Consider the following 115,343-nt stretch of genomic DNA (forward strand, 5'->3'; position numbering starts at 1 on the left):
TCTGACAAATTCACAAACGGAAAAGAGGTAATAAGAATTTTTATAGTAAAGATTTTTATTAAGTGTATGCATTGCACAAATCTAAAAGTCTCTACGCCGTTAGGCAATATATTCCCTGGAAGTTTCAAAAGTCATCCAAAGCAAATACCTAGCTAGTTTCTTTTCAACCAACCATTATCCCGAAGCCAGTTCTCCAACCGGTCCAGCCAATGCTCATCGGGATTGCTGGTGCTCATACCGAAGCCGTGGCCGCCGCGCTGATATACATGCAGCTCTGCGGGTACTTTGTTACGGATAAGCGCGGAGTAAAAATTAATACTGTTATCAACTACTACCGCTTTATCGTCAGAAGCATGAACGAGGAAGGTAGGCGGTGTTTCACCGGTTACCTGGAGTTCGTTGCTGAATTCCTGCACTTTTTCTGCTGAAGGATTATTACCGATCAGGTTATTGCGGGAGCCACGGTGGGTGATGCTATCCACCATGCTGATAACCGGGTAAACGAGCACGAGGAAGTCGGGCCGCAGGTTTACCTGGTCACTGTTAGGGATATACGATTTTTTAAAATGAGTACCTGCCGTAGCGGCCAGGTGGCCACCTGCGGATGAGCCCATAAGGCCAACCCTGTTGACGTCTATTTTCCATGCAGCGGCATGCTGCCTTACGAGGCGGATGGCCTGTTGGGCATCCTGCAACGGTCCGATGGAGCGGTCCCACATGGTGGTATCGTTAGGCATGCGGTATTTAAGTACGATGGCTGTTACGCCCATTTCGTTGAGGCGTTTGGCGAAGTTGATACCTTCTTTCGTATAGGCGAGGCCGGAGTAGCCGCCCCCGGGACATACCACCATGGCAGCACCGTTGGCTTTATCAGCAGGTGCTTTGAATATTTGCACGGTGGGCACTGAAACGCGGGTGTAGCCGATGCCGCCGTCGGGCCTGTCGGTTTTTACTTCTTTGTTGGGTCCTTTGCGGCTGTTGACAACACTATCCGGGTATAGCGGCATTTCCTGCTGGGCGTAGGCCGATAATGAGAAGCAGGTAGCCATAAGTGGCAAGATAATTTTTCGCGTGATCATAACGTGTAGCTTTATAGGCAAAGCTAATAATTGATTTTTGTTTTTTATAGGGAGATATAGAACGCGCTTACGGCAAAACCGGAGGCCTTGCCGTGAATTGCGCTACTGCTTACCGTAGGATTATTGGTTTGCACCCCCATTTACCAGTAGGTGCTGGCCGTTCACGAAGGAGGAAAGGTCGCTTGCAAAAAACTCTGCAATATTGGCTACATCCTCTACTTCCGCCAGTCGCCCCATAGGGCAACTGTTGAGCAGCGACTGCCGGAGTTCAGGGTAACTTCCTGGTTCAGCAAAAATCCCTGAATGATCAACGGCGAAGGGGATAATAGCGTTTACCGTTACGCCCCTGTGCCCGATTTCTTTTGACAACACATCTACCAGGTATCGTGGGGTGGTTTTGCTGCCGCCGTATATCGCCATGCCAGGTACAGGAAAGACCGTAGTACTAGAGGCAATATAGATAATACGTCCGTTGTTTTGTACCAATTTGGCTGCCTGCTGCATAGTAAAATAGGCTCCTTTGGTGTTGATGCTGAAAAGGCGGTCAAATTGCTCCTCCGTGAAGGCGGTAACCGGCGTTTCAACCATTTCGATACCCGCATTTGCCACTACGATGTCCAGTTTACCAAAGGCCTTAATGGCTTCACTAAAGAGCTGCTCTATTTCTGCCACTTTACTAACATCTGCCTGGACCGCAATGACGTTGGCTCCCATGGCCCTGATGTTGGAGACCACCTGCTCGGCGGAGGATTTATCTTTGGAATAATTGATTACAATGTTAGCGCCCAGTGCCGCATAGCGTTCTGCAATGGCTTTACCTAAGCCCCTGGCGGAGCCGGTGATTAAGGCTGTTTTGTTATATAAGGTGTTCATATGTCAGGATTTTACAGTTACTAAGCCATACCACCGTTTGCGCCGATGTTTTGAGCATTGATCCATTTGGCATCGTCGCTCACGAGGAAGAGCACGACATTGGCAATATCATCCGTTTCGGCAATGCGGTTAAATGGATTAAGTGCTGCAAGCCGTGCGATAGTTTCCTGTGATTTTCCGTCCAGGAAAAGTGCGGTGGCGGTAGGTCCGGGAGAGAGTGAATTTACATTGATTCCACGATGACCTACCTCCCTTGAAAAAATGCGGGTGAGTTGTTCTACGGCTGATTTGGAGGCAACGTAGTTTCCATAACCGGGAATCATGAGCCGGTTAACGGAGGTGGATATATTGAGAACCGTTCCGTTGTCAGCCAATTTAGTCGCAGCCTCCCGCAGGGTATTGAATACCCCTTTCACGTTTATGTCAAACGTACGGTCAAATTCGTCGTCGGTAGTTTCTGCGATGGTTTTGGTAATCATAATACCCGCATTGTTAATCAGTACATCGATACGGCCATAGTGAGCAATTGCCTGGTCGAAGAGTGCTTTCACTTCAGCAGGATTTCTGACATCGGCCTGCAGGGAGATTGCATCACCGCCATTAGCGGTAATTTCAGCTACTACGGCGTCTGCATCGGACTTGCTACCGGCATAATTAACAATTACTCTTGCGCCGGCTACTGCCAGCTTTTTTGCTACTTCTGCTCCAATTCCTTTGGACGCGCCTGTTACGAGGATTACTTTTTCTGATAAATTTTTCATGAGTCTATCTGTTTTGTTTGATGAAACAAAGATAGACCAGAGAGGTGCCTGGATTATTTCAAGAATTACAGGAAGACTTATAAATTTTACAGGTGGTGCTCTTTCCGGTACTGAACGGGTGTTGAGCCAGTGTGTTTTTTAAAGAAGGTGCTGAAATGGGCCGGTTCCATGAAGCCTAGTTTATATGCTATCTCTTTAATAGATAGATGACCATTTAACAACATTGACTTTGCTTCTGCCGTACTTTTTTCTGCTATCCAGGTGGCAATAGGCTTTCCTGTTTTTATTTTGATAACATTGCTCAGGTAATTTGGATGCAGCTGTTGGGCGCTGGCATAATCCTGTACACGGTAAACGGTTTCAACCGTACCTGCGTTGAGATCCCGGTAATGTTTTTCCAACATTTTTTTAAAGGCAATTACGATCTGGGAACTTCTGTTGCCTTCATAAATAGGGTTATAATCTTCCCAAAAATATGCCTTTATTTTGAGTAGCAATACGGCCAGAAGGTGACCTATTACTTTATATTTTACAGCGGATTCACGCCTGTAATGATCATTGATAAGCAGGTATACGGCAGCTACTTCTTCATAGAACGAGTCAGTCACCACTCTTGGACGCACTGTTTCAGTGAGCAGGAATGGGAATTCCTCGAATATCTGCGGGCTGATATACTTTTTCAGGAATGTTTCATCGAAGGTGATCAGGAAAATATCCTCTATGCGCTCCCACCCGAAAGTGCGGTAGTTACTTGGATTTGTAAAGTAGACCGAATGTGGTTGCACATCAAAGGTATGCTCATCGATTTTATATTTTCCTTGTCCATCTTTCACAAACAGAAAGGAAAAGAAGTTGGGCCTGTAGGAGGCTGATTGATAAGGCAGCTCAAAGCCGACATCCCGGAGGTTGAAAATAGAAAATCCCGTAGTAGGGTCAATGAACTGCAAGGGCAGGTTCAGGTGTTGATAAAGATCGTAAAGTGAGTTAGAAGAGAAATTCGGTTGCTCCATGTTCCGTTGCCTGAAAAACTGTAAATCTAACTGCCAACACTATATAGTGAATGGCAGTTAGATTAAATATAATACTATTTCCCGGACAGTTCAGCAGCCACCTGGACAATGAAATCCGCTACTGCCTGCGGCTGCGAGATATGCAGGGCGTGGCTGGCTTTGAGATCAATTGTTTTTGTATTGGAGCGGGCGTACATGTTTCGCTGAATTTCGGGCAGGATACTTTTATCTTCCGTGGCGATGATGCCGTACGAGGGTTTATGACGCCAGGCTGCCTCCGTTATAGGCGTTACAAAGCATTGCGCATAGAAGGCGCCCTGGGAGGCGTACATAAATGCTGCATCTTCGGCCGGAATATCTGCACAGAAGCCGGCATGGAACGTTTCTTTTGCGTAGTACACAATTCCTTTTTCATTCGGTGCCTGGATGCCGTTTTCTGGCGCCGGAGGCGCGGAACGGAACCATTGCAGGGCCGATTCCCCAGTGTCTGGCTGGAAGGCGGCGATATAAACCAGCGCTGCCACATTCGGATGATTACCAGCTTCTGTGATGACGGCGCCTCCCCAGGAATGGCCGGCCAGGATCGTAGGGCCGTCCTGGTTATCCAGCACCACGGTGGTGGCTGTAGCGTCGTCTTTGAGGGAGGTGAGCGGATTTTGGACGATCGTTACCTTAAATCCCTGTTTGGTGAGGGCGTCATACATGCCACGATATCCCGAACCATCACTAAAAGCGCCGTGTACTAAAACTATGTTTTTGATAGTGGTCATATTTTTATGAATAATGGGTTAAATAAGGATTTCAAATTAAATATAATTCTTCCGGTTAAAAAAAGTTAACTTGGTTTTACAGGGAGATAACATGGCTCCCACCCTAACAACTCAAATAACCAGAAAAATGGACCAGACGATTCAGCCCCCATTGTTGATGAACGCCATGGTATTGGAGCAGTCATGCAGCCGGCTTTTACATCAACGTATACCCGTTCCCATCCCTTCCCCGTATCAGGTACTGATTAAGGTGGCCGCCTGTGCTATTTGCAGAACGGATTTACATATCATAGATGGCGACTTAAAGCAGCCAAAGCTCCCACTGGTGCCTGGTCATCAGATTGTAGGTGAAGTGATCAGCCGGGGCACGTTGGTAACCGATATAGCGGTAGGACAGTTGGTAGGCGTATCCTGGCTGGGCTATACCTGCGGCGATTGCGGTTATTGTCGCAAGGGCCTGGAGAATTTATGCGATCATGCGCAGTTTACGGGCTATCACCTGGATGGTGGATACGCCGAGTATGCAGTAGCGGATCACCGGTATTGTTTTCCATTACCAATGGAGCACGGTGGCTCTTTTGGTGCGCCATTGCTTTGCGCCGGGCTAACTGGCTACCGGTCTTACACCATGTTGCCAACGGAAGCTAAAAACATTGGTATATATGGGTTTGGCGGAGCCGGACACATATTGATACAGGTAGCTATCAACCATGGTAAATCCGTATGTGCTTTTACGCGGCCCGGAGATCATTCGGCACAGGAGTTTGCACGCAGGTATGGGGCTGCCTGGGCAGGCGACTCTACCGCCCCGGCACCGTTTCTGCTGGATGCGGCCATCATCTTTGCACCAGTGGGCGAGTTGGTAGTAAAAGCACTACAAGACACGGTAAAAGGTGGTACTATTATTTGCGGTGGTATACACATGTCAGATATCCCATCACTGCCCTACCAGCTATTATGGGGGGAGAGAAGCATTAAATCGGTGGCAAATCTTACCCGTAAAGATGGACAGGCACTGCTGGCACTGGCCAGGGAATTGTCGTTTCAGACACAGACACACCCGTATCCGTTGCACCAGGCAAACGAAGCACTGGATCATTTACGCAACGGCGATATCAATGGGGTGGCAGTCCTAATCAATTAATCCGGAGGTATGCAGGAAGCCTTACTCGTGGTAGATATGCAGCAGGGGTTCGTAAAACCTCCCTGCGAGCGTATCATCTCCCCCATTATTTCCTTAATAAAACATTTTACTGCTGCCCACAGGCCAGTAGCGTTTACACAGTTTATCAATCCGGCATACAGCAATTTCGAGCAACTGATGCAGTGGCAGAAGCTGCGGCATAGTGCGGAAACCGATATTATTCCGGTGCTGCAGCCGCTTGCGACCAATATATTTGTGAAACACCAATACTCCGCGTTTACACCGGCGTTTGAGTACTTTCTACAGCAGCATCGTGTACAAAAGCTATACCTCTGTGGTATTGCCACGGAGAGCTGTGTGCTAAAATCTGCCATGGATGCCTTTGAACGGGGTCTGCATCCGGTGGTGGTGCAGGATGCGGTGTATAGTCATGCCAGCGATGCCCACCATGCCGCCGGACTGCTGGTGTTGGCAAGAAATATTGGAGAAACGCAGCTTGTAACAGTTTCAGACACACTTCAATCATTATTCTGATAACCACCCCAAACTCATGTTATTTTTCTAATAATGGATCTTAGCGGACCTTTGCGGAGTCGATAAGGAGAACAATCATATACTTATCGTGTTTGAGAAGCAATAAACATTCAACCGCATTCAGATGAAAAGCAATTACATCCATAAAGCACTGTTGACAGGCAGCCTACTTATGGGCCTGTCTTACGCGAACGCACAAACGCAGATCGACCCTGCGGATAACAGCTGGTATCCTTCCGCTTATGGCGCCAATGATGAAATAGGCGCTGCTAATTTATTGTCGCCCGCAGGGGTAATGAGTGCCATTAAACTGGTAAAATTTGGGAAGACATTACCGCTGGCGGTGCCAATAGACAAGTACCTGCCGGCATTCCGCCATCGCAGTTTTCACCTCTACAACATACAGCCCGGCGAACAGGCGGGGCAAACGCTGGGGCCTAATAAATTCAGCTTTAACGATGAGCTGGTGAACGGCTGGACCGGCGTAGGCACTCAACTCAACGGCATTGGGCATATCGGCATCAACAATGTGTATTATAACGGCAATAAAGCCGCTGATTTTGTAACGGTAGAGGGTGTGAAAAAACTCGGCATTGAAAAAGTCCCCCCGATCGTTACCCGTGCGGTATTACTGGATATGACTGCACATTACGGCAAACCGATTGTTCCCGGCGGCACCGAGTTTACCGTTGCTGATATACAGGCGGTGCTGAAAAAAGAAGGAATCACCATTCGTAAAGGCGATGTGGTATTGTTTAATACCGGCTGGCTGGAGCTCATTGGCAAAGACAACAAACAATTTCTGGAAGTGGAACCCGGCATAGGCATGGAAGCCGCCAAATGGCTGGCATCACAGGGAATCGTAGCCTTTGGTGGCGATACCTGGGCCTCTGAAGTATATCCTAACCCATATGGCAAAGAAGAATTCCCCATCAACCAGTTTATGCTGGCGAAACATGGAATATATAACCTGGAACTGATCGATAGCAGACCACTGGTGAAGGAAAAAGTATGGGAGTTTTTATTTGTGCTCGGACAACCGCTGTATGTAGGGTCCACACAGGTAAATGTGAATCCGGTAGCGATATATTAGTACGCATAAAACAGTGTATGACAGGTTGCGGTTGCCCGGCCGCAGCCTGTTACTGTTATCTATTTCCCTACTATCTTTTTCCTGTGCATCATCCCCCAATTCTTCAGCGCCAGCATCACCTCCTGTAACGTATCCGCATACGGCGTTATCTCGTACTCCACTGCCGGTGGAAACGTATCATACACCGTCCGTTTCACCAACAGATTCGTTTCCAGGTCTTTCAACTCCTTTGATAACATTTTATCGCTGATACCTTCTATTTCTTTCGCTATCTGCCGGAAGCGCTTAGGCCCTGCTTTCAGCGATAGTAATATCTGTAGTTTCCAGCTGCCATTCAGTGTTTCCATGGCATCGCGGATGGCGCGCAATGTGCCGGCATTGCAGGTGATAAGATCATGTTTTTTTGCCATAGTCGTTTTTTGATACTAACTATTGAGTTAGCACTAACCAGGTGGTTAGTACTAACCGTTGGTTAGTAAATATAACTAAGTTTGTGTTTAAAAAAATGAATCAGGAGAAAGTAGTATTCATCACCGGTGCAACGGGAGGGATCGGAAAGGCCGCAGCCATCGCAATGGCCCAACGGCAATACACCGTGGTGATCCATGGAAGGAATAAAGAAAGAACGGCCGCAGTAGCGGAGGAAATAAAAAAGCTGACCGGAAACAGGCAGGTGGACTATATCGTAGGCGACTTCTTTTTAATGAGGGAGGTGAAGAAAGCAGCAACGAGTTTTCTGAATAAGTACAAGCGGCTGGATATTCTCATCAACAACGCGGGAGGACTGATGAATAAAGAAAGGGCCGTAACTGCTGAAGGCATAGAAACCACGATTGCGTTAAATGTACTAGCACCGTTTTTGTTGACGAAACAACTGCTACCATTGCTCCAGCAGCGCGAGGATGCGAGAATTATTAATGTAGCCTCCAATGCTCACAAGCTGAATGCCCGGCCAGACTTTAACGACATTGAACTGCATAAACATTATAATCCGCTGAGGGCCTATGGCAATTCGAAGTTATTCCTGATTTGGAATACGCAACATCTGGCGGCGCAACTGAGCCAACAGGGATTGCACCACGTAAGGGTTAACAGTGTACATCCGGGGGCGATAGCCACTAACTTTGGCGTGACCAGCAACCTGGGGGGCCTGATGAATGTAGTGGCCAAATTGCTAAGGCCATTTTTCAAAACGCCGGAACAGGGAGCCGAAACGCTTACTTTTCTGGCCACTGGAGATATACATCTCACCGGAACTTATTTTGAGAAAAATAAACCGGTAGGTGCCTCACCAAAATATTACAGCAAGCGAAATGAGCAGCTGATCTGGGATTATTGTGAGCAGCAGGTGAAGCAGTGGAAGTAATAAAAAGAAGCGGTAGCACCTGCAAGTGACTACCGCTGTTGTATGAACCTACTTTACAATTTTTTAGGGAGATGTAAGCCCTGCTGTTACAACGCTTTTACCGGCGGAGGACTAAAGAAATCCTTTACGTCGCCGATGGCTGTGCGGGTACATCGCATGATAATATCCTGTAAGTCGGTGCCGCTGCTCTGCAAAGGATCGATCGCCTTCACCAGTTGCGTTCTCAACTCAAAGAGTTCTGCCCTGTTAAAGCGCTTTGATTCTTTTACCAGTTCCAGTTTCATGCGTTGTTCCTGCTGGTCCTGCCTGGGGTTGAAAATCCCATTGAGTTGACTACATTGGTCACAGATCCCGTTTTTGTTGACTAGTGCGCAACGGTGGTCGAAGATATTGGTCATGGTTTCCCGCGAATCATTCAGGAGATGCTTCACCACCCCTTCTGATTTATCGAGTATCTGGCAAATTTCCTTCACCGGGAAATCGTAGATATCCTTTAAAATCATGGCCACCTGGTTTTCGATAGGCAGTGTTTTGGAGATGCAGGTGAAACAGAAATCGATATGTTCCCGCATTTCATAGGCGCCTGAAGTATAGTGCTGATGTACGATACGGAATGATCCGGAAATTTCGGGATTACCGATGGCCAGTCGTGCACCCTGGTCCTGCGCATCCACGGGCCAGCGCTTCAGTTTCCGGAGGTGATCATATGCCAGGTTGGTGGCTATACGAAACACCCAGGTTTTCAGGGATGCTTCTGCGTTAAAGGTGCCGATCTTATCGAAGGCACGGATGAAGGTATCATGCGTCAGATCATCTACGTCATTGCGATCAGTCAGCAACCGGTAGAGGTATGATTTAAGTGGTTGCTGAAATGCAGCAAACAGCGATTGAAATGCGTTAATATCCCCGGCCATGGCCTGTTGCAGGATTGCTTCTCTTTCCATTGTATGAATGTTATGGCTAAACAAAAGGAGTGCGACTCCATAAACTTATTATAATATATTCAGTTTTCCGCAATCAAAATCTACGATATGACTGTTGAACACCATGCCGTTGTCGGACACCAGGAAGGCGGCCGTTTCGCCCAGCTGCTTTAACGTAGGCACTGTTTTGAGGATATCGAAGCGGGTGTAATTGGCTGCGACCTGTTCTCTTGGAAGGCCCAGTGCTGCGGAAAAATCAGTGATCATGCCCTGGATTTTGCGGGTTTCCAGCAATGCACCGGAAGCGATGCAGATTGACTTTATACCATGCTGCCCAAACTCTGCGGCCATTACGCGGGTAAGTCCTTCAATAGCTGCGCAGGCTGCCGCAAAGCCTGCCATATTGGGCGTTTTGGACCTGGCCATGGAGGCGGTAAACTGCAACAGCGTACCCTGGGAGCCGGTTTGGATCATGTACTTGGCGGCTACGCGGGAAGTAAGAAACTGCGAGCCACAAATCCTTTGCAGTGGATGCAGGAATTGTTCAAAAGTAGCCATGGTAGTGGGCGTACCGCTACCCGCGTCTTTATAGTAACTGCCGATGCCGTTAAACACCATATCCAGCCGGCCATTATCCGCTACTACCTGTTGAATGTAAGCATCGATTTCCGCTTCATTAAGCGCATCCACCTTACCTGCCTGTGCCTGGCCGCCATCGGCAATGATCTCCGCTGCGAGGGCTTCTACAGCTGCCAGGTTCAATGCCGTTACATACACTTTGGCGCCATGTGCTGCAAATCCCCGTGCTATTGCGCCACCCACCTGGCCGGATGCCGCAAAAACTACGGCTACTTTGTCTTTTAAGTTTTCCATTTTGCTTGCTTTCAGTTTTTGACGAATGAGCGTTGCAAAACGGTCGGGAATTTGGAAGTTTTTTTAAAAAAAATATAAGTAGTTGGTTTATAGAGAGATAAATTGCCAGGAATAAAAATTTTTAGTCCGGTTTGGAGATGTTTCAGTGGAGAACCGGCGGCGTAACGCCGAAGCATAAACGCTCCGGTTACCCTGAAAACGCTATGGCTGAGGCGCTGGTTGAGGGATGTTGTATCCGCAATCACAGGGAATACTGGTAGGCCTGATTGCCTTTATTTTTTGGATTTCTTCTTCCACCCCACGCAGACTATCAGCATGTTTACTTTCCGACACATCGATTTGAATCCCTTTAAAGTTCAGCGTATTGAGAAAGTCGTTCATGGCCTGTGGTCCGGCAGGTGCAGGCGTTAGCACCACGTTATTATCCTGCTTAGTAACGAGGATAGATTTTGCGAAGCGTATTTGTCCTTTTTCCTCCCCTGTACCTATGATCCAGGCCTTTTTGTCCGGCAACACTGGCAGCTTGCCATCGGTGCCATAGAAACCCATTACATCGCTTTCTCCACGAAGCCAACCTCCCTCCGCAAAAATCCTGAGATCAGGAATGATCAGAAAAACATGAGTATTGTTCTTGTAGGTACCGGTAAGGGTTACACGTAAACTTCCCTGCACCACTCCTTTCACGTCTTTCAACAGTATATCTATATTATACCAATCGAAGGTTTTGATCTCAAAAGAATAGTATTGACCGGTGAAGCTTGGGGGGATCACCTTAGAAAGCGTATCCGTTATAATCCCTACCGAAGCTGGGATTTGTGGAGCAGCTGTATGAGTGATTACCATGCCGGCATTGTTGGTTTCAACCAGTTGCCGTTGTTGTATTTCCAGCCGCTGCAGCCTGGCGAGCGCCTTAGTATAAGCATTACAACTATCCTTTGCCAGCAACTGCTGGTTAAAGGTGGTTAAATCAGCCTGTTTACTGTAATTGTCTATATAATCATATATGTCTGTAACTTCAGCTTCAGTAAATCCTGCAAAAGCGGGCATAGCTTGCCTGCCATATGCGTTGAAGATACAGATTGCTTCCGGATCCTCCTTCGCAAGCAAAGCTGCGGAGTTATAGGTAAAGGCAGCAAGCCACTCTCTGGTTCTGCAAGCCGTTACATGCCTTAATGAAGGACCGGTAATATTCCTGTCAAGTGAATGACAGGAACTGCAATTGTCTTCCAGCATTTTTTCTGCCGCTACCCATCGGGCAAAAGTTTTTTCCTGCTGCGGAATACTTACCGGTTCTACCCAGTTCATGTTGCCATTTTTATCCACCTCCCCTCTGTACAATTGCATTCCTTCTCTCACAAAGTCGGTGGGGATTTCAATCCTGATGGGCTTTACAATTCGGGCGTCATCAGGGGTTACCGGCAGTATATTTATCATACCACCGCTACTAAGTATTTCGCCATTGGCCCGCGTCAATAATCCCGCTTTAATAATATCGCCGATCGTATACGCTTCTCTTACCTCCAGCTTAAGCGTGAGGGCTTTAGATTGAATGGCATTTGCCGGAATATGTATACGGGCGCCGTAACTCGTTGTTAGCACAGTATCAACAGTGGTATTAATGGTAAAAACATCGGGGATTAATGCATCAGTATGCAATACGGAGATGTTGTCCTGTGCGTTGTTACAGGCAAAAGCGATCACCACAATTAGCAACACGGCGGAAAGGCGTCGAAGCATAGGTATAGGTTTGAAACACAAAAATAGCACGAGCACCCTTAGGAGAAAAAGAATTTGGGAACAAGGAAACTTGCGGGCACAAAAAACAACTACCTGTTAGTACAGGTAGCTGTCAGCATCATCGTTTAGCATTGTGCTGCAATACATGATACAGTACAGAATGAACAACCGCCGGAACACTACCCCGGCGGCTGCATTCCTATCTCGCCATAAAACCTCCATCAATCGGATAATAGCCCCCAGTGGCAAATGAAGCCTTGTGGCTGCTGAGGAAAGTAACCAGGTGTGCCACTTCTTCCGGCTGGCCTATTCTGCCAATGGGTTGTGAGGAATTAAGGATATCCCACATATCCGGAAAGTTGGTGCTCACCAGCGGCGTTTCAATATAGGCCGGGCCTACTGCATTAACGCGGATATTACGTTCTGCATATTCCAGTGCAGCCGTGATCGTTAGTCCCACGTTAGCATGCTTGGTGGCAACGTACGCGGCCAATCCCGGCAAGGCAATTTTCCCCCCCACGGACGACATATTCACGATCGCTCCACCGCCGGCGGCCAGCATAGCCGGAATTTCATACTTCATGCAATAGAACATACCATTGAGGTTGATGTTAACGGTTTCCTGCCAGTCTTCAATCGAAAACAAATCCGTATCTAGTGGTTGCTTCAGGATACCGGCATTATTACAGGCAATATCCAAACGGCCATAGTGATCCAATGTGGCTTCTACCAGGTGTTTACAGTCGGCCGGCACGCTCACATCCGTTCTCACATAAATTGCGTCGCCACCAGCTGCTTTTATGAGTGCCACTACTTCCTGCAGCGGCCCTTCCTTACGGCCGGCCAGCACTACGCGGGCACCGTTAGCTGCATAGTCAATGGCTACGGCACGTCCAATACCAAGACTGGCGCCTGTTACAATAGCTACCTTGTTTTCCAGTAACATAAATAATAATTATTGGTTTGTGAAAAAACTATTTGTTGGTGGATAGGATGTCAGGGGTCTCCACGCTGGTTAACACGTTTCGGGTCAACTAATTTCACCAAAATTAGCGGGGCTAAACGGAACTATGATTACAGTCAAAAATATTTTCTTTAAAGTTAGGCATGCATATCAACACTGAAATCGCAGCACAGCATCCGCCTGTAATTTTGCCATACATCACATCCCACCATGCATTTATAAATTCTATGTTACCCAAAAATCTGTTAATCCAACATTAAGTCTATTATTATGGCCAACAAATCATCTATCCCCACCCTGTTCCAGGAGCTATCTGTATGGAGGGATAAGGACGTTTTTCATCCTGACATGGATAGCGACGCTATCATTGAGCAGCTCTTTCCTAGAGACTTTGCAGGTTTTACGCGGAGCATGTCTGATATCATCGGGTCCTTTTATGGTATTTTATTACAGGCAGCTGGTAACCTTGGCGGAGTAAATATGCCGGATGCCTTATCGGAATCATTGATGAGGGAACTGGGCCGCGCTAAGGCCAATACACTGCTGCAGCAGTTCCCGGAGCTCAACAGGGATGCGAGAGGTATCTTAAAAGCAATTATTTCTGCTATTTACGGCGCCAGCCCGGAATACAATTTTCAAATTAACCGTTATGAGCCTGACATGGTTAAGTTCACGATGACTGGCGATGACCGTTATCACCGCATCAGCAAGCGGTTAAATTTGAGTGCGCAATTGGAATGGCCGGTGGTTACGCCGTTTTTCCAGGCCGTTTGTGAGGTAATTGCACCCGGATTTACTGTTGACACTGCACTGGAGGAGCTATTCGATTCAAGCGAGTGCAGGTATAACATTAGTATATACAGAGATACCAATCCTGCGGTGCAGGAAAAGGTCCAGACAGGTATGCGGCCTCCGTTTTTCCTGCTGCCCGAAGCGCCGCTAAGCACCGCTGGAAAGTTCCTGGAAATGGAACTGGGAAATGCGGGATCATTTGAAATGGAAAACTTTGCCACGTTAGTGCAGATGGCTATTTCCGGTGAAGCCTGGAATGCGAACCGGTTGTATCCTACGGGCAACCATCAGTATATGCTTGGAGATAAATTCCGGGCTTTCAGGGTAGGTGTTTTTGAGAAGGACACCGTGTATAAGGCAGTGGTAGAAAGTATGGTGGTGCGTAAGCGCAAGCGGAAAAGTATCGCGAATATCTTTAGTGCCAAAGGCGATCTGGTGTACCAGTTGATTTTCGATTATTTCATGTGGAGCGAGGGGGAATTTACCAGGAAGTTTTCTTCGCTAAGGAAGGATGCGACTGCGTTGGTTAATATGCCGGCGGCGCTTCCTCACCTTGCCAGGATTGATTTTACCGACCCTTATCATTACTTGTCAGTGATATCTCCCTTTGAAGTGCAACATTGTCTCGGGCACTTTGAGCATTATCCCTGTGTGCCGGGTTTGTCTCTTTACCGGATATTGGCATTGGAGGCCGGGCGGTGGTTAGCAGAGATGGAGTTACTGCCATTGGTCGGGAAGCCCGTAGTGGATAGTCTCACCATTCATTCCAATATGATCATGCCAGTAGAAACGCCTTATGCAGTGCATACGCGTGTTACGCGGATGTCGGCCCAGATTATCCAATTTGAAAGTAAGGTGGTGGCGATAGATAATCCCGGTATTGTATACACGGTGATTATTTTTGATGTGCAGTTATAATAAAGGGCACAGCAAAGCTGTGCCCCATTGTATTTGAATGATCTTTACATATCAATTCTGAAACCTGTGATTGAATTTGCTGCCGCTCCTGGCGGTAGTGTAATCACCAGGGCATCTGCCTGTTGCTGCCATTTTATTTTTTGGGCGGCACCTAGCATGCGTACTGATTTCACGGGTTTTGTTGTATATGCATTTTGTTTCGCGAATGATTTGATACGGATCTCGTTTGCTGGTGTTTTCATACAGTAAGCATACACGGAATTTCCTTTCGCAGTAAACCGGATGTCTTCAGATTGGTATTGTTGCGTATCGCTGATGCCACCAAAATGGCCTTTCTGCTGGTTACCTTTGATGGTGGAGGGGCCTTCTCCGTATATCTTCCATGGCCTTGAACTGTAGATACCTTCGCTGTTGGCGTTCATCCAGGTTCCAAGGCTATCCAGGATACCTGTTACGTCGGCTTCAAGATCCCCTTCAGGCGTTTGTACCACGTTGAGCAGCAGGTTCCCATTTTTGCTGACGATATCGAGGAGGAGGCGGATAATCTCATTTGCACTTTTATAGGATTGGCCGGTACGATAGTACCAATCACCTATAGAAGTATCCGTTTGCCATGGGAAGGGGCTGATTGTGTCCAGCAAGCCGCGCTCTACATCCTGTACCCATCTGCCACCGGAAGGTTGTTTAGGGGTATACACTGCGGTCATTTTTCCGCCGTTTCTGGCGTAGTTATCATTGTAATAATGGGCTACCATTTCGAGGCCGGTATTTTCAAAAGGAACCCTGCTATCAGAATACAGCAGGTCCGGATGATAGTTGTCTATTAACTCATTTATACATTTAAGCCAGTGTTCATGCCAACGGGGGTTATTGGTAAGCCAGTTCTTCATATCAGCAGAATCGGCTTTTTCATGGTAAAGATCCTGGTATGCCGGATCTGCCCCATCATAAGGTACGCCTGCCAGCGGTCCCGTAGCATCAGCACCATGACTGGTTTGAAACCAGTTAAAGCTGGCTGCCAGATGTTCGGATACACCAAAGCGTAATCCTTCTTTTTTTGCAGCCGTTTGCCAAAGTTTCACCACATCCTTGTGTGGACCTAAGTTAACAGCGTTCCATTTATTTATGGCCGATTTCCAAAGGAAGAAGTTATCATGATGGGTTCCCATACTTACAAAGTAGCGGGCACCTGCTTTTTTATATAGTTTCATGAGGTCTTCCGGATGCCATTTTTCTGCCTTCCAGAGCGGGATGATATCTTTGTAACCAAATTTGGAAGGAGGACCATATTTTTTTACGTGCGCTACATTCTGGTGACTACCCTGGACGTACATATTTTTGGCATACCAGTCGCCTTCGCGCGGAACGGCCTGTGGGCCCCAGTGCGACCAGATACCGAACTTCGCATCCCGGAACCATTCAGGATACTGGTATTGTTGCAAAGAAGTTTCATCCGCCTTAAACGGACCTTTTGTTTGTGCTGCTGCAGAGGATAATATGCAGGCGCTGGCAAGAATAAGCAAAGGTGCTTTCATATTTATTGATTTTATCCGGCTGTATCAGAGTGAAAAAATTTTGTTCATGATTATCCATTTTTCGTCTTCGCGTGCCCATGGGAGTGCCTGCTGATAATTCCACATCAGTTGCTCCCATTCCTGTACTTTGGGGTTGGCAGCATCCTGCAGGGATTTTTTCTCAAAAGAAAATTCATCTGTTGTTTCCATGAGCATGACAAGGCGGTTACCCGTGCGGTATATTTCCATATTTAATATACCTGCATTTTTGATACTGTCGGTAATCTCCGGCCACCGACTTTCCTCCTTGTGCCAGGTTTCGTATGCAGCTATGAGTTCCGGATCATCAACCAGGTCCAGTGCAAGCGTAAATTTTTTCATGGTTTAATTTAGTGGAATGATTTAATGAGTGACATAACGTGGCTTTCAAACAAATGTAATATGGGTGATAAGCAATCAGGAATAGTGAATAAGACTTTGTTTTATATAATTCCGACCCTGCTTTTGCTGATGATGTGTCAGGCCCATTAAAAAAAATCGCTATATTTACTACTGAAAAGCCGGTTCACGGCGCCCCAAAATCGCGTATTTATAATAACTCCAAACATGACAGCCACCACATTAGAAGAGGTCATTGCTAAGCTGGAAGACATCATCAGCCAAACCCACAAAAGCGGGGATCGTAGCGGATATTTTGCCGCCCTGTATTACAAGGTAACCGTAAAAGTAAAAGAAGGTATAGCAGCCGGCCAGTTTGGGGACGGTGTAAATATTGCGCGGCTGGATGTACAGTTTGCCAATCGATATTTTCAGGCCTACGACAGCTGGCAACAGGGAAAGCCTGTCACCAAATCCTGGGAGATTGCCTTTACGGCGGCTAACAGGCGCTCCTGTATCATTTTGCAGCATTTGCTGGTAGGTATGAATGCGCATATTAACCTGGATCTCGGCATTGCTGCCTGCGAGGTATCGGATGGCGACCTGGATAAGCTGCGTGTGGATTACAACAATATTAATCTGATTCTTTCGTCCCTTACCTATGGGGTGATCAGTCAGTTGAACCTATTATCTCCCTTTATGTCCATCCTTGGTTTCAGGGGAACTAAGTCCAACTCGATGCTGGTGCAGTTTAGTTTAGGTAATGCCCGGGATGGTTCCTGGTGCTTTGCAGAAGAGCTGGCGTTACTGCAGGGTGAAAAGTATGAGGAGTTTATTGTAAGGAGAGATGAGGAGATCGCTGAGCTGGGCGGCAGCCTGGTGAAGAATAGTGGATTTCTGAAGATTGGCGTATGGCTGATACATCTTTTTGAGAATAAGAATGTGCGGTATGTGATTGAAGTGCTCAATGACGGGAAGAAGCCGTATAAGAAGGAATTGAAGGGATTTAGGTTGTGACTACGATATAAAAAAACGGCCGTATTTATCATACAGCCGTTTTTAAAGTCCCCGAAAGGGCTAATTCTTTTTAATATGCGGAGAGTTCTCTTTAATAATGTTCGGTGATGACCTGATGACTTGTGTATTATCAACTCCCGGTAATTTATCCTTCTTAAACGCTTATTTCTTCAGCGCAGTAATCAACGTACCACCCATATTTTTTCCATCTTTCATCGAAGCAGTTTTCACTGCACCAAAATCCGGCGCAAACCATTCCGTAGCGTTTATTTTCATGGGAATTCCTTTTCCCATCATTTTCATTTGAAAATTGAGGTCATAGGTGATTTTAAAGCAGTTCCAGGTACCGGCAGTTGTGGTAATACTCTCCTGCCCTACTACCTTCCGGTTACTGATCGTATAGCTAATGCCTACCTCCATGCCGCTCATATTTCCCTGGAGTTCAAAGGTACCTCCCTGTAGCTCCTGGCCTACGTGCATGCCTGCCGGATAGTCCAACAATGCTGCGTTGGAAGTGCCTTCCATCTTCATGTCTTTCATTTGTGGCATAACCGGCACACTTACTTTCATATCAATGGCAACGCCGTTGCTGCTGCATTTGAAATGTCCGGTGCTGGCGCTCATGGCTTTATTGTTTTTGTCGTAAAAGGTGTTGGTAAAGTCTGACTCAGTGGTACCACCGGTATTACGGACGGCAGTAACATGATAAACCGTTTTGCCACCGGGCTTGCCATTGGCATCGAGAATGGTCATTTCCACTTCGGCATTTTCCAACAGGTAATAATATCCTTTACAGTTTTGAGCTACGGCTGATGTAGTGCTGCATAAAGCGATTAAAAAGATGAGTACATTTTTCATGTAAACAACATTTGGGGTGAATAATCGGATTCCTGATTTTGGGGTTTGTGACTGGTAGAGACCTGCCGAATCGTAGAGGATAAATTTACGTAGATACTATGTAAAATCCTGCAATTTCATCTCTATTATTTACTTATTGCTTTCTTCTTTCATTCCCTTTAAAAGACGTAAATAGCCATCACAGGCCCATGCCCAGGTTCAAACTCATCCTTCAGCCAGTTGGTCAACAGCCAGCGTACTGTGATATGTGAGACCAATTAAACATATAAATAATTAATTTTATTTTTAAATATTTATTATTCAAAGTATTACGTTATAAATAGTCAGTGAAAATGATTTTTCTTAACATTTTTGTCTAACAAAAAAGAATTTATAGCATCTTTGTCTTTTGGCAATTAAATCGGAAAGCTTGTGGGCCTAATAATTAGATCGTTGAGTTACGTTCATCCGGATAATGAAGCGCTGTTTCAGGACCTGAATTTTATCTTAAATGAGGGTGAAAAGGCAGCCCTGGTTGGCATCAACGGGGCTGGCAAGTCCACATTACTCCGGTTACTCTCCGGGCAGCTGCAATTATCAGCCGGAGAAATCATTCATTCAGCGCAACCCTGGTATGTACCGCAGCACCTGGGCGAGTACGATACCTGGTCGGTGGCACGGGTGTTAGGTGTAGATAAAAAATTAGCGGCATTGCAGGCAATTTTAGGAGGAGATACTGACGTGCAACATTTTACGCAGCTGGACGATGATTGGGATATTGAACATAAAGTAATAATCTTGCTGGAGAAATGGGGATTGGGAGATATTCATCAAACCCGGTTGATGGGGAGCCTTAGTGGCGGACAGAAAACCAAAGCATTTCTTGCTGCCATGGACCTGAACAGTCCCAAACTCATTCTATTAGACGAACCCTCTAACCACCTGGACCTTAACACCAGAATGAAGCTTTATAGGATGATTCAGGAGAGCAAATCGACCATGCTCATCGTGAGTCACGACAGGGCATTACTCAACCTCATGAACAAAACGCTGGAGCTTAGTGAAAAAGGAATAGCAACATTTGGCGGTAATTTCGATTTCTATCAGCAGAAAAAACAGGAAAAAGTAGCAGCGCTACGGTCCCGCCTAAACGAGCAAATGAGGGCATTGAAAGAATCCGAGAAAAAAGCCGGGGATATGGCTGGTCTCCGGGCACACCAGCAAGCGAGATCGGCGGGTATGAGCGGGTCTATTCCCCGAATCATCGCAGGCGGATTAAAAAACAAAGCGGAGCGCAGTACCGCCAGAATGCTCAGTGCCCATGATGAGAAGATAGCCCTGCTGCTGCATAATATTGAAGAAACCAAAGCACAGATACAGGAGTACGAAACGCTTAAAATCGATATCAGATCTCCTGAAATACACCCTGGCGCCTTGCTGATAGACATGAAAGGTATAAACTTTAAGTACGCGGATAAATTGCTGTGGAATAAGCTTGATTTGCAAGTAAGGTCCGGTGACAGAGTGCAAATCCAGGGCGAGAATGGCAGCGGGAAAACTACCTTGCTTAAAATCATCACGGGAGCGCTGCAACCTTTTGAAGGCACCTATAATAATTCCGGTTTTTCCTACTTTCACCTGGATCAAAACTATTCCATGCTTGATCCCAGGCTGACTGTATTCGAACAAATACAAGCATTTAATAAACGCCGGCTCGACGAGGATGAATTGCATCAGGTATTAGCATATGCACAGTTCAAGCCAGCTGCCTTTGATAAAAAATGCGACAAACTCAGTGGCGGCGAGCGGATGAAACTAGCACTCAGCTGCTTGCTGGTAAGTAACCAGGTTCCCGAGGTAATGATCCTGGACGAGCCTACCAACAACCTTGATGTTCTGAGTCTGGAAGTGCTAACTTTGGCAGTAAAAAGTTACAGCGGCACCTTATTGGTCATTTCTCATGATGATTATTTCATCGACGAAATAGGAATCGATTATAAAATACAATTATGCCACTAAAAAATACAGGCACGGAGCAACATATAAAAGAAACCGCGAAACGGATGTTTTTTACGGAAGGTAAACTGCATGCCACTACTCAGGAAATAGCTGATGCGGCTGGTGTCAACCGAACGGCCTTGCATTACTACTTCCGTTCCCGGGACCTGCTGATTGCGGCCATATTCCAGGAGGCGATGCAGGACTTAAGTCAACGCCTCAACGAATGCATGACGGCGGATCAACCTTTCAGAGATAAAACTGAAAACATAATAGATGTTTTTCTCCGGCACATGATCGCATTCCCTTACCAGGAAACCTTCCTGGTTACAGAGATCAACACACTGGGTAGCAGGTTGATTAACAATATCCAATCCGATCCGGTAAAATCCTACTTACTGGAAGCTGAGACGGAAATGGGTAAAGGCAGTATTCCCCCAATGAAGCCTGTTCATTTTTTAATGAATCTGTTTTCGTTGCTATCGTATCCCTTGATTATGGCGCCTATATACAAGAAGTTGTTTAAGGTGAATGGTAAGGAGTTTAAGGAACTAATGGAGGAAAGAAAAGGTGTGATTATGGGAATGATGTTTAAGGAATAACGCACCTTTCCCTCAGCTCCACGAATGCCAGTCAACATATATACTTCCCGGAGCAATTGATATTATCACTTAGCAGCAACTTACCATCACGCACTTTAGCTGCCAACCAAGCTTGTTCCCATATCCCAACCTGAATAGTTATATAACCTTATTATTAGTAATAAAGTCGCTGCAATCCGGCGCATAAAAAGTAGCAACAAAGCCACAAAGTACTTCACGTACTTCGTGGCTTTGTTGCTCTCTTTACAGGTAAAGAAAACAGACGTTTTAAAACATCCGGCTATTAATATCTGGGTCTAAATCCGGGTCTTGGACCGGATCTGGAAAAACGATTATTTTCCGGTCTTTCGGGTTTTGGACGAGCCTCGTATACTACGATTGCCTGGCCGGCAAATTCTGAATTATTCAATTCCTTAATTGCCTGTAATGCATTGGAATCGTCTGGCATTTCAACAAATGCAAAGCCTTTAGAACGGCCACTGTACTTATCGTAAGCCACATTAATACTATATACAACTCCAAATGGGTCAAATAAAGACCAGATTTCATCTTCAGTTGTTCTTTCACCTATATTACCTACAAAAATATTCACAAATAAAACTTTAATTAAAATTACATACTACTCAAATACAAAAATTCAGTAAGAAACAAGCAGCCTAAACTACATCAGAAGAAGCCCCCTGTAACCATCCTAAAGGTAGAGTAATAAATTGGGTATTGCAGGATTAATTTATGGCAATATAACAAACACGTAAACGGATATACTCCTTTAGCCGGTCCCGTATGTATCCAGGAGGTAAATTTGTTATAATATCTGAGTAAGTTACGCTCAAAAGTGAGGGTCTTTGTGGGGTCATAAATTATTGGAAGGAAGAATGATATAACGGGAATTTGGCACTCCCCTAAAATAAAATAGGTTGTAGTCAAAAGACTTACAACCTATTTTCGTGCCCAGAACTGGATTCGAACCAGCACACCCTTGCGAGCGCTGCGACCTGAACACAGTGCGTCTACCAATTTCGCCATCTGGGCAACTCTGATATTGTGTTTCAGGGTTGCAAAGATACACATTCATTTCAAATCTCCAAATCTTTCTAAAATAAAATATCAGCCACCATGTTCATAGTGGCTGATATTGAGCAGTTAGTGATTAATGTTCCCAGAAATGAGGCGGCTCAATTCCCAGTGCACGCAGGTATACATACCCCTGGCCGCGATGATGAATCTCATTGTCTATAAAGTAAAACAGAATAGAACGAACAGGACCTTCGTAGAAACCCCAGGAATTTTCCACTTCATTGAAACGTGCTTCCGTCAATGCCGGCCATTCCTTGTTGATCTTCTCTGTTACGGAATCCCAATATGCCAGCAGCTTTTCTTTGGTATTAACATCCTTTTGCGAAGCTTCCAACTCTTCCCAGGTAGACCACCTGCCATAAGCCAGGCCATCCACACCGGTAGCAATGCCCCCTACTTCCAATGCCAACGCACTGAACGGACGCATGCCGCCAATGGAAAACTCAAATAAGTCCTTCTCAGGGAACGCTTCTATCACACGACGGGTTAATCCACGATGACCTTGCCAGTACTTTAATAGCTCTTCAGGGGTAATAATAGGACGGGTTGCGTTCATAGTTGCTGTAGACATAATCTTAAGGTTTTAATCGGTTTGTAATGATAACAATACAAAATTGCCAGCGGGGTGTGACAACAGTATGTCAGCAGCAAAAAATAAATCTTAAAAAAATTTCCGGGAATCTAATAATTCCAGATAAAGGAGAAAGCAACAATACTGAAAGAAGAGGCCCCTTTGGCCACAATAAAGAGATCATGCACACCCTCAGCGTGCTTTAAATTACCTACCAGCTTCAATGCATAAGTGGTATCACCGGTATAGGGTACCTCCAGGGTCCCTATGATTTTACCTTTGGGCTTGTCGATCCGGAACTCCAGCTTGGAGCCCTTGTCCTTCGACGTTTTATTTACCTCCACTTTAAACCCTATCTCTCCCAAACTTAAATTTACCTGGCTAAACCCTAAATAACTACCGTTCTGCATCCTGAACTCTGTTTCAAACTTTTTTGCAGATGGCGCTGCCGGGACCGCCTGGCCACAAACAGTCAACGCCTTCAAAGCAAAAATCAAAAACAGGATCAATCTCATAAAGATATAGGATAATAACCGCACCGCTTCACACCAACAGCATCCGTTAAGAGTGAAACTAATGAATAAACGTCATAAAATTAACGAATTACGGGTAAATATATCAAAATAATAACATGCAATCAAGTAAAAGGAAAAATAGTACATTTGCCCTAATCAAAATTTAGCATGACCACAAAGGAGAAAATACTGGCCGCAGCACTGAAATTATATAACGAGCAAGGCACCGATGCCATCACTATCCGCCACATCGCCAAAGAAATAAATATCAGTCACGGCAACCTCCAATACCATTACAAAAACACGGAAGAAATTATCCTGGCCCTTTTTAACCAGCTCGCCGCCGCCATGGACGACGCAATGGCCAAAGCTGAGGCAGTAACCGTTCCCAGCTTTCGGCAATTCCTGCACGACACAGAAGCATTCTTCGATATCGCCTATCATTACCGCTTTATTTTCCTCCACTTCGTTGCTATCATCCAGAAAGTACCGGAAATCAAAACCCGGTACAACAACATGGATGCTCTAAGAGAGATCCAGTTCAACCGCATATTCAAAGCCTACCGCAACCTCGGTATTTTCCGGAATGATATCCCCGAGCAGGTCTGGAAAGACCTGATCCCGCAAATCTATATTTATGCGGACTTCTGGCTGGCACACAACGAGATCAAAACAGGCCTTAAAGGCAAAAAAGCAATCAAACATTACGTTAACATCAGTACCAGCTTATTCTACCCCTACCTTACCCCAAAAGGCATTGCCAGCATGGAGTCAGAATGACATGATAATTATCAGCGTGTGTCATGATGCTGCTCATTTTTGGTGAACTTTACAGCCACTAGCTTTGTTAAACCACCAAAAGCGAAATTCTATGCAAGAACAAGATGTATTACAATTAAGTCAACTTCGCGGAGAACCAGCAGTAACAGTCCTTGTTTCTACCCACCGTACCCATCCGGACAATAAGCGCGATAGTATCAATCTCAAAAACCTGGTCAGCACGGCTGAAAAACAGCTGCTTGACCTGTATGATAAACGCACCGTGTGGCCCATCCTGGAAAAAATCAAAGAACTGGAAACAGGCATCAACCATCAGTACAATCTGGATAGCCTCGTTATCTATGCTTCCGAAAATTTTGGAAGAATCTATAACCTCCCGGTTCCTACCACCGATAGGATCATTATTGGAAAACGATTTGAAATCAGGCCACTGCTCAAAGCATTGCAGCAGGCCACCCATTATTACGCCATTACCGTAAGTCGCCATAAAATCCGACTCCTGGAAGCTGACAACGATTCACTGATCCGTGAAGTACACAACGAAGATTTTCCGTTCGAAAATACCACCTACTTCACTACCGATCCGATGAAACTGCAGCAGGACTCCGTTACCGATGACCTGATCAAGGAATTCTTTAACGTGGCCGATAAACGCTTCAAAAAATATTACAACGAAAATCCATTACCGGTCATCCTGCTGGGAGATGTAAAAATGCTCTCCTACTACCAGGACCAAATGGATATCAAAGGCATCGTAACTGGCACCATCCACGGCGGCTATGATGATACAGTGGATCATGAAATCCCCCGAATCGTAAGCCCCGTGCTCAAGGAATTACAGGCTAAAAAACAGGAAGATGCCAGGGAAGCCATTAATGTGGCTCAGTCCCAGCAACGCCTGCTCACCGACCTGTCCGATATTTATCGTGCAGCCGTTGACGGTAGCGCGGATACCTTATACGTGGAAAGCAATTTCTTCCGCCCGGGTACCATCCATGATGGCAGTATTACCCTCCACCCGGATGAAAATGATAACAAGGACCTCTCCTACGACGTACTACTCCCTATCGTAGAGACTGTACTTCAGAAAAGCGGAAAGGTTATCTTTGTAGACGAAGGCCTGCTAAATGATTATCAGGGAATAGCCCTGGTTACCAGATATTAAAACTGCAAATCGTTTCATCTGTTGTGACCCCTCAGCGCCTGCAATTCACACTGCAGGCGCTGACTATTTCTGAAATCCATGCTTATTTTATGAAAATACTCGTCCCTACAGATTTTTCCGAAACGTCTATAAATGCCGTGAAATATGCCATCCAGCTTACTTCACAGCATACTAAGGCAGAAATAATTCTATATCATTCTTACAGCATCCTGCACCTGTCGGGAGTACCCATGCCCATTCTTCCGGAAGACAGACCCGCCTTCCGTAAACGTATTTTTGAAGAGCTCTCTAAAATCAGAGACCAGTTTGCCGCACTCACTCCGGCCACCACCACCGTTAGCTGCGAGGCAGATGAACTGCCCCTCACAGAAGGCATGCAGGAGATTATCGATGTAAGGAGTATTAACCTGGTGATCATGGGCATCACGGGTAAAAGCGGCATTCAAAAAGCATTCATCGGCAGCAATACGCTTGCCGCCACAGAAAAAATTAATGTCCCCATCATCATCGTTCCGGAAACAGCAAGTTATACGCCATTGAAAAATGTAGTGTTTGCCTATAACCGCCGTCAGCCGCTGCTGAGTCGCCAAAGCAACGCTATTGAGGACTTTACCGCCAAAGTAAACGCTCATCTTGACGTGCTGTACATCGGAGAAGAACAACATCTCAACGCGGCAAAACAAGACATCCAGAAGTTATTACACATCAACGATATCTCTTACCATACCGTAAAACACAACGATACCGCCAAAGATATTCTCGCATTTGCAGACGCTAACAACGCAGACCTGTTGCTGGCATTGCCTGGCAAATATGGCTTTCTGCAGGACCTCTTCCATAAAAGTATCACCAAACAGCTGGCTTACAAAACTAAGGTCCCGCTGATGGTTATCAGCTAAGGTCGCTGTAAAGGCGGCGTTGGTGGCGGCCCCTGCGGTTGTTGCTGCGGTGCCGGCTGCGTTCCTATTGGTACCGGTGCGATGTCAGGCGCTGGCAATGCCTCCTCCGGATCCCTGGCCACTTCTGCCCCTCCGGTGGTTGAATAGTTGCAACCCGGCGTAGGCGCTCCTCCCAGCGAAACCCTGTCACACTCCGCCATCACATCGGAAGAATTACGACGTACCCGTGTAGGCGGTCCAAACAGATTTCTGCGCTCGGCCAAAGCCTGCCTCCTGTCACATTCTGAACCGGTAATGGGTACTGTTACTGCATCATGTGGTGTAGCTGGTCCTCTCGCCGGCATTGGTGGCCGTAGCTTCACTGTTGCCATGCGAAACAGCTGGAAGATGCGATCCCAGGGTCTCGTTCCCCGGCCGTTGTTGGCCACATATTGATCTACGGCAGTAATTACGCGGTTCGCCAAAGGCGACTCCTCCATTAAACCAAATAACGCCAGTCGCTGCCCACGATCAGTTATTTCCCTGAAAAGCGCCAGAAACTCCCTTGTAAGATCCGTACTCGAATACTCTGCTCCTGTAAGCTGCCGCGTTACCTGTGCGGCGGATTCAAATCCATGTGACCGGATCAGGTCCACCAGGTGGCTCCCCACCTCCGGCGGTGGCGCTGAACCAAGTAGTTCCCCTCTTCCCACGTCAATCGGTAAGCCTGTACCTGCCGGCACCTGCGCACGGATCATATTCCGCCAGGCAACCCCACGGTCCAATGCAAGCGATTGGTTCACCGATCTTTCACCACCCTCCGGTGAGGCATAACCACGTATACTGATGATCGTTGATCCTGCCCCCACCTGTCGCACCACCTCCGCCAGGTTGTCCCGGTTAGCAGACACCAGTTCCGGTTCGGTAGTTGGTTCATTGGTAGAATTGTATTCGAAATAGTGTTGTATTTCCTGGTCAGGTAAAGCCACCGGATCAGGAGCAGGGGTATCATCTTCCTGTTCCAGGTTTTCGCAGGTATAGATTCTCCTGGGAGGCGGACATATACAGGCCCTCCTTTCGCAGCGGGGCCGCTCTGGCGGTGTTTCCCTGCGGTAGCCAAAGTTGAACATGTAGGTTTGATCCTGATCACCAATACGTGTAGTGCTAAACGATAACGACCATGGGCCAATTCCCAATCCACCCCTCAATCCCCATTCATGCGGATTTGCCAACCCTGGAATATTCGGCCAGTTCATGTAATTACCTCCCAGCAACAACCGCACGTCCTGCCCGCGAATAGCTCCCAGTCCCAGATTTAATCCCAGATCCACGCCTCCTCCTCCATGACCGGAAGGAATGGAACCAGGCCCCGTACCACTTCCATCATTACCTAATATACCTGATAAGGTAATCCTTGAAACGGTATTCCCAATTCCAAAAGTAAAGTCAGTTCCAACAGTAAGTCTTCCCTCCGGCTCACCCCGGCCATTGAGCCACTCATTCGCCTCGCTCTCCAGCTGCGCATACATATCTGCACGAAAATCATTGCGGCAGTAAGAAAAGGCAATGACAAAGTTATTCAGGTCCGGGTTCATAAACCAGCCGGTTCGCTGAGAGTCACTGGTTCTGCGACATTCACACTGCGCCAGCTGTCGTGTAACCCTTGGCGTTACACTCACATTCCCCCGCCGCTCTACGGGCAAATCCACCGTGCGGGAAGTGCCGATATCCTGTGGCGTATAATACTGCGGTACACGCCGAATAACGTTATCGGATATAGGTTTTCGCTCAATGCTCTTCCCTCCGCCGCCCTGCTGTAAGGTGTGGGTCAACTCATGCGCCAGCAGATGCTTTCCCGAAGAGGTTTCCGGGCTATACTTCCCCGCGTTAAAATAAATATCATTCCCAATGGTGAATGCCTGCGCATTCAACTCATTGGATAAGTTCGCAGCATAACCACCGTCATGAATACGTACTCCGGAAAAGTCACTACCAAAGCGACTTTCCATAAAATCTCTCGTATCTGCCGACATAGCACTGCCGCCCCCTCTTGTAGCCGCAATACTATCACTTACAGATGAACTTACCTGGCTACCTCTCACTCCATCATTACTCCTGCGGATGGTACCAGCCAACGATCTGGGTTGAATTTTTTCTTCTTTATCTGCAGCATCACACGCAGCACAGCGACGTATCACCGCGCTGTTATCTGCTTTCATTTGTACTTCCCCCTCTTCCTCCTCTGCCTTACGTTGTACTTCCCCCTCTTCCTCATCCGTCTTACGCTGCACCTTCTCTTCTTTATCAGCGGCATCACAAGCTGCACAACGACGAATGACCATACCGCTATCTGCCTTTCGCTGTACCTCCGCTTCTTCCTGCTCACAGGCAGCACATTTCCGTTGTACCGATACCGGACTTGCATGAATAGCCGCAGGTGAAGCAGGCATGCGCATCACCTTATCCGCCATTTCATCTGCTTCGACCTCCTGTGGATCATCTACGGCACCCAGACTAAGCTTGAACTGCACCGGTAACCACGAGGGTTTCGGCACGTCATGATTCATTTCAGCCGTGTTGCTGAAATCGGCTGCAACAGCCTGCGCTGCAGGCACCACCTCAGTATCGGCCACAGCTGTGGTATGTTCGGCCATAAAAAGAAAATTTATATGGTTTTACCTTCTTTTCGGAATTCCTTTCGAATGCCAGCCACCAGGTCTTCCGCCGTAATTTCATTCCCATTCCGGTTAAGCGCCATCAGCGACGCGTATTGCACTACGTTGATAATTGCACCTCCGGATAACTCATATTGCTGCGCGATCTTTTCCATAGCACTGGTGGTTGGTGGTAGCGACACCTTACTGAAAGCGCCGTTCCATAACCGCAGCCTCTCCTTCGGCTGAGGTTTCGGAAAATGAATAATTGACTGTAAACGCCTTACAAAAGCCTCGTCCACATTGTTCCGCATGTTGGAAGCGAGGATCACCAGCCCGGGATATTCTTCCAGGCGCTGTAACAGGTAAGATATTTCCTGGTTTGCGTAGCGGTCATGGGAATCTGAAACGTTTGTGCGCTTGCCAAACAGCGAATCCGCTTCATCAAAAAACAAAATCCAGTTTTTGTTTTCCGCCCGTGAAAACACCTTTTCCAGGTTCTTTTCTGTTTCGCCAATATATTTAGAAACCACCATGGACAGGTCCACGCGGTATACATCGAGATCATACATTTTACCCAGCAGCGCCGCTGTCAAAGTTTTGCCTGTACCCGGAGGGCCATGAAACAACGCCTTATACCCTGGTTTGATAGTTTTACTCATACCCCAATCGCGATACAGCGTTTGGCCATGCTGCAACCATATTCTGAGTTCATCCAGTTGCCGGGCAGTATATTCGTCTACCACGAGGTCTTCCCAGTTCATATTGGTGGTAATCCTTCTAGCCGGAAACTCTGTACTGAACTGCGGTTTACGCAGGTTGCCAACTGTAAAGAAGTCCACGTATTCATTGGACAAAGTCAGCGTACTACTGTTAAACGGTTCTCCACTGCTTCCTTCAATGCTGATAATGTTGTGTGCTGAAAAGATATGTTCTGTTTCAAAGAATCCGGATAACATAAAACGCATGGCAAGGTCAGTACCTGCGATCATAAACAGTGCGGTTTCTATTGTAGGGATGAAGCCACTGTGGCGGGTTCCCTTCACACCGCCAAATTCGGTAAATCCACGTCCGAGTGTTTTATTCACGGTAAAAAAAACATCCAGCAGTTGTGGTTCCACATGCGGAATGATGGTAAGGACCAGTAGCAATCGTTCTTCGCGGGTCAACTTATAATAATTGGCGAAGGTCGCATACACAGAATGATCGTTGCTCAGGTCCGGTGGAGGGATACTGGCGGCATCCGGCAGTGGTTGCCCGTTGCTGCCTGCTCCGTCCTGCTGCCCGAAATGTTCGTTCATACGGGCATTCACTACCTGCATGAACCAGTTAATTTCCCTGGTCAGGCATGCTGCATTTTCTGTAATGCGTACTATTTCGTTTTGTTCGTTCATGATCGTTGTAAACTTTTACCATTCCACCATTATCAGGTATTTATTCCAGGGGAATGTCAGGGTATTATACCCCCATGGCACTCCATCCAGCAATACATCCAGCGTTTTACGCTCTACCTGCAACTGCCAGCCTTCCTCTTTCCAGGCCAGCAATCCTTCACGAAGCAGGTAGCTGCCACGGAGTCCTGCGATGGTTGTATTTTTTAACATGGGCCAGTGGCCGATAACTGCCTTCAGCAGTTCGTCCGCCTCCTGTTTTTCAGAATCCTCTATGGTTACATCGGTTGGAACCGGCGCTGCCAGCGGGAGTCCGCATATCACTTTTTCCAGCGACAACGCATGCTCCGGCACTGTAACCTCTTCCGTTGCCAGGTAATGCAGGATATATAAAGCCTTAAAACGGGCAGCATTGCTCACCCATTCCTTTTTTTCTGTATCCCAATAATTGAGGATTTTAAAAAGTTGAGGAATAAAGGGAGATAGTAAAACCAGCCCCGCTTTAGTCACGAGTATTTTTTCCGCTTCCGCGTCGGCCGTATCACTGGTGGGCAACTGCTCCAACAGCTCTTCATAAGGCAGGTCCTTCGCCTCATTGCCGGCAGCTGCGGTTTCATCTCCCTGAAACTGACCAGTAGACACCACAGCTGCTGCAATTTGTAATTCAGCTACAACCTGCTGCTCAATTGTTGGGGACACCCCCTCTCCTGCAGTAGCTAATAGTTGCTGAAAGATTTTTTCAACCAGCGCACTTTGTGTTTGTTTCCCTGACAAAGGAATATTTATCAATACCAGTTTGTGCAGTTGTGAATTTTGTAATTCCACCCACTCGCTGGCTTTGGTTTTTATGTTTTCCGGGAGATGTAGTACTGCGCTTTGCAATATGGCCTTCGTGGCTGCCAGCAACTCACCAGGCAGCGGGAGCAAAGCAATCAGCTCCTCCTGTAATGCCGGGGGCATTTGCCATCCCAGGCGCCACCAGACCTGCACCGGCACTGTGCCATTCGTGAGCCATTGCCGAATATCCTGTGGATAATCCCGTAGCACCTGCTGCATCAACGCAGCTGTACTACTGATTTCCCCGGCAGCAAACCATGGCAATCTGCCGTGGATAAGAAAGTACTGCAATAAAGCCAAGGGAGAAGTATCATAATAAAATCCCTGCGTCTTTTTATCACCAAAGGCAATAACTGTTGCACGTTCCCGCAGGGCCTCTTCCAGCTTATATTCCAGTACCTTTTCAAAATCTTCCCGGAAGCCGTAAGGCGTCATGCTGCCCAAATCCAGCTCCAGCTTATCAATTCGGAGATATACGCCATCGCCCGCATATTTGGAGCATACCCTATCGATTACCTCCGTCACCTGTTCCTGCAGCGTTGCTGAGAAATTATGGCGCAGGTTCAGCGCCAGCATTTCATCGTTGCAGGCTAACTCAAATTCCAGTTTATTGATCAGGTGTCGGGGCATATAAAATTAATTAATCATTACTGCAATCCTCTTCACAGGAGCCACATGGAACAATATGATTCAGGGTATCCACCAGTGGATCCATCTTTTCATAACCAGGCATTTCTGTCTGTGCTATTTCCAGCAGCCATCCCTGGTAAACCTTTTCAAATTGTTGCATCTGGCTGATGCCCACCCACTCTATCCTTGGGACTATATGCGCCGGAAACTCCGTCTGTATAGTCTTTTCCACGAAGTTGCGATAGGTTTCGCTACGGAATCGTTTAGGCCAGCACGGTAGGATCACGGTTGCCCTGAATGAATAAGGATCTTCGTTATTATCACAAGGGTTCGCCTTACAGTACCAGTCCATCAGGTAAGCAAAATAAATAATCAGGCCTTTGATTTCCTCTTCAATATCATCATCGATCCGGGTTCCCTGCTGTTCCTGCAACTGCGTTTTCTTATTATAGAGGAACGCGCTGCGTGCAAGTACTTTTTTCTTGTTATTGTAAATGGTAAAGCGGTATTTGATACCAGTAGAAGCATCCTTCCCATTGTCCTCAATAACATAGTTTATCCGCTCTGACCCAAATTCCTGCAGGTCCTGAATACGCTGCGCCATCAATGGATATGAACGGAATTTCAGCATTTTTGGAAGCTTGCCATCAGGGTAGGTATCCTGGAACAACACGGAAAGTGGCTCCATCACATTGGTTGTTTTGTTGAGCCGGTTGCGGAAGTACTCAAGAATCCATGGCATCTTGTCATAGCATTTGTCCGCGGGTATCCTGGATACTTTTTTCCAGTAGTCAGGGTCTTCGGTATTTTCTCCCAAGCCTATACCGAGGTCACAAGGGTCGAGGCAGATATCCAGCAGACTGGCATCGTCCTGGCGTGGCGGGTCGCTTTCATCCATGAGGATGTCCAGTCGCGGCCGCAGCAGAATATGTTCCACCACGTGCATGCCTTCGTTATCATTTACCTGCGCGATGAGCGTAAGAATTCGCTGAAATGCTTTTTCACGTTCTTCCTTGGTATCGAAGCGCTCACTGGTGGCAAGCAGTACCGCATTATTAAAATCGGGGCCATCATATAACTCAAACCAGAATGACCCCAGCTGCCCCGCGATCTTACGGCTACGCTGTTTCAGCTCATCATGAAACTGGTAATGCAGTCGTATATCAGCATTGGCGATGATATCTCCCAGTAATAAATCTGTACAGCAACCATCCACTACTTTCACACTGGTTAGCAATACTTTATTGTTATTTTCCTTATCAATTAGTTTAATAATATTCAGGTGCTGATTGCGTTTGTTTACTTCCCAGGTCTGCAGTTTGGTTTTTTCATCCACAATCATGGAAGCCTCTACTACCAATGACTCCGGCGTAAGCGACCGGCGGGAAATCTTATTAAATCCCAGCAGGCGACCTACCCTTCTTTCTGCACCACTCACATTACGCGTATCCCAGATTTCCTGTTTCGTGTAGTTGTACCCTTTACCCCTATTGCTGCTGATTTTGATATATTCCTTGTTTTTCAGCACACGGCTTTTATCATGCATCATTCGTTCAGCCAGGTTTTCCGGGGCGATCCATCCATTGATGGTTTCATATTCACTCATATCTTCGGCAAACCTTGCCAGCAGGTGGTTCAGGAATATATTACGGCGTTCGAGGAAAGTTTCTTTTGACTCGGTTATTTCCTGCAATACATTGGCGAAATCCGCTACAATCGCATCCGGCTGGTCTGCGGGCAGATTTTTTGGATTCATCAGGAGTTCCGACAACTTTTCCAGCTCATTCACCACGCCGGTGAAATAAGTATGCGGAATCTCATCATCAAAGGAATAGAGGTCGCGCAGGTGATTGAGTTGCACCAGGTGTTCTTTCAGCAGCTGTTCAAAAAAGAGCAGGTATCCCCGGAGTTGCAATGCCTGTACCTGTCTTTGCTGATCTGCATCTGACGGCAGTCCTGCCCGGTCACTCACACCATAATACATCGGCAGCGAATAGGTAATTGGGTAATAGTCTTCCAGGTTCATATATTCCCCTACCGGCACTTTGAAATCGACTTGCTGGCCCTGCAGCTTATATGCCCGTTCGAGTTTTTTACGATCCTCAAACAGCTTGTTCATGCGGGCCGGGTTACGATCACTTTCTTTACCGAGGTTGTAGGTAAACATTTCCCTTTGTTTGCAGCAAACGACTACTGATAATGCCGTTTTTATCCGGGCGATTTTGCGTTCCGCCCCCAGGAGGGTGACCCACTCATTGAAGTATTGACGGGCATCTCCGTTGTTGGATTCATCCGCAGGGATATGCAGATAGTTGATGGCTTTGATTCCTTTGATGTCTGCTACTTCATTCACGATATCGGATAAACGGATATCACGGTAAAGTGATGTCTTTTCCAGGTCTTTATTGTCGATAAAGCCATGCTCTAATGCAGGTCCTTCAAAGATTTCATCGATCAGGTAGCCTTTGGCCTGCATCTGTTCAATGGTATAGAAGGGCACTGAAGGCGTGAAATATTTATAGATGGTAAAAAACAGGTCAGCTACCACCTGGTCAGGGTCTGCGGCTTCCTCGAGCTCAATCGCGGCATGCACCCCTACGTCTTCGTATTCTACAGCGTCCACTGAAAGGAAGTCCTCACACAGGTTCCTGTTTTTAAGCAGGCGGTCAATAACCTGCTGCCGCACTTCTTCCCGCTGATCTTCCGCCAGCACATCTTCTTCGTAGGCAATCATCACTTTATAAAGGCCTTCCAGCTCCACAATTTTTGGTGGCACCACGGGTTTATCGACATACAGGAACTCGAGCGCTGTTTTGATCAGGCCCATCACTCCCTTGTTCTTTTCGATTTTTGTTCGTGCCTTCTCAATTTCAGCTTCCAGCGTAGCCTTAGTATAAGGATCAATATCCGGATTTTGTAACAGTGCCGTATTTTTTGTGATCAGCTCCTCCTGTGCCTGGCTATCCTTCATGATAGCTGCATTGCGCTCATTCAATGCGGCAGCGGCTTTTTTACGGTTTTCCTTAATCTGATCATTACTCTGCTGAATGGTTCCCAGCTTACCGTAACAGAGTTTTGCACCCGAACCATCTTCGCTGCAGCCACAGTCGTGATCTTCCAGTGATACGGCATTGTAATCTACCCACACCGGCACTTCATATTCTTTTGCCGGCTCGATCCATGCATTCCGTACTCCTTTTACGTCGATGATAAATTTGCGGTAATCATCGATCGTAAGTGGTGCATTGTGGAGGATTTCTCTTGCCGTATAAAAAATATTTTTCCAGGTATCATCACTCAGTTGTTCCGGCGCAAGCAGATCGGCCATATCAAAGCCATTACGATAGGCCAGGTCGGTGATGGCATAGCATACCGCTTCCAGGATAGTGATGCCGGGATCAGAGAAATTGTAATCTGTCCAGATATCACTGGACAGCTCTTCAATATGTTTAATACCCTGCCGGCGAAGGTTTACATAATCTTCAGCGGGCTGGAGCGGGTTTGCTTTTATTAATGAAACTGGAGCATCCATGGGGTCCTGATTTAAGCTTTATCGATAGTTATTGCTTTGGTTTTTTCCGGGGAGATGTAGTAGCTTTTTTCGCCTTAACTTTCGCCGCCGGCCTGGCTGCTGCAGGATCATCGGTGGCTTTGGCCGTTGCATCAGCCTTTTCCGCCGGCGCTGTTCCGGTGCTCAACGCCGCTGACTTGTCTGTCAACGACTCCCTGGAAATATTTGCAGCCACATTTGCAGCAGGCGTAGTAACATTTTCTTTCGGGATCTCTTTTGTGAGATCATTGGCCGCTTTAGGTGCAACGGTAAACGTTGCTGCAGTTGCTTTTACCGGCTCCTTCGAAACATTCGCCGTAACAGTATTTGTATCCGGAGCAGTGGCTTTGTATCTGGAAACATCTTCAGCAGCAACTACATTCAATATGGCAGCAGGTGCCGGGCGATTCCTTTGCTCGCATGGAGACAGTACAGGCGCCGCTTTATATGGAATGATGATATGTTTAGGCACCGACACCAGTATAGACCTTGGTGTTGAAGGAATAGCGACTACCACACCTGTAAAATTTGTTTGCGCAAGCATGGCTGCTTCCACATCATCACAGTTTTCTGCTTTCATCAGCTTTTCTCCCAAATCGCTGTCTTTTTCTTCTCTTTCTCCGCGAATGCGGGTATCAGCTTCGCAACAATCCTTTTTGCATACAAACATCGCAAAGTCTGCAATGAAGTCAACATAGGGTCGTTCTTCGATAAAGTTGATGATGGCAGAAGCATATATTTTCTGTCCGAATACAGGCACCGCATCTTCATCAAATGCCCATGGGGTGAGGAAGCGCACAATTTCATCGTTGAGCTTCTTCAGGAAGTACCCCTTATCGGTGCCGTCTGTAAACTGCACCCTGAAGGCCACCATTACCTGTTCATACAGTGGATTACGCGCACGCACCTTCACAAATGGAGAGGTACGCTGCTGCAGGTATTGTTCGATTTCCAGCAAAGTACGCCTGCTGGTCTTAGGTTGCAACGGATTAATCGCAGTCCGGTTTTTAAGGTTAGCCAGTGGCACCAATAACACATGGCCCGGCGCCTTCTGGGGTGGGCAGCAGAGTGGTTCCCCGTTAGGATTTGTAGCCACGGGCGAATGCCAGCAGATACAATCCGGATCTGTATGCGGAATAGTTTTCACTTTGTAAATGGAAGGATAGCGATTCAGTACGAGATGCTCATAATCCCAGCTGGTGATGGCCCTTCCTTTATGGCGCAGGCGTTCGCTGACACGGGTATAAAACTCCTTACCCACTTCCTTATGTTTACCATCGTAGGAAGCAAATGGTTGTTCCACCTTGCTTATTTCCGCCACCTTCACCGCCAGTTTGGAAATGCTGCCGGCAGGCAAAGCCGCATCAAAGTGACGCTGGTCATTATCCTGATCTTTAAACGTCACTTCTGTCGCCTGTGCTACCACATTGATCAAATGCGGGAAGCAGTTGGCATTGGAAGTTACGCTGGCGCAAAACCAGCTTAAGCCGGATGTGATTATCGTACTCGCATGGGTGATATCTTCCGGAACATCTATTTTGATAATACCGGTTGTTTGAAAACCATAAGTACCATCGCTTACGAGGCATTCGCCTGGTAACGGACGCCATTCGTTGTTGATGAGATACGACCAGTTTATCTGTGGCGGGTCTGTTTCATCATCTTCCGCGGTGCCGTCTGCAAATTCAAAGAGCAGCGACAGCGTTTGCAGCGGAGTAACGTTCTCGAGGCCGATAAAAAGCATTCCTTCCTCCTGCCAAAGTCCGGAATATTGATTCAGACGGTTGCTATTGCTCAGCCCTGTGGCATGAAGCATCAGCTCGGCCATTATCAGGTCGTTGCGTTTTGGGTTTACTGACAGGTTGCCACCTGCCAGGTATTTTGCGTTGTTTACCTTTCCCCCTTCTTCATCCAATGCCATACTGAATGGATCGGTGTAGGTAAACTGCGGCAGCAGCGTTTCATCTGCGTCAATGGGATCTTCCAGTGATTTACCACGCCGTAGTATTGCTTTGGCCAGGTAATTTCCTGAGTCGTTATAGTTGGTGGAAACACCGTTAGTATTAAACTGCTTATCCAGCAGCTCAATTTCCGCCACACCAAATGGGTAAACGTGGAAGAACTGATCAATGCCACGTTCCAGGCTCAGCTGCCGGCTGACATATGACACGGAGACCTGGTTAATTTCCAGCAGGGCTGCAATTTCCTGCGGCGGCGGTGGCGGTGGTGGAAACTCTCCTCCACCGGTAGAAGGATCATAGATATTAGTGATTTTCAGGAAGCCTTTGATGGTATTGGTATCCCAGGTAGTCACCGGTAGAATCGGGTCCCTGTAGAAGCTCAGTTGCTCCGGTGTTCCATTGTCATATTCTGTAGTATAAACCTGCAGGATATCATGACTCAGTTCTTGCTGATTAAAGCTGCCATCTGTTCTGTCTTCCTGCGTGGACAACCGCCTCCATTGCCTGTCCTGCAATATATTAACTGCCACATCTGCGTTGGTGCTCAGGCCTGCCTGGTCACCCGTGCGCTCCACATTTACACCCAGTGCATCCAGTTCCTTATTAAATACTTCTTCGCTACCGAGGTAGAATGATTTACCACGAACAGGGTAAAGTGTAAAAGGATCAAAAGGTTTGTTGCTGGCCTGAATACCGTAGTCATTCTGGATGATCAGTTTTTTCAGCCCATCGAAATAGGGGCCGCTAAACTCCTTGGGATCGTAATTTACCTGGTTTCGCAATGACCCTACCCGCACTTCTATGGAAAAGCTGTCGGCTACCATTTCACGGTAGTCAGATGCGCTGAGGTTCAGCTCCGGGTCGAGCATGATGCGCATTACAGGGAAGGTGGTGTTAAATGCGTAGTCCTTATAGACTTCTTTCTTAAACCCAACCACTCCGGGTGCCTGCAAAGGAATATTTACCAGCAGACAGTAATCTCCTGTTGCGGTTTTATAGGGACAATAAGCCGGATATTCCGGTGTAGAATCCGGAAACACACCCGTATTGATTAAGGCTTCATATACGGCCGGCAGGCCATAAGTGTCTTTGATAGCTACTTCCAGCCATTCTTTTTCCCCGCTGAAATAGAGCTTGAATGGCTGCATGGACGGCACCCTGTTTTCGGGTTCTATGAGTTTGCTGAGGCCATTAAACCGAAGTATCAGGAAACGGCGGCCACCTTCCAGCAGCAGTTGCGGTGAGGCCACGGCAAACCCGATACTGGTTTTATCATTTCTGTATTCCTCCGGAACGGGCTGGTCCAAAAGGCGACAGATGCGCTCACTGTATCGCTGCACTACGGTAGGGCCTTGACCGAAAGTAGGCCAGTGGGGATACTTATCCAGGAACTTGGCGCCTTGCCCGTCGAGCGAGTTGGCTATTGGCCGGGAATAGATGGTACGTATCGTTTTATTTCCCTCCTCTCCCTCGTCCGGATCTTTATCGATATAAATAGTTTTAAGTTCTTTTACTTTTGCCTGGTTTACGACCAACCCATCAGTGGTAAAATAGGTCTGTTCCTTACCCCCTGCATCCTTACCTGCACTGAGCGGCGTACCAGGTTCCACGGCATAGGAAACCACATCTCTGGCCAGTTCAAAAATAACGTGGGCGCGGTCTGGAACGGAAGGCTTTTCTTCCAGGTGCAGCACATCGCGATAATAGAAGTCCAGCATCCGGCCGGTGATACCATTGGCCTGCTGTTGAGCCAGGCGGAACAACTGCAGAAAAGCGATGAATAGTCCCATGTGCGGCTGATGGGAAGGAAACTCCTTCAATGCAAACTGCATATAGGCTTCACCGTTATTCACCAGTTGCAGGAGTCCACCATAAAAACTCAGGAAAATTTCATCTATATAAAGTGATGCATTCCTGATCATGTCCTCAGGGGTATCCCCGTCGTAGATAGAGTTATCCGCATCTATCGGGTCATTTACTTTCCAGAGGTCATCATTTTCGATATCAGTGAAATCGATCGTAATATTTTTCTTTACATCCACTGTGCGGTAGCCTTCCGCATAGGCAATCAGTTTTTTCACCTGTTCACTTAAGGTGGATTGGATAAGCAGGTGCAAGTCTGTCTGCAGCGGATTTCCCGGAATGGCAAGCGTATACCATTCATCCAACAGTACCATGATACTGACGATTGGTTTAAACAACGCTTCATAGTTGTTGAGGTCCGGGATTTTATCCACCGAGGCACGCAACTGATCATAGGTAGCTTTCACCGATTCCGGTTTGGAAGTGCTGACAGCGGCTGCCAGTACGGCCATATCCCGGCGGAAAAATTCCACCCAGCTGGGTTTCGCACCTGGCGAATCAATCGTATTTTCTGCTGCGGGCACATCATAGAATCGCAGCTGTTCGGCCAGTTTTTGGGCGAATAGCAGGAGGTCTTCTATGCTGCGTCCGTCGACCGCTGCGTAAGAAGGATCCAGGGCTGCCAGGAAGCGGTTCAGCTGTCCTGAGCCATCACGGGTAACTTCTGTATGACAATGACAATTACTCATCTGAAAATATTTTACTGCTGCAGTGTAATGCAGTGCGGTAAGTCATGTAAGTATGCTCAGGGTACAATATTGGTCCCTTCTTTCATATAGAATGGGAATACATAGTTGTACCTGGTGTTGGTAGTGATAATGGTATATTCCACGTTGACCATCAGGCGTCCGTCAGCCTGGAAAGGCGTGGCCACTACACTTTCCACAATGATCCGGGGCTCATGGTATACCAGCGCATCTTTCACAATTTTTTCAATCATTGCCACCGTAGGAACATTCATCTGATCAAACACATGGGCCTGGAGGTTGCAGCCATAGTTAGGCAGCATCACTCTTTCTCCCGTGATGGTGTTCAGGATGATCTGGATGCTATTAAGGACAGCATCTTCACCGGAGGCCATTTCCTCTCCGTACCACTCCCGCCGGAATGTTGGCGGGAAGTTCCAGCCGGTACCGAGGAAAGATTTATCTGTTGTTTCCATTTGAATGATTTTCTGGGTGTTAACGTTTACGGCTATCCGCCGATTATTACGGTGTTACAGCCTGCTGTGATACTACCACCATGCGCAGTAGAATCGCCCATCCTGGCAGCGGGCTTGCCTCCGATCATGACGGTGGCCGAGCCTTTAACGATACTGTCGGGCGGTCCTGCGCAAGTACACATACTCCCCACCGTTGCTGCAGGCATGCCGCCAATCAGTACGTTAGGCGTACCCGGAGGCATGATAGGTCCGCCGGTGTGCGGGGTACTTGCTGGTGGCGGATTGGTCATGGGGCAGGTATGATTATCGCCTGCTCTTGCTGCTGCGGGCATAACTGTATTTTTAATTAATTAATACCTGTAAACCTTTAATGGTCACATTGCCGGCACCTGCCGAAATAGTGATGCCACTGCTGTCCATGCTGATCTTATTCTGATTTTCGTCCTTAATTTCTAAGGCGCCAGCGTCGTTATTGAGCACCACGGATTTTTCACCAGAGGATGTTTTCACGGACATGGTGAGGCGTTTGTTGGTATCGTCAAAAATCAGTTTCACATTTTCTTTGGTAACAATACCATATTGCTCGGCACCCTGTTGTTCAGGCAGCGGCGACTTGTGACTATCCTTACTATGCAGGCATCCAAGGATTACGGCGTCGCGGGGATCATCATTCAGAAATCCGAGAATGACTTCATCCTGTGGTTGTGGACGAAAATATACGCCCCTGTCAGGCCCTGCATCAAGTGTGGCCACTCTCGCCCATATCCCTTCATTTCCGGTATTGACGAGTGGTACGTGTACTTTCACACGGTACTGGCCTCCGTCTTCCTGGTCGTCTATATCCAGGACCACGCCTATCTGTAAACCGTTTACTCCCGGCAATAATCCCGAAGCTGGTTTATCCATTACGTTTTCCTTTTTGTAGAACCAGTCTTCCTGCCAGCCAAACTGCACATCTGAATGCCAGTTGCCATCAAATTGATGCAGTACTCCTGTAACGAATACGTCACCATTGAACCGGTCGCCTACACCATCCAGTGTAATGACGGTACCAGGTTTGAGGGCGGCATTTCCTTCCAGTCGCACCCTGCCTGTGATTTTTGACAGGCGGTTGCGCATGGCATATGCATCGGACCAGTCCTGCAGCTGGTCCTGGCTAAGATGGCCGGAGTGGTTTAGCAACAGCTCTCCTTGCAATACACCGGCCAGTTCATCCGGGGAGATATTTCCGTTATCAGCAAAAGAAGAGCTGCCATTGCCGGAGGCTTCTACTTCCTGCTTGGTAAAATCCCAGGACTGGCTGGTGACCGCGGTTATTTGTCTGCGTGCATCCATTTCCGCTTCAAACTCATAAATATTATCGCCATAGGTGGCTGTGAGCACCGGGCTTGAGCTGGTAGCCGGTTTTTTGACGATGAGTTTTCCATCGTCCGTAAATACCAGCATGCCATTGGCTTCGGCGCGGGTGAGCATAAAGTCCCAGTCAGTGGCGTCAAACTGCACCAGTTGTTTATGTGCAACGGTGGTACTTTCCACATCCGGCTGCAGGGCACCGGCCAGTTCTTCGATGGCCTCCTTATCGGTTTTATTAATGAAATACCGGTTTTTTCTGGCCATGGTGAGCTTTACGGCCTTGTCCTTTGCCTCCAGCATCAGTACCGCATGTCCCTGCTGTAAAGCCTTAATACCATGCTTTACGATGATCCCTTCAAAAACAGTTTCGGTATTGCCCTGGTAGCCCAGTTCTATAGAGATTTCATTACCAGGCTTAAACAGGCTTTCTGCGCTCAGCGGAAAGTCGCGGTCGGGCAATGAACCATCCAGCAGTACGACTTTTGCGGAAGCAATCTTGTTGAAAGACTTGTTGACGATAATTTGCGTCACCAGTATCTCATTACTGATCGGACTACCGTTGACATACACCTTGAAGGATACCAGGTTTGTGTCCTGCTGTGTTCCGGGAGGAAGACTGTCTAACATGCTCAGTTCGGGTTTAAATATTTATTTTTTGCCCAGTGGCGGGAATACCAATGTAGTACCAGGCTGCAGCTTCCTGAAGTTTTTAAGCTTGTTATGCTTAGCTACCTGCAGGTAGTAATGCTGATTATTATAAATCTGATAAGTCATCAGCGGCAGGAGGTCCCCCTCCTCCACCATGCGGTGGTGCGTTAAGTCCGGTGACGACAGCATGCTGACAATACTACCCAGTGCTTCCGGCGTACGTTCTGTAAATGTGGCGTTGATCTTAGCGCGTATAGGCAGCCCTGTGAGGTCAAACATGGTGTAGGTAACGGTGCTGGAATTGAGCACACAGTTACAGATAAAGGTGCCATATTGCACCAGCAGGGATGCCGGTTTATGCAGGATACCTCTCATGGAGGTGGTGGCTGCACGAAAGAGTATGATCTGTGCCGTCACAGGAATTTTCACCCCGTTGGTATTCACGCCGGTGCCATCAATCATCAGGTCCAGCGAGAAAGTCCGGGCCTTGGTACGCTGGTATTTCTGATCTGAGGTTGACCGCCCCGGGGCGGTGGACGAAATCCACTCCACATCTTCCTTGATGGCGAGTGAATCCGGGTTAAACATCGCCAGGAAGGGAGGTCCCATGGGGATCAGCTTATCGCTGACCGGTATGATCTTCAGATTAAAAGGCAGTTTTGCCGCACTTTGTGTGTCCATTATCTTTCATTTTTTTCCCTGATGATTTCGAGCACTTTTTCTACCAAAGACGTATCGGCCGCGCTGGGTGGTGGCGTATTGGTTACCGATCCATTGCCACTACTGGCAGATGGGGTTTCGATAACGGTTCTGATCACCACTTCATTTATTTGTACAGGCATGTTGCTTACATTTTTCGTTCGAAATACTGATAGGCCATTTCCAGCGTTTCAATGACGATACTGTTTTCGGTGGCCCTGAAGTCCGATGTTTTCCAGGAAACGGGGTAAGCCTGTACAATGTTCCATACGGCTGCAGGCTCACCCGCTTCATCCATCAGGGTTACAACGATGTCCGCCGGTTTAAAGTCATATATCACTACTGTAAAGTAGGTGTTCATAGCCGACTTAAACCATTGCAGTAAGGCTGTACCTGTGAGCAACCCTCTTTTAAGAATAAGGTTGGTATACTTCGCTCTTTTAGGAAGCTTATAGACAAAGCGGTTTTCGCCACCTTCTTTCAGTTCTTCGGTTTCTATTTCGAAGTTGAGTCCACTTACTTCCTGGAAGCGTTGCTCTGTATCTGCATCAGCGCCGTCAACACCCACAAACTCCACTTTAAAATGGAAGCCTGCCGGTGGATAATAGGTAGGCATTATCAGGCAGTTTTAAGAGTGATTCCTTCGTGCGCCAGGTCAGTGGACTCGATAGCAATTTCGTTACCGGTTGCTTTGAGCCCCGGACCATCTACTTTCACCGGCCATGCTTGTGAGATAGTCCATACAAACACCGGGTTACCTTCATCATTTAGCAGGGAGATCACCAGGTCGCGGCGCTCTACGTTTGGCTGTCCGTTATTGTTAAGCCATAGATAGAGTTCATTATTAGCCGCGGTGATACCTCTTTTCAGTGTGATGTTACCGGCTTTTTTGAGGCCCGGTCTTTTCAGAGGCAAGGTGGTGCCACTCATGAGGCCATCCCTGTAATCAATAGACTGCAGCTCCTGTGAAAGTCCGCTAACTTCAGAAAATCCAATATTATCGCCGCCCCAGGAAACTGAAAAATGGAAGACCGGTAATGGATAGTTTGCCATTGTATTGTTTTTAGAAGATGATTAAAAAGTTTAGATCAGTACATCCACTCAGGAGGTCTGCAGTTTTTGTTCGAAGCGCAGGATGATAAATTCTGCCGGACGGGCTACGGCCATGCCGATTTCCACGATCAGGCGACCTTCCAGCACATCCACCGGTGTCATGGTTTTGCCAAGACCTACATTCACGAAATACGCCTGCTCAGGTTTGGCACCAGCCAATGCGCCATCTCTCCATTTCAGGAAAAGATAGTTTTCGATCATAGACTGCACTTTGATCCAGGTAGCAGCGGTATTTGGTTCGAATACCACCCAGCGGGTAGATTTCTGTACTGACTCTTCCACAACGCTGAAGAAGCGGCGTACGTTCACGTATTTCCATTCATTGCTGTTTCCATCCAGTGTACGGGCTCCCATGATAACGGTACCGGAACCGGGAATACTGAGGATGGCGTCAATGGACTTACCACTTTCTGTGTTGATATTGATGAGGTCCTGCTCAGGGCGGGAAACAGCCACCAGTGGCTTCACCACATCCATCAGGCCAACGTTGGCGGGAGCTTTCCATACACCACGGCTATTGTCCACTCTCGCATAAGCGCCAGCTACAGCAGCGGATGGTGGCAGCACCACATGGTACTTACCATATTCTGCCACGATCGCATTGTACATGGCAGAAGCGCTGCTTTTCAGCTGCAGCATGGTTTTACCGGTTTTATCTTCCCCACCGGGCGCACCACCTGCAATAGTATGCGTGGTGAGTGTTAAGGTTGGGAAGTCGAATGCGAAGTTGTAAACTGATTCCAGGAAAGGATAATAGGCAGCGCCGTAGCGAAGAATTTCATAATCCGATACGGTGTTGTCGTAAATCGTTTTTACGTCTGTATTAATAGAAGTCGTTGTTTTAGGGACGGTGCAGGTTCTGGTGTCAAGAATTGCAAACCTGTCTTTCATCGAAGAAGCCTGAGACAGCATGGCGCCTACAATCTTCTTGTAGTCTCCGTCATTGAGGCGGATAGCTTCCGGGATCACGAGCAGTGTAGGTTCATCTTCCAGGCCAATCATGTTGAGGCCATCGGTAAGATCTCCTTCCTTGATGCCATCATCATAGTAACCTACGGATACGATATAGCATCTGCCTCCACCGTTAGCGAAGTATTGCTTCACCGCATAATACAGCAGGAAAGGGCTCATGGAGTCCGTCTTTGGTGTTACGGTTACTTTGTAGCCGGTAGTCACGGTAGCCGGGCGGATTTCATCCACCGCAATGGTGATGTTTGCACCAGCTTCTTTGTCTGGACCACCATACAGCTGTACGTAATCGGCCCAGCTGTTGATGGGAGTTGCTACTTTAAGGAGGTCATCAGCTGCTAACTGTTTTGCCTGTTCGGTGTAGCCGATGAATGCCGGTATGGCACTCTGTACTTCAGCAATGGAAGGAGCGAGCAGTGATATTTCTTCTACATAAACACCTGGGGAACGATAAGTTGCCATTTTAAAAAAGTTAAAGTGTTAGAAATATGTCTGAATAAATATTTGGGGCCTGTAGGTTGTTGACACTGGTCAACGGCGGATACGGCAAGTCAGCCTTCACAGTGGCTTCTTTGGGTTTTCCGATATATTTTTTCAACTCCAGTCCCAGCCGGTCGTGCTCAATACTGGAGCCGGAGATATAGACTTCCTGTAAAGCGATGGGGTTCAGTGATACGAATTCAATTTCGGTATCACTCACATTCGCCTTTTTAAATTTGATGGCGGTGTCGTTGCTGACTACATTCAGCCGGTTGAGGAAATCAGCTTTGTCAGGTGCGCTCATGGCCGCCATTTCAAGGTAGAGTGGACTGTTTGGCGTAAGTGCCAGCGTATAGCGCCAGGTGGTTTTCCGTTTAGGAAATTCCAGGCTAAATACCGGCGCTGGTGCTGCCAGGGTAAGATCCGGTTCAACTACACGGTAGTTAGCCGGCAGTGAGGCCGACAAATCGATCTCCATCACCCCAAAAACATTGGCGGCTGGTGATTCGGCAGTGTAGTAAAATTTTTCTTTGGTGCTGCCGCTGATGATCAATTCACACCCCCCTGATTTAAACGCTGCCAGGTCAAACAATAATTTGGAGCCGGCGGGATCGTTGATAATTGTTTTAGGTTCGAGGACTGCACCGCTTAAACGATGTACCACAGTGGCATCTCCGGGGTTTACCGGTGTGGCGGAAATGTACGTATAAGCGTTTCCGTTAAACTTTGTCAGATCATTCGCGCCCTTTACGCCATCCGCTGCAATACTGATGTGCAGGTCGCTTCGGGGGGCTGCATTATCGGTAACATGGTTACTGAAATAGTAATACATACCTGAACCAGGCTGCAATGGCAGGTCGTTGAAATTGAGCAGGGCCGGATTGGCGGTCATCAGCCAGAAGGTGAGCTTACCATATTTCGCGGGCTTATAGCGCAGCGGATAAGTACCACCGCCCGTTTGTTCTCCTACCCTGGCATGCACGGAAAAGCCACCCGTTGTTGGCGAAGGCTTGAACACCATGTCGGTTTGCTGCATTAACTTCAATGTTTCAGCGGTAGGTTGTATGATAAAATCCAGCTGAGGAGCAGACCTGTAGCGGGCGCAAACTTTATTATCGTAATACAGTTGCCGCACGGTTACAGCGAACAGGGGATTGTATTTAGTCTGTATACCACTCATGGCAGATTAGTTTTCTTTGTAGTTAACTTCACCAATACCCGCACTTTTATCTTTTCCTCGTGTTTCGAATACATTGAGCAGGCTCATTTTGTATACGATATTGGGCAGGTATTTGGAGCCGAGCATGCTCCAGAGGTTATTCTGTTGCTCGAAGGTGAGACTAAGCAAACGGAAGCTGAGTCTGTCGATCAGCTGCCATGGCTTGGTATCGGGCGTTTTGGCGCCTTCATTTAAGCCAGGGTAATGCTGTTGGTCAAACACGGGGTTAGCCTGGAAAAAGGCAGCGACATCGGTCAGGTCGCGCAGCGACGTTTCATAGTGTTTATTATTTGCGACGATCAGCAAGGTCAATTCCAGTTCCAGCGGCGGCTGCAGCCGAAAGAAGTTCTTTTCATCGGCTGGTATGAAAAACGGACGTTTTCCTTCCCGGCGCATCTCTTCCACTCCTACCAGCATAACGGTGATATGCATGTTATCATCCAGGTTGATGGCGCCTCCCGGCTGTGCCAGCGGCTTCAACTCCACTACATTTCCCGGGCTATAGGCCGGGTCCTGCTCTCTTTCCACAATGTAGTTTTCCAGTTCTTTCCTGATAAACTCTAATGCAGTACGTATCATGAAATCAGAATTAAAAATGTACACACCAATCAGCAGCAATGAAAAAGTGAATAATACCCACACCACCCGGCAAAAGCGTATCCAACGAACCTTCGTTGATGCACCTTACCCACGCAACCCTGCGTTTGCAGCCTACTGTTGCCAACTATACTTCTGGCTCATATTACCGCGCATTGCGCGACAAGGCTACAACCGACTAATTCACTTTTGACATCACTCCCCGTGATAGCCAAATAATTAGAATCTACAACACTATAGAAGGAAATGAAACATTTGGGGTTGAACATTTCCATTAACAAACAAGTCCAGACGCTCAGACTTCGACACTCAGCTCCTTAGAACCAGCATAGTCATTACATTCACACAAAATAAGGCCTGTAGCCAGTTACGGCCACAAATAAATAAGCAGATACGATCAATCCAGTTTGATGTGTCAAAAAATAATCTTGAAGAAAAACCAAACTTTTGAGGTTACAATATACTTGAGGTTACAATTGAATTCAAATTTATGAAAAAAGAATTCACTTAAAAAAATAATTTTTAACCAATTCTAAATAAAAAAAATGCATCTCTTGAAACGCTTTCCCAGTAGACACTCCGGAGTACAAAAAACGTATAACCATTCCAGTTAAAATTGCAAAACTTCTACAGCCGGGAATTTGCGCCTGAGTACTTCCACCTGTTCCGGCGGCACCTGATGCGTATTTATACGCAGCAATCCTAACGATGACAAATCAAACAGCGGAGAGATATCCCTGATCTTTGTATTATACAAACCCAGTTCCTGCAATTTTACTGCAGCAGCAATACCTGATAGGTCCGTAATGGCAGTGCCACTCAAATCCAGATCGGTGAGCGCTTTAAAAAATGCCATTCTACTAATCGTTTCTAATGAGTCAATATCGGTATCGTAAAATGTCAATAATTTCAAAGCTTTAAGGGGTATTAGCGGAGTAATATCGTGTACCCTGCAACCGGCGATATTTAATATCTCCAGTGACAACAAGCCTTTTAAAGGCGTAAGATCTGTAACGGCGGTATGTGATATATCCAGTTCTTCCAATGCTATTAAGGGCAGCAAAGGCTTTAAATTACCTACCGGGGTACTTCTCAGGATCAGCTTTCGTAAATGTACTAATCCGGCTACCGCCGATAAGTCGTTTACCTTGGAATCCCCCAGGTCCAGCACCTGTAATTGCTGCAATCCGGCAATAGCGCTGATATCTTTAACCGGCAGGTATCCCAGTGAAATTTTTTCCAGCGCCACCAATGACTCGAGCCCATTGAGGGAGATCTCCCCTGCCGTTAGCGGCGCCCTGTGCGGATTCGATTGGATAATCGTCAGTTCCTTCAGCTGCTTCAATTTTGCCAGCGGAGTAAAATCAACCGGTTGTACATTGGCTGCGCGGATCTCCGTAGTGTCCACCGGATATGCATGTCCGGCGAATGTTATCATATCGGGCATGTCGGTATATTTATACAGATGGTAAACTACGATAATGCGCCACCATCCAGTCAGTTAATTTTTTATCTCTGGCAGGGTCTTTCAACAGGTTATTTTCTTTCTTAATGGCTTCCGCTACCAGGTGGTCCTTCAACTGATCGTTCGTTAGTGCGCCGGGAGCAGGAAAAGAAATGCCTTTCACCGTTCTTCTTAACGCCTGGTAGCTGTGGGCAATGCTTTCTGCAATTACCATATCCAGGTCAGTTACTGTCCGTCCTTTCTTCGCCTGTTCATGAATAGACAGGTCCTCCAGTTTCGAAATCTCTTCCAGCAAGGCCTGATTATCCTTAAAAGGCTTGTCATTACCTGCCATTGCTTCTTTCCTTACCCCTCGCACCAGTGTAAAGGTATCGACTGCGGCATCCCAGGCCTTCCGCAAATGCTTTCCTGTGAGCGTTCTTACAATATCCTCACGGGTAGCAGCGGCACCACCTTTCATCACCCCGGGTTTCAGAGGCCCCGGAAAATTGCTGACTTTCAGCTCTCTCCTGGGCAACTCTTCAAAGTGAGCGGCATTGGCAATCTTTTCACTTTCCGGCACGGCTTCAAAACCACTATCGGTATAATACACCTGGTCATCTATAGAAGAATCGGCCAGATGTGCTGCTTCATGAATGACGGTAATTTTCGTTTTTACAGGATCAGTCACCTGGGCCACTTTCGTAAGCAGGTGGATCTCCTGCGTTGCAAACAATGCGTATCCCCCCAGGCCAACTTCGCTGTCGTCCAGGTTATAATCGGTGGTCAGAAACTTATCCATATCCTTTCTTACATCCGAGAGCTTTTTTTCGATTTTCCCGTAGTGGCCAGCCGCCACTTTGTCCTGCGCACCGAATACCTCTGTAAGTCCGGCTGCATTTTTAGCGGCATTATTACAAAGCTTTTCAGCTTCCGACATGGCTTTGTCCAGCTTCGGCTTATCCACTTTAGGTTCTACCGTAGTATGGGAATCAGCGATGGATTTATAAATCACGGATCTTTGGCTAATATCCAGTGCAGCATTGAATTCCGCCTCATCCAACTTACCGGGTGACGGAAAAATTTTCTTGATAATCACCGGCACCGGATCACTGCTTTTCAAGCGTTTTTCAGCGGCCATTCGTTCTAACAGCCGGGTAACATGGGCCTGAAAGCTTGCTTCGGGAATCTTTAACTTCTTATCTGTATACGTTGATTTCACACTGGAAAACTCCGGTAGCCGGAACTTGGGATTGCTGGCCGTCATTACTGCCGGCAGATGCGCATTCATGGCAGATGGCAGTGCTGTCTTCCTGTTATTATCAGGCAGATGTGAACTTTTTACATGGGCAGCTGCGCTCGTAGTGCCAGCACCGGCAGCGCGTTGCTTACTATGATAGGTAGTCATGTAATTCGTTTTGGGGTATTGGGGTATTTAACAATACACCTAAGTTACGAAACTTATCTTGTAACGCGGCAGCTGGTTTTATGCCGAAGGAAGTTTCCGGTAATGCGCTACCATCCAGTTAGTCAGCTTCATATCCCGGTCCGGGTCCTTAAGCAGGTTATTTTCCTGGCTAATGGCTGCCGCAACCATTTCCAGCTTCAGACTGCGTTTGGTGCGCCACTTGTTTACCGCCGGATATGGGATATTGTCTATGGTGTTAGTCAGCACGGAAAAACTATGTGCAATACTTTCTGCAATGGTCACATCCAGGTCAGTGACGGTTCTGGCTTTTTTGGCCTGCTCGTGGATCGTGAGGTCTTCCAGCCGGGAAATTTTAACGAGCAGTCTTTCATTATCCTTGAACGGCTTTTCTGTACCCGCCATACTTTGCCTGCGCACGCCCCTGAGAAGCGTAAAAGTATCCACGGCGGCGTCCCAGGCCATGCGCAAATGATCCGCGGCGGCTTCTTTCACCTTATCTTCCTTCGTAGCTTTACCACCAGGCAGCATCCCCGGCACCATCGGCTTGGGGTAAATACTGGTGCCCAGCTCGCGTCGGGGTAGCTCTTCAAAGTGCGCTGCATTGGTAATTTTCTGACGTTCAGTCATCCCCTGGAATCCGTGCGTACCGTAGTAAAGGCGATCGTCTATGGATTTATCGGCCATATGTGCCGCTTCGTGAATCAGGGTTACCTTTGTTTCTTTGGGATCGGTAACTTTGGCTACGCTGCTGAGTAGGTGCATTTCCTGCTCATCATATAGAGCATATCCGCCCAGGCCTACTTCATCATCATCCAGGTTGTAGTCGGTTGAAATATGCTTATCCATATTCTTGCGCACTTTTTCCAGCACTTGCGCAATCTTTTCGTAGTGCGACTTAGCAGTTTTAGCCTTCTTTCCAAAGATATCCGCAAGTCCTGCAGCATTTCCGGCTGCATTGGTGCACAGTGTAGCCGCTGCGGTAAGCGCCTTATCCAGCTTGGGTTTGTCGGTCGTACTTTCAACTTTGGTATGGGAATCGGCGATGGACTGATACACCACCGTCCTGGCGGTTACATCCACTGCGGCATTAAAAGCAGCTTCATCCATCACGCCGGGAGCCGGAAAAATCTGTTTCATAATCACCGGAACCGGATCAGGACTCAGGAGCTTGCCTTCGGCCTCCATTCGCTCTAATAACCGCATTACGCGTGTCTGTACCACTGACTCCGACAGTTTTAGTTTTTTATCCATATAAGTGGATTTAATACTACCAAACTGTGGCAGCCTGAATTTTGGGTTACCGGCCTTCATTACAGCAGGCAGATAGGGCTGCATGGCGTGCGGCAGGGTTATTTTCCTGTTGCTTTCAGGGAGATGGTTATTTTGCACATGGGCAGCGGCACTCGTAAAGGTAGTAGCACCTGTGCTGCGCTGCTTACTTTGAATATTCTTCATGTAATGACAGTTTGGAGTCCTTCTAACAATCACACTAAGTTACAAAACTTACAAAGCAATCATTTAACAATGCGGATGGGTATGTTATAAATATTATCATACAACCACCGGAATACCTTCCTGTTTTTTTCACCATCTGCGAAAAGAAGTTGTTGATGGTTTAGTTGCTGCACAATTGCTTTTTCCACCATTTCAATTTCTGAATAGCCTGCATCTTTGTCAAATTCCATATTGTACACCCTTGTTTTCACCAGATGGAATGCATGTGCAATTCCTTCCATCAGCGTGAGGTCCAGGTTTGTAATGGCCATCTGGTCGGGTTGCTGTTCGTGCATGGTAAGATTCAACTCTATGGAATAGCTTCGTAAATTCCCTTTGTTCCTTTCGAATGGCGCGTTGTTTTTTTCCAGTTGCTGCCGTTTAATATAGCGCATCACGGCAAATACATTTAGCGCAGTAGTCCAGCATCGCTTAATCGCTACAGTGGCAGCTGTCCTTAAGTCATCATTAACATCCGGTACTTTCACTGGTGCTGGTGCCGGCTCTGTTTCGGGAGCAACTGTCTTGCGGTCGCCAGGCTTTGGAGGTCCATTCTTTTTGCCACCCTGTGCTTTTTTATCACGTTCGGCTTTGTCCTTTTCTTCCTTTTTTTTGCGGGGTATTTCCTCGAAATGGGCAGCATTACGAATCCTCATTTCTCCGGGCAGAGATTTATAACCAGCAGTGTTATAATAAAAAATATCATCTATATTGTTGGCCACCAGGTGGGCAGCCTCGTGTATCAGTGTAAACCGTGTTTCAGCGGCATTTCCCTGGCTGGCTACTGCTCCCATGAGATGAATGGTCTGGCGTGCAAACAATGCCGATCCGGCCTCGCCGATTTCAACGCCGTCACGGTTATAATCTACGGTTATTTTACCCGCAATATCACTACTTAATTCCATTAGCTTTTGAGTGATTCCCTGATATATCTCCGCTGCTCTTAAATGGTGCTCTCCAAATACGGCTTTCAGCGCTTGCTCATCCGTTGCGGCAGCTGCACTCATCACTGCCGCCTCATCCAGTGCCTGTTTGATACCCGGCATATCCCCGCGCTTTACCTGCGTTTGTGCATCCAGCACTGATTCATAAATAATACTGCGATTACGCGTATCTAAAATTTCATTGAATGCAATTTCGTCCATCCCTCCTTTGGCAGGAAAAATTCGGGCGATCAGTTTGGGTATAGCCGCATTTGATTTCAACTTTCTTTCGACGGCCATTCGCTGCAGCAACACCGCTACCCTGTCCTTAATCACGTCAATGGGAATGCTTTTACCGGCTGTGATGTCCTGCAAACTACTAAACGAAGGAACCCTGAATTTAGCACCACGCGGATCAAGGTCTGGCCGGTGTTTGCTGACGATATCGGCATTCAGCTGAATATTACTGCTATTGGATTTGGGAGCATGCCATACATTGGCACCATTAACAGCGCTGCTGTCATTTCTATAAATTTTCATTTAACATGGGGTTATGGGGTATAAAACAATAGCACCAAGATACAAAGAAATTCAGTTCGGTGATTACCTTAAAAAATAGTATTATAGTGCTAGATAAGCAATTACCTCAAAAAACACCAACGTTATGAGCAACGAAGCAGGCAAACGAGCGGAAATGCCCAGCGGCACTGCCGCATTACTGGATGAAAGGAGCGTGGAGAAATCCAATGCCAATCTCCTGAAAGTACTGCAGCCCGGCCAGCGTGTCCTGGATGTAGGATGCGGGTCCGGTGCCATTACCCAGGGCATCTGTAAATACGTAGGTGCTTCCGGTCACGTAACCGGTTTGGATTCCAGTAAGGAACTCATCTCTCTGGCAAAAGAAAAATACAGCAATATTCCTAACCTCAGCTTTATAGAAGGCAACCTGTATTCGTTTGAACCGGCCGAATTGTTTGATGTAGTAACAATGGCGCGCACGCTGCAATGGCTTGCAGCGCCGGCAGCGGTGATCAGCCGGCTCGCCGGCTTCCTGCGCCCCGGCGGCACATTGTGCATCCTGGATTACAACCACACCAAAATAGAGTTCACCCCCGCGGCACCGGCAAGCATGCAGCATTTCTATGACCAGTTCCTGCGCTGGCGCGCAGATGCGGGCATGGACAATGAAATTGCAGATAACGCGGACTTCCTCCTTTCACAAGCGGGTTTCGAAAACGTAAGCTCCTTTGATCATTCGATATTATCCACTGCCAATCAACTCCATTTCCCTACGGTGGCTGGCACGTGGACTGTTGTAGCGCAGCTCCGGGGCCCGCAGCTGGTAGCAGATCAGTACGTAACAGAAGAAGAACGCCTGCAGGCAATTGAAGATTACCAGCGATGGATAGGGTTTATAGGCCGCAAAATCCTGATATACGAAAGGGCCATCCACGGCGTAAAACCGCAATAAAAAAAGTGGATGGCGATTACCCGCCATCCACTCCAAAAAAACGCTTAACGTGCTTCATCCGGCATAGATACCGGCTTGCCGGTAGCGGTGATCACCGGCATGGGCGACTTCCACTGACGCAGCTGGCTGGAGAGCAGCTGCGACAACTCCTTCACTTTTTCCGGCTGCTTTTGCGCCAGGTTGTTGACTTCCCCGATGTCCGTTGCCAGGTCATAGAGTTCTTTTTCACCGGTGCGCATGTTATAAATCATCTTCCAGTTACCCCGGCGGATAGCACTCCGATAGTTAATACCCGGACCATCCTTTGCAATCCATTTATCCGGATAATGCCATACCAGCGTGCGCTCTGACTGCACCTGTGACGGGTTACGCAGCATGGGTACAAATGACTTCCCGTCTACCTGCTGCGCGGTGGTATACTTTTTCACACCGGCCATTTCCAGGATGGAAGGAAAAAAATCTTCGATGATCAGCGGCTGGTTACATACTGCACCAGGCCTGGCTACGGATGGCCACTTTACCAGCATTGGCTCACGAATACCACCTTCGTGTACCGAACCTTTGCCGGCTTTGAGCGGCAGGTTCTGGGAATGCGCGGCGCCGCCGCGTGGCGGATTCAAACTAAGGCCACCGTTATCGCTCATGAAAATGATAATCGTATTATTGGCTACGTGTTGCCGTTCCAGGTAGTCCATAATATCTCCCAGACTTTTATCCATCCCTTCAATCAGGGAAGCATATTTAGCTTCCGCAGCATTGAGTCCGGCATCTCTGTATTGCTGATAATACCGCGGATCCGCCGTTATAGGCGTATGCACGGCATAATGCGCCATATTCAGGTAAAACGGCTGTTTGCGGGCAATGGGGTTAGCCATCGCCTTAATAGCTTCTTTGGTAAGCGCTTCCGTGAGGAAGTCGCCCGAATCATAGTACTCCTCCAGATCCGGAACCGATTGTGCACTGTTTTTTCCCGGCAGGTTACCATAATGTTCTTCACTCAGGTAACTCTGCGGGTGACCGGCGGCATGGCCGGCAATATTTACCTGAAAGCCCAGGTTGAGCGGGTTGGCACCAGGCATACCCATCGGGCCCCAATGGGCCTTTCCCACATGAATGGTGTAATAGCCTGCATCTTTCAGCAGCTGCGGATACGGTGTGGCATATACGGTGGCGGAATCGCCCTGGCGAGGACTGAGGCCATTGATATTCCACGGGGCAGGACTGAAAGTACTATCCGCCGCATCCGTACTATTGTTTTTTGACGGAGAGGTCCAGTTAGTAACGCCGTGATGGGCCGCATTCATACCCGTGATCAGGCTGATCCTGCTGGGGGTACAAACCGGCGTGGCATAAGCGTTGGAAAACAGTACGCCCTGGGCCGCCAGCCTTTCCATGTTGGGGGTATGATAGCGCTGGTTGAGCGTAAGTTTGGCGCCACTGAAAGGAACGGAATTGTCCATCCATCCCATATCATCCACGAGAAAGAGGATGATATTCGGTGCCTGTTTTTGCTGGGCCTGTGTACTGCCGGTGAGGAGCAGGAGTCCCAGTATGGTTGCAGAGATGTGATTTTTCATTGTTCAGTGTTGTTGCTATTTTTTACCAAATGCGATCTGCAGCGCCTCCTGGTCGTCATATTTAATGATCTGTTGTTTCAGCAAGGCTTTCAGGTCAGCGATTTGTTTCGTATAGTGGTGATCGTTATACAGGTTATGTAGTTCGTGGGGGTCAGTTTGCAGGTCAAACAGTTCCCAGCCGTCTACACGTTCGTAGTAGCGAATGAGCTTATAGCGGGGCGTTTTGATACCGAAATGTGGGGACACTGCGTGCACTGTATTTTCATAGTAGTGGTAGTATAACACATCTCTTCCTGTTGATTTCGGTGCTTTCAGCAGTGGCAGCATTGACTGGCCCTGCATATCAGCCGGTACTTTCACGCGGGCGGCTTCCAGCATGGTTGGTGCAATGTCCATATTCAGCACCATCTGGTTGGCGACGGTTCCTGGCTTTACCACGCCCGGGTAGCGCATCACCATTGGTGTCCGGAAAGATTCTTCATACATCCAGCGTTTGTCGAACCAGCCATGCTCTCCCATGTAAAAACCCTGATCGGACATATAGATCACGATCGTATTTTTAGAGAGATGATGTGCATCCAGGTAGTTGAGCGTACGGTTAATATTGCGGTCCAGCGCCTGGGCAGTGGCCAGGTAGTCACGCATATAACGCTGGTACTTCCATTCCGCCAACGCTTTGCCGCTGAGTTTTTTGGCTTTCAGGTCCGCTTCTATCGGCTGGTATACGGCATCAAATTTCGCGCGCTGGGCAGCGTTCATCCGCTTGATGGTACCATCAATATTTTTATCGTAGGAAAGCATTTTAAGGTCATAGGCCATGGTCATATCCTTGATCACGCTCATTTCCTGCTGCTTTGCGGCGTCGCGGGAGTTGTAATCATCGAAGTAGGTGGATGGTACCGGGTAGGTACGGTTTTCCAGTGTACCCATGTCCGTTGTATCCGGGATCCAGTTACGGTGGGTGGCTTTGTGGCCGATCACGAGGCAGAAAGGCTGCGTGGTATCGCGGCTGCTGAGCCATTTTTCCGCCTCATCTTCGATTATATTAGTCACATATCCTTCTGTCCGGGTAGTTTTACCATTCATCTCCAGGAAGTCAGGATTGTAGTACTGGCCTTGTCCAGGAAGGATTTTATAGAAGGTAAAGCCTTCCGGTTTGCTTTCCAGGTGCCACTTTCCGATCCACGCGGTTTGGTATCCTGCGCGATTAAGCTCTTTCACAAAAGTATTTTGTGAGCCGTCGAACACGGAGTGGTCATTGTCCTTAAACCCGTTTTTGTGGCTGTACTTACCGGTGATGATGGTAGCACGGCTGGGCCCGCAAATGGAGTTGGTGACATAGGCTTTATCGAAGCGCACGCCCTCTTTGGCGATGCGATCGATTCCCGGTGTGGACGCCAGTTTGCTGCCGTAGGCACTGATGGTCTGAAAGGCATGATCGTCGGACAGGATGATAACGATGTTTGGTCGTTGCTGCGCCTGCAGCTTACTAACGGTGCAGGTGCTACCGAGTAAGGCAAGCGACATGAACAGGTGTCTCCGCATGTATTTACGATTAGGTTTCCGATAAAAATAATGGATGAGCGGCATTTATGGTAACCATTCACATAATAACAGCAGGAGATGTTCAGAAACTATAACTCCCTGTGTGTCATATTCAATTCCGCTGGGCTGTTTCCGACAGCATTAACATCTCCCTAAAAATACCTGCAGCCAACGGTACAGAACAAAAAAGCCTTCCGGGAAGTTTCCCGGAAGGCCTGTAAGCTGTATTTACATATTAGCGGAAGAGGTCTAACGCCAATGCTATTTCATAGCCACCATCAGTAAGCGTGCGGTAGCCGCTGGTTTGTTTGGTATACATGCCCAGTACCCGTACGGTATTGGCCACTCTAACGCCGGCGCCTACACTGTAACTGCCGGAGGTATGATAGAATGCTGTTACATTCGCCACGTTCTCCAGGATGCCTACATTCAGGCCGATGTCCGCGATACCTTCATAGCCTTTTACCGCGCGGTAGGCCAATTTTGGCTCGATGGAGCTGACGGCATTTTCCAGGAGGAAGCGGTAGCTGAGGGCAGTAAAAAGGATAGTACCACCATTAACGGTAGCATCAGTTTTATTGGAGAAGGTAGACCGGATGTTGGGCAGTGCGGCCTGTATATTCCAGTGCTGGTTTGTATAGGCCATCCCGAAATCGGCCTCGAAATAGTCATCGCGGCGGTTAAACGCGCCGATTGCCGGATCGCTGTTGTCACCGTCAATTTTATCATAGTCCAGGCGCTGGAAGTTCAGGCCCAGGGAGATGCCGAAGTGGAGCCGGGAACCATTTTCGTTCAGTGGCAGGTGGTAGGCATAGGTGGCAGCTACACGGGTGCGGGATAGCAGTCCTGCCTTATCATTCATCACATTTAAACCGGCTCCTACCCTGTTGCCGATATAGCCGTCGGCGGTAAAGAATTTTGTTTCAGGGGCGCCTTCCACAGCGTTCATTTGTGCGCGGTAGGCTGCGTTGACGTGCAGGCCGCTGTCGGCTCCTGCCATGGCAGGATTAGCCAGGTACTGGTTCATGTAATACTGTGTGGACGATGGTTCCAGCAGTGCAGGGGTTTTACTGAGCGATTGGGCGCTGGCTGATAAGGACAAAGTTAGCGCCGCGGCGCTGAGTATAAGGATGCGGAACTTCATGTAAGTTAATTTAGATCGATGCTTTTGGCACAGGGATTATATATGTCACAAAAATACTATGTATAATTGAAAAAGAAAAGTAAGTTTTTCAGGGCCGGCATTACCTATCTCTCTGGAATTGTAATAACTTAGGACGCATGAACATGAAAAAAATCCGCAATCTCACCCTGGCGGCAGGACTTTGTTATCTGGCAGGCCTCGCCCCCGCTGTACACGCACAGCAAAAACCAAACATCATCTTTATTTACGCAGATGATCTGGGCTATGGCGACATCAGTTGCTACGGTATGAAAAAAATTCATACCCCTAACATCGACAAGCTGGCCAAACAAGGCGTGCGCTTTACCAACGGCTATGCCACCAGTGCTACGTGTACACCTTCCCGTTACGGTATCCTCACCGGGCGCTATCCGTGGCGGCAGCAAAATACCGGCATTGCCCCCGGAGATGCTTCCCTGATTATACCTACCGATCATAAAACTTTGCCTGGCATGTTGCAGGACGCGGGTTACCACACCGCTGTAATAGGAAAATGGCACCTGGGGATAGGTGCACCCGGCACTACGATCGACTGGAATGCAGATCTGAAGCCAGGTCCGCTGGAAGTAGGGTTTAACTATGCCTACATCATGCCGGCCACGCTGGACAGAGTGCCCTGCGTATTTGTGGAAAATCACCGCGTGGTAAACCTGGACCAGAACGATCCTATTACCGTTAGCTATAAACATAAAGTAGGTACTGACCCTACCGGTAAAGAAAACCCGGAAAAACTGCGCATGCGTACTGATCCCAACCAGGGTCACAATCAAACCATCGTGGACAGTATCAGTCGCATCGGCTGGATGAGCGGCGGCAACAGCGCGAGATGGAAAGATGAGAATATTGCCGGCATTATCACCCAGAAAGCAATCGACTTCATCGGGCAAAATAAAACGACTCCGTTCTTTATTTACTTTGCGAGCGGCGATATGCATGTGCCCCGCTACCCTAATAGTCAATTCAGAGGTAAGAGTGGCATGGGGCTCCGTGGCGACGCTATCCTACAGCTCGACTGGACCGTGGGCCAGATCACGCATGCGCTGGATTCACTGGGCTTAACCAAAAATACCATGATCGTTTTCAGTAGTGATAACGGTCCGGTGTTAAACGATGGTTACCTGGATCAGGCCGTGGAGCTGGTGGGCAGCCACAAACCGGCAGGACCACTGAGAGGCGGTAAATACAGCAGCTTTGAAGCGGGAGCACGCGTGCCACTGATTGTAAAATGGCCGGCTGGTATTCCTAAAGCTGCCGTATCCAATACGTTGATCGGACAGATAGATTTTTATGCCTCACTGGCAAAGCTCACTGGTCAACCCATTGCAGACGGTGATGCTCCGGATAGTTACGATATGCTGCAACAGCTGCTGGGCAAATCAAAAGTGGACCGCCCTTACCTGATTACACAAGGCGGGCCGCTGTCCATCATTGAAGGAGATTACAAATACATCACCCCTTCTAAAGGTCCGAAAGTGGCGACAGATGTAAATATAGAGTTGGGTAACCATCCGTCGGCACAGCTGTATAACATTAAGAAAGATGTATTCGAAAAAGAGAATCTTGCAGAGAAGGAGCCGGCCAGAGTGAAGGCGATGGCGGAGAAGTTGAGTGCCGTGAAGGCGGCTGCAGGAAGCAGATAACAGCACTTATAAATACGGGACTGCCTTCGGCAGTCCCGTATTCGTTAAAGGTCGGCGCCACCGGCGCTGACCTTTAATAAACCAAAAATCACTATCGCCTAAACCTGCCACCCCCCCGCTGAAATCCGCCACCACCACGATTAAACCCGCCACCACTGCGTTGCCAGTTTTGAAAACGCTGCGTTTGCATATTTCCCCGCTGCCGGTTAAAATGTGATTGATCCAGGCCGTGCATTGTTTCGCCGGATATATTGCGGGTTGCACCTGAAATATTGTTATTACGGGTAGCTCCACTTATATTTTTATCGGGCGTATTCACGTGTTGCCAGGAGCCATTATTAAACTGTGTCCAGTTGCCGTTGGCGTTTTTCCGATACACATTTCCATCGTGCCCCGCATATACGTTCCCGTTATTGCCACGAATCACTGTACCGTTATTGCCATGCACCACCGTACCACTCTGCCCGCTGCGGGTGCGATACCCGGCGATAGTTCCATTTGCAGTGGTTACATGCCCGGTTTGAATGGCATGCCCATTTTTGGCTGCTACGGATGTACCCCACTGGCTATAAGCATTGTGGCCTTGTGCGGTGGCACCATAGGCACCCGTCCAGGGGTTGTAGCTATGCGCCACGGTACGACCACCATACCAGCCCTGTACGCTGGCCGCGCGGCCATACCTGCCGGTAGCAGGATTGTACCAGGCTGCGGAGCCCGCGGCAGCATATGGTCCGTATACACTGCGACCTACGGCGAAACCACCCGTCCAGGGGTTGTAAATAGCGCCGGCGCCATAGGTCATTGGCCACGGATGATACCACGGGTACATCATGCCCGGGCCCCAGTAAAAGTAAGGCGGATACCACCAGCCCGTGCCATAGGCGATAGTAGCGCCCAGCGCTGCTCCGAAGATGAACATACCCAGGTAACCTGCGGTATAACTGCTCTCTACAGTAGTAGAGGAAGTTTCCACCTGTGTCACATAAGTCACATTATAAACCGGAGAGCTGGGAGGTATGCTGTAAATCTCCTGTGGAACGGAGTTGGCAGTTTCCCAGGGGCCGGTAGGCCTGGTGGACATAAACCAGATTCCCTGAAAGCAGAGATAGTATAGGTCGCCGTCTTTAATCACTTTCTCCTGTGTATTTACGGCGTATTCCAGCTTGGTAGTTTCGATTGGTTTAAACTGTGGCGTACCATCATAGTGAACACTCACTTTGGCAGCAGCTTCCTGTTTGTTTACACTCACAGTGGTGGGTATCTGCGCGAGCATTACAGCATCAGACGCCTCGATGGTTCCAGGTACAGAGGCCAGTACACGGGATTTAGGACTGTTGGATGGAATTTTCTTAAAATCTTCCGGGAGCTTGTCGCCTGCATATTCCCATGGCCCTGAAGTGTTTGCTGCACTGAACCAGCGGCCGGACAGGAGAACATAATACTGTTTTGTACTATTATCTACAAAAAAATCATTATCAGTATTAGCCCCATACAGCAGCTCCGTACCTGGAATGCGGGTGTATACCGGGGTGCCATTAAACAGGATCATTTCCGCAGGGCCGTCACTGAAAAATACTTGTTCCGGCTGCGTGGTGGCTGGTGGTGGCACCATCTTTTTTACCTCGTCAAAATTTTCACCGGTGGGCAGCTTGCTCATATCTTTCGGCAGGATGCGGGTAAGGGTGTAAGGTCCTTTTATGTCTTTAGAGAGATACCAGCCCTTATCTGCCATGAGGTAGTATTCTTTTTTCGATTTCTCATAGAACAAGTCCCAGTTAGTATTTACCACGAATTGCAGGCCTGTTTTTGCAATCGGGCTCAGCACGGGTTCCCCTTGCATCAGGAGCAGGATGGCGGGCCTGGTGCTATAAAAAATCTGAGGCGGATCATTTTTAACTGCGGCGGCCTTCACATCGGTATTTTTCCCGTTGAGGTCCGCCAGCAATCGATCTACCGCGATGGGCTGGGGATTGGTAGGCATCAGCTCTTTAAAGAGGGTGGTCATGGCAGGCACCTCCTTTTCGTCCAGCGACGGAAATCGTATATCCGTCAGGTTAAGGGCATTAAAATAAGCAGTGCGGGTATCCTTGTTCACTTCAGTACCGGCGGTAAAGGAAGCAATACCAGCCTGTTGCCTGCCGTTGGAAGGCGTCAGTGAAAATGCCATGCGGCCTTTGAGGGTACGATAGTTATCCCAGGAGTCGATCTGCGGCTGGTAATATACCAGGGTAGCCCCATCTTTTGTGACCTGGCGCGGCCAGCCGAAATCCTGCGCCACTGCACTAAAGGTGACTGTAAAAACGAAAACAGCAATTAAGCACAATAGCTTATTCATATTCTGATTTTTGCGTGTGGAATAAGTGAATGATGAATGATGGATTGCTGAATTTGGATAGGCCAGGTGGATTGATAGTAATAACAACATGGAAGCCTGCAATGTTGCCTTACCGGTATCAGAAATCGTCAAACGCTGAATCCGCTTATATTTCAGCGTATAAACCGGCATGTATTTTTCAGTATTTTCTGGAAATTTTAACCGCATAAAATATCCAGACATGAAAGTTCCCAAGTTTTTATTATTGGCTGCCGTAGCAGCGCTGGGTTTTACCGCTTGTGGTAATAACAACCGTTCCGGCAACCAGGAAACCAATGACACCACCTCCACGATGATAGACAGTGGAGGACTTACCCCTGATACGGCACCTGCGGCGCAGCTGCCTCCGGGGGCACCTAATCCGGGTGAAGATAGCGCGCGGTATGGCACCGGCACCGGAGATACTTCAAAAAACAACCGATAACAACAGGTTATCTTCCTGATTTTCACCCTGCCACAGGCAGGGCGAAAATCAGGGTATAAGAATATGTCAACTTAATTACCCCATTTGTAGCAACCACTCCTCATATTCCTCTGGAATTTTCCGATTTTTTCTTACCTTGATCGGTGACAATTTCTAAACTATTTATGAAGCGGATATTAACGATTGCCCTTTCGCTGGGTATTGCCGCTGGTGCGAGTGCACAGCAAACACAGAAGCCACCGTTGCATGGTAAAAATTGGATGGCTGTTACCGGCAAACCGCTCGCAGCTACCGCGGGCGCTATGATATTTCAGCAAAACGGGAATGCGGTGGATGCTGCCTGCGCTATGCTGGCGGCCACCTGCACGATGTGGGACGTATTGAGTTGGGGAGGAGAAACGCAGGCCCTCATCTATAATCCAAAAACCGGTAAGGTTATCGCCATCAACGCCCTGGGCGTGGCTCCTACCGGCGCTACACCGGAATTTTACAAAGGCAAAGACTACGATTTTCCACCGGAATACGGACCACTGGCAGCAGTGACGCCAGGCACCGTTGGCGGACTTTGCTATATGCTCGCCAACTACGGTACCATGAGCCTGAAGGAAGTGCTGGCACCCGCTATGGATATGGCCGCCGGCTATCCCATAGATGCCCAAACCGCCAACCAGATGGAACGCGGCAAGAAATACATCAACCAGTGGCCCTACAGCAAAGCTGTTTTCCTTACCCACCCCGGCGCTACACGTGAAGCACCGGAAGCAGGGGAAATATTTGTGCAGAAAGACCTGTTGACTACCTTGCAGAAACTGGTAGCCGCGGAGCAGGATGCGCTGGCTAAAAAGAAGAGTCGCAAAGAGGCGATCATGGCGGCTTACGACCGCTTTTATAAAGGCGACATAGCCAAAGAATTTGTGCGTGGCTGCCAGGAACAGGGCGGGCTCATCACCCTGCAGGACCTCGCCAACTGGAAGCCGGTGGAAGAAGAGCCTCTCCACGTAAATTATAAAGGCATCGAAGTGTATAAGCTCAAAGAATGGACGCAAGGCCCCATGCTCCTGCAAAGCCTGAACATCCTGGAGAATTTTGACCTGAAAGCGATGGGCTACAACTCCCCTTCGTATATCCATACGATTTACCAAACTATGAACCTCACTTTTGCTGACCGTGATTTTTATTACGGCGATCCTGCCTTCAATAAAAACCCGGCCATCGCGGGTTTGCTGAATAAGGACTATGCAAAAGCAAGGGCAAAGCAGATCAATCCTTCGCAGAACGACGCGGCAGCAGGCCCCGGCGATCCGTATCCATATATCGGTAAAACCAATCCCTACCTCCATTTCCTGGAAGAGAGGTCAGCCTTTATGGATACTACCAATGGCCGCAAGCCAGGTGGTTTTGTTCCCAAGCATGACGCAACGTTCCTGCCAACAGCTTCACCAGAACAGTTGTATGCCGCCAACGATATCGACAGCACCTATATGGACCGCCTCTGGCGCGGCACTACCAGCGTGGAAGCTGCCGATAAAGATGGTTGGGTAGTGAGCATCACACCCAGTGGTGGCTGGCTGCCTGCCTGCATTGCAGGAAAAACAGGTGTGGGTATGAGTCAGCGCGCACAAAGCTTTGTACTCGACTCCGCCATCTGTCCGTTTAACGTAATTGCGCCCGGCAAACGCCCGCGTGTAACACTCACACCCAGCATGGCCCTGAAAGACGGAAAACCTTTCCTCTGCTTCGGGGTACAGGGCGGTGATACGCAGGATCAGAACCTGTTACAGTTTTTCCTGAACGTAGTGGAATTTGGTATGACGGTGCAACAGGCCACAGAAGCGGCTAACATCAATACCAACCAATTGTGGTTGTCGCTCGGTGGTACCACTGTAAAAGACAGACAGCCACGTCCCGGAAGTATATTACTCAACAGCAACACCCCGGAAAAAACCAGGCAGCAGCTGCAGCAGATGGGCTACCACCTGAGCTTTGGAGACCGCACCAGCGGACCTATAAATGCGATTTTCCTGGATCGGGCACATAATAGTTTATGGGGAGGCAGCAGCAACCATGGGGAAGACTATGGTATAGGCTGGTAGCAGATCATCTTTGTGAGGATGTCATAAGGGCATCCTCACAAAGAGATGACCCACCTGCGCTTCTTCAAACATTTTCAGCCCCCTCGCTGTTAATAGAAAAAATCCTTTTCCCGGGCAAAACAAAAGCAATTTTCATAGCAGTTCATTCACTAAAAACTACTGTATGAAAAAATTGCTATTCCTGTTACTGATAGGAGTTTCCACACAAGTAGCTGCCCAGCAGCAGCTCAGCGAAGAAGAAATGCAAAAGGCCAATAACCCGCTGGCCAATGCCAAAGCCCTGAACTTCCAGAACTATTACGTTCCTAATATTTACGAAAGCTCGGACCTGAGAGCCAACACCTTTCTCGTGCGTTTTGCCGTACCACTCGCCAATGGTAAAATCCTCACACGCTTTACCATGCCGGTAAATACCGTGCCTACCGGTGCAGATGCATCCGGTGTAAAATACGCTTCAGGCCTGGGAGATCTGAACTTTTTTGCAACGTATACCTTTTCCAAGCCCACCTCCAAACTGTTGATTGGTGCGGGCCCACAGGTTAGTATTCCTACGGCAAATAATTATTACACCGGTAGCGGCAAATGGCAGTTAGGCGGTGCCATCATTATATTCAGTACAGCCTCACCTACCCTGCAACTAGGCTCACTCATTACCTATCAGGCCTCCATTGCCGGGCAGGAAGACCGATCTGAAGTTTCCAGCCTGCAAATGCAACCCTTTGTGCTCCTGCAATTAGGTAAAGGAACCTACTTACGCTCCACTGCATTGTGGAACTTTAACCTTGAAACAGATGTCTATAATATTCCTTTAGGTGTAGGTATTGGACAAGTAGTGAAAGCTGGTAAAACAGTTTTTAATTTATTTCTCGAACCTCAGTTTACCGTGGCGCATTATGGTACAGGACAACCTTCGATCCAGTTGTTTTCAGGGATCAACCTGCAGTTTTAACGGCTGGGCATTGCAAGGCATAACTTACATCTCCCGAAAAAAAATTACCAGGTAGCCTCATTACGTTTCATTTTTGCCAATACGGCTTCATAATTTTTCCGGTCCGCTTCGGGCGCCAGTGTGAGCGCCCGTTCCTGTATGGTGATTGCTTCCTGCTTTCTGCCGGCTTTGTACAGCAGGTTAGCGCGGGTAAATAACAATGACGAGCGCTCTCCCTGCTTGAGCGACAGCTGCGACCATCCGGAAGCCGTCATCAGCAGCGAGGTATCGGTATACCGGTAAAATACGGTGATAGCGTACCGGTTCAATTCCTCGGGCGACAATGAAGCCGCATATTTGCCGATATATTGCGTTACGCAGGGGGCAAATTTATCCCACTCTTTGTTGTTATAGTGGTATAATGTTTTTGCCCGCATATAAATCTCTTCTCCCGCAGGCCCGTACTGCTTGGTACGGGTAAACATATTGTTCCAGTCGGGGTAAAGCTTAGTGCTGCTGATTTCCGGGCTGATTTCATCATTGTAAATAATCGTCATCAGCTTCTGATCTGCCTGGCGGGTGCCCATGTTTTTATTGGCAGCGTCCTTGTATTTCCGGATGAACTCAAAGCCTTTATCCTTCACACTATTAGTCATGTTGAAAATAAAAATCCATTCCGACCTCGTGAAAGGCGGCTTCATGTATTTATAATAATCTGTCGCAATCAATTGCGCATTGGTAAGGTCGTTGAGTCGCACCGCCATCAGGGCCAGATCTTTCAGGAAGAGTGAATCTTTTTTCCCTTTACGATAGGTTTCCAGCAGGCCGGCGTAGCGGTTATCCGGATTAGTGGTATCCATATCACGAATTTTGAAATCCGCTGCCAGTGCGGAGGTAGCCGGAATAATCCGACTATGGATCGCGCGGATTTTTTCCACCGGAATTTTAATTATTTCTCTGTCATAGGTCATCAGTCCGTTCTCTTCTATTTCCACATCAAAAGGTTCCGTATAGATGGAGCCACTGAGGCCTTCTTCTTCATAAATTTTGAGGTGCTTCATCATGAATTCATACTTTTCAGCGAATTGTGCCGGCGGTACAGAAACATACCCCCATCCTTCTGATCCATTCCACTGGTGATTTAGGACGCGCACCTGTACCCCACCCCATTCGCCCAGTACGCGGGCTTTTCCAGGCATGGCCGGCGCAATACCCGGCCCCGGATAATCGTGGATATCAGTGAGGTCGCTGGATTTCCAGCGATCATTGGGATTGGTGACTGCGCGGCGATCGTAGTTTTCGCCGGAGTGACCGTTGATAATGCGACTCGGGTCCGTTGTTTTCATCCATTCTGTAAGTCGCTCCTGATCGAACTTTGCCCAGCCTTCATTAAACAGCACCCAGCACACTATGCTGGGATAATTATGCAGGAGGGCCAGGTTTTCCTTGTTTTCTTTTTCGAAGATGAGTCGCGCCGCGGGCGATTCATTAGCGCAGGTAACCATATCCTGCCATACGAGCATACCGAGTTTATCGCAGTGGTAGTACCAGCGTGCGGGTTCAATTTTAATATGTTTGCGGATGGTGTTAAATCCCATGGACTTGATGGCCAGGATATCGAAGCGCAGGGCTTCATCGGTGGGTGCGGTATAGAGTCCGTCCGGCCAGAATCCCTGGTCCAGCACGCCGAGGTTATAGGTATATATTCCGTTCAGGAAAATTCGTTCCTGTCCTTTTTCATCTTTTTGTATGGAGATGGTACGGATGCCGGTGTAGGAGGTAACGGAATCGAGCAGTTGCCCGTCCTGGTAGAGTTTGATGGAGAGGTCGTACAGGAAGGGATCGTCGGGGCTCCACTGATGTGCGTTGGGGATGCTGAGCAGCAGGGGTTCTCCTGCTTTACCTTTGGCGGAGGCTACGGGTGTGCCGCCGGTAAGGGCTACTACTTCTGTTGTCAGATGTTCATTATTATTTGTGCTAACGGCAACGGTTACACTATTTTGTGCCGGTGTGATTTTGAGGTCATCAATATATTTTTCCGGCACGGCTTCGAGCCACACGGTTTGCCAGATGCCGCTGGTGGAGGTATACATGATGCCGCGTGGCTGCAGCACTTGTTTACCGCGGGGGTTGTTGCCCTGGTCGGACGGGTCCCACACGCCTACCACGAGGTGGTTATCACCCGGTTTAAAATGGGCGGTGATATCGATGGTAAAGGCCTGGTATCCGCCTTCATGGTCGCCTATTTTTTTTCCGTTGAGATATACGGTTGCCTGCCAGTCCACGGCTCCGAAATGCAGGAGGTAGCGGGTGGCCGTTTCTGTTGCCGGTTTTTTGATAGTGCGGCTATACCATAGTTTCTGCTCTGGTGTCAGCGATTTCTTCACCCCTGAGAGGGCGGATTCCAGTGGGTAGGGCACTAATATTTTCCCTTTATAGGTGGTGGGTGCGGCGGCATCTTTGGCGGTGATGGCGTAATCCCAGAGGCCATTGAGGTTTTGCCATTGTGGGCGTACCATTTGTGGCCTGGGATATTCCGGCAATGCATTTTGCGGGGATACGGCGGCTGTCCATCGGGTGGTAACGGGGATGGACTGTGCTTTCCAGGCTGACTGTGCACAGGCCGTGTTGGCCAGGCTACAGGAGGATACGACAATAGAGAGGATCAATAATTTCATCTGCATAGTTAAATGGCTTTTGAGTAGTAAGGGAATCGAAAGCACGAGGGTCGGGACAGCGCCGGGGATGGGGTTGCCGGGGATGAATAAAAAAAGAGGTTGTATCAAAAGTAACGATCTGATGTACTCCCCCTTTTCTATCCATTGGCCGTGCGATCAGCTCAGCTTATGAAATGATGCACAGGCATCATCCGGATAGGTGCCGCGTGGTTACGCGGGGGTGTGTACTGCCAGATAAATTACTTTTGATACAACCTCACTCGTTGAAGGAGATATGTAGATTGTAGTTGCTCTCTAGTGACCACAGGTCACAAGACTCTTTAGTAATATCAGCTATAGTGGTGTTTTAGCTTCTTACGCATGATACGCATACAGGTATGCATATGATTTTTGATGGTTTGTGCGGACAGGTGGTTGTTAGCCATGATTTCCCTGCTGGAAAGATCGTGCAGGTAACGTTGCTCAAACACTTTACGTTGTTTGGGCGGGATGCACTTCATTGCTTTGAGGATGCCGGAATATATTTCCTTGTCCTCTATTCCACGTTGCCGCATACCAGCCATTCTTTCATCTTCATAGTCCGGAATGGGTTGTTCCATTCTTTTCTTTTCTTTCTTGATGGCGTCATATGCTTTACGCTTCACGCAAACTACGAGGTAGCCTTTGAGGTTAATGGGTACGGGCAGATTGGCTCTTTTATTCCAGATGGTGATAAAAGTATTCTGCACCACATCTTCTGCCAGACATCTGTCGTGCAGAATCCCATTCGCGAGCGTAATTAATTGTTTGTAATGTGCGTTGTACAGTTCTTTGATGGCAGCTTCCCGGTTACATTGAAAAAAATCTGCCAGGTGGTCATTCGATGCTTGGTTGAATAATTTGTACTGGTTTGCCATTGCGGAGGTTTTGGATAAGGTTACCCCTAACTCTTACCTTCCTGGAAAACCTGTTTAAAAACCGGTCATGTATCACCAACGCAGTAACATTCTTTCGAATGGTCCCCAACTGCGTTGGTAATACAAGTATCGAATTATTTTTCCGAACTGCGAAGCAAAAAATTGTTAATCAATTGTGAATCCGGAATCGTAAAGTAATGATTAACAATTTCCCATTTGTTAATTTTCGGCAGCCACTTCCCTGAGCTTTTTCGTTTCGGTAACACCGTTGAACGCCTGTTTGAGCACATGATGGCGGTTGTACACAGCAATAAACGGCACTCCATGAATACCAAAGTATTTCAATATCGCATACCCCGTATCGATACCATAGGAGAAGTTTTGCTGGTATTTGTCCAGCTCAAAGTCTTTCGAGTACTGCTTTATCTCCTCAAAATTCGCATTCGTCACCACATACACATGCGTTTTGCCGAGGCTGTCTGACTTTTTCAGCAGCGCTTCCAGCTCTGCCTTACAGTAGGGGCAGGTGTAAGTGGTATAGAACACGATGGCAGGGTTACCGGAGGCGGTATCAATGGTACCGTAGGTACTGTCCGTTTTAAGGAACGACCAGGGCTGCAGCTTCTCCCCTTCTTTGCCGGAAATAAACGGCGGCGGCGGTGGCGCATCGAAGCAACCGGTAAGGAATGCTATCAATGCAACCAGGGTGATTAATTTCTTCATATATCCTGTTTAAATGGCTACCTTATTGGTGGCTTGTTTTTCCCACACCAGGGCCAATCCGGCAGCAGCTGTTACAACAATATTAAACACGAGGTGCTGCGGCCATGTCATCTGCTGCAATACCCCCCCGCAGTTGCAGGGCAGCTTGGAGGCAAATATCAGGTTAGCCGCGATGTAAACGGTGAATGCGATCATTAACCCAAAGGCCGCATACAATCCTTTGCGACGCAATGCCGGCACCAGCAACAGCACCGCTATCACCAGCTCCAGCGCAGGAAGGCCCCAGGCCAGTACGGACGATATCGGTTTCAATACCGGCGTATTCCCGATCGCAAAACGGAATACGTCATGTTCTCTGAATTTCATGATGCCGGTGTAAATAAACAAGGCGGCAATCAGGAAGGCAACGATTTCTACAAACCAGTTTTTTTTCATGTAGTTTCTTTTTGTTTATTGTCAAAAGCAGCTTCGGCGATAAAGCCAATCACCAGGATGGTAAAGGCCGCCGAAACAAGAATCGGAAACAGTTGGAATCGCAGGGCAATCGGTGAGGCAAACACGCTGAATCCCATATTTACCAGCCACAGGGCAAACGCCAGCAGCATAGCTTTCAGCATAATAGGTTTCTTATGCGCTCCCAGCACTACTAATGAAATACAACCAAACAAAAACAGCACACTGAATACTCCTACCATGATGGGATAATAATCCAGAATAGGCACCTTAAAAGATTTTAAGCGGGTGGTTACCTTCCTGCTCTTGTAATTAAACCAGACCTTTGCTACTTCGGTCACACTATCCACTCCCATGTTATACTTCTCCAAAAATTCCACAGGCGGCGTATAATATTTCAGGAAATTGGGCCACAGATAGTATTCTGTAAACTCCATCGGATACATTTTGATGATCTCCCTTCCATACTCATTATACAACGGGCCCATACTGGCCCACATTTTATGCTGGTTGGCACTGTCTTTCGTATTTTTAAACTGTGCCCGCATAAACGTTTGCAATGGTGCGGTGCGGGTCCACATATACACGGTGCTGGCCTTTATCATTTCCGCCGGAAACCTGCGTGTATCACGGGTACTGTCGTAAAACTCCCTTACCCGCTGATCCAATGGCTGTAACTTTTTAGGCACCGGTTTACGATGCGCACTATCTACATACCGGTAAGCGTACATCGCATTATTGGCCATCTGCCAGCCGGTAAACGGACTAAACTGACTTACACCTGTCAGCTCCTTGTATTTTGTTCTGTTAAACTGAACAAACAATCCGATCAGCAGCAGCGCAAATGCCAGTCCCACCATCTTCAGCCAGATGCGCCTGCGCGCCAGCATAAATCCAAAGAAGGCTATCATTGGATAAAACAGGGCGTTGTAGCGCATGGTGAAAGCCACAAACAATACAACCGCATGCCAGAAAATCAGTTTAGGCGTAGGCCGGTACATGATCCAGAACAACAGTGTAAACCAGGTAAGACTTAAAGCGAGGAACATGGTATCACTGGATACATAGTTACTCAGGTACAGCAGTACAGGATTGACCAGCACAAACAGAAACAGCACAATTTTCGTTGCCTTCGCTGGTTTCAGGAAATAAAACAGCGTGAACGTTAGCGCCAGCAGGCTTGCCTCCAGGCAGCAATACTGGAATGTTACCAGCAGGGTATCCGACTTGGAGAATATGCTGAACAAACGCAAAAACTTCGGATAGCCAATCGGGTAAGTGGATGTATCCAGGTTCCTGTAGGCAGAATCCAGGTAAGCATACGAATCCCCGTTGATAAACTGTGCAAAGGGATATAGGTACTTAAACACGGTAAACTGTACCGCCATCAGCAGGATAGCTGCAATAACAAACCACCTGTTGGCAGGATTTTTAAATACATAGGTTGCCAGGGAGGCCGTATCATAATTTTTATCTTTCAGCTGCTCCAGCGTAAAGTTGAAATGATCCGCCACAATAATTTCCTGTCGCTCCACCATTACATCCAGCACATTGGCTACTGCCGCAATCCCGATTTTTTCCAGCTCCTGTACGGCCTGTTGCTGAAAGTCCTCATCGGGGCGCTGCCAGCCATTTTCCGGTGGATTGGAATAGTAGTGCAGCGACACCCATACATTTCCCGTAATGGTATCATTGCGTATTTCCAGGTCGGCTGCGGCCACCGTAGGATCTGTAACGGCGATGTTACAGTCCTTCAGGAACAGTGGCTTCCACTCTCCTGTTTTTTTATGGAGAAGGGAGAGCTTCTTCAACAGCACACTTACCGTAATCAACTGCCGGTTTTCCGGTAATCGCTCCAGCAGCACTGCTTTGGCCTCCCGGCCATTTATTTTTTTTGAATAAGCTTTGTAGAACTCCTGGTAGCCATATTTACCTACACTGTAACGAAGCGCTCTTTCCAGGTTTACAGGCTTACGATGCGGCAGGATAGCCACTTTCAGCCAGGAGAACAGCCACAGGATTGCTCTCCACAGCCCTACCTGTTGTAAATTGAGGGCAGTTAACTGTAACGGATATTTGAAAAATCGCTGCCTGTGAAACAGGTAATCCGGTGTGAGCCCGGAGCTCTCTGCTGCTGCGCCATCCGTAGGGTGATCCGGAACTAATGTGTTTGGGTCCATAACAGGGCCGGTGTCGGACATGAATGCTTTTTTACTCATGGGGATAAAGATGGTAAGGCTTATGACGAATAATGATTACACGCTTTATTTATTGGCATATGCTGCTGTTCTTAAGGGCCATCCATACACGCCGGCAGCAGTTAAATCCCCTTTCAGGATGTTCGGTGTATTTTGAGGCCCAACAGGGTTATGCAATATAAAATCATGGTCTGCAACGGGAACGCAGCCGCCAAATCCCCGGATTATTGCATAATTTTAACATTATCGGATGCAGCATACCCTGCTTACACATACAAAAATTTTATATTTTTACCGCCGGATGTAAGGCCATATCATGAAAAAAGGCAAGAAAATTTTAAGAATAGCGGGAATCACTTTAGGGGCATTTTTACTGATCATTGTTATCGCAGCAGGAATACTCTATAGCCAACAACAGCGGCTGACCCAACTGGCTGTTAAAGAACTGAACAAACAGTTTACCGGTGAACTGGTACTGGGCAACAGTAGTATCAATCCCTTTGCACATTTTCCATATATCTCCATCGTATTACACGATGTGAAGTTTTATGCCAGCAAGAAAATGGACAAAGCACCTATGTATGAAGTAGAGAAATTGTTTGTGGGCTTTAGTTTACCCGACATTTTAAAGCAACAATATAAAGTGCGTATCCTGGTGGTAAACACCGCTAAAGTGCACGTCCGGAGGGCTGCCAACGGTACCTTTGATATCGTGGAAGCACACACGCTGCCAAAGGCAACACCCTCCCCGGCCGATACGACTGCCGAAGAGGACTTAACCCTCGACCTGAAAAAAATTATCCTGAAAAATATTCATGTAACCTACCATGATGATGCCAGCGGCATGAACGTGGCCACCCGGCTGGATAAGATCACCACCGGATTCAGTATGCAAAAAAACCATATGGCACTCAGGCTGGATGGTAAGCTGCTGCTGGATATTACCGGAAAAACGGATACAACACTCTTCAGAAACAAGCATGTGGCCCTCTCCCTTGCAGGCGATTATGATATGAACAAGGCTTTCCTGCAACTGGAAAAGGCCAATATAAAACTGGAAAATGCCAGCCTGGATATAAAAGGGAACGCTAACCTGAAAAGCACACCGGTAGTAGATCTCCAGGTAAAAGGTGACCGCCCCGACCTGAACCTGCTCTTTGCGCTTGTACCGGCAGATGTAGCAGATAAGATGACGCATTACCGCCGCGATGGCAGAATATTTTTTGATGGCGTCATCAAAGGTCCGGTCAGCGAACACCAAATGCCTGCCATCACCGTCAACTTCGGTTGCGAAAATGTGTGGTTCGAAAATACCAGCGCCAATAAAAAGCTGGACTCCCTCGGCTTCCGCGGGTACTACACTAACGGTACCGGACACTCAATGAAAACTTCTGAACTGCACCTGCTCGACATGGTAGCCAAACCGGGTAAAGGCGTGTTTAAAGGTAACTTCATGGTCAAGGACTTTACTGATCCCCATATCATCATGCAGGTATATTCAGAATTGAATATCCGCTTTGTTGGGGAATTCCTTGGCATCAAGGACCTGGAACAGATTGAAGGAGACATCCGCCTGAACATGAACTTCCGGGAGCTGGCCGATATGCAGATACCGGAACAGAGCCTGGCCAAACTCAAAGAAGGCGTACAGAGTGAGTTGACAGTTACCAACCTCGCCTTCCGTATCCCAAATTATCCGCTGCCGGTACGCAACGTCAATATTCATGCACAGGTAGCCCAGGGCAGATTAACGCTCGACACCCTCAATTTTCGCATCGGTGAGAGTGACCTGGCAGCCAGCGGTTCCCTCAGCGATTTACCCGCCATCTTCCATAAACAAAGTAAACCTGTGAAAGTAACCTTCCAGGTGAACTCCAACAAAATTTTACCTGCGGAACTGCTGCTGGCAGATTCCACTCATAAAAAATTAAGGGAAGAAATGATCACGGGCTTCCGGCTGGCAGTAGCCCTGGAAACCAGCGTACAGGAGCTCCTCCACCCTAACCCATTGCCCAAAGGCAGCTTCAGGATCGAGGAATTCAAATCCAGCTTCAAACGCTACCCGCACAGCTTCCATCACTTTGCCGCCGATGTAACCATTGCTGATACCATGCTGCTGGTGAAAAACTTTTCCGGCAATATCGACAGCAGCAATATTGCTTTCAAAGGCCGCCTTACCAACTATAACCTCTGGTTCGATAAAATCAAGAAAGGGCATACGGAACTGGCGTTTGACCTGAAGTCGGACCGGCTGGCAGTAAATGACCTGATCAGCACCCGCGGCCGCCAGTTTGTACCCAAAGGCTACTGGTATGAACAGGCCAATAACCTGTGGCTGCGGGCACGCCTGAAAATGCGTTACGACACTACCTTCAAACGCGTAGATGCACATATCGCCAATATTTCCGGCTCATTGAAAGAGCACCCGATTAAGATTGAAAATATCAAAGGCCGCGTGCGATATGGTACTAACAAATACCTGGTAGTAGACACCCTCACAGGAAAAGTGGGCAGCAGTGATTTTGACATCAACCTGCACCTCTACGCAGGGCCCGACCGTAAAGGCAATAAACGCAACAACCTCTTCGCCATAAAATCCAACTATCTCAACATTGATGAGATGATGAACTACGATTTCAGCGAACATCCGGAGGAAGATGTGAATGCCCCTCTAAAAACCACCACCAGGCGGGAAAACGACAGTATTCACAACTCCGGCTTTAACATCTTCAAAATCAAATTCAGCAACTTTGATGTAACCGCTGATGTAGGCAAGATCCGTTATCACAAGCTCTGGCTGCGCAACCTGAAAGCCGGTATCCATATGCAGGAGGACCAGAAAGTAAAGATAGATACCATCGACGTACTGATGGCCAAAGGGCATATAGGTATGCGGGGTGTGCTGAATGTGGCTGATCCCAAGCGGCTCTTCTTTGCCAGCAGCATTACGCTGGATACAGTGGACCTCAGCAAAATGCTGCTGAAGTTCGACAACTTCGGACAGGATATGATCCTGAATAAAAACCTGAATGGCCGGCTCACCGGACGTATCCGCAGTTTTATTAAGCTGCATCCGGACATGACCCCGATGCTGGACTCCACCCGCGCATCGATGGACATAGAAATTCACAACGGGGCGTTGATCGACTTTGCGCCGATGCAGGCCATGGCGACCTACTTCAAAGATAAGAACCTGCGCATGATCCGCTTCGACACCCTGCGGAATAAGCTGAGCTTTGCAGCCGCCACACTTGATATACCAAATATGAGTATCAATACGTCCATCGGTTATATTGAAATGAGCGGCAAGCAATCACTGGACACGAGGATGAATTACCAGATCCGCGTACCGATGAAGATGGTTACACAGGTAGGCTGGCAGGCATTATTTGGCCGCAAGCAGGAAGAAGTGGAGGCCGACCAGGTAGATGCCATCGAAAGCGCTGATAAGAGCAAAAAAGGCCGGTTCATGAACCTGAGCATTTCAGGCACGCCGGAGAAATATAATATCTCATTGGGTAAAAAGAAGAAATAACGCCACTAGATAAGCATCCGTAAAAAATGCCGCATTTCCGCAGCAGGTATAGGTAGATTAGTATATCTTACTATCTGCCTATACTTCGATACTATGAAAATAATATGCTTATCAGTCCTCCTATTTTGCTGTACGTTGATTGCCAGTGCTCAACTCCGGTGGGGCTTCCGGCTGGCAGATGGCTTTTCCTATCTTAGCAAACCCAGTGTGAGCAAGGGAACCATCAACAGCAGCAACCAGTTATTTTATACGTTACAGGCTGGCCTTACAGCCGACTGGCAACTTAGTAAACATCTTCATTTACAGCCTTCGCTGGTGTTCAGTTCCAAGGGTGGAAAAAATTCGACGCATTACAATGTGACCAACAACGGTACTTTTTATGTGATTGAAACCAAAGGCAGCATACGTCACAACTACATTGAGCTGCCGCTTAACCTGCTATATAAGTTCCATGCCGGCAGCGGCAAGCTGTTTGCAGGTATTGGGGGTTATGCAGCCGAATACCTGGGTGGGAAAATGGATGGCGCTGTGTTTCCACAGGCAGAAGACGGCGGTATCACCATTACTCCGATTGAAGTAATTCCGGGCGGCGTGCCACCACCGACAGATCCGGCAGACAGAAAACTCAAAGTTGAACAACTGGATGCAGGGGCTAACATTACCGCCGGATATGAATTCAGGTTTGGTTTACAACTGGGGCTGAACTACAGCTACGGACTTACCCAAACGAACTACGGCAAAAACCGCGTGGCTACTATCAGTGTGGCTTATCTCTTTAAATAATCAGCTTACCAGGATACATAACAGGCTACACAGGCTATCAAACTGGCAAAGGTTAACCCGTGCAGGATCAGGTGTTCCAGGTTCGGCGCGGGGTTACCTTTTCTGTTAGGCAGCACGAAAATTGTTTTACTGAATAAACGGCGGTGCAGCTCTGTCCAGTTTTTCTGCATGGCAAAGCGCGGACCAAAGAAGTAAGGTGTCCACCACGTATAAATCTCTCCTATTAAGATGATGGCCAGTTCGAGGCAGGCAATTAATACCAGCATCTGGTAGCCGGATAATAATGCCATTACCGGAAATCCCATTGAAAGGAAGTTCATGGCCGCTTCACCAAGGTTTTCCGGCGTCGTATAGGCGCGGATGTTATTGAGCGGGAACAGGTCCAGCTTGGAGGTTGCCTGATGGTAGATCAGGTGCAGGTTAGTCATCAGTATAGCAAAGAGATAGAGCATGTCCGTAGCGATTATGCTTCAAAAATGCATCAAAACCTTAGTTGGGAAAACAGCGAATCGGTTATAGTCGGCACTTTTACCGGTGAAACCCCTTAAAATATCGGTTAAAAAACCGGGTCATGAAACCCACTTTCTGATACCCTGGCTTTTTTCCGGCCACAGCATTAACATCTCCCTAAAAAATGATTGGTAAAAATATTCCGTAATTTGGCGGCTTAACCCAAAAGGAAATCATGAATACTGTATTGGAAGCCATTAGCAAGGATATTACCATTGCCATTACCACAATGATCGATCTGCTGGAAAAGAAGCGGCCTGCTGCGGAAATTATTAAGCGATCACCGCTACAGAAGGGCGTATTTGATACAGCCAGGTTCATATATAAAAACGGAGATATCAAACTCTTCTCTTCCGACCTCGACTATGGCGGGCCTGACCTGGAGTATGAAGGCACCCAATTCCCCGGCGCCCTTGCGGATGCGACGGCGGTGGATGACTTGTACCCGATACTGCATCAGGCATTGGAAGCTGCTATTGCTGCATATGATAACCATCCTATTCTCCAATATTTCTTTTCCGTAACCGGTACTTTTTATACCCCTGCCGGCAAAACAGACATGCCGCCATTTTTGCATATCAGTGAAACAAAACGGCAACAGGTGGTAGCCGCGGTGGATGCTTATGTGGAACAAAAGATTTATAACGGGCAATACCCTACGGAGGAGCTGGATACCTTTATGCTGGCTAATCACCTCGTAAATCCATTGTTTAAGGGAGATATAAATGCTCCGCTGGTAATGGAAATCTTTGATAAAATTGTCGCGCTGAACCGGCATCACCCCGAAACGCAAAAAAAACATCGGTACAATATCACCCATGCATTGAAGTCGTGGGCAGAAGAAATATTTATACCGGTTTACTATTCGGTTGATAAAAACGAATTTCGTTTGCCGGAGTATACCATCAGGCCTGACCATCCCGCAGCCTCCGCTCCCCTGCTCGATTTGCTGCTGTATACCGCCGCGTTGATCATCCGCTACGAACCAAATTACAGCAGGGCTACCGGTATCCGTTTTGCAGAAATTGCGAAGGAGTTGGGTAGCGATAAAGCAGTTACCATGCTGGCTTCCGGCAGTGGGAAATTTGCCCCGCTCACCGATGCGGCGGTTGCAATCAAAGTAAACGACACCTTTGGAACGGTGGACATACATGTGAAACAGGAATCCGAAGCAGCGTATGCGCAGGCGCTCACCTACCTGACCAGCATCCTGGAACAGGGCTTCCCCCGTAGCTACGCCATACAGTTAAAATCAAAAGCAAAAGAATTACTGCCGGTTAAAAAACTTGGCAAAACAGCCACACAGCGCTTTTTCGCCAATGCCTTACAATATCCGGCCCTGTATCCCTTATTGGAAAAATATGCCCGCGTAGCGATGGCGGAACAATATGAATGGTACCAGGATGCAGAAGGAGAAACCTGTTGCCTGCCGGGGACTTATGCCGTGTTTGGCCTCGGACTTGCCGGCGAGCAATGGTTTCCGCTGGTAAGGGATTACATGAAACAGGTAGATGATGAACACCAATCCGTACAATATTATTTTACACTGGCCCTGGCAGAAAAATACGGAGTTACGGCTGCCACCATACCTACGCTGATAGCTTGCCTGGTAGCTTCTCCGGATCAAAAACCTGCTAAACAACTGGTAGATTTACAGCTTCCGCAAAACCAGGAAGCGTTAGTTGCTGCATTGAAGGACCTCCCTGATTACGAGGTAGCGCATGTGATTGGGCATATCTGGGGAGGGGCTGATAAATTAAAAGCGCAGGCTAAAAAGCAGGAGGCACTGCTGGCAGTGGCCGGTTTGCTGAACTAATTACAGGCAGATCACTGGCTAGCAGCCAGGGGGCTGCCGCTTATGGCTGCTGCGTAATTTTATCTACGTATATAACGAAAGAGGCGGCCACCTTCACTTCTTTAGCACCGCACAAATTGGCATTATAGCCAGGCTGCCGGCCCGCATTGGCGATAGCATCCATGATACATGGATCGCTCAGCTGATTTGGTGCGGCACCACCGTTGTAATGATATTTTCCCTTCATACGGATAAATTGACCCACGTCCGTAATGCTTTCCAGATTCATATATACTTTACTGTTAGCCATGTTTTCGTCCGTATCGAAAAACAGGTAGTAGGTACCACCGTTGTAGTCGTCCGTATTGGCGTCCGTAATTATACGTGCGGAGCCGCCCACGGCCAATGCGCCGTCGTACACCACTTCCCCCGTGGTTAATTTTAGAGGCAGGGAGCCACTGCTGATATCATAACTGACACCGTTAGCCTCATTGATTGCCGTAAGTGCAAAATTTTCAAAACCTGTTTTGGTAAACTTTGTGTAGCCAATACCCACCTGGTCTTCTCCGATGGCGGTAAAATTGCTGTTAACACTGCCTGTAATCTGCACTGATACAGTATCTGCGGGTTTTTCAGTAATATTCGTATCACTGTTTTTGTTGTCTTTACTACAGGCAATAGCAATGCAGGCCAACAAAGCAACGGGTACAACTTTTCGTAGCATGGTTAATTTTTTCTCCGGCCCACAAAATAGTAATTTTTATTTTTTTAAGCGCCCGCTAGTTCAAATTCAAATGCAAGGTGTTTGAATGCGCATAATCAACTATTTCATGAGCATAGTATTAACACACCGTAAAGGGGCACTGCTGGGACTCCTGGCACATTTATTCATTTTATTGACCGGACAATTAATTTTTATCCTGATTTTATTTCCGCATGATTTCGGCATAGGGGTCGACATGCTGGTAGCCTTGCAGGGTAACGTATACGCCCTAACGTTTTATGCATTATTACTGATTGGCGGCTGGATCCTTGGTGGCAAAGTAGGCGCCAGGCTGGCTATGGGTGGAAGTGTAGTTCGTACAGGGCTGAGGAGCGGACTATTGGTGGCACTACTCTCGGTCCTTTTCTGGATGCCGGTTACCATTTCCCAATCAGGCTTGGGTACAGGGCTACAGGTGATGCGTGATCCGGCGATACTCGCGCTGGTGGTATTTTGCATTAATTGGCTAATAGTAGCGGTACTTTCAAGAACAAAAGCTATATAATAAATCCCCCGGCAAAAACCGGGGGATTTTTTTAGTTTATTGTACTACTATTTTTTTCGTGAATTTTTCCTTCGAGGAGGTGACGGCAGTAATAAAATACACCCCTTTCTCCAGCTGATATTCCTTCCTGGTAGCGCCTTGCGGCACTGTTCTTCTTTCGGCGTGCACCACCTTCCCATTTACATCGGCAATCAGAATTTCCAGCTGCTGTGGCTTATCATTGCGGATTTCCACCTGGATGCGGCCGTTGGTGGAAGGATTCGGGAACACATCCAGATCAAATGGCAGCACAGTAGTTTGTGGCTTGCCAAGGGTTGCCACCAGCGCAGGGGCAGCTACTACCGTAAACGTATCCTTCACACACTGGCTGGCGGCTACGCTGTTATCAGCCACCGTATATACCGTGGTACCAACAGCGGGTGTGATGGTTACGGAAGATGTTGAAGCCCCGGTGCTCCATGCGTAAGTGCCGGGCCAGTACGCGCTCAGCACCAGTGGCTGGGCAGCGGTGGCGTTTATCACCCTGTTTTTATTTACATCTTTGAGAATGGTAAACTTGTCCTTAATAGTGTTATCCGCGGCCACCCATTTGGCATCCAGCCGGTTACCTTCTACTTCTACTACAAGCGAGCCGCCGTTGGTAGCATTCGCATAATAGGAAGAAGCATGCGGAAAGGAGGACTGGGTACCGCCTACCTGACCGGCAGAACCAGCCACTACATACACAGTTCCATGATTGCCCTTTGTGGCCGTAGAAAAATACGGACAGGAGTTGCTGGTACCATCATATTTAGCGCTGCTGGAGGATACGGCATGGGTAGTCATGCTGAAGGTATTTTCCAGGCCGTAGTGTCCTTTCATCAGGTAGGAGCGCTCATAGTCGTGGCTATGACCGTTCAGGATCAGGTCTACCCCGTAACGTTCAAGGATGCGGATCAGGTTTTGCCTGATGTTGGTAAGATCACTGTTGGTATCGGAGTTATGACTACCCATGGTATAAGGCGGATGGTGCCAGTAGGCAATTACCCATTTGCGGGTGTTGGCGGCCAGGTCGTTTTTGAGCCATTGCACCTGTGTGCTGGTGGTATCAAAAAAGCGCTTACCACTTTCGAGGCCATATGAATCCAGGCACACGAAGTGGACATCGCCGTAGTCGAACGAATAATATTCCTCTTTACCCGAAGCCAGGCCACCACATTCCCCGGCAGACGGCAGTGTGAAATTGGAGAGGTAAGGAATGTTATGCGACGTTTGCAGGGTGCTGCTGTTATCGTAATCATGGTTACCTAATGTAGGAAACAGCAGTACATTTTTCAGCAGGTCGTTTTTATACATCTCAAAGAAATTGGACTGATACTCGGTATCATATCCGCCGTTGTAGGCATTATCGCCCAGCAGCAGCCATACATCGGTATGATTGGTACCCATGTAGCTGAGGTAGGCATTGCGTACATTGGTTTGCACGCTTGAGGCGGTGCCACAATCGCCATACGCTGCAATGCGTATTTTACGTGTAGTCGTGGCCGGTGGCGCTGTTACAAAGTAGTTATCCGCACCTGCCTGCAACACATTGGTGCTGTTGCCGATGCTGTAATAATATTTCGTATCCGGTTGCAGCCCGCTCACCCGCAGCTCATGTTCGGTGAGTGAGGTCGTGTGCACAACGCTGTCGTTCAGTGCGGTGGCCGACAGGCCATACTTCACCTTGCCGGTGGTGGCAATGTCGGTGCGCCAGCGCAGCGTTACGGCCGACTGATTCCCCATTTGCAGGTAGGGCCCCCGGATCACCTGCGGTATGGTGCTGGCGGTGTTGCCTTTGAACTGCAGATCGAAGGAGAGGTCGCTGCTGGTGGCGCTGGTTTGGTGTACTTCTACGGCAATCGTGTTATTACCTTCGGTGATCAGGCCTGCTGCCACACTGGCGGTAAACACGGTAGCGCCGCCGTCGCTGGCATTGGAGGCCAGTGTGGTGTAGCTGATGGTGCCGGTGGGGAGGTTATTACGGACTACTTCCGTGCCGTTAATGTAGATCACCAGGCCGTCATCTCTCTTATACTCCAGCGTGAACCCGGTATAGGCTGCGGCGCCGGTCACGTTGAAGGTTTTACGGAAATAGGTGGTGATGTACTTGGCGGAGGAACTGCTGCCATAGCTTACCACGGTGGCCTCGTCGCCATCGCCGTAGCCCAGCTGCGCCGGACCGCTGGCCCAGGCAGCATCGCTGAAAGCAGGGGCTCTCCAGGCGGTGCCCTGGTTGGTACCATTGTCCAGGTATTTCCAGGTTGATCCGAATGGTAATAGGTTGGTTTGGGCGTGTGTGGTTGGTGATAGCATGCCAGTACATAGGCATAACGATAGCAATGCCTTGCATACAGATGATAGGGAAGATTTCATTGTGCTCTTTTTGGGTTTATACTTAAAAATATGATGAAAAATCAATATTTTTAACACACTCAATTGCCCCTATACCCAAGCACATGAAAACCAATCAAATATTTTTTATACTTTTTTTTGCCACTGGTCTGCTTTTCTCATTTATTACGCCAACGCCTGTACGAAGTACCACTGACAAAGTGGAAAGTTACTACCGCGAGGGGCTCGACAGCACCTATATGGCATTGCAGGCATTCAGCAATACCCTTGGTGCACTCGCTACCCCAAAGGAGCGGCTGGCCGCCTTTTATGAAGCGCGGCAACAGTACAAGCAGATTGAACTGCTGCTGGAATACTATCAGCCACATCTGGCCCGCAGCATTAACGGACCGGCACTGCCTTATGCCGACGGGGAATCGTCCAAAGACATCATTCCCCCTGCTGGATTCCAGGTGATAGAAGAAATGCTGCAGGCCCCTAACGTAACCGTATATACGCTGATAGCATACAATGATCAACTGATCAGCATTTTCCGCCAGCTGATCCAAAATGAGGACCCAGTAGGATTTCAGGATAAATGGGTGTTTGATGCGATGCGACTGGAAGTATACCGCATTATTGCGCTGGGCATCAGCGGCTACGACTCCCCCGTGCTGCTGCATTCGATGCCTGAAGCCGCAGCGGCGCTCACCAGTATCAGGCAGGTGTTGGCGATGTATGACCCTGTTATCGCTTCCGACGAAATGGTTACTGCCAGGGATACGTTGTTCAATAAGGCGGTGCAATACCTGCACACGCACTCCAATTTCAACCGGTTCGACCGCCTGCATTTCATTACCAACTTTGCCAACCCTATCAGCAGGATGCTATTAACCTGGCAAAACAAGCTGGGAATAGTCATTGAGCCGGAACGGCGCATCCTGCTGCCTACAGCGCCGCATTTGTTTGCCACCAGCTACTATCAACCCAATGGATACACGCCCAGCGCAGCGTCTGACCCTACCCCTGAAAAAGTAGCGTTGGGAAAATTATTATTCGCAGACGCACGGCTCTCCGGCGATGGCAGCCGCTCCTGTGCTTCCTGCCATAAACCGGAGCTGGCATTTACAGATGGATTGACTAAAAGTCCGGCCCTGGATGGGATACATACCGTGACACGCAACACACCCACCTTGCTGAACGTTGGTTTCCAATCCAAACTATTTTACGACTCCCGGGCAAATTTTATAGAAGACCAGGTGTTTGCCGTGGTACATAATACCGCAGAAATGAATGGTTCCCTTCAACAGGCCGCTGCCATTTTTCAAAAGGATACCGTTTATCGGCAATTATTCCAATCTGCCTTTCCGGCGGATAAGGGTCCCCTTTCCACCGAACAGATCACCAATGCCCTGGCTTCCTATTTACGGTCACTTACGAGCTTAAACTCCCGCTTTGATCAGTATATGAACGGGGACAGTACTGCACTTACCCCCCGGGAACAAAAAGGTTTTAACCTGTTTATGGGCAAAGCAAAATGCGGCACTTGTCATTTTGCGCCACTGTTCAATGGCGTAGCGCCCCCCTATTTCGCCGAGCCTGAATCGGAAGTACTGGGCGTACCTGCTACGCGTGCCAGGCACGCCGCGCTGGACACCGACGCCGGCAAATACCATCTCTACCCCATCTCCATTTTCAAATATGCGTTTAAGACACCCTCTGTAAGAAACAGTATGCTCACTGCGCCGTATATGCATAACGGTGTGTTTACCTCCATGAAGCAGGTCATTAATTTTTATAATAAAGGAGGTGGTGCAGGGTTACATACGGCGCCTGAAAACCAGACCTTGCCGGAAGATAAACTACGGCTGAGCGGAAGGGAAAAGCGTGCGCTGATAGCGTTTCTTGGAGCACTGAATGATACAGCGCAGGCGGGTACTTTATCCGCACCTGCGCCATAGCCAGCTGCTAACTCAATTTCTCTTTAAAAAATTCAATCGTGCGTTTCCATGCCAGATCAGCCGCCTCTTTATCATAACGCGGCGTTGTATCATTATTGAAACCATGATTTACGTTCGGGTAAATATAGGCGGTATAATCTTTATGATTGACTTTAAGCGCTGCCTCATAAGCAGGCCACCCTTCATTTACACGGGTATCGAGGCCGGCATAGTGAATCAGCAGCGGTGCCTGAATTTGCGGCACCTGGTCCACCGGTGGCTGGCCACCATAAAAAGGCACCGCAGCCGACAAGGTAGGCACCCGTACTGCCATGAGGTTGGCTATTCCACCACCAAAGCAGAATCCTACTACGCCTACTTTACCGTTACAGTCAGGATGTTGACGCAGGTATTCATACGCTGCAATAAAGTCTTCCAACATTTCATTTTTATCGCGCTTGCTCTGCAACTCCCTCCCCTGGTCATCATTACCGGGATAGCCGCCTAAAGGCGTGAGTGCATCCGGCGCAAGAGTAACGAAGCCTGCCAATGCGGCTCTGCGTGCTACGTCGGCAATATGCGGGTTTAAACCACGATTTTCATGCACTACGATAATGCCTCCCAGCTTGCCTTTGGCATCTGCGGGTTTGGAGAGCAGGCCTTTCATTTTACCGCCTCCCTTAGGGGAATCGTAAGTAATGGTTTCAGACTTTAAGCGGGGATCGTCTTCCTTAACGCGAATACTGTCTTTATAGTCCGGCATCAGAAAGCTCATCAGCGAGCCAACGGTGAGGCCACCCACGGCATAGAGCGACAACTTTTCCATGAATAAGCGCCTGGGCAGGCGGTTGTGGGCGTAATCGTCGTACAGGTCAAAAACCTCCTGACTGATATCTTCCTTCTGAATATTTTTCTGGTCCATAATTTTCCGGTGTTTGTTTTTAAAGATAAAAATTACCCACCGGAAAGTCAACCCTGCACCGGGCTGATGCAGGGCTAACGCTGGAAACTATTTAATACTCAGCCTTTCTATCTTTCTAAAGGCCCTTTCGTATCGTAATCTTTTATCGGAATTTTGCCCGATATCGGGTTTATCCACTGGTTTATTTACCGTATCACAAACAAAGGAGCAGTCGGCTCCCAGTCGGAACTGCGCCACGCCGTGGCAGCCCTGGCAGCCACCCATTGAGAATTGCTTACCGTTATAGATGATGTTGACGCCACTATCGATCGGCGTATTGATGCTGGATCCACGGAAGATCTGCAGCGTGGTATCCGATTCGATCACGTAGTTTGCCAGGAAGAAATTGTTGCTGTTGGAGTTGTTGGTAGTTTGCGCCTGTACACCTATGAGGTTGTAATGCTGCCACACGGAATTGGTGCTCACGCTGCGCAGCAGGCGGTGGGCTTCATAATTAGCCTGGTTAGTGGCCTGGATGGGGTCATGTACGCGAGGATAGCCCACGATTAAGCCGCCGTATTCCCTGCCGCTGTCGTCCAGCTTTACATAGCCGATGCTTTGCTGGGGCTTGGTTACATCTTCATGCTCCCAGGTGGCGAAAATGAAGTTGGGATAGTTACGGGTTTTGTGAATGATATGGATACCGATGAGCAGGTAAGTATCATTGATCAGCGCGGTAGTTCCGTCCGGGTTTTGCCGATAGGTGATCACTTTACGTTTGAAGTAAGTATCGGCAGCACCATCTTCCGGCAACAGTTTACGCCAGGCCGTTTTCACTTCTATGGCCCCTTCTTCATCCTTACTGCCGCTGGCATTGGAGCCGGTGCCGCAAGGCAGGCATACTACCTTTTCACTTTCAGGGCAGTCGCAGGAGCTGGTACCGCCTTTAAAATATTGGTTATAGGCCTGGATATTCCTGTAAGTGTTGATATTGGCCGCCTTTAACTTCGCTGCAGTATTGTAATATTTTCGGATGTACTCATACTCTGAGCGGTTTACTTTCGCCTGAAAGAGGATCTGTTGTTTTTGGCCATACAGGTTCGTATGTGCGTACATGTTACAGGAGCCTATTTCATTGTTTTCATCGAGGTTATGAAACAAATGAGCATCCGTATATATGTCCGGGGTAAAGCTGGCTTTTGTATATGAGTAGTTGGGTATTTTATCAAACGGCAGCATGTTGTCATTTCCAGGCCGCAGCTCTACCCGATGATTGTAGGTTTCCCAAACTGCCAGATCAGGATAACCATTTCTTTCACTGCTGTAGCTCCACCCATAATCAGGTTCTCCGCGTTGATAGGTTCTGCCTGAGTTAAAGTAACTGGAGCGCCAGTTGAGTGCCAGAAACTCATTCCATGCAAACTGGGCGAGGGTAAGGTCATCTGCACCCAGTGCAACATCATGTGGGGGCTTTGCCATAAATGCGATGGCATACGCTTTAGGTGATTCACTGCCTTTGGCAAACAGTGATGCCGGTGTTTTAGTCATCACCATCGCCCCGACGGTGACAGCAAACAGGAACAACACGATAATTATAGTCCTTTTCATTTGGTTGATAATTTTAGGATGATAAAAAGCATGCCGCCCTTGCGGACGGCACTTCAGTTGATGGTTACAGGATTTCTAAGTTGATGGTATTTTCTGCTACGGCGGCGGTCAGCAGTGGTTGCGCCTCTTCTCTACCGGTGATCTCTATACGAAAATTGGAAAGGTCACCATTTTTCTGCGCGAGGTTATCTACGTTGAAGAAGGCCTCGGCCTGCAGGTGTGCGCGACAATTCTCACAGCCCAACACATTCCAGCGGCTCAGCACAGAATGGTGCCCGATGTAGTAATCCTTACCACCAACATTGGCGTAGGCGGTGATTACAAAAGATCCGTAAATATTGCCACGGTTAATATTGCTCACGCGTAGCTTGTTGGTAGGTGGCGCTTCTGCCAGCTCTTCCCCATGCATAAACGAAATCTGGTCCAGTGAGCCCACGCTGTACGTATAACCGCATTGGTTTTCTATGTCCACTACATCGTTGCTGGTGTAGTAAATATCGGAATCACGTTTTTTGAAAGGTTTCAGCGGGGAGTCCAGCGTGAGTGGTTCATTAGGACCGTAACCCGCGCTGGGTCCGCCATCGCTGCTATTGGTGCCGGGGTAACCCGGGATGATGGTCAGGTTTTTTTGATAACCTTTCTTCTTTTGCCACACCCAAAATACGCGGTCGATATTACAGTGGTGAAAATAAAAGATGGGATCAAAACCAGCGGTATCATTTTCTCCCATATCTCCGTTGGCGCCCGGTATAGGTGAAAAATCGTGATCCTGCCCCGGTACGTTGAACCCGCCTACCGCCAGGTGGATATCATTATGCGGTGTTTCCAGCGCCACCACCACTGGTGCATTGGGAAAATCCTTGTTCCACTGGGCGGAGGAGCTGATGTTGGAAAACACGGTGTAGTTAGGCGCATCCAGGCATTTGTGAAAGAGGATGGTAACACCGCCCAGCTTTAGGCGGTCGGCGATATCCGGCAGGGTGATCGTTTTGTTGAGCCAGCCTGTTACGTTATAGTTGAGCAGGTCCGTTGCCTCTTTATAGTTCCATTGTGCATTATGCTGGTCGGATTTTTCCTTGTCGGCCGGCGTACCTACTAATCCGGAGTAAGGATAACGCACGGTGTCTGTACCGGCAGGTTTGGAATAGATCGATTTATCGCCCGACACGTCATCATTGATCGCCTTTTGGAATTTATAGGATTTCAGCGGATTATCGATGATGTTGCCACGGACATTCACCTTGTCGAGGATCAGCGACCACGGTATGCCGCTAACAGTGGATTCGTGCTCCGTTTCATCCCAGTAAGGTAAGGTTACATCTTCGCAGCCTGGAATACTGCGCAGGGCATTTTCCAGGTTGAGCAGGTATACCCGGTGCCAGGTAGGAAACAGGATGTTGTTATGGTTGCACCAGCCGCCCCAGTAGTCTCCATCCGTGGCGCCTTTATCACGGAAAGGTTCGCCATGGAGGCCTCCTATATTAAAAAATGAATTGGGGTGATCGGGAGGTAGTTCTTTAATGCCCTTCCAGGCTAACATTAGGTTTTCCAGCGGTTGCCTGTCACCTTTCAGATAGAATGTTTCCAGTTCGCGAAGGGAGCGGCGAACCCGGGGTGTAGCAGCATTTGCCATACTTATAGTTTTGGTTTTTTGAGAATTTGGTTAATTCGTTTGCTGTAATTTCCGTGGGGCATAAACGCTGCCAGCAGTGAGCCAATGATAATGGCTGCCATACCACCGATCATCATTACTTTGGTACCACCAGGTACAAACCGGGATAGTAGCAGGCAGGATGCACCTGCCAGGCTAAAGATGAAGGGTAATGGGCCTTTCAGGGGAATAGCCCGGAACTGCCCCCCTACATGAAACAGCAGGAATACAGCCAATATCGGCAGCAGCCAGGGCATATACGGTAATTTAGCCAGGCCTATGCTGCCAAACATACTCATATACACTGCCCAGCACACGGGGCATTTGGGAAAAAATGCGATGAGGATACTCAGGAGTATGGAGGGTACTGAGCGGGCGGATTTCTTTGAAACCCGCTTCCACGAAAGCTGCTCCTGGTACTTTGCCATCTGGCAATTACAGGTTACTTTGGTTTCCATAGTAAGGAGGGTTATTGAGGGAGATACGATTACGCCGATTTGGTAACAGCTACTGCATAGCAGGTAGCTACCTCTCCTGCCTTGTGAATAGTACCGTCACTACCGGGATGATCCTTCAGGCGTACTACAGAGCCGGCGAGTACATTGGCCTGGGCTTTACCACCTTCTATTTTAGGCAGGCAGTACACTTCGTAGCCATACTCCCACAGCGACTGATTAGCGCCTTGCCCGTTGATACCGGTGCCGATCAAATAAAGTCCTTGTGGATTTGTGTCCAGCACTTTGCCTTTCAGTTCCAGGTTCCATTCACCCGGAATACCGATGTTGCCGGATATTTCACCGTCGTCGCTGATTTTAAGATGAATAGTACCATCGCCAAGCTCCAGGTCATTAGGAGCGATGTTAAGGTCTGTTTTGTTTAAAAAGCTGCGGTACGACCAGGTAGTGTCGCCGGGATAGTTGATCTTCATAAATGATGATTTATAGTGAGCAATACGATAACAGTCGCTCGTGCAAGCGATATTATCCAAAGTAAAAACTGCAAAATCAACACCTATGTCACATGGCGGGCATGACAATTTCAGGAGTAGTGGATAAAAAAAATTACTGGTAAACCATTATACGCACCGGTAAGTTTGTGCGGAAAAACAGGATAGCATTCATTTTGAGGTAGTAATTAAGGTTACTTCAAGGATATATTGTTAGTATAACTAACGTTTAAATAATCTTGTCAAATATAGAATTAAAATTAAAACAAACAAGCCCCGGGATAAAATTTTATCCCGGGGCTTGTTTGTTCGTGCCATATCGCTAATAAAGTTTTGTTTATTCCTGGATAACCGACAAAATATTTCCTGCTGGGTCCTTAAACCAGGCGATAACGGGGCCGTTGCCGCGCATGATTCCTTTGGCATCTGTCTGAATTTCCCCGGTATAATGTTCAAATACGACTCCTTTAGCAGCCAGTGCATCCACGGTGGCTTCCACATCCTTTACCTTAAAATTCAGTACCGTGAAAGTAGCAGGCACATGATTTTTTTTAGGGTAGATGATGATATTATGCCCTCCGGTGAGTTGCAGCTGTAATACACCCATGGGTTCAGGAGATTCCGTTACTGACAGGCCCAGTACCTGCTGGTAAAATGTTTTTGCTTCGTTGAGGCTATTCACTGAATAGCTGCTGAATACGGGTGCGGATGAAAGCATGGTTAAATTTTTTGGTGTACTGTAATTTACTCATAATTACTGTGCCGGGAAAAGACTATTTTCGGCACGGCTGAACAAATGCTTATGTACGATACATTCAGAGCGCACGTATTAAAGTACGTAAGGGCAGACGAGGAGACACTTACATCTGCCTATAAATATTTCCAGGTAAAAAAATTCCGAAAAAAGGAAAACCTGCTCACAGAAGGCCAGATTTGCCGTTATAATTATTTTATAGTCAGTGGATGCGTCCGGAAATATTTCATTAACCAGAAAGGGCTGGAGCAAACGACAGACTTCGCCATTGAACGATGGTGGATGACGGATATAGGCGCATTTATAAGCCAGGGCACAACGGATATTAACATTCAGGCCGTAGAACCTACTACCGTGCTACAGATTGATCGCCATAACCAGCAACAGCTTTTCCGGGAATATCCGGTGATGGAAAGCTATTTCAGACAGATTTATCAAAAGGCCTATGCTGCAGCAGAAAACAGGATCCGGTACCTGTATGAGTTTTCAAGGGAAGAATTATATCTCCACTTTTACAGGCATTTTCCTGATTTCACCAAAAGAGTACCGCAATACCTGCTGGCCTCCTTCCTTGGTTTTACACCTGAATATCTCAGCGAAATCAAAAGAAAACTTGAATCTTAAACCAGTTTAAGATAATACGTGCCGGCATCAGGTAGCTTTGTTCCATCAATAAAAACAAGCACTATGGAACAACGCATGAATATTGCCCAGGTAGAACCTGGCGCCTACAAAGGACTGATAGCCACACAACAGTACCTGCACACCACGGGACTTTCCAAAATTGAACTCGGCCTCATCTACATCCGTGCCTCACAAATCAATGGCTGTGCTTATTGCCTGGACATGCACACCAAAGACGCACTGAAAGACGGAGAAACGATGCAGCGCATCTTCGTGCTCGACGGCTGGCGCGAGACTACGCTCTTTTCCAAAGAAGAAGCGGTGATCTTAAAAATGACAGAAGAAATTACGCATATCACCCGCAAAGGGTTGTCGGAAGCAACCTACGAGGAAGCCAGGAGCTACTTTGACGAACATAAGATCGCGCAGATCATCATGGCCGCCGTTACCATCAACGCCTGGAACAGAATTGCCATCAGCACTCATTTGCAGATCGGTGCATAATATGACCGCTTCAGCGTGTCCGGAAAACGGACACGCTGATTCAAAACCGGACACTCCCCTATTACACTAAGGTTTACAATAGACTAACAGTCAATATTTTATAAAACCGGCACAATTATCTTACTGCATGTGGCACAAACAAACCACATGAAAAATATTATCCTTACTATTGTCAGCCTTCTTATTTTAACCTTCAGCACAGCTGCACAGCAGATCAAACGCATAGATAACAGCAGCATTGCGGCGGCTGCGCTCACCAGCACCATACAGCAACTGGTGGACACCGCGCAGGTGACCGGCCTCGTCATTTCCATCCTAAATAATAACCAACCCGTATATACGAAAGCCTTTGGTTATGCTGATAAACCTAAGGAGCTGAAAATGGATACCAGCACTATATTCTGGAGCTGCTCCTTCAGCAAAGCCGTGTTCGGCTATTGCGTAATGCGCCTGGTGGAAAAAAATGTGCTCGATCTCGATACACCGCTGGTTAAATATCTGTCCAAACCATTGCCGGATTACGTGTTCACCAAAAAAACACGTGGCTACCAGGATATCCGCAACGATCTGCGGTATGAAAAAATCACCGCCCGGATATGCCTGAACCATACCAGTGGACTCCCTAACTATCGTGGCTTTGAAGTGGATGGCAAGCTCAAAATCAGGTTTGCCCCCGGCACACGCTACAGTTACTCTGGCGAAGGTATTTACCTGCTGCAGTTTGTGATTGAACAATTATACGGAAAGGATTATGAAACCATCGCCCGGGAAGAAGTGTTCCAGCCGCTGGGCATGACGCACAGCAGCTACGTGTGGCAGGCTGATTTTAACAACAATCACGCCGTGGGGCACGACAGCCTTCAGCAAGCCTATGAATTTGATGAACGTACTACCGCGCATGCAGCAGGATCTATGTATACTAACATCACCGATTATGCGAAATTTATGGGTGCACTGCTGCAACAAAAAGGTTTAACAAAGCAGGGATTCAACGCCTTATTCCATTCAGATGTGGCAATACTTTCCAGGCAACAGTTTGGCCCCAACGCCCTGCTGGACGATAAAACGCCTGCCACTACCCCATTGTGGTACGGCCTTGGTTCTGGCATACTCAAAACGCCATATGGCAACGCATTTTTTAAAGAAGGCCACAGTGAAGGCTGGCAGCACCATTCCATCGGGTTTCCTGATAAAGGGATTGCAGTAGTAATTATGACAAACAGTGATCAGGGGGATCATATTTTCAAGGCGTTGCTGGAAACAACTATCGGCGACACCTATACGCCGTGGTACTGGGAGAATTATATACCGTTTGATTATGTAAGTAAATAAGTCGTAAGACTCCCCTGGAATGATGATTCCCGGGGAGTCTTATATTTACTGTATTAATTGGATCATCGTATTCAGTTCACGGACCAGTGCTTCCTCATTACCATCAAAGCCATTGGTACGGAAGCGCACTTTACCGGTTTTATCCAGGATCACTTTATAGGGCACGCTGGCCACTTTATATTGGTTAAAGGCCTTGTAACCCGGGCCATTACTCAGTTTTTCATCCATCAGGTACCGGAATGGAAATTTCTTTTCGGCTGCAAATTGCTTCACCTTACCCAATGCTTCACCGGTTTCAAAAGTGGCAATGAACAAAAACACCACTTCAGGATGTTGCTGCATCACCTCCTGCATAGCCGGGAACGATTGTATACAAGGCTTACACCAGGTGGCCCAGAAATCCAGCACCACTATCTTACCTTTTAGGGCGGCTATGTCCACCTCCTTTCCACTGATATCCTTTAACCGGATACCTGCAATGGTTTCCGTTATCATGCCAGCCCTGATATCACCAGAATGATCTGCTGTGGCGGGTTGCAGGGCGTTCCACCAGGCTGTAAAATCCTTACCCGGGTATTGCCGCTCATAAAGGGCTTGCAGCATTTTTTTTATCTGGGGAGATGAATGCCCTGCCTTTACCGTAGTTTCCAGTACCCGGAGCGCAGTCGCATCCTGGCCGCTGGCACTGCTGGTTTGCGCCAGGAGCAGTGCCGCCTCCCTGCTGCCGGCATGGCGGTAAAGGGTGCCTGCCAGTGCATGCGCTGTTGTTACATCCTGCCTGGAGAGATAGAGTGGAATGGCATTCATATAGGCGTTCCAGTTAGTATGCACCCGGGTGGTATCTGTAACGGCAATGCCCTGCGACAACCAGGAGAGCGACTGCTCCGGCTGTTGCTGTGCTAACTGCACGTAGGTAGCTACCTGGTCTTCCTGCCGGTGCAACAAACTGATATAATACCCTGCTGCCTGGTTGTTACCCGCGGCTACGGCCGACTGTGCCATGGCTTTGTACAAACCGGTATACTCATAGTCCCCGCCGGCAGGTTCCGGAAAGCGCTGTATAAACGCTTTGAACAACTGTTGCTGTGCGGCAAAATCAGGGGCCTGCGTCACAGCTGCCATTTGTTTACGCTGCACGTATTTCCCTTCAGGGAATTGTTTTTCCAACAGGTGTGCCACAGAATCCGCAGCCTGTTGCTGCCCCAGAAACGCTAAATACTGCTGGTGCAGTGTTAGCTCCATTTCATTAGTGGTATGATATGTCAGCAGTTTTTGAATCAGCAGCGCCTTATCCGCCGGCTCCGGAGAATTGATCAGCATATTGTAATACTGCTGCCTGAACTCCGCTTCAGCAGCGGGATATATTGCTATTTCCGTTTTCAGGTACGCCAGGGCCAGTTGCTGGTCTTTCTTCCAGCCACCCATGCCCTGCGCAAGCTGCGACATACGGTACCACGCGTAGGGCAGCACTTTCTTCTCTCTGTAAACAGGAAAAATATATGCTTTACCGTTGTTATCATCCGTAATGTGGCCATCGTACAATCGCCCGGTAAGCACCACTGCATCGGCAGGCACTGTATACTTCGCCTGTCCTGTGGCAGACAACAGGAGTGTATCGGCAGCCAGTTGTTTCGACTTCCCTTCTGCGTCTATAATCACATACAGTGGTGTACTTCCTGCGAGCGCAGTACCACGGGGATCAGCCGTAATGGTGATCCCGTGGCCCGCTGCAGGTGTGTCAGATATGCTTAGTGTATGATTGGACTGTGCGTAGGCATACTGCATACAGGCAAGGTATGCAGCTGTGATAGCAATTATTTTCATTTTAAGGGAATAATGATTTTATTTTTTCTTCCAGGTCTTTACCGGTAAGGTTGCTCGCTACAATTTTCCCCTGCTGGTCAATGATTACATTGGCCGGGATGCCGTTTACCGGATATCCTTTCACCACAGGGCTTTTATCTGCCAACAAGTCCGATACATTGGGCCAGCTGAGCTGCTCCTTTTCGGAAGCCTTCTGCCAGGCCACGCGGTTATTATCCATGGAGAAAGAAACTATTTCCAGGCCTTTGCTATGGAAGCTGCCGTAGAGCGATTTCAACTCAGGAATTTCCGCACGGCAGGGCACACACCAGGATGCCCAGAACTGCAATAGCGTATACTTGTTGTTAGTAACAGCATCGCCTAAACGAATATATTTACCATTCACATCCGGGAGGTTAAAGTCAATATAGTTTTCGCCGATCATTTTGCCCTGGCGGAGCGCAATCCGCTCTGCCTGGGACTTATCCAGCCGGCGCGCCTGTCGCACTACATAGCTGTTTTCCCCCAGCCTGACCGCTGCCTTATTCACCACTTCCATGGCCGCGTTGCGATCCGGCTCTAATTCCAGCATCACCGCCGCAATTGCCGCGGCGGATGGGTCCTTTTTATTATTCAGTACCCCCTGCAGGTAAACGCTGCGGATGTCAAACCGTTTCATGAACAGCTGAATCCCCTCCCACTCTGCCTCAGCGCCGGTAGCAGCACCAGGCTGGCGCATGCGGAACACTTCCCTGTCTACCTGCACATAAGCACTATCCCGCTGGTAGCCTAATATCCAGTTGTTATATTTTGCGCCGCTCACCTGCGACAAGCCAGTAGCGGTAAGTGTAAAGGTTGCCTTTCCAGGTTCCAGTATCACGGGGTAGCTGTACATGGACTTCCCTTTGCGATAGGTAAGTGACACATTCATCACTTCTTTCACCGGGCAGCGCAGGGTAAATTCGCCATGGCGGATGGTGTCCGTCACCAGCGTTTCCGCGGTGCCGTATACGTCATATACCAGCGATACCGGTATGTTATCCGCATCCGGGATATGCCCGCTGAGGCGGAACTCCGCCAGCTGACTACTGTTTTTAAAGGCAAACAGCCCTCCGGCCAGGGCTGCCATCAGGAGTGCAGCCCGGCTATTTTTCACTAATCTTATAAGCATGTTATCTTGGGTTTTGAGTAATTTCCGGGTTCATGATGATGTACTTCCGGCCGATTGGCAGCACGGCCCTGTTGCTGTTTGGAGCCAGGCTAAAACTACCATCCGGCAGTGTATGCGTCACCGTTATATTGTCGTTATCCATTGCGTTATACCTGCGGATATCAAACCAGCGGCTGCCGCGGAAAGCCATTTCCCTTCTGCGCTCCGCCTTCACTAATGTTAATGCCTCCGCAGCCGTGGCTGCAGTGAGCATGTAGTCGGTTCCCTTTTTATACCTGGCAGCACGCAGGGTATTCAGGTCCTGCAAGGCTGCAGCAATGTTACCTAACCGCGCATTAGCCTCCGCACGAATCAGGTAGGTTTCCGGTACGGAAGGGCCTTTGGCAGCCGACCTGCCGGACCACTCATTGCTGAAATAACCGAATCCTAATCCAAACGCTTTATCATTAAAAAAGTAGGCGCTGAAGCGTAAGTCGGCAGTGGTGTTATACATGCCCAGCAAAGCCTTACTGGCGTAAGCAATCGGACTAATCATAGGGCCCGACTTCTCCAGCAGCATTTCAGGATTGCGAAAATTCTGCGGATAATTCAGCACCTCCGGAAAAGATGGATTTGGTGGCAGGGTGTTGTAATCTACCAGCGTGTTATACGCACTCAGGCTGGAATCTGCATAATGTACCGCATTAGCAGCATCGTTCTGGTACAGGAATACCTTCGCTAACAGGCTGTAGGCGCTGGCCTTTACAGGTCTGTTGGTAAGACCAGCGGCCGGGGCCACTGGCAGGTCCGGCAAGGCTGCCACCAGGTCTTCCCGGATATAATCATACACTTCCTGTACGGTAGCGCGAGGTAGCTTTTCTTCAAAATCAAGTCCTTTACGGATAGGCACACCCGCATCTGTAGTGGCGGTAGCGCTGTATTGCTTTCCATACAGGTTTACCAGTATGAAATAAGCATAGGCCCGGTGTACCCTGGCTTCCGCCATTAATTGCCGCTTATCTGCAGCGGTGCCACCTGAAGCTGTCATCACCTGCAAGGTCACCAGGTTAGTGGTATAGATCTGGTTATACATTCCTTCCCAGTCCCTGTCCGATTCATTTTCCAGGTATATATTTTCCGCAAAGCGGTAAGCGTTCAGCGCATTGGTGTTGTAATAGGTCTGTGAAAACGGGAAGATGGCCATATCATCGTCCAGCATGATGTCCATGCCATAGGTGCTGAAAAAGCCATTGGACTTCTCCTTTGCCGTAGTTTCATCCAGCAGCAGCCGGTAGTCGCTGGTTTTTTCAGGAATAAAGGCACCTTTAGGCTTTATGTCGAGATACTTGCTACAGGCGCCCAGCCCCGTTACCAGCATAGCTCCCATTGTATATATCAGCAGTTTTTTCATGTGTGTCCGTTTAGAAGTTAGCTTTAATACTGAAGGTGAATTCCGCCGGAGGCGTCAGCAACAGTGTATAAGTGCTTAAATCGCTCGCATACTCCGGGTCCACCTTTTCCCTGTTGAACAGGAATACACCCAGGTTGCGGGCCTGTGCCGTAAGGGTGATCTGCTGGGCATGCAACTTAGCCGTCAGTGTTTTGGGAACAGTATAGTTCAGCAGCAGTTCGTTAAAGCGTATGTTCGAGGCCGTAGCCACGTGGATATCCGCATAGCGGATGTAATTGTCGTACACCGTTAACCCGGTTTGACTCGCGGGCATCGCTGCCACATCGGTGGTTAGCTCGTCCCCTGGCTGCTGCCAGCGTTTACTCCAATCCTTATGTACTTCGTTTACTGATTCAAACAAGCGGGTATACTGCAACTGCGGCACGCGGAAGTGATGTCCGAACTTATAGGTAAAGCCGGCGGTTAAAGCAAATGCCTTATATCCCACATTAAAGAACAGGCCACCGTAATGTGGGGGAACGGTAGTACCCTGGTAAACCAATGCGGCGGTGCTGGTCATTTCCTTCGTATAGTCTACCGCGTTACCCTTTTCATCAAACACCCGTGGTGCACCGGTGGCACTTAGTCCTGCCCAGCGATAACTATACAGGTAGTTCAAGGGTTTGCCAGCTTGTGCTATACCGGCCGTATAGGCCCCCACGGTAGGATTAGGGAAATCTACACTGATCACCTTATTGCTGTTATAACTGTAGTTGAGCGTAGTACTCACGTTCACGGCACGCTTCACTATCACACCGGTAAGTGCTACATCTACCCCACTATTACGCATGCTGGCATAGTTGATATAAGCACTGTTGAAACCATAGGTGCCGTTTACCGTGGCATTGCCCAGCAAGTCAGTGCTCAGGCGATTGTAGTAATCTATACTACCTCTAAGGCGACTTCCGATCAGTACATAGTCCAGTCCTAAATTCCTGACCGTTGTTTTTTCCCAGCGCAGCAATGGGTTTGCCGGATTGGAGATGTAACCGTAGTTGAGGTTCGTTTGTGCGTCCCTGTCTACTTTGGCAATCAGGAAGGGACTGGTACTTTTATCGACGTTACCGTTGATACCGTAGGTGGCACGTACTATCAGCACTGCAAAAGGGCTGTTTGCCAGAAAGGCTTCCTTATGGGCCTGCCAGCTGATTCCGGAGGACCATAACCACACGTTTCTATATTTGTCGCTGCTGCCAAACAGGTTGGTTTTATCCAGTCTGGCGCTGGCATTTAAGGAGTATTTATCCAGGTAGGTGTACCCTGCGTTGGAAAAGATGGATACAAAGCGATTTTTCGTATCGGTAAACAGGGTGGCATCGCGGATATAAGAGGTAGTACCCAGGATATTCGTATAGCCATTTAAATAATCGAGGTTGGCGTACTGTAAGGTAGCAGGGTCGTATCCATACTTCACCATGCTGGACGATTTACCGCTCACCTCCCGGATTTCCAGGCCGGCTATGGCCGTCAGGCTATGGTCCTCGCTGCCGATGTTATTGTCAAACTTCAGCTGGTTGCGGAGGGTATGGGTTTGCAAATGTGTTTCTGCCAGACTGTAAATACTTCCTTTTGGTAAGCCACTAACGAGCTTTCCGTTTTTAACAACCGTGGAAAAATTGACCTGGTTACGGACATTGTAGCTTTCCTCATTTTCCAGCACTGTATTGGTGCTGCTGTAGTTTTCATATTGGTAGGAGCTGTTGAACGAGAACCCTTTTGGCAGTTCGTAGGTTAGCCCTGCTACCGCCGTCAGGTTCCTGTTTTGCGTGGTATTGTTGTTATTACGGAACTCCCGCAGCAGGTTAAAATCCCAATCGTACGGGTAGCCGGATTTAAGGAGCGCATCTTTATCTGCCTGATAAAAAGTTTGTGGTTGAGGGACATACCGGCCGTTTGCATCCTGCAGCTGCTGATACGGCAAAAGCTTGTTCAGGTCATTCAATTGCAGCCCGTTGTTGGTGGTATTGATCAGGACGAAGTTCAGCCCCATATCCAGGTGTAGCTTTTTGGTGAGGGCGGTGGTCTGGAACAGGTCCGCTGAAAATCTTTCCGTGCCTGTCTGTTTCATATAGGTGGGCACGTTATCGTAGCTAAAAGATCCGCGGGTACTGCTTTTTTCGCCTTTGGCGCCAATGGACAGACTATATTGCTGCCGCAGTGTATTACGCATAAACAGATCGCTAAAGGAATTAATTGCATCATACTGGCGCAGTGAGTCCACTATGGCCGGGGCCTTGGCGGGATTGTTGAGCCAGGCATCTGCAACGGGGCTAATGGCATTCCTTGGTTTCCCATATAGCGTAGTGAGTTTTTTATCTACCTTATATTTTTCAAAATCCATGAAGGTGGCGGAGGAGGCAAATGGGATATCATCCAGGTCAGGCTTTTTGGTAAAAGCGAGGGAGGAGCTGAAGCTCACATCCAGTGATTTCCTGGATGCGGCGCCCCTTTTGGTTTGGATAACGATCACGCCGTTGGCGGCACGTACGCCCCAGATGGAGGCCGCGGAGGCATCGCGAAGCACGGTAATGCTTTCCACATCATTGGGGTTGATGGTATTGATATCTCTTTCTACGGGGAAGCCATCGACTACCAGCAGCGGGCTGGAATTAGCCAGGAAAGTGCTTTTACCGCGAATGGTCATGGTGCCGTCGGTGTTGACGAGCAGGCCTGGTACCTGGCCTTGCAGGTAACTGGTAAGACTATAATTATTTCTTTTTTCCAGTGTTGCATTATTGACCACCCCGAAGGAGCCGGCAGCACGTTCGCTGGAAAGTCGCTGGTATCCGGTGTTTACCACCGCAATTTCTTTGAGTCGCGATACCCCGGGCTGCAATTGTATGCGGCCAAGGGCAACCGGCTGCCCTTTTACATCCACAGGCACCGCCAGTTTCTCGAAGCCTACGCATGAGGCCTCCAGCGTATATTTGCCCGGCCCTACCCCGCTGATAGTAAAAAAGCCCTGCTCATCGCTTACGGCGCCTTTGGCTGCCGGCGATAGTTGCACGGTTACGAATGGCAGTGGTGCTCCCTGCTGGTCGGTGATCTGACCCGTAACCGTGATAGTGGCCTGCTCCTGCAACTGATTATCTGTGGCAGGTTTCAGGCGCAGAAAAATATTCTTCCCGGAAATTTTCCACTCCACAGGTTGGTTCTTAAAGCAAGCTGCCAGTGCATTTTCCAGTGAAACAGCGTGCAGGTTGAGTGTTACCTTCCCTATCTGCCGGATGATATGTTCATCATAAAAAAACACATAGCCGGTTTGCTTTTTCACTTCTTTAAAAAACTGTTCCACTGGTACATTATTCAGTGTCACATTTACCTGCTGGGAATAGGCGGCAGTGCTCAGCTGTATAAACAGCAGCAGCAGGACGCTGAAAATTTTAATCCGCCGTGGTGGCAAGCTCGCAGGGACCTTTGGTTGATGATTCATGATAGTTGGTTTTTGGTTGCCCTCTTAAGGGATAATAATTACTTTATTGCCGGTGACTTTCGTATGTATACCGCTCATGGAGAGGCCTGTCAACACTTCGGACAATTTGGATGTCCTGGAAATTTCTCCACTGAACTTTTGTGCAGGTGGCAGGCCTTCGTAGCTCACTTCGATATCGTACCAGCGGGCTATCTGCTGCATTACTTCCTGTACAGATGCTTGTTTGAACCGGAAGTAACCATTCATCCAGGCGGTGGCCAGTTCGGTATCTGCCTGATCCACGATGCGGATCATTTGTTTGCCGGAGCTGGCATTAACTGATTGCTGGCCTGGTTCGAGGATAACAGTGTTGGCACTGCTAACCTTTACCTTGCCCTGCAGGAGTGTAGTCGTTAACGTTTGTTGCTCCGTATATGCGTTGACGTTAAACTTTGTACCGAGTACTTCTATGGCGGTATTTGCGGCCATTACAATAAATGGCTGCTGTGTGTTTGTGGCAATATCAAAGTAGGCTTCCCCCTGTACTTCCACGCGGCGTTCCTTGCCGGGAAAACTTGCCGGGAAGCGCAGGCTGGACATGGCGTTGAGCCATACCTTTGAGCCGTCGGGAAGGGTAAGCCGGTACTGTCCGCCTTTAGGGGTGGTAAGTGTGTTAAATTCCGGTTGCCCCTCGCTTTGGCGGCCGCCAGTATATACCAGCATCCCTCCTTTTTGCTGGCTCACCTGTGTACTTCCCTGGGTGGCGAGGTGCCTATTGGAAGCTGAATCGAGGGTGAGCGTGGTGCCGTTGCCCAGGGTGAGCGTAGCTTTATTGCTGCCAGGCAGCAAGTCTGCCACTGTTGTGATGGCAGGTGCAGGCGTATGTTTGGGCAGGAGCATCCAGGTGGCCACAGCGGCGAGGAGCAGGATGGCGGCGGCGTATCGTAGCCATGGGCGGCGATATAATGGCACTACCTGTGGTAGTATACCAATAGCACGATCGATTTTTTGTTTGAGATCCGCCTGAGTTTCCAGGCGGCGCGCTCCTTCCAGTGTCCATTGGTAGTCATCCTGGAGGGCATGGTACCATTGCTCCACTGCAGCCTTCTCTTCCGGTGTGCAGCGGTTGTCCAGGTATTTACCCAATAATGACTTTGCCTCATGTTTGTCCATACAATACTGTTTCCTATAGCATTAGTGACATGAAGGAAGTAGTAGTGGTAGAGAAAAAGAAAATATTTTTTTTAGTGGACCGGCGGAATGAGGGATAGCAAGGCAATAATGGCCACGGGCGCGTATCCTACCTGGTTGCGCAGTCGCGCTAGTGCGTTGCTGATTTGCTTGCGTACCGTTTCTTCGCTGATGCCCAGCAGGGTCGCAATTTCCCGGTACGACAGCTGCTCTTTGCGACTCAGATTAAATATTTCCCTCATTTTGTCCGGGAGGTCATGGATAGCCTGTTCTATTTTCTCTTCCAGATTGCGCATATGGAGCAGGGTTTCAGGGGATGGTACCCCACCGTTGTCCAGCTGATCAGACAAGCGTTGCAGGTAATTGGAACGGGTGATATTCCTTTCTATATTCCTGATGGCCATATAGCGGGCACTGTTGTAGAGGTAGGTGGATAGTGCATATTGGATCTCCAGTTTACTTTTGTTTTTCCAGAGAGATACAAATAACTCCTGCACAATATCTTCTGCTTCCGAGTAAACCCTTACTGCCTTCATTACGTGCTGCATCAGCGGGTACCAGTATTTGTTATATATGGCGGTAAATGCATCATGGTCCCCGGCTTTCATCAGATCCAGCAGCGTAGCATCATCGGTGGCAGCATAGTTAATCATTCACAAGTGCTTATGGCGGTAAAAATAGAAAAAAAGCATTAATTCCTATCTTTGACCTCCATGCTTTAAAAATTAACCGCATATGAATTGGAAAAATGCCCTTACTTTTTTCTGTACCCTGTTTGCAGCTACTGCCACTTTTGCGCAATCGGCGCCGGGAAAAACCCTGACACCAGGTAAGCACAACTTCACCCTGCAATGGATTAGCTGGGACGTACCTGGCAAAATCAACATCACAAAAAATGCCGATGGCACCTTTGCTGCAAAAGGTGATCAGTACAGTGATGATAAAAAAGATTTCGTGACCATTGATGGCACCATTACCCAAACGTCGCCGGCGGAACTGGTGTTTACAGGAACCATCCGCACCAGGTACAGCAATGTAAATAATGGAGCTGTGTGTGAAAAAACAGGCACCTATCATTTCCTGTCAAAAGGTGCGCGCAAGTACTGGCGGTTGCAGGAAATGGATAACTGCGAAGGGAATAACGTGGTGGATTACGTAGATATCTTCTTTTAAATTTCAAGCTACCGCTCAGGGCCGGTGGCCATGAGCGGTGGTAACATTACCCTTTGGATTCCTTACTGACGTCATCATTGTTAACCTTCAGTTGTTTCCCCTTCTTCTGCTCAAACACAGACCCAAACTCCCAGTTCAGCGTAATCTTCAGCGCCTGGTTATAGTAGCCGTTAATTTGCCTTGACAGGAAGGAGGCGGCCTTCAGTACTTCCGCCTGGGCAATGGTTTGATTAAACGGATTGATTGCCGCAACGGTAATGGTCATCCTGCTTTCCTTTAATTCTTTTTTTGCGGAGAAACTATAGTAGTAACGACTGGTTTTATAGCCCTGGAGTGTTACTATCCTGGTATTATATTCCCCGAAAGCCTGCAGGGCAAAGTTTCCCGGCAGTTTGTAGCTGGTATTGATATTAATATCGGCAGCCCAGCCGGTGTTAACGATCATCAGTGCGGAACTGTTGAAGTCGAGGTGATTGATGTTCAGGTTCGTATTTACATTCCAGTTTTTAGCCAGGCTGAAAGCGCTGCTCAGGTTGAGTCCATATTGCTGGTTGCCTGCCAGGTTTTCTTTGCGGGTGGTGGCGATACCAGCTGCATCCACGGTGGTGAGTTCGATAATCGAATTGTCTGTTCTTTTGATAAACGCTGCTGCATTAAGGAAAAAACCGGAGTTGGCGGTCCAGCTATAGGTCAGCTCCCCCTGGTGCATATTTTCAGGCAGCAGGGCCGGATTACCCGTGCTGACATTGCGAGGGTCGCTGGCGTCGGCATTAGGATTCAGGTCCCAGATGTAAGGCCTGGTGAGTCGTTTGGTATAACTACCCGTTAGTGTATGCTGCTCCGTAAGTTTTTTTGTGAGAGATGCCGTAGGTATCAGGTTCAGGAAGTCATTCTTAAAGGTGGTACCGGCGCGGTGGAAGGTACCATGGATATCCGTGTGCTCGAGTCGGCCACCGGCTTCGGTGTACCAGTTACGGGGCAGTTTCATTTTAATCAGCAGGTAACCTGCTACTACCTGTTGCGCATATACGAAGTTATCAGAGCGGGCCGCTATCAACGCCGGCGTTGCGGGAGCTGCGGCCGCCCAGACATTGTATTTATTGTCCGCATTACGGAAAATGGATTTCAGTCCGCCTTCCAGCAGGTATTTATCATTGCGGGTGAGTGGCTGGGTATAATCTGCCTGGAAAGTCCATTCGTGGTTATAGGTGATGCCTTCGTTGATTTCTGTATAGCGCAGCTCATGGTCGGCGGACTGCTGGTTGGTATAGCCGGTGGTTTCTTTGCCCGGGCTGTATTGGGCCAGCAGCGTGATTTCCTGGCCGGGATGCCGCAGCCGGCGATTATAGCCCAGGGCGATGTCGGTGCCGATGAAGCGTTCCTTGTTTTTTACCTGCTGGGCGTACTCGTCTGTGAGTATACCAGTGGCATTGTAGATCCGACTGGTTTGATGATAGCTACCCGGCCAGTTTTCGATCCAGGTGTTTACGTTCAGACTGAATTCGCTGAGTGAGTCGGGAGTAAAGCCCAGGGTAAATTCACCGGAGCCGTGCGGCATGATGTTGTCTTTTGCATTATCCTGGTGAGTGGTAGATTCCGGCGTCCCGTCTGCTGCAAAGGCCGTTCTTTCCATACTGGTAACGGACTTGGAGCGGAGTCGGTGGATATGTGCATAGGCGCTCATATTCCATTTATCGTTGGAGAATGAAATGCGTGGGTTCACCGCCTGTTCCCAGTTGCTGGCAGTGGCTTCCAGCGCACCACTGAAGCTGTCCTGCCCTTTTTTGGTGATGATATTGATTACGCCGGCAGCGCCTTCCGCATCATATTTTGCGGAGGGAGAAGTAATGATCTCTACGGATTTAATGATGCTGGCGGGGATCATATTCAGTGCATCGGCGGGACTGCGGGCAATTTGCCCGGAGAACTTACCATTGATGAGGATTTTGAGGGTACTGCTTCCCCTCATGGAGACGTTGCCTTGCGGATCTACGTTGAGGGCGGGTGCTTTGCGCAGTACATCGGCGGCGGTGCCGCCTTTGAGGCTGATGTCATTTTCTGCGTTAAATACCAGCATACCCGGTTTCTGCTCTACGAGCTGTTTGCGGGCAATAATCTCTACCTCTCCCAGGTCCTGCGCGGAGGATTGCAGGAAGAGAGTATCCAGCGTGTAAACCTCCTTTCCATTATCGGCTTGCAGGGAGGTGGTCAGCTTCTGATAGCCTACAGAGGTAACAATTACGTGTAGGGCTGTCCGTTGGTGCAGCTGCAGCCGGAAGGAACCGTTTTCGCCGGAATAGGCGGCTGTAAGCGGTGTTTGCTGCCCGTTAGTAATACCGATGGTGGCATAGGGTACCGGCTGGCGGGTGGTGGCATCTGCCACTACTCCTCTGATCGTATAGCCGGCCGGGTTAGTTTGTGCAAAGCTGGCGATAGGTATACAACTAAATAAATACAGGGTTATTAATTTTCCGTTCAACATGCTACAGGTTATAAGTAAACTGTAAAAATCGCCTATGGGGGATGTATGTGTTTATGGAAACGGGAGAAAGATTTATGGAATGCGGAAAAATTTTGAGAAGGGAACCCAAAGGGGTACACGAAGAAAGATGCCAATAGCTGCACAGAGGCCAGCCTCCCATGTATTGCCATGACAGTTCCTTGTCTCTTTTATGGATATCTTAATTTCTCGCTTAAAAAATTGAAGAAAGGGACCGTTCAAATTCCGAAGCTAACTATTTTTCGGATTTTTCGGATGACACGGTGTCAATCTTTCTAAAAGCAGCCGTCGAAATCTGTTTGTATTCAAGCTGCCCGGGATATTTCAATGCCAGTTCTATTCGCGCCTCTTCCGCCCTGTTTTTTTCTTTAGTCATTTCCAGTTCATGGTCCATAATTTTGGCCTTATGAGTAACCCATGCTTCGATAATAGCCTGAATCGTTTGCAAGGCCCGTTTACCACCTAAGGCTGTCACGATAGCAATGATGATAGGTTCTTTATGAGTTCCTGGCTGCTGTTCATATACTTCATTAAACAGCAATGAATCATCGATTGAATAGGCATATTTCAAAAATGCAGTATATTCATGACTGTCATTTAATTTAATACGAAGTTTAGGTTCCATGTATTAAGTGATCTTTAAGGTAATTCTCAATTGTAGTAATTTTTGCAGAGCAATCCTCCTTTTGCATCGCAGCAAATTTAATCATCTCATCAACCGCTACTTTCAACTGTTCAATAAAACCCTTCAGGTTTATCTGTCCTTGTCCGCCCTGCACATTGGTTGTATCCGTCAAGATCATAAAAATATCGAAAAATACCCTAAGTCCTTCAGGAGTACTCATATTTAAATAATATAAAAAATGAGGTATATCCTTTTGAAGATTTTTTACAAATGTTATAACTTCAGGAATATTGCAGAGGTATTCTTCCATATCGAGATCAAAATCCAGCACGATTTTGCTTTGAATTGTATCTGGGTGCAGCTCCTGATCTATAAATGAGATTGACTCAGCAAAATAGTTAGAACGACAAATAGTATCATTGTCTACTGATACTATTAAAATATCCTGATCATGATGATGGCTTGAAATACGTAGATTCCGATAAATATCCACTGCCTTTCGGTGCATCTTGAGATAAGCAACCATACTAGCGTCCACCTCTGCTTTTGTACTACAAACAAGCAGTTTTTTCTGAGGATCATAACGCTTTTCATAAGTACTTTCAAAAAATGCAGGAAAACGGCAATCTTCATAACCGGTAACCGGTATATGTTTCCATTTCCAGCAAAGGCCGGCAGGAAAATACGGGCAATCTGTGAAGTGACAGGACCTGGGAACAAAAGTCTTATAGTCAGAAAAAGTTTCTGATAAAAGACTCATAGTGGTATCTTTTCTTTTAATATTTTCGATAATATACTGAGGCAGTTTAAGATCCTTTATTCCCTTAAAAGGCAAAACATTCACGAGGCGGCGTGCAAACAGTGTAGCGTTATTTGTTCTTTTAAGCTGTAAAAAGTTTAAATCCACAGCCATTATTTCCATATTTTCATTCAGAAACTTCCATAAGTCAACGTTAAAATCTGTTGCAAAATCCACGCGGATATCTGGCTTATCCTTCAGGATAGCATGGAAGTCTTTTCCGGAATGATATATTATATGTTTATCGTTTTGCTCTACGATTTGCTCATATAAGTCAGTTGGTATAAAGCCGACTTCGAGTTCCTTTATTAAACGTTCCTGCAGAAACTTTTCTCTGTTTTGTACTGGTTGAAAACCATAATGCAATAAAACCTCCAGCACTTTATAAATATTTCTGTTATTTTTCCCTGGAACAGCTTTTCCCTCCTCAACCAGGAGTTGTAATGTATTAACACAATGTATGAAACCCGTTATAGGCTCAGAAGTATGAAAGGCCAACTGAACGCACATACAGAGGTAGTTGAAGGCAAACTCTCCCCCAAACGAATGATAGATAAAATAGTATAGGTTTTTATAACATTTATTTTCTGGATCCTTGATCCACTTCAGAAAATGCGAAGGAGTTCTTGGCTCCTCCTCCATCGATCGAAAAAGGCTGAACTGCATAATAGTAGTTGCGTTTTCTATCAGATCGATCAGAGAGAAGCAATCTTCCGCATCCGTAATAGCCGCTGGCTGACATTGCAGCATGCCATCCACCATACTAAAACCAAATTTTATGGATTGATACTCAAGGTTCAGAGCAGCGTTTTCATTAATACAATATGTAGGAGGGGCAAGCTCACTGGGGGAAGCACGAATCTCACCTGTAATCTGGCGTATGGTATTAAATTCCAAACACGAAATATAATACAGGTAAGGATAAAAGAAGGTTTGCCAGAAATGTAATGCTTCATGCTGATATACCCGTAAAAATTCGTGATCGGTCATATAATGCAGGAATAATTCATGGATAGCTCCTGACTTGGCTTTATGGTTATAATTAAATCGCTCAAAAAATGAGTTGATAGCAGCAGCATCTGCTCCTTGTTTCAAATCTGTATTAATATGCACTATGCGCAGTGCTGTATCTACATAGGAAAAATACTTCTTCATAAAATGGGACAAACCTCAAATTAGTAAATTCCTATTAATCTGCCGAACTCCCGCCTTTTTCAGGCCTGCCGGAACCTGTAACAATGAGGGCAGTCACAGCATTACTGATAATCCTACTTCCACTGACGAAAAATTAATCCAAATATTACTAGCAATTGCGCCTCGTACGCTATAACTTTAAGATAAATCCACCAAAATATGAAGACACTATTTAACTTATGTCTGACTGCATGCATAACGGTAGCGGGTATATTTACCGCAAAGGCACAATCACCTGTAATAGGCGCCTGGAGTGCCACTAACGGCGGCGAAACCAGCGTATTGCTGGTTACACCCACCTATTTTTCCATTACTAATTACAACGCGCAGGGGTTCAAAAACACCATGGGCGGCACCTGGCAGGGCACCGGCGATGAGGCGGGGGAATTGTCGATTGAGTTTAATACGGCCGACAGCACCCAGGTAGGGAAAAAGATCGAGGCAGGTGTTACTTTCGATGGGGACCAGTTTGTGACCACTATTGGCGACACCAAAACCAGCTGGACCCGCGTGGACCATGGCAATGGCGAGCTGGCGGGCCTGTGGCAGATTACCGCCCGTGAGGCGAATGGTACCATGAATGCGATGAAGCCAGGCGACAGGAAAACCATTAAGATACTGACAGGCAGCAAATTTCAATGGGTGGCCATCAACACGGCCACCGGGCAGTTTTTTGGCACCGGTGGTGGCAGCTATACCTTTGAAAACGGCGTATATACGGAGAAGTTAGAATACTTTTCTCGGGATAACAGTCGCGTAGGTGCGAGCTTACAGTTCAAGGGCAGTGTGAATGGCAACAAGTGGGATCACAGTGGTAAGAGCTCCCAGGGTGCGCCTATTCATGAAGAATGGACGAAGCAATAGGTACTTCAGGTATAACAACAAAGGGTTACAGGGCATACCTGTAACCCTTTGTTGTTAGCGGTGTGCGCTGGTAATATGCATACTCCACTGAAAATATATTCTGCCGTTGAGGTTGTGGTGGTCTATTTTACGCATCACTGCGGTACGTATTTCATTCCTGATCAGTTCGGGTACTTCCCGCAGTGCGTTAACCACATCCGCGCTTACGGTGGTCACGTAGTACCAGTAGTCGTCCATGGAGGTAAATTCCACAACGCCGGTCATTTCTTCTTCTGTGATATCTGAAAAATTCGCGGTTTCGAACCAGTCCGTCATGGTGCCGGGCTGCATACAATAAAACATACCGGGCCGGTGGCGGTTGTATGATTTATGATGTGTAACTTCGGTGATGGTATCCAACACTACGTTGATCCAAAGATTTTTGTCGAGCACTCCCCAGGTAGACACGGCGATATTACCGCCTGGTTTAAGAACCCGGTAAATTTCGTTCAATGCGGCGGATACGTTGGAAAAAAACATCACGCCGTTTCTGCAGATGGCCGCATCAAAGGACTGGTCGGCAAAGGGCATGCTGGCGGCTTCGCAGCAGTGAGTGCGGTAATTATTCAGTTGCTGGGAGCCGGCTTTATCAGCTGCTATTTGCAGCATGTTTGCGGCGATGTCTGTCCCGGTAACACTTACCTGCGGATGGAGGGAGGCAATGGTTAAGCCGGGCTCACCGGTACCGGTGGCTACATCCAATACCGCATGACCAGGCTGCAATGCCAGGCGATGAATCAGGCGGCTACTGACAGGGTTAAGAAACTGGCTGATGACAGGGTCCCATTGTTTACGGTTCATGGAAGTACAGTTCCACTAATCGGAAGAGGATAATCTTTCGTGCATGGTGGATGCTTTTGGGTTCATAAAATACAGGCTGGCGTATGCTACAATACCGCCATTTACTGGTTATTTTGAGCAGGCAGCCACTTCACTTTTGAGGGCAGTGAAGGCTGCAGAAATTACAGGAATACAGCAGTCTGGTAAGGACTCCTTTGTATTATTTACATTATGAAGATATTAAAAAAGCGATAAAAAAGCATGTCTAAAAGAATCATTGCAATTGGAGATATTCACGGGGGTTTAAAGGCCCTGGTACAGCTATTGGAAAAAATCCAGCCAACCCCTGATGATCAGTTGATATTCCTGGGCGATTATGTAGATGGCTGGTCGGAGTCCGCGCAGGTAATTGATTTATTGTTGGTGCTTCGGGAAAAATTGCCGTGCATATTTATCAAAGGCAATCATGATGCCCATTGTGAATCCTGGCTGATGGGGCAGCCGTTAAATCCACGGTGGTTAACTGGTCATGGTTATTCCACCATCCGGAGTTACGATAGCTATTCTGCGGCGCAGAAGCTGGCGCACCTGGAATTTTTCCGCAACATGCAATATTTTCACATTGATGAGGCTAACCGGCTGTATGTGCATGGTGGTTTTACTGCTGCTAACGGGCCTGTGTATGAAGAAGACAATGCTGTGCTGACAAAGGACCGCACTTTATGGGAACTGGCGCGGCTCACCGCTAACCGTGCAGCAGGGCACCCTATGGCGTATCCTAAAAAACTGCAGTTATTCCATGAAATATATGTAGGTCATACCCCAACCCTCAATTATAATTGCTTTGAACCCATGAACGCCTGTAATATGTGGAATATAGATACTGGTGCAGGCTTTTATGGCAGGCTGAGTGCGATTGATGTAACAACAAAAGAGGTAGTGCAAACAGATGTTGTCATGACACTATATCCCGGAGAAAGGGGAAGAAATTAAAGGCTTGCAGACGTTTGCCCGTAAGGTATTTAAATAAGCTGACCGTTCCCCCCTCCTTCCCCCATCCCTGATCGAACATTTTCACAAACAAGCCTGTATCCCTTTATAAACGGGCGAGCAAGTCCGGCGCAAAAACTATCAATTATGAAACACAAGTCGAATCAACTCCACTACGGTGGCCGCACTGGTATGGCCCGATGGAAACAATCTTTAACCGCCTTCGCTATGGGAATTATGAGTATCTCCACTCCTTTTGGGGCGGCTGCACAGTCGGCCGATACGTTTGGCCCTGTAAAACAAATTAACGCTGGCGTATTAAACGTAGGCTACATTGACCAGGGGCCGGCAAACGGGCCGGTGGTGATCCTGTTGCATGGCTGGCCTTATGACATTCACACCTATGAGCAGGTGACACCCTTGCTGGTAGCCAAAGGTTATCGTGTGTTGGTTCCGTATCTGCGGGGTTATGGCAGCACGCGGTTTTTGTCGGACAAAACCATGCGCAACGGACAACAGTCCGTTGTAGCGGAAGACATCATCGCTTTTATGGATGCCCTGCATGTAAAGAAAGCTATTTTAGGAGGCTGCGACTGGGGTGCAAGAACCGCTGATATTATTGCCGCACTGTGGCCGGAACGTACTAAAGCGCTGGTATCCGTGAGTGGTTACCTTATCGGCAATCAGCAATCGGGTGCAGCCCCGCTCCCACCGGCGGCGGAACTACAATGGTGGTATCAGTTTTACTTTGCTACCGACCGTGGTAAGGCTGGCTATACGAAAAATACTGACGAATTTGCGAAGCTGATCTGGAAGCTGGCATCACCGAAATGGCAGTTTGAGGAGGCTACGTTTAGTCGTAGCAGTGCGGCCTTTCACAACCCCGACCATGTAGCAATTGTAATCCATAACTACCGTTGGAGACTGGGGTTGGCCACCGGCGAAGCGAAATATGACGCACTGGAAGCCAGGCTGGCAAAGGCACCTAACATTACCGTGCCTACGATTACTCTGGAGGGAGATGCTAACGGCGCACCTCATCCGCCTGCCAGTGCATATGCGAATAAATTTACCGGCAAGTATCTGCATAAGGAACTGACCGGAGGAATTGGGCATAATTTGCCACAGGAGGCACCGCAGGAATTTGCGGATGCGATTGTGGAGGCGGATAAGATGGGAGAATAATGGTTGCAAATGGACATGGCCTGGCTTGTTCATTTCGCCTTCATTATTCCTTTTCATTTGCAGCGAAATGTTTGCATATTTGCAGGATGTTAAAAACCAAACTATTACTAATCCTGTTTTTATTCGTTACAGATATGACATTCGCACAGCAACATAAAAAGCCACTGGAAGCACTGCTCAACAAAGAAGAACCGGGATGGCCGCTAGTGCTGGAGTGGATAAGCAGCGCTACAAACCCGGTGGAAATACTACCTGCGGATACAGCCAGGGCTGGTGCTACCTTATACGAGTTGCAAGTAACTACCAGGTCGCCTATGGGTGCAATCGTCTACAGCAGTGGTGGTATCCTCATTGACCACGGCTGGATCCGGATACTCGGTTCCGGGCATGACCGGTTAAACCGCACTTTACACAGCTGGAACCAGGGAAAGAATCCTGCAGAGTTTCTGCTGGTAGCGGATGATGCAGTGGGTGGTTTCTTTGCTATAAACAGCGGCGCCCTGGGCGAAGACATGGGCAAAATATATTATTTCGATCCGGCTACACTCAATTGGGAAGGGCTGGACATATCCTACAGTCAGTTTCTGAACTTCTGCTTTGAAGGGGATTTGAAGGATTTTTATAAGGATTTGCGCTGGAGCAATTGGCAACAGGAAGTGGCAACATTGGATGGCAATGAGGTATTCAATTTTTTCCCGATGTTGTGGACGAAGGAAGGCAAGGATATAAATGGTGTTTCGAGAAAGAAGGTACCGGTGGAGGAGCAGTATGGGATCAATATGGAGTTGAGGAAGCAGTTGGGGAGGTAAAAGCTGGACATTAAATTCAACATATAAAAGGTTGCAGGTACTCCCCGCAACCTTATTTATTTTATCCTAGTGATGCAAATAATGCCCATTACCATTTGCCCATTCAATAGATTCTGGCTGGATATTATAGTCCTTTTTCACATTAGCCGTAGCTAGCCGCTGCCCCGATTTCACATCAAATACCGCTATGGTACCGGCATTTATATCGGGGAGATTCAACATATTGTTTTGAACAGCCACTACATCTTTCCCGGATTTAGTTTTGAAAAATGCCATGTGATGTGCGCCGGGATCTGACTGCAACGTACGGACTACTTTGGCCGCCGGCAGGGCATTAAGATCAAAAACCTTTACTATACCGGGATTAGCGAAGCTGACATACAATAATTTCTCGGGGCTGATATAAAATTCCAGGGCCCATCCCAGGCCATTGTCGCTCCCATCATAGAACTTCCTGAACTCGCCATAGTTCTTGGTTTTGGCATCCTGGTCTGCGATCCATACATCGCCGCCCAGCATGGTTGTAACAAGGGCATAAGGTTTAAATTCGTTCCGGAGTAGTAATACCTCCACAGGACTGGATGCCGGCGTTTGTTCATCGGCTACCTTGTAAGTTTTAATGAGAGAATAATCTTCGGAGTTGATCAGGGTAACGGTACTGCCTATACCGGAAGTCAACCCTGGGTGGATGGTAGAAGTCACCATTAATCGTTTGGTGGATTCGTTCATGGAAATCCCATGAGGATGCATGATAAATTTCGAGGTGTCGTGGTGCATATCCGCTTCAATGGTGCGGATTAACTTGTTATTGGCAGCGTTATAAACACCGATGGAACCACCATGTTCATTCCCCTTTCCGCCCATGAAGGTTACAAAGAAGCGACCATCGCCGGTAAAGAAAATATCCTCCCCTACCAGGTTACCATCCGTATCAACAGGCTCAGCCTTTTCTATAACGGGTCGGCCGTCTGGCCCGTGTTTCAATTTTAATTCATAGAGATATGGGAATCCCAGGGCAGTATTGTACACTCGCTTTTGCTGTTTATCGAAATAAATATGGTGGGGCAATACGCCTTTACCTAGTTCGATACGACTCGTAATTTTTCCAAACTGCGGTGATTCCGGATCCAGTTCCATGATGGCAATCCCATCCGACTTTTCTGACAGGTCGCGATAATCAATGATAAAGCTTGTTTTGGACACGTGTGGGTTTTCCGGGTGATGCTTACAGGCGGTTAAACAAAGCAGCGCTACAGCAAAGGTTGCAATGATACATTTCATGAGATGAGCTTTTTTTGTAAGTTGTAAAGGTTAAATGTAGGTAGGGTTACTGTGGTAGAATTTCGATGGAATATTGCAGCCTGATAGCAGTTGGTATGATTAAGGTACGTGTTAGATTTCTCACAATGCCAATCTCTCAATTTACTTTTAGGAACAACCGGGGAGCATTTAAAAGGTTGTTTATACTAAGACTTCCCTTATCACTTGCAAGAATATAGGGCTTGGAGCAAAATTAAAAGAGAACTCTTGCTAAAATTAATTGCAACAAATTTGAAAATATATAATAATTTCACATTCGTCAATCACCTCTATGTGTAAAAGGCAACAACTAATATAACTAAGTAATCTTCTTTGTTTCATGGAGTCAATTACATTTCCTGTTTTGTTAGCAGGCGAAGGTCCCTTTACTATTGAAGTATTAGACTCTCCCATTTTTTTATCCGACGTCCCTATGTCAACTATCAAATTTGGAAGTTTAATAAATGCAATCGTCTATGAATGTAATGGTTGTTGTTTTAAAATAGTAGAGATTAGTATATTGAAACGAATTAGCCCCTGGTGGCAATCACTTTTCGGAAGTCCGTTAATGCGGGTTCATATACAGTATGAAAAAGTAGATAAGGGCCTAAAAGACATAAAAAATGATATCCTTTTTTCCATAACGAAATATCCACAATACTGGGAAGATACAATGCCCATCAATACCATCACTCAACGTGTAAATGAAGCTACATCCCTCAAAGATGTAATTCTTTTTCTTTCGGGTTTAATTTACAGAAGATAGATGGGGCTACAACAATCAGCTTCCCACGCACATATATCTACAC

General features: G+C 47.9%; 94 protein-coding genes and 1 tRNA gene. 30 read left to right on the forward strand and 65 right to left on the reverse strand.

Annotated features, from left to right (window positions below; all coding sequences use genetic code 11):
- Window positions 1–152: 152 nt before the first annotated feature.
- The 5 genes from BUB18_RS22370 to BUB18_RS22390 form a co-directional block, all read right to left on the reverse strand.
- A complete protein-coding gene (locus tag BUB18_RS22370; RefSeq protein WP_073085353.1) occupies window positions 153–1,079 on the reverse strand; it encodes an alpha/beta hydrolase in 927 nt (308 codons plus the stop codon).
- Between the two features lie 120 nt (window positions 1,080–1,199).
- Entirely contained in the window at window positions 1,200–1,952 is a 753-nt protein-coding gene (locus BUB18_RS22375; RefSeq protein WP_073085355.1) for an SDR family oxidoreductase, read from the reverse strand.
- Window positions 1,953–1,972: 20 nt separating this feature from the next.
- A complete protein-coding gene (locus BUB18_RS22380; protein ID WP_073085357.1) occupies window positions 1,973–2,713 on the reverse strand; it encodes an SDR family oxidoreductase in 741 nt (246 codons plus the stop codon).
- A gap of 86 nt (window positions 2,714–2,799) precedes the next feature.
- Window positions 2,800–3,723: a helix-turn-helix domain-containing protein gene (locus tag BUB18_RS22385; RefSeq protein ID WP_073085359.1), complete on the reverse strand. Its 924-nt coding sequence runs from the start codon at window positions 3,721–3,723 to the stop codon at window positions 2,800–2,802.
- 74 nt (window positions 3,724–3,797) lie between these two features.
- On the reverse strand, window positions 3,798–4,493 hold the full coding sequence (locus BUB18_RS22390; RefSeq protein WP_083550600.1) for an alpha/beta hydrolase: 696 nt from the start codon (window positions 4,491–4,493) through the stop codon (window positions 3,798–3,800).
- Window positions 4,494–4,620: 127 nt separating this feature from the next.
- Between BUB18_RS22390 and BUB18_RS22395 the strand changes: the two genes are divergently transcribed.
- From BUB18_RS22395 to BUB18_RS22405, 3 genes are all read left to right on the forward strand, one after another.
- Window positions 4,621–5,637: a zinc-dependent alcohol dehydrogenase family protein gene (locus BUB18_RS22395; RefSeq protein WP_218588090.1), complete on the forward strand. Its 1,017-nt coding sequence runs from the start codon at window positions 4,621–4,623 to the stop codon at window positions 5,635–5,637.
- A 9-nt stretch (window positions 5,638–5,646) separates the two neighbouring features.
- On the forward strand, window positions 5,647–6,171 hold the full coding sequence (locus tag BUB18_RS22400) for a cysteine hydrolase family protein (RefSeq protein ID WP_073085363.1): 525 nt from the start codon (window positions 5,647–5,649) through the stop codon (window positions 6,169–6,171).
- A gap of 124 nt (window positions 6,172–6,295) precedes the next feature.
- Window positions 6,296–7,264, forward strand: coding sequence for a cyclase family protein (locus tag BUB18_RS22405; protein WP_073085365.1), 969 nt, complete (start codon window positions 6,296–6,298; stop codon window positions 7,262–7,264).
- A gap of 59 nt (window positions 7,265–7,323) precedes the next feature.
- Here the strand turns inward: BUB18_RS22405 and BUB18_RS22410 are convergent, their stop codons facing one another.
- On the reverse strand, window positions 7,324–7,674 hold the full coding sequence (locus BUB18_RS22410; RefSeq protein ID WP_073085367.1) for a winged helix-turn-helix transcriptional regulator: 351 nt from the start codon (window positions 7,672–7,674) through the stop codon (window positions 7,324–7,326).
- 95 nt (window positions 7,675–7,769) lie between these two features.
- Between BUB18_RS22410 and BUB18_RS22415 the strand changes: the two genes are divergently transcribed.
- Window positions 7,770–8,630, forward strand: a complete 861-nt coding sequence (locus tag BUB18_RS22415; protein WP_073085369.1) for an SDR family NAD(P)-dependent oxidoreductase — start codon at window positions 7,770–7,772, stop codon at window positions 8,628–8,630.
- Between the two features lie 86 nt (window positions 8,631–8,716).
- On the opposite strand, the gene BUB18_RS22420 is transcribed toward BUB18_RS22415, so the two are convergent.
- The 4 genes from BUB18_RS22420 to BUB18_RS22435 form a co-directional block, all read right to left on the reverse strand.
- The gene (locus BUB18_RS22420) at window positions 8,717–9,574 is read right to left on the reverse strand and encodes an RNA polymerase sigma factor (RefSeq protein WP_073085371.1); all 858 of its coding nucleotides are present in this window, start codon (window positions 9,572–9,574) and stop codon (window positions 8,717–8,719) included.
- Window positions 9,575–9,622: 48 nt separating this feature from the next.
- Entirely contained in the window at window positions 9,623–10,426 is an 804-nt protein-coding gene (locus BUB18_RS22425) for an SDR family NAD(P)-dependent oxidoreductase (RefSeq protein WP_073085373.1), read from the reverse strand.
- A 201-nt stretch (window positions 10,427–10,627) separates the two neighbouring features.
- Window positions 10,628–12,163, reverse strand: coding sequence for a c-type cytochrome (locus tag BUB18_RS22430; RefSeq protein WP_073085374.1), 1,536 nt, complete (start codon window positions 12,161–12,163; stop codon window positions 10,628–10,630).
- Between the two features lie 199 nt (window positions 12,164–12,362).
- Window positions 12,363–13,109 carry an SDR family NAD(P)-dependent oxidoreductase gene (locus tag BUB18_RS22435; protein WP_073085375.1) on the reverse strand — a complete coding sequence of 249 codons (747 nt, stop codon included), beginning with the start codon at window positions 13,107–13,109 and terminating at the stop codon, window positions 12,363–12,365.
- A gap of 288 nt (window positions 13,110–13,397) precedes the next feature.
- Between BUB18_RS22435 and BUB18_RS22440 the strand changes: the two genes are divergently transcribed.
- Complete coding sequence (locus BUB18_RS22440) at window positions 13,398–14,837, forward strand: hypothetical protein (RefSeq protein WP_073085376.1); 1,440 nt, start codon at window positions 13,398–13,400, stop codon at window positions 14,835–14,837.
- A 44-nt stretch (window positions 14,838–14,881) separates the two neighbouring features.
- Here the strand turns inward: BUB18_RS22440 and BUB18_RS22445 are convergent, their stop codons facing one another.
- Both BUB18_RS22445 and BUB18_RS22450 read right to left on the reverse strand, forming a co-directional pair.
- On the reverse strand, window positions 14,882–16,372 hold the full coding sequence (locus tag BUB18_RS22445) for an alpha-L-fucosidase (protein WP_083550603.1): 1,491 nt from the start codon (window positions 16,370–16,372) through the stop codon (window positions 14,882–14,884).
- A 24-nt stretch (window positions 16,373–16,396) separates the two neighbouring features.
- Complete coding sequence (locus BUB18_RS22450; RefSeq protein ID WP_073085379.1) at window positions 16,397–16,732, reverse strand: L-rhamnose mutarotase; 336 nt, start codon at window positions 16,730–16,732, stop codon at window positions 16,397–16,399.
- A 225-nt stretch (window positions 16,733–16,957) separates the two neighbouring features.
- Here BUB18_RS22450 and BUB18_RS22455 point away from each other — a divergent pair, with 225 nt between their 5' ends.
- On the forward strand, window positions 16,958–17,746 hold the full coding sequence (locus BUB18_RS22455; protein ID WP_073085381.1) for a DUF5995 family protein: 789 nt from the start codon (window positions 16,958–16,960) through the stop codon (window positions 17,744–17,746).
- Between the two features lie 162 nt (window positions 17,747–17,908).
- On the opposite strand, the gene BUB18_RS22460 is transcribed toward BUB18_RS22455, so the two are convergent.
- A complete protein-coding gene (locus BUB18_RS22460; protein ID WP_073085383.1) occupies window positions 17,909–18,604 on the reverse strand; it encodes a TapB family protein in 696 nt (231 codons plus the stop codon).
- 432 nt (window positions 18,605–19,036) lie between these two features.
- Between BUB18_RS22460 and BUB18_RS22465 the strand changes: the two genes are divergently transcribed.
- Together BUB18_RS22465 and BUB18_RS22470 are read left to right on the forward strand one after the other, a co-directional pair.
- Complete coding sequence (locus tag BUB18_RS22465) at window positions 19,037–20,602, forward strand: ABC-F family ATP-binding cassette domain-containing protein (RefSeq protein ID WP_245805723.1); 1,566 nt, start codon at window positions 19,037–19,039, stop codon at window positions 20,600–20,602.
- The gene (locus tag BUB18_RS22470; protein ID WP_073085387.1) at window positions 20,593–21,183 is read left to right on the forward strand and encodes a TetR/AcrR family transcriptional regulator; all 591 of its coding nucleotides are present in this window, start codon (window positions 20,593–20,595) and stop codon (window positions 21,181–21,183) included. The genes BUB18_RS22465 and BUB18_RS22470 overlap by 10 nt, the downstream gene beginning before the upstream one ends.
- 283 nt (window positions 21,184–21,466) lie before the next feature.
- Here BUB18_RS22470 and BUB18_RS22475 read toward each other — a convergent pair whose 3' ends face one another.
- From BUB18_RS22475 to BUB18_RS22490, 4 genes are all read right to left on the reverse strand, one after another.
- Entirely contained in the window at window positions 21,467–21,775 is a 309-nt protein-coding gene (locus BUB18_RS22475) for an RNA recognition motif domain-containing protein (protein WP_073085389.1), read from the reverse strand.
- A 356-nt stretch (window positions 21,776–22,131) separates the two neighbouring features.
- Window positions 22,132–22,215, reverse strand: a tRNA-Leu gene (locus BUB18_RS22480).
- Between the two features lie 118 nt (window positions 22,216–22,333).
- Complete coding sequence (locus BUB18_RS22485; RefSeq protein WP_178372182.1) at window positions 22,334–22,831, reverse strand: DinB family protein; 498 nt, start codon at window positions 22,829–22,831, stop codon at window positions 22,334–22,336.
- 110 nt (window positions 22,832–22,941) lie between these two features.
- On the reverse strand, window positions 22,942–23,346 hold the full coding sequence (locus BUB18_RS22490) for a carbohydrate-binding protein (protein WP_083550606.1): 405 nt from the start codon (window positions 23,344–23,346) through the stop codon (window positions 22,942–22,944).
- Window positions 23,347–23,514: 168 nt separating this feature from the next.
- Between BUB18_RS22490 and BUB18_RS22495 the strand changes: the two genes are divergently transcribed.
- From BUB18_RS22495 to BUB18_RS22505, 3 genes are all read left to right on the forward strand, one after another.
- Window positions 23,515–24,126, forward strand: a complete 612-nt coding sequence (locus BUB18_RS22495) for a TetR/AcrR family transcriptional regulator (protein WP_073085395.1) — start codon at window positions 23,515–23,517, stop codon at window positions 24,124–24,126.
- Window positions 24,127–24,217: 91 nt separating this feature from the next.
- Window positions 24,218–25,291, forward strand: a complete 1,074-nt coding sequence (locus tag BUB18_RS22500) for an AOC03_06830 family ribosome hibernation factor (protein WP_073085397.1) — start codon at window positions 24,218–24,220, stop codon at window positions 25,289–25,291.
- 89 nt (window positions 25,292–25,380) lie between these two features.
- Window positions 25,381–26,190 (forward strand): universal stress protein, encoded by an 810-nt coding sequence (locus BUB18_RS22505; protein ID WP_143160060.1) that lies wholly within the window; start codon window positions 25,381–25,383, stop codon window positions 26,188–26,190.
- Here BUB18_RS22505 and BUB18_RS22510 read toward each other — a convergent pair.
- The 15 genes from BUB18_RS22510 to BUB18_RS22575 are packed head-to-tail and all read right to left on the reverse strand — an operon-like array spanning window position 26,187 to window position 47,277.
- Window positions 26,187–28,823, reverse strand: coding sequence for an eCIS core domain-containing protein (locus BUB18_RS22510; protein WP_073085402.1), 2,637 nt, complete (start codon window positions 28,821–28,823; stop codon window positions 26,187–26,189). The two genes, BUB18_RS22505 and BUB18_RS22510, sit on opposite strands and share 4 nt — an antisense overlap.
- A gap of 11 nt (window positions 28,824–28,834) precedes the next feature.
- Entirely contained in the window at window positions 28,835–30,217 is a 1,383-nt protein-coding gene (locus BUB18_RS22515) for an ATP-binding protein (protein WP_073085404.1), read from the reverse strand.
- Between the two features lie 15 nt (window positions 30,218–30,232).
- Window positions 30,233–31,681 (reverse strand): contractile injection system tape measure protein, encoded by a 1,449-nt coding sequence (locus tag BUB18_RS22520; protein ID WP_073085406.1) that lies wholly within the window; start codon window positions 31,679–31,681, stop codon window positions 30,233–30,235.
- A 10-nt stretch (window positions 31,682–31,691) separates the two neighbouring features.
- Complete coding sequence (locus tag BUB18_RS22525; RefSeq protein WP_073085408.1) at window positions 31,692–35,213, reverse strand: hypothetical protein; 3,522 nt, start codon at window positions 35,211–35,213, stop codon at window positions 31,692–31,694.
- A gap of 28 nt (window positions 35,214–35,241) precedes the next feature.
- Complete coding sequence (locus BUB18_RS22530) at window positions 35,242–39,744, reverse strand: hypothetical protein (RefSeq protein ID WP_073085411.1); 4,503 nt, start codon at window positions 39,742–39,744, stop codon at window positions 35,242–35,244.
- A gap of 56 nt (window positions 39,745–39,800) precedes the next feature.
- Window positions 39,801–40,217, reverse strand: coding sequence for a GPW/gp25 family protein (locus BUB18_RS22535; RefSeq protein WP_073085413.1), 417 nt, complete (start codon window positions 40,215–40,217; stop codon window positions 39,801–39,803).
- Window positions 40,218–40,249: 32 nt separating this feature from the next.
- A complete protein-coding gene (locus BUB18_RS22540) occupies window positions 40,250–40,549 on the reverse strand; it encodes a PAAR domain-containing protein (protein ID WP_073085415.1) in 300 nt (99 codons plus the stop codon).
- A 10-nt stretch (window positions 40,550–40,559) separates the two neighbouring features.
- A complete protein-coding gene (vgrG, locus tag BUB18_RS22545) occupies window positions 40,560–42,197 on the reverse strand; it encodes a type VI secretion system tip protein VgrG (protein WP_073085417.1) in 1,638 nt (545 codons plus the stop codon).
- A 21-nt stretch (window positions 42,198–42,218) separates the two neighbouring features.
- Window positions 42,219–42,899 carry a CIS tube protein gene (locus BUB18_RS22550; RefSeq protein WP_073085419.1) on the reverse strand — a complete coding sequence of 227 codons (681 nt, stop codon included), beginning with the start codon at window positions 42,897–42,899 and terminating at the stop codon, window positions 42,219–42,221.
- The gene (locus BUB18_RS29710; RefSeq protein ID WP_178372183.1) at window positions 42,899–43,060 is read right to left on the reverse strand and encodes a DUF5908 family protein; all 162 of its coding nucleotides are present in this window, start codon (window positions 43,058–43,060) and stop codon (window positions 42,899–42,901) included. The genes BUB18_RS22550 and BUB18_RS29710 overlap by 1 nt, the downstream gene beginning before the upstream one ends.
- Window positions 43,061–43,065: 5 nt before the next feature.
- Window positions 43,066–43,533, reverse strand: coding sequence for a phage tail protein (locus tag BUB18_RS22555; RefSeq protein ID WP_073085421.1), 468 nt, complete (start codon window positions 43,531–43,533; stop codon window positions 43,066–43,068).
- Window positions 43,534–43,535: 2 nt separating this feature from the next.
- A complete protein-coding gene (locus BUB18_RS22560; RefSeq protein ID WP_073085423.1) occupies window positions 43,536–43,970 on the reverse strand; it encodes a phage tail protein in 435 nt (144 codons plus the stop codon).
- Between the two features lie 48 nt (window positions 43,971–44,018).
- Window positions 44,019–45,461, reverse strand: coding sequence for a phage tail sheath family protein (locus tag BUB18_RS22565; RefSeq protein WP_073085425.1), 1,443 nt, complete (start codon window positions 45,459–45,461; stop codon window positions 44,019–44,021).
- A gap of 10 nt (window positions 45,462–45,471) precedes the next feature.
- On the reverse strand, window positions 45,472–46,659 hold the full coding sequence (locus tag BUB18_RS22570; protein ID WP_073085427.1) for a hypothetical protein: 1,188 nt from the start codon (window positions 46,657–46,659) through the stop codon (window positions 45,472–45,474).
- Window positions 46,660–46,665: 6 nt separating this feature from the next.
- The gene (locus BUB18_RS22575; protein WP_143160061.1) at window positions 46,666–47,277 is read right to left on the reverse strand and encodes a Pvc16 family protein; all 612 of its coding nucleotides are present in this window, start codon (window positions 47,275–47,277) and stop codon (window positions 46,666–46,668) included.
- On the opposite strand from BUB18_RS22575, the gene BUB18_RS29475 reads away from it, so the two are divergent.
- Entirely contained in the window at window positions 47,276–47,488 is a 213-nt protein-coding gene (locus BUB18_RS29475) for a hypothetical protein (protein ID WP_143160062.1), read from the forward strand. The genes BUB18_RS22575 and BUB18_RS29475 overlap by 2 nt on opposite strands.
- A gap of 417 nt (window positions 47,489–47,905) precedes the next feature.
- On the opposite strand, the gene BUB18_RS22580 is transcribed toward BUB18_RS29475, so the two are convergent.
- The 4 genes from BUB18_RS22580 to BUB18_RS22595 form a co-directional block, all read right to left on the reverse strand.
- Entirely contained in the window at window positions 47,906–48,742 is an 837-nt protein-coding gene (locus tag BUB18_RS22580) for a leucine-rich repeat domain-containing protein (protein WP_073085431.1), read from the reverse strand.
- A gap of 10 nt (window positions 48,743–48,752) precedes the next feature.
- A complete protein-coding gene (locus BUB18_RS22585; protein WP_073085433.1) occupies window positions 48,753–50,147 on the reverse strand; it encodes a hypothetical protein in 1,395 nt (464 codons plus the stop codon).
- A gap of 78 nt (window positions 50,148–50,225) precedes the next feature.
- Entirely contained in the window at window positions 50,226–51,623 is a 1,398-nt protein-coding gene (locus tag BUB18_RS22590) for a hypothetical protein (protein WP_073085435.1), read from the reverse strand.
- A gap of 59 nt (window positions 51,624–51,682) precedes the next feature.
- Window positions 51,683–53,125 carry a hypothetical protein gene (locus tag BUB18_RS22595; protein ID WP_073085437.1) on the reverse strand — a complete coding sequence of 481 codons (1,443 nt, stop codon included), beginning with the start codon at window positions 53,123–53,125 and terminating at the stop codon, window positions 51,683–51,685.
- 124 nt (window positions 53,126–53,249) lie between these two features.
- On the opposite strand from BUB18_RS22595, the gene BUB18_RS22600 reads away from it, so the two are divergent.
- Complete coding sequence (locus BUB18_RS22600) at window positions 53,250–54,056, forward strand: class I SAM-dependent methyltransferase (protein ID WP_073085439.1); 807 nt, start codon at window positions 53,250–53,252, stop codon at window positions 54,054–54,056.
- 44 nt (window positions 54,057–54,100) lie between these two features.
- On the opposite strand, the gene BUB18_RS22605 is transcribed toward BUB18_RS22600, so the two are convergent.
- The 3 genes from BUB18_RS22605 to BUB18_RS22615 form a co-directional block, all read right to left on the reverse strand.
- On the reverse strand, window positions 54,101–55,633 hold the full coding sequence (locus tag BUB18_RS22605) for a sulfatase (protein WP_073085440.1): 1,533 nt from the start codon (window positions 55,631–55,633) through the stop codon (window positions 54,101–54,103).
- Window positions 55,634–55,648: 15 nt separating this feature from the next.
- Window positions 55,649–57,178, reverse strand: a complete 1,530-nt coding sequence (locus BUB18_RS22610) for a sulfatase family protein (RefSeq protein WP_073085991.1) — start codon at window positions 57,176–57,178, stop codon at window positions 55,649–55,651.
- A 235-nt stretch (window positions 57,179–57,413) separates the two neighbouring features.
- Window positions 57,414–58,322 (reverse strand): PorP/SprF family type IX secretion system membrane protein, encoded by a 909-nt coding sequence (locus BUB18_RS22615; RefSeq protein ID WP_083550610.1) that lies wholly within the window; start codon window positions 58,320–58,322, stop codon window positions 57,414–57,416.
- Between the two features lie 137 nt (window positions 58,323–58,459).
- Here BUB18_RS22615 and BUB18_RS22620 point away from each other — a divergent pair, with 137 nt between their 5' ends.
- A complete protein-coding gene (locus BUB18_RS22620; protein ID WP_218588091.1) occupies window positions 58,460–60,001 on the forward strand; it encodes a sulfatase family protein in 1,542 nt (513 codons plus the stop codon).
- Between the two features lie 91 nt (window positions 60,002–60,092).
- On the opposite strand, the gene BUB18_RS22625 is transcribed toward BUB18_RS22620, so the two are convergent.
- On the reverse strand, window positions 60,093–62,336 hold the full coding sequence (locus BUB18_RS22625; protein ID WP_143160063.1) for a hypothetical protein: 2,244 nt from the start codon (window positions 62,334–62,336) through the stop codon (window positions 60,093–60,095).
- A 220-nt stretch (window positions 62,337–62,556) separates the two neighbouring features.
- On the opposite strand from BUB18_RS22625, the gene BUB18_RS22630 reads away from it, so the two are divergent.
- The 3 genes from BUB18_RS22630 (at window position 62,557) to BUB18_RS22640 (ending at window position 65,841) form a co-directional block, all read left to right on the forward strand.
- A complete protein-coding gene (locus BUB18_RS22630) occupies window positions 62,557–62,799 on the forward strand; it encodes a hypothetical protein (protein ID WP_073085444.1) in 243 nt (80 codons plus the stop codon).
- 164 nt (window positions 62,800–62,963) lie between these two features.
- Window positions 62,964–64,892 (forward strand): gamma-glutamyltransferase family protein, encoded by a 1,929-nt coding sequence (locus BUB18_RS22635; protein WP_073085446.1) that lies wholly within the window; start codon window positions 62,964–62,966, stop codon window positions 64,890–64,892.
- Window positions 64,893–65,055: 163 nt separating this feature from the next.
- Window positions 65,056–65,841 carry a hypothetical protein gene (locus BUB18_RS22640; protein ID WP_073085448.1) on the forward strand — a complete coding sequence of 262 codons (786 nt, stop codon included), beginning with the start codon at window positions 65,056–65,058 and terminating at the stop codon, window positions 65,839–65,841.
- A gap of 44 nt (window positions 65,842–65,885) precedes the next feature.
- Here BUB18_RS22640 and BUB18_RS22645 read toward each other — a convergent pair whose 3' ends face one another.
- The 5 genes from BUB18_RS22645 to BUB18_RS22665 form a co-directional block, all read right to left on the reverse strand.
- Window positions 65,886–68,498 carry a glycosyl hydrolase 2 galactose-binding domain-containing protein gene (locus tag BUB18_RS22645; RefSeq protein WP_083550693.1) on the reverse strand — a complete coding sequence of 871 codons (2,613 nt, stop codon included), beginning with the start codon at window positions 68,496–68,498 and terminating at the stop codon, window positions 65,886–65,888.
- Window positions 68,499–68,827: 329 nt separating this feature from the next.
- Entirely contained in the window at window positions 68,828–69,394 is a 567-nt protein-coding gene (locus tag BUB18_RS22650; protein ID WP_073085452.1) for an RNA polymerase sigma factor, read from the reverse strand.
- Between the two features lie 219 nt (window positions 69,395–69,613).
- Entirely contained in the window at window positions 69,614–70,117 is a 504-nt protein-coding gene (locus BUB18_RS22655; protein WP_073085454.1) for a TlpA family protein disulfide reductase, read from the reverse strand.
- Window positions 70,118–70,126: 9 nt separating this feature from the next.
- Window positions 70,127–70,552, reverse strand: a complete 426-nt coding sequence (locus BUB18_RS22660) for a MauE/DoxX family redox-associated membrane protein (protein ID WP_073085456.1) — start codon at window positions 70,550–70,552, stop codon at window positions 70,127–70,129.
- Entirely contained in the window at window positions 70,549–72,789 is a 2,241-nt protein-coding gene (locus BUB18_RS22665) for a hypothetical protein (RefSeq protein ID WP_143160064.1), read from the reverse strand. Before BUB18_RS22665 ends, BUB18_RS22660 begins: the two co-directional genes overlap by 4 nt.
- Before the next feature lie 295 nt (window positions 72,790–73,084).
- On the opposite strand from BUB18_RS22665, the gene BUB18_RS22670 reads away from it, so the two are divergent.
- Together BUB18_RS22670 and BUB18_RS22675 are read left to right on the forward strand one after the other, a co-directional pair.
- The gene (locus BUB18_RS22670; protein ID WP_073085460.1) at window positions 73,085–76,303 is read left to right on the forward strand and encodes an AsmA family protein; all 3,219 of its coding nucleotides are present in this window, start codon (window positions 73,085–73,087) and stop codon (window positions 76,301–76,303) included.
- Window positions 76,304–76,396: 93 nt separating this feature from the next.
- Window positions 76,397–77,086 carry an outer membrane beta-barrel protein gene (locus BUB18_RS22675; RefSeq protein WP_073085462.1) on the forward strand — a complete coding sequence of 230 codons (690 nt, stop codon included), beginning with the start codon at window positions 76,397–76,399 and terminating at the stop codon, window positions 77,084–77,086.
- Window positions 77,087–77,091: 5 nt separating this feature from the next.
- Here BUB18_RS22675 and BUB18_RS22680 read toward each other — a convergent pair whose 3' ends face one another.
- On the reverse strand, window positions 77,092–77,538 hold the full coding sequence (locus BUB18_RS22680) for a hypothetical protein (RefSeq protein WP_073085464.1): 447 nt from the start codon (window positions 77,536–77,538) through the stop codon (window positions 77,092–77,094).
- Between the two features lie 233 nt (window positions 77,539–77,771).
- Between BUB18_RS22680 and BUB18_RS22685 the strand changes: the two genes are divergently transcribed.
- Window positions 77,772–79,412 (forward strand): DUF6138 family protein, encoded by a 1,641-nt coding sequence (locus BUB18_RS22685; protein WP_073085466.1) that lies wholly within the window; start codon window positions 77,772–77,774, stop codon window positions 79,410–79,412.
- 40 nt (window positions 79,413–79,452) lie between these two features.
- On the opposite strand, the gene BUB18_RS22690 is transcribed toward BUB18_RS22685, so the two are convergent.
- A complete protein-coding gene (locus BUB18_RS22690; RefSeq protein ID WP_143160065.1) occupies window positions 79,453–80,115 on the reverse strand; it encodes a hypothetical protein in 663 nt (220 codons plus the stop codon).
- A 106-nt stretch (window positions 80,116–80,221) separates the two neighbouring features.
- On the opposite strand from BUB18_RS22690, the gene BUB18_RS22695 reads away from it, so the two are divergent.
- Window positions 80,222–80,659, forward strand: a complete 438-nt coding sequence (locus BUB18_RS22695; RefSeq protein ID WP_143160066.1) for a hypothetical protein — start codon at window positions 80,222–80,224, stop codon at window positions 80,657–80,659.
- 36 nt (window positions 80,660–80,695) lie between these two features.
- Here the strand turns inward: BUB18_RS22695 and BUB18_RS22700 are convergent, their stop codons facing one another.
- Entirely contained in the window at window positions 80,696–82,993 is a 2,298-nt protein-coding gene (locus BUB18_RS22700) for a metallophosphoesterase (RefSeq protein WP_083550613.1), read from the reverse strand.
- A 143-nt stretch (window positions 82,994–83,136) separates the two neighbouring features.
- Here BUB18_RS22700 and BUB18_RS22705 point away from each other — a divergent pair, with 143 nt between their 5' ends.
- Complete coding sequence (locus tag BUB18_RS22705; RefSeq protein WP_073085472.1) at window positions 83,137–84,972, forward strand: cytochrome c peroxidase; 1,836 nt, start codon at window positions 83,137–83,139, stop codon at window positions 84,970–84,972.
- Window positions 84,973–84,979: 7 nt separating this feature from the next.
- Here the strand turns inward: BUB18_RS22705 and BUB18_RS22710 are convergent, their stop codons facing one another.
- The 6 genes from BUB18_RS22710 to BUB18_RS22735 form a co-directional block, all read right to left on the reverse strand.
- A complete protein-coding gene (locus BUB18_RS22710) occupies window positions 84,980–85,873 on the reverse strand; it encodes a dienelactone hydrolase family protein (protein ID WP_073085474.1) in 894 nt (297 codons plus the stop codon).
- A gap of 87 nt (window positions 85,874–85,960) precedes the next feature.
- Window positions 85,961–87,460 carry a hypothetical protein gene (locus BUB18_RS22715; protein ID WP_073085476.1) on the reverse strand — a complete coding sequence of 500 codons (1,500 nt, stop codon included), beginning with the start codon at window positions 87,458–87,460 and terminating at the stop codon, window positions 85,961–85,963.
- Between the two features lie 64 nt (window positions 87,461–87,524).
- On the reverse strand, window positions 87,525–89,093 hold the full coding sequence (locus tag BUB18_RS22720; protein WP_073085478.1) for a tyrosinase family protein: 1,569 nt from the start codon (window positions 89,091–89,093) through the stop codon (window positions 87,525–87,527).
- 2 nt (window positions 89,094–89,095) lie between these two features.
- Window positions 89,096–89,569 (reverse strand): hypothetical protein, encoded by a 474-nt coding sequence (locus BUB18_RS22725; protein ID WP_073085480.1) that lies wholly within the window; start codon window positions 89,567–89,569, stop codon window positions 89,096–89,098.
- A 29-nt stretch (window positions 89,570–89,598) separates the two neighbouring features.
- Window positions 89,599–90,039, reverse strand: coding sequence for a hypothetical protein (locus BUB18_RS22730; protein ID WP_083550617.1), 441 nt, complete (start codon window positions 90,037–90,039; stop codon window positions 89,599–89,601).
- Between the two features lie 355 nt (window positions 90,040–90,394).
- On the reverse strand, window positions 90,395–90,775 hold the full coding sequence (locus BUB18_RS22735) for a VOC family protein (protein ID WP_073085482.1): 381 nt from the start codon (window positions 90,773–90,775) through the stop codon (window positions 90,395–90,397).
- Window positions 90,776–90,859: 84 nt separating this feature from the next.
- On the opposite strand from BUB18_RS22735, the gene BUB18_RS22740 reads away from it, so the two are divergent.
- The 3 genes from BUB18_RS22740 (at window position 90,860) to BUB18_RS22750 (ending at window position 93,271) form a co-directional block, all read left to right on the forward strand.
- Window positions 90,860–91,435 (forward strand): Crp/Fnr family transcriptional regulator, encoded by a 576-nt coding sequence (locus tag BUB18_RS22740; protein ID WP_073085484.1) that lies wholly within the window; start codon window positions 90,860–90,862, stop codon window positions 91,433–91,435.
- A gap of 63 nt (window positions 91,436–91,498) precedes the next feature.
- Window positions 91,499–91,939 carry a carboxymuconolactone decarboxylase family protein gene (locus BUB18_RS22745; protein WP_073085486.1) on the forward strand — a complete coding sequence of 147 codons (441 nt, stop codon included), beginning with the start codon at window positions 91,499–91,501 and terminating at the stop codon, window positions 91,937–91,939.
- A gap of 147 nt (window positions 91,940–92,086) precedes the next feature.
- Entirely contained in the window at window positions 92,087–93,271 is a 1,185-nt protein-coding gene (locus BUB18_RS22750) for a serine hydrolase domain-containing protein (protein ID WP_073085488.1), read from the forward strand.
- A gap of 45 nt (window positions 93,272–93,316) precedes the next feature.
- Here BUB18_RS22750 and BUB18_RS22755 read toward each other — a convergent pair whose 3' ends face one another.
- From BUB18_RS22755 to BUB18_RS22780, 6 genes are all read right to left on the reverse strand, one after another.
- Window positions 93,317–95,095, reverse strand: a complete 1,779-nt coding sequence (locus BUB18_RS22755; RefSeq protein ID WP_073085490.1) for a TlpA family protein disulfide reductase — start codon at window positions 95,093–95,095, stop codon at window positions 93,317–93,319.
- 1 nt (window position 95,096) lies between these two features.
- Window positions 95,097–96,245: a TlpA disulfide reductase family protein gene (locus tag BUB18_RS22760; protein ID WP_073085492.1), complete on the reverse strand. Its 1,149-nt coding sequence runs from the start codon at window positions 96,243–96,245 to the stop codon at window positions 95,097–95,099.
- Between the two features lies 1 nt (window position 96,246).
- Window positions 96,247–97,635, reverse strand: a complete 1,389-nt coding sequence (locus BUB18_RS22765; protein WP_073085494.1) for a RagB/SusD family nutrient uptake outer membrane protein — start codon at window positions 97,633–97,635, stop codon at window positions 96,247–96,249.
- A gap of 10 nt (window positions 97,636–97,645) precedes the next feature.
- Window positions 97,646–101,107 (reverse strand): SusC/RagA family TonB-linked outer membrane protein, encoded by a 3,462-nt coding sequence (locus tag BUB18_RS22770; protein WP_073085496.1) that lies wholly within the window; start codon window positions 101,105–101,107, stop codon window positions 97,646–97,648.
- A 24-nt stretch (window positions 101,108–101,131) separates the two neighbouring features.
- On the reverse strand, window positions 101,132–102,259 hold the full coding sequence (locus BUB18_RS22775; RefSeq protein ID WP_073085498.1) for a FecR family protein: 1,128 nt from the start codon (window positions 102,257–102,259) through the stop codon (window positions 101,132–101,134).
- A gap of 71 nt (window positions 102,260–102,330) precedes the next feature.
- Window positions 102,331–102,930: an RNA polymerase sigma factor gene (locus BUB18_RS22780; protein ID WP_073085500.1), complete on the reverse strand. Its 600-nt coding sequence runs from the start codon at window positions 102,928–102,930 to the stop codon at window positions 102,331–102,333.
- Window positions 102,931–103,012: 82 nt separating this feature from the next.
- Between BUB18_RS22780 and BUB18_RS22785 the strand changes: the two genes are divergently transcribed.
- Window positions 103,013–103,450, forward strand: a complete 438-nt coding sequence (locus tag BUB18_RS22785; RefSeq protein ID WP_083550620.1) for a hypothetical protein — start codon at window positions 103,013–103,015, stop codon at window positions 103,448–103,450.
- Window positions 103,451–103,496: 46 nt separating this feature from the next.
- Here the strand turns inward: BUB18_RS22785 and BUB18_RS22790 are convergent, their stop codons facing one another.
- The 3 genes from BUB18_RS22790 to BUB18_RS22800 form a co-directional block, all read right to left on the reverse strand.
- Window positions 103,497–105,932, reverse strand: coding sequence for a TonB-dependent receptor (locus BUB18_RS22790; protein ID WP_083550623.1), 2,436 nt, complete (start codon window positions 105,930–105,932; stop codon window positions 103,497–103,499).
- 253 nt (window positions 105,933–106,185) lie between these two features.
- Window positions 106,186–106,575: a hypothetical protein gene (locus tag BUB18_RS22795; RefSeq protein WP_073085502.1), complete on the reverse strand. Its 390-nt coding sequence runs from the start codon at window positions 106,573–106,575 to the stop codon at window positions 106,186–106,188.
- Window positions 106,565–108,529 carry a hypothetical protein gene (locus tag BUB18_RS22800; RefSeq protein WP_073085504.1) on the reverse strand — a complete coding sequence of 655 codons (1,965 nt, stop codon included), beginning with the start codon at window positions 108,527–108,529 and terminating at the stop codon, window positions 106,565–106,567. The genes BUB18_RS22795 and BUB18_RS22800 overlap by 11 nt, the downstream gene beginning before the upstream one ends.
- Before the next feature lie 198 nt (window positions 108,530–108,727).
- Between BUB18_RS22800 and BUB18_RS22805 the strand changes: the two genes are divergently transcribed.
- Window positions 108,728–109,432: a hypothetical protein gene (locus BUB18_RS22805; RefSeq protein WP_073085506.1), complete on the forward strand. Its 705-nt coding sequence runs from the start codon at window positions 108,728–108,730 to the stop codon at window positions 109,430–109,432.
- Between the two features lie 54 nt (window positions 109,433–109,486).
- Here the strand turns inward: BUB18_RS22805 and BUB18_RS22810 are convergent, their stop codons facing one another.
- Window positions 109,487–110,272: a class I SAM-dependent methyltransferase gene (locus BUB18_RS22810; RefSeq protein ID WP_073085508.1), complete on the reverse strand. Its 786-nt coding sequence runs from the start codon at window positions 110,270–110,272 to the stop codon at window positions 109,487–109,489.
- Between the two features lie 240 nt (window positions 110,273–110,512).
- On the opposite strand from BUB18_RS22810, the gene BUB18_RS22815 reads away from it, so the two are divergent.
- The 3 genes from BUB18_RS22815 (at window position 110,513) to BUB18_RS22825 (ending at window position 113,235) form a co-directional block, all read left to right on the forward strand.
- Window positions 110,513–111,244, forward strand: a complete 732-nt coding sequence (locus BUB18_RS22815) for a metallophosphoesterase family protein (protein WP_073085510.1) — start codon at window positions 110,513–110,515, stop codon at window positions 111,242–111,244.
- A 144-nt stretch (window positions 111,245–111,388) separates the two neighbouring features.
- The gene (locus tag BUB18_RS22820) at window positions 111,389–112,426 is read left to right on the forward strand and encodes an alpha/beta fold hydrolase (protein ID WP_083550627.1); all 1,038 of its coding nucleotides are present in this window, start codon (window positions 111,389–111,391) and stop codon (window positions 112,424–112,426) included.
- 134 nt (window positions 112,427–112,560) lie between these two features.
- Window positions 112,561–113,235 (forward strand): DUF2625 domain-containing protein, encoded by a 675-nt coding sequence (locus tag BUB18_RS22825; protein ID WP_073086007.1) that lies wholly within the window; start codon window positions 112,561–112,563, stop codon window positions 113,233–113,235.
- A 66-nt stretch (window positions 113,236–113,301) separates the two neighbouring features.
- On the opposite strand, the gene BUB18_RS22830 is transcribed toward BUB18_RS22825, so the two are convergent.
- Complete coding sequence (locus tag BUB18_RS22830) at window positions 113,302–114,516, reverse strand: YncE family protein (protein ID WP_073085512.1); 1,215 nt, start codon at window positions 114,514–114,516, stop codon at window positions 113,302–113,304.
- Window positions 114,517–115,343: the final 827 nt, after the last annotated feature.

This window comes from Chitinophaga jiangningensis, assembly GCF_900142605.1.
Taxonomy (GTDB): domain Bacteria; phylum Bacteroidota; class Bacteroidia; order Chitinophagales; family Chitinophagaceae; genus Chitinophaga; species Chitinophaga jiangningensis.

What these genes read in the sequence shown, in the direction of transcription:
- BUB18_RS22370 (WP_073085353.1), bottom strand. Translation starts at nt 1,079, where the DNA reads ATGATCACGCGAAAAATTATCTTGCCACTTATGGCTACCTGCTTCTCA.
- BUB18_RS22375 (WP_073085355.1), bottom strand. Translation starts at nt 1,952, where the DNA reads ATGAACACCTTATATAACAAAACAGCCTTAATCACCGGCTCCGCCAGG.
- BUB18_RS22380 (WP_073085357.1), bottom strand. Translation starts at nt 2,713, where the DNA reads ATGAAAAATTTATCAGAAAAAGTAATCCTCGTAACAGGCGCGTCCAAA.
- BUB18_RS22385 (WP_073085359.1), bottom strand. Translation starts at nt 3,723, where the DNA reads ATGGAGCAACCGAATTTCTCTTCTAACTCACTTTACGATCTTTATCAA.
- BUB18_RS22390 (WP_083550600.1), bottom strand. Translation starts at nt 4,493, where the DNA reads ATGACCACTATCAAAAACATAGTTTTAGTACACGGCGCTTTTAGTGAT.
- BUB18_RS22395 (WP_218588090.1), top strand. Translation starts at nt 4,621, where the DNA reads ATGGACCAGACGATTCAGCCCCCATTGTTGATGAACGCCATGGTATTG.
- BUB18_RS22400 (WP_073085363.1), top strand. Translation starts at nt 5,647, where the DNA reads ATGCAGGAAGCCTTACTCGTGGTAGATATGCAGCAGGGGTTCGTAAAA.
- BUB18_RS22405 (WP_073085365.1), top strand. Translation starts at nt 6,296, where the DNA reads ATGAAAAGCAATTACATCCATAAAGCACTGTTGACAGGCAGCCTACTT.
- BUB18_RS22410 (WP_073085367.1), bottom strand. Translation starts at nt 7,674, where the DNA reads ATGGCAAAAAAACATGATCTTATCACCTGCAATGCCGGCACATTGCGC.
- BUB18_RS22415 (WP_073085369.1), top strand. Translation starts at nt 7,770, where the DNA reads ATGAATCAGGAGAAAGTAGTATTCATCACCGGTGCAACGGGAGGGATC.
- BUB18_RS22420 (WP_073085371.1), bottom strand. Translation starts at nt 9,574, where the DNA reads ATGGAAAGAGAAGCAATCCTGCAACAGGCCATGGCCGGGGATATTAAC.
- BUB18_RS22425 (WP_073085373.1), bottom strand. Translation starts at nt 10,426, where the DNA reads ATGGAAAACTTAAAAGACAAAGTAGCCGTAGTTTTTGCGGCATCCGGC.
- BUB18_RS22430 (WP_073085374.1), bottom strand. Translation starts at nt 12,163, where the DNA reads ATGCTTCGACGCCTTTCCGCCGTGTTGCTAATTGTGGTGATCGCTTTT.
- BUB18_RS22435 (WP_073085375.1), bottom strand. Translation starts at nt 13,109, where the DNA reads ATGTTACTGGAAAACAAGGTAGCTATTGTAACAGGCGCCAGTCTTGGT.
- BUB18_RS22440 (WP_073085376.1), top strand. Translation starts at nt 13,398, where the DNA reads ATGGCCAACAAATCATCTATCCCCACCCTGTTCCAGGAGCTATCTGTA.
- BUB18_RS22445 (WP_083550603.1), bottom strand. Translation starts at nt 16,372, where the DNA reads ATGAAAGCACCTTTGCTTATTCTTGCCAGCGCCTGCATATTATCCTCT.
- BUB18_RS22450 (WP_073085379.1), bottom strand. Translation starts at nt 16,732, where the DNA reads ATGAAAAAATTTACGCTTGCACTGGACCTGGTTGATGATCCGGAACTC.
- BUB18_RS22455 (WP_073085381.1), top strand. Translation starts at nt 16,958, where the DNA reads ATGACAGCCACCACATTAGAAGAGGTCATTGCTAAGCTGGAAGACATC.
- BUB18_RS22460 (WP_073085383.1), bottom strand. Translation starts at nt 18,604, where the DNA reads ATGAAAAATGTACTCATCTTTTTAATCGCTTTATGCAGCACTACATCA.
- BUB18_RS22470 (WP_073085387.1), top strand. Translation starts at nt 20,593, where the DNA reads ATGCCACTAAAAAATACAGGCACGGAGCAACATATAAAAGAAACCGCG.
- BUB18_RS22485 (WP_178372182.1), bottom strand. Translation starts at nt 22,831, where the DNA reads ATGTCTACAGCAACTATGAACGCAACCCGTCCTATTATTACCCCTGAA.
- BUB18_RS22490 (WP_083550606.1), bottom strand. Translation starts at nt 23,346, where the DNA reads ATGAGATTGATCCTGTTTTTGATTTTTGCTTTGAAGGCGTTGACTGTT.
- BUB18_RS22495 (WP_073085395.1), top strand. Translation starts at nt 23,515, where the DNA reads ATGACCACAAAGGAGAAAATACTGGCCGCAGCACTGAAATTATATAAC.
- BUB18_RS22500 (WP_073085397.1), top strand. Translation starts at nt 24,218, where the DNA reads ATGCAAGAACAAGATGTATTACAATTAAGTCAACTTCGCGGAGAACCA.
- BUB18_RS22505 (WP_143160060.1), top strand. Translation starts at nt 25,381, where the DNA reads ATGAAAATACTCGTCCCTACAGATTTTTCCGAAACGTCTATAAATGCC.
- BUB18_RS22510 (WP_073085402.1), bottom strand. Translation starts at nt 28,823, where the DNA reads ATGGCCGAACATACCACAGCTGTGGCCGATACTGAGGTGGTGCCTGCA.
- BUB18_RS22515 (WP_073085404.1), bottom strand. Translation starts at nt 30,217, where the DNA reads ATGAACGAACAAAACGAAATAGTACGCATTACAGAAAATGCAGCATGC.
- BUB18_RS22520 (WP_073085406.1), bottom strand. Translation starts at nt 31,681, where the DNA reads ATGCCCCGACACCTGATCAATAAACTGGAATTTGAGTTAGCCTGCAAC.
- BUB18_RS22525 (WP_073085408.1), bottom strand. Translation starts at nt 35,213, where the DNA reads ATGGATGCTCCAGTTTCATTAATAAAAGCAAACCCGCTCCAGCCCGCT.
- BUB18_RS22530 (WP_073085411.1), bottom strand. Translation starts at nt 39,744, where the DNA reads ATGAGTAATTGTCATTGTCATACAGAAGTTACCCGTGATGGCTCAGGA.
- BUB18_RS22535 (WP_073085413.1), bottom strand. Translation starts at nt 40,217, where the DNA reads ATGGAAACAACAGATAAATCTTTCCTCGGTACCGGCTGGAACTTCCCG.
- BUB18_RS22540 (WP_073085415.1), bottom strand. Translation starts at nt 40,549, where the DNA reads ATGCCCGCAGCAGCAAGAGCAGGCGATAATCATACCTGCCCCATGACC.
- vgrG (WP_073085417.1), bottom strand. Translation starts at nt 42,197, where the DNA reads ATGTTAGACAGTCTTCCTCCCGGAACACAGCAGGACACAAACCTGGTA.
- BUB18_RS22550 (WP_073085419.1), bottom strand. Translation starts at nt 42,899, where the DNA reads ATGGACACACAAAGTGCGGCAAAACTGCCTTTTAATCTGAAGATCATA.
- BUB18_RS29710 (WP_178372183.1), bottom strand. Translation starts at nt 43,060, where the DNA reads ATGCCTGTACAAATAAATGAAGTGGTGATCAGAACCGTTATCGAAACC.
- BUB18_RS22555 (WP_073085421.1), bottom strand. Translation starts at nt 43,533, where the DNA reads ATGCCTACCTATTATCCACCGGCAGGCTTCCATTTTAAAGTGGAGTTT.
- BUB18_RS22560 (WP_073085423.1), bottom strand. Translation starts at nt 43,970, where the DNA reads ATGGCAAACTATCCATTACCGGTCTTCCATTTTTCAGTTTCCTGGGGC.
- BUB18_RS22565 (WP_073085425.1), bottom strand. Translation starts at nt 45,461, where the DNA reads ATGGCAACTTATCGTTCCCCAGGTGTTTATGTAGAAGAAATATCACTG.
- BUB18_RS22570 (WP_073085427.1), bottom strand. Translation starts at nt 46,659, where the DNA reads ATGAGTGGTATACAGACTAAATACAATCCCCTGTTCGCTGTAACCGTG.
- BUB18_RS29475 (WP_143160062.1), top strand. Translation starts at nt 47,276, where the DNA reads ATGAAATCAGAATTAAAAATGTACACACCAATCAGCAGCAATGAAAAA.
- BUB18_RS22575 (WP_143160061.1), bottom strand. Translation starts at nt 47,277, where the DNA reads ATGATACGTACTGCATTAGAGTTTATCAGGAAAGAACTGGAAAACTAC.
- BUB18_RS22580 (WP_073085431.1), bottom strand. Translation starts at nt 48,742, where the DNA reads ATGCCCGATATGATAACATTCGCCGGACATGCATATCCGGTGGACACT.
- BUB18_RS22585 (WP_073085433.1), bottom strand. Translation starts at nt 50,147, where the DNA reads ATGACTACCTATCATAGTAAGCAACGCGCTGCCGGTGCTGGCACTACG.
- BUB18_RS22590 (WP_073085435.1), bottom strand. Translation starts at nt 51,623, where the DNA reads ATGAAGAATATTCAAAGTAAGCAGCGCAGCACAGGTGCTACTACCTTT.
- BUB18_RS22595 (WP_073085437.1), bottom strand. Translation starts at nt 53,125, where the DNA reads ATGAAAATTTATAGAAATGACAGCAGCGCTGTTAATGGTGCCAATGTA.
- BUB18_RS22600 (WP_073085439.1), top strand. Translation starts at nt 53,250, where the DNA reads ATGAGCAACGAAGCAGGCAAACGAGCGGAAATGCCCAGCGGCACTGCC.
- BUB18_RS22605 (WP_073085440.1), bottom strand. Translation starts at nt 55,633, where the DNA reads ATGAAAAATCACATCTCTGCAACCATACTGGGACTCCTGCTCCTCACC.
- BUB18_RS22610 (WP_073085991.1), bottom strand. Translation starts at nt 57,178, where the DNA reads ATGCGGAGACACCTGTTCATGTCGCTTGCCTTACTCGGTAGCACCTGC.
- BUB18_RS22615 (WP_083550610.1), bottom strand. Translation starts at nt 58,322, where the DNA reads ATGAAGTTCCGCATCCTTATACTCAGCGCCGCGGCGCTAACTTTGTCC.
- BUB18_RS22620 (WP_218588091.1), top strand. Translation starts at nt 58,460, where the DNA reads ATGAACATGAAAAAAATCCGCAATCTCACCCTGGCGGCAGGACTTTGT.
- BUB18_RS22625 (WP_143160063.1), bottom strand. Translation starts at nt 62,336, where the DNA reads ATGAATAAGCTATTGTGCTTAATTGCTGTTTTCGTTTTTACAGTCACC.
- BUB18_RS22630 (WP_073085444.1), top strand. Translation starts at nt 62,557, where the DNA reads ATGAAAGTTCCCAAGTTTTTATTATTGGCTGCCGTAGCAGCGCTGGGT.
- BUB18_RS22635 (WP_073085446.1), top strand. Translation starts at nt 62,964, where the DNA reads ATGAAGCGGATATTAACGATTGCCCTTTCGCTGGGTATTGCCGCTGGT.
- BUB18_RS22640 (WP_073085448.1), top strand. Translation starts at nt 65,056, where the DNA reads ATGAAAAAATTGCTATTCCTGTTACTGATAGGAGTTTCCACACAAGTA.
- BUB18_RS22645 (WP_083550693.1), bottom strand. Translation starts at nt 68,498, where the DNA reads ATGAAATTATTGATCCTCTCTATTGTCGTATCCTCCTGTAGCCTGGCC.
- BUB18_RS22650 (WP_073085452.1), bottom strand. Translation starts at nt 69,394, where the DNA reads ATGGCAAACCAGTACAAATTATTCAACCAAGCATCGAATGACCACCTG.
- BUB18_RS22655 (WP_073085454.1), bottom strand. Translation starts at nt 70,117, where the DNA reads ATGAAGAAATTAATCACCCTGGTTGCATTGATAGCATTCCTTACCGGT.
- BUB18_RS22660 (WP_073085456.1), bottom strand. Translation starts at nt 70,552, where the DNA reads ATGAAAAAAAACTGGTTTGTAGAAATCGTTGCCTTCCTGATTGCCGCC.
- BUB18_RS22665 (WP_143160064.1), bottom strand. Translation starts at nt 72,789, where the DNA reads ATGAGTAAAAAAGCATTCATGTCCGACACCGGCCCTGTTATGGACCCA.
- BUB18_RS22670 (WP_073085460.1), top strand. Translation starts at nt 73,085, where the DNA reads ATGAAAAAAGGCAAGAAAATTTTAAGAATAGCGGGAATCACTTTAGGG.
- BUB18_RS22675 (WP_073085462.1), top strand. Translation starts at nt 76,397, where the DNA reads ATGAAAATAATATGCTTATCAGTCCTCCTATTTTGCTGTACGTTGATT.
- BUB18_RS22680 (WP_073085464.1), bottom strand. Translation starts at nt 77,538, where the DNA reads ATGCTCTATCTCTTTGCTATACTGATGACTAACCTGCACCTGATCTAC.
- BUB18_RS22685 (WP_073085466.1), top strand. Translation starts at nt 77,772, where the DNA reads ATGAATACTGTATTGGAAGCCATTAGCAAGGATATTACCATTGCCATT.
- BUB18_RS22690 (WP_143160065.1), bottom strand. Translation starts at nt 80,115, where the DNA reads ATGCTACGAAAAGTTGTACCCGTTGCTTTGTTGGCCTGCATTGCTATT.
- BUB18_RS22695 (WP_143160066.1), top strand. Translation starts at nt 80,222, where the DNA reads ATGAGCATAGTATTAACACACCGTAAAGGGGCACTGCTGGGACTCCTG.
- BUB18_RS22700 (WP_083550613.1), bottom strand. Translation starts at nt 82,993, where the DNA reads ATGCTATCACCAACCACACACGCCCAAACCAACCTATTACCATTCGGA.
- BUB18_RS22705 (WP_073085472.1), top strand. Translation starts at nt 83,137, where the DNA reads ATGAAAACCAATCAAATATTTTTTATACTTTTTTTTGCCACTGGTCTG.
- BUB18_RS22710 (WP_073085474.1), bottom strand. Translation starts at nt 85,873, where the DNA reads ATGGACCAGAAAAATATTCAGAAGGAAGATATCAGTCAGGAGGTTTTT.
- BUB18_RS22715 (WP_073085476.1), bottom strand. Translation starts at nt 87,460, where the DNA reads ATGAAAAGGACTATAATTATCGTGTTGTTCCTGTTTGCTGTCACCGTC.
- BUB18_RS22720 (WP_073085478.1), bottom strand. Translation starts at nt 89,093, where the DNA reads ATGGCAAATGCTGCTACACCCCGGGTTCGCCGCTCCCTTCGCGAACTG.
- BUB18_RS22725 (WP_073085480.1), bottom strand. Translation starts at nt 89,569, where the DNA reads ATGGAAACCAAAGTAACCTGTAATTGCCAGATGGCAAAGTACCAGGAG.
- BUB18_RS22730 (WP_083550617.1), bottom strand. Translation starts at nt 90,039, where the DNA reads ATGAAGATCAACTATCCCGGCGACACTACCTGGTCGTACCGCAGCTTT.
- BUB18_RS22735 (WP_073085482.1), bottom strand. Translation starts at nt 90,775, where the DNA reads ATGCTTTCATCCGCACCCGTATTCAGCAGCTATTCAGTGAATAGCCTC.
- BUB18_RS22740 (WP_073085484.1), top strand. Translation starts at nt 90,860, where the DNA reads ATGTACGATACATTCAGAGCGCACGTATTAAAGTACGTAAGGGCAGAC.
- BUB18_RS22745 (WP_073085486.1), top strand. Translation starts at nt 91,499, where the DNA reads ATGGAACAACGCATGAATATTGCCCAGGTAGAACCTGGCGCCTACAAA.
- BUB18_RS22750 (WP_073085488.1), top strand. Translation starts at nt 92,087, where the DNA reads ATGAAAAATATTATCCTTACTATTGTCAGCCTTCTTATTTTAACCTTC.
- BUB18_RS22755 (WP_073085490.1), bottom strand. Translation starts at nt 95,095, where the DNA reads ATGAAAATAATTGCTATCACAGCTGCATACCTTGCCTGTATGCAGTAT.
- BUB18_RS22760 (WP_073085492.1), bottom strand. Translation starts at nt 96,245, where the DNA reads ATGCTTATAAGATTAGTGAAAAATAGCCGGGCTGCACTCCTGATGGCA.
- BUB18_RS22765 (WP_073085494.1), bottom strand. Translation starts at nt 97,635, where the DNA reads ATGAAAAAACTGCTGATATATACAATGGGAGCTATGCTGGTAACGGGG.
- BUB18_RS22770 (WP_073085496.1), bottom strand. Translation starts at nt 101,107, where the DNA reads ATGAATCATCAACCAAAGGTCCCTGCGAGCTTGCCACCACGGCGGATT.
- BUB18_RS22775 (WP_073085498.1), bottom strand. Translation starts at nt 102,259, where the DNA reads ATGGACAAACATGAGGCAAAGTCATTATTGGGTAAATACCTGGACAAC.
- BUB18_RS22780 (WP_073085500.1), bottom strand. Translation starts at nt 102,930, where the DNA reads ATGATTAACTATGCTGCCACCGATGATGCTACGCTGCTGGATCTGATG.
- BUB18_RS22785 (WP_083550620.1), top strand. Translation starts at nt 103,013, where the DNA reads ATGAATTGGAAAAATGCCCTTACTTTTTTCTGTACCCTGTTTGCAGCT.
- BUB18_RS22790 (WP_083550623.1), bottom strand. Translation starts at nt 105,932, where the DNA reads ATGTTGAACGGAAAATTAATAACCCTGTATTTATTTAGTTGTATACCT.
- BUB18_RS22795 (WP_073085502.1), bottom strand. Translation starts at nt 106,575, where the DNA reads ATGGAACCTAAACTTCGTATTAAATTAAATGACAGTCATGAATATACT.
- BUB18_RS22800 (WP_073085504.1), bottom strand. Translation starts at nt 108,529, where the DNA reads ATGAAGAAGTATTTTTCCTATGTAGATACAGCACTGCGCATAGTGCAT.
- BUB18_RS22805 (WP_073085506.1), top strand. Translation starts at nt 108,728, where the DNA reads ATGAAGACACTATTTAACTTATGTCTGACTGCATGCATAACGGTAGCG.
- BUB18_RS22810 (WP_073085508.1), bottom strand. Translation starts at nt 110,272, where the DNA reads ATGAACCGTAAACAATGGGACCCTGTCATCAGCCAGTTTCTTAACCCT.
- BUB18_RS22815 (WP_073085510.1), top strand. Translation starts at nt 110,513, where the DNA reads ATGTCTAAAAGAATCATTGCAATTGGAGATATTCACGGGGGTTTAAAG.
- BUB18_RS22820 (WP_083550627.1), top strand. Translation starts at nt 111,389, where the DNA reads ATGAAACACAAGTCGAATCAACTCCACTACGGTGGCCGCACTGGTATG.
- BUB18_RS22825 (WP_073086007.1), top strand. Translation starts at nt 112,561, where the DNA reads ATGACATTCGCACAGCAACATAAAAAGCCACTGGAAGCACTGCTCAAC.
- BUB18_RS22830 (WP_073085512.1), bottom strand. Translation starts at nt 114,516, where the DNA reads ATGAAATGTATCATTGCAACCTTTGCTGTAGCGCTGCTTTGTTTAACC.